The sequence below is a fragment of the Rhizobium sp. BK049 genome, from assembly GCF_014193135.1.
Taxonomy (GTDB): Bacteria; Pseudomonadota; Alphaproteobacteria; order Rhizobiales; family Rhizobiaceae; genus Rhizobium.
The window spans coordinates 170,240-254,792 of the sequence record NZ_JACHYV010000005.1 but is presented as its reverse complement, the minus strand read 5'-3'; the positions used below and the strand labels follow the sequence as shown (position 1 = coordinate 254,792).

Sequence of the window (84,553 nt, the reverse complement as noted above, 5' to 3'; positions counted from 1 at the left end):
GCCGCGTTGACGTTCGAGATCGGCAAAAACGCGGTAGCGGCCCTCGGCATGAAGCCCGTCCAGCTCGTTTTTGAAAAATGCTTCGAAATCCATCAGATGCTCCCTTTTGCGAGGTCAAGCGATACATCGGGGCAGCCGGTCGGTATTTGATCTCCGTCAAGTTCGGCGCAAGTCGCGTGCTTTCGCGGGGGTCGCCGTGATTGCGTTACATCAATGAGGAAGCCTGGGGCTGGTGTAGTGTCACGGGGCGAGTCGGGAGCTCCCGTGTCAACCAGGGAAGTTGACAGATGGCTTGCTCGATTCACAGATCGAGCAAGCCTCCTCGTCACTTCGGCGTGACGGCGCGCCAACGCGACCGAAACTTCAATCCAGGTTGCGAACTGGCGATACGAGCAGGCAATCCTTATAGCCGGCAATGCCGCCAAGGCCCTCGATGAGAACCTTGATCGCCCTGCGCTTGAGCTCGGATTCCACGTGTCCGTCGACCGTCACCTGCCCGTTCCGGACGGAAACCTGGACTTTTTGCGGCGTCAGACCGAGATCCGATCTCAGCCGGGTTCGCACCGCCAGCGTGATGGCCTCGTCTCCCCGCGGCAATACCGTTGTCGGCGCCTCGGCGATGACACGCAGGATATCCCGTCGGCTCACGATCCCGACCAGACGTTCGTCTTCGACGATCGGCAGCCGCTTGATACGGTGCACCTGCAAGCTTTCGGCAATATCGGAGACTTCGCTGTCGGGCCGGGCGACGATGACGTCCTGGGACATGACATCTGCCACACACCATCCGTTGCTGCCAATGTAACGTTCGAGGTCGATCTCGGATATCAGCTCCGGCGCCCGCGCCGGACGGGGAGAAAAGCGGACCTCCCGGCGTAGGAGCAGATCACCCTCCGTCACCATGCCGCAGATGCGGTCGTGGTCGTCGACGACGGGAAGGCCGCTGACATGATTTTGCAGCATCATCGCGACCGCATGGCGCACACTCACCACCGGGCTGATCGAAACCACATTCGTGGTCATTATATCCCTTGCTTGCATGGTCGCTGCCTCACTGATCATAATTGTATTTGAAGATATGCTAGAGACAGGGTGTTCATACCGCTTTGATCTTCATCAATCTGCTCATGACCGCCGTCACATTCGCTCCGGGCGCGCGCCCTCCAGCGCCGGATGAGCCAGCACTTCGTCCGGATTGACGGCGGTGGAGGAGATGGGTCCGACGAGGGCTTTCGCCTCCTGCTCCTGCCCCGGATCTTGGCTCTGCCCCTGCCCCTGGCCTTCCTGCCACAGCCCCTGCTGTTTCAGCTTGTCGGCCACTTCCTTCGGCATATAGGTCTCGTCATGCTTGGCCAGCACGGTGTCGGCGGTAAAGACGTTGCTGCCTGGGGCAAACATGCCCTCGGTGACGACCCCCTGGCCCTCGCGGAACAGATCGGGCAGGATGCCGGTATATCTGACCTTCACCGCATTGGCGCTGCCGTCGGTGACGGAAAACTCCACCGTCGAGCCGGCGCCGCGCACGACGCTGCCCGCCCCGACCAGGCCGCCGAGCCGGATGCGGGTCTCCGGCGCCACCGGCGTCTTGGCAAGATCGGCCGGCATGTAGAAATAGGCCACCGACTGGCTGAAGGCGAACATCACCAACAACACCGCCGCCAGGATGAAACTCATCCCGCCAGCAATCACCGCAAGGCGCTTCTGCTTGCGCGTCATCTCTTATCTCCTGTGGCTCCCGCCACCACATTGAAGCCCGGCCAAATTACGGCGTGTTTTGCCGGCTTGTTCCCGACGTCAGCAGGCCTTCCGCAACAGATCGACACTGTCGACCAGCACGACCTTACCTTTGACTTCGACACCTGCGGGAACGAGCGCCGCGAATGCCCGCGACAGCGCTTCGGGCGCAAGCCCTAGTTTGCCGGCCAGAATCCTCTTCCGGTAAGGCAGGCGAAACGTGGCCTGTGAGGCTGCGGCAGGGCACCGGCTTACGAGGTAGTTCGCGACGCGCTGCGCGGCCGTGTGCAGCCGGTCTCCAGCAATGCAATCCATTGCGCCGAGCAGATGTCGGGTCATGATACGCATGACGTTGCGATGAATGAAGGGGTCGCGGTCGGCGAGAGCCCGCAAGTATGCAAGTTCGAACAAGGCCACCTCCGCCCCGTCGGCGGAACACGCGCTGTAGGCGTAGGCTCCGCCGCCCGACAGAAGATATTCGCCGAAGGTGTCGCCGGGCTCGCAGACGCAGACATCTGCCTGGCGCCCGGTGGATTCGGATTTGGAAAGACGGACGAATCCGCTGATAACGCAATAGACGAACGACGCCGGCTGGCCTTCGGCGATGATCCGCTCGTCAGGAGCGAAGGTTTGCAACTGAGCTGTGGCGGCCAATTCTTGTATCGTGGCGTCGTCGAGGCCGTCGAACAGGTCAGACCGCAAAAGTATGGGATTTTTCGCAAGCATCGATCTTCCTCTCGTTTTGACCCGGATGCGGCATCAAGGTCCTTTGCGCTCGGTTTCGTCTTCGACGAGAATTCGCCAGGCGGCACCTTCAAGGTCGTCGTACTGGCCGCTTTTCAGCGACCAGAGGAATGCGAGCAGGCCCATTCCCCCCATCAGCAGCGCGATCGGGATCAGATAGATCAGCATGTTCATGCGGTCTTCACCTCTCCGCTGGCTTGCGCTTCGCTCCGCATGGGAGAATGTTTGCCAAAGGCATTCAACCGCAGCGCATTGGTTACGACGATGATCGATGATGTCGACATGGCCACGGCTGCGATCAGCGGCGTCGCCAGTCCGGCGATCGCGATCGGAACCGCCAGCACGTTGTAGCCGATGGCCAGAACAAAGTTCTGCCGGATCAGGCTGGCGGATCTTCGCGCAATGGCGACCGCTTGCGGAACGGCATCGAGCCGATCGTTGAAAAAGACCAGATCGGCGGCCTGCCTGCCGATGTCGGATGCGGTGGCGGGCGCCATCGAGACATGCGCTGTGGCAAGCGCCGGGGCGTCGTTGATCCCGTCGCCGACCATAAGCACGCGGCGACCCTCGCCGCTCAGCCTTTGGCATTCCTCGACTTTCTGCTTCGGCGCCAAGGCGCCCAGAGCCCTTTCAATGCCGAGAGCCTGCGCCGTGTTGTCGACGACATTTTGCCTGTCGCCGGATACCATCAGCGTTTCAAGGCCGGTGGCAGCGAGAGCGCAAACAGCTTCGGCAGCACCCGGGCGAAGCGTGTCGTCAAAGAGGAAACGTGCCAGATCGGCGCCGTTCTTCGACAGGATCACTTCCGAAAACGGCCCATCCTCCGTGCCGGGCGTAGGGGCGGTTCCGCAGGCAAAGGCGCGGTTGCCCAGCCGATAGACATCCGTTCCATTGCAGGCCTCCAGCCCCCCGCCCGGGATTTCCGTGACCCTGTCGAAGGAGAATGAAGAAGCCTTCTCAATGTCCCGCAGCAGCGCCTGGGAGAGAGGATGCCGTGAATGCGCGGCTAATGCGGTGGCGATGGCGGCATTGTCCGCGTCGGTGGCTTCGACCGCGACGAGACGCGGCCGCCCCATCGTTAGTGTGCCGGTCTTGTCGAAGGCGATGATATCCGCTTCGGCGAGTCTTTCGAGTGCAGAACCGTCCTTGACCATGATGCCCTTGCGGAAAAGCTCGCCCGCAGCGACCACCTGGACCACAGGAACGGCAAGGCCGAGCGCGCACGGGCAGGTAATGATCAGCACCGCGACCGCGACCAGCATCGCCTGTTTCCAGTCGCCGCAGAAAAATCCCCAGCCCAGTAAGGCCATCAGCGCCAACAGGTGCACGGCCGGGGAATAGAGTGCTGCGGCCCGATCGGCGATCCGGCGATAGCCGGCCCTGCTGCCTTCGGCAGCTTCCATGAGGCTGATGATTTCTGATAGAAGGGAATCTCTCGCCACTTTCGTCGCCCGCAGGATGAGCGAGCCGGTCAGATTCATGGCCCCCGAATTCACCGCGCTGCCTTTGGCGACTGCGACCGGCCTGATTTCACCGGTGACGATGGAGAGGTCCACGTCGCTCTCGCCGCTGACGATCGTGCCGTCGACCGGGATGCGCTCGCCTGCCGCGATCGCGATATCGTCACCCACCGCGATCTCTTCCACCGGAACGTAGCGGCGCGATCCGTCAGTCATCATCAGCAACGCCCCGCGCGGGGCAAGTCTTGCAAGTCCGTTGATCGCGGCGCGGGCCTTTTCCCGCATGACGTGATCGAGCGTTCTGCCGATCAGCAGAAAGAACAGCAGCGAAACCGAGGCGTCGAACCATGCGTGTTCGCCGTGATGCACCGTCTCCCACAGGGAGACGGCATACGACAGCGTCACGGCAAGCGAGATCGGAACGTCCATGTTGGTGCGCCCGCGTTTCAGGGCGTTCCATGCCGATTTGAAGAAGAAGCGCCCCGCATAGACCAGCGCGGGGGCCGCAATCATCGCCGAGATCCAGTGAAACATGTCGCGGGTCGCCGCGTCGGCGCCAGACCAGACCGACACCGAGAGCAGCATGATGTTGGCGGCTGCAAAACCCGAGACTCCGATCGCCAGCAGCAGCTGGTTCCTGATCCTGTCGTTTTCAGGTGCGGCGGGTGTGAAGAGATGCGCGCGGTATCCGGCCGCATTGATCGTTGCCAGGATTTCGGAGGGGTCAGTCGCCCGCTTCTCGATTTCCCCTTGATAAATGCAGCTGACCCGGCGGGCAGTGAGATTGACCCGGGCTTTTTTGACGAAGGGAAGCGCCGAGATCGCCTTTTCGAGGGTGGATATGCAGCCGCCGCAGTGGATGTCGGGTACACTGAGGTCGAGCTGATGCAATCCGGCGCCGAGCGGGTGGCTGGCGAGCCGAATTTCGTCGGCGCTGGCGGATGTCGCGATGAGGGCGAGCACGCTTTCCGTATCCATGGAGCAGCAGGTCATCGGCCAAACTCCGCAGTATCGATGCGCTTGGCCTCATCCATGACGACCAAGCCGTTCTTTCTCGATATGGCTTCGACGATCCAGTCGCCGCCGGCGACCTCGTGGTCGGCTTCGAACCGGCCCTCGCCCGTCTTCCGGAGGGTCAGGTGGAAATCCTCGTGATCACCGACCGGCCTTTTGAAATTCAGCGTGACTTCGTCGATGATCGCAGGCGCGCCCTTGCCGTCACGGATGTCGTAGCGGATCGCGCGGCCGTTGACGGAGAGAGCGCCCTCAACGCCGGAGGCGGCCATCGCCTTCATCGCTGCCGCCTTGCCGTTGAATTCCTGGCTGGCCACATAGGTGTTTTCGACGACCAGGCCGCTCCAGCTGGATGAAGCATACACGGCCATGGTGATATTGACGGCGATCACGACGGCGAAAAATGCCGAGGTGGCAAGAAGCATGTGCAAACCGGTAAAACCTCTAGTGGAAGCCTTCATTTCACCTCTCCCGGTGCGTTGAACGCCGCGCGATAGGTCGCCCGGTCGGAATGGCCCGTATCTTCGATGACGAAGAGGAATTCGTTGATCTCGGCCCCGTCAGGCTTGCGCGTCACGAAGACCTTGATCGTCGTGGCCGCGTCAGGTTCGGCATTGACCGTGAAGCTGCGGCCATCCTGCCTGCCGAACTCGGGAATGCGCATCATGCCGCCTTCGAGCCCGACGAGAGTGATGGTCACATCCCGCGGCGTCGGCACCATGTTGAGGACGCGAAGTGTGTAGCCGTTGCGGATGGAGCCGTCGCTTTCAAGGACATATTGGGGGTTGCGATCATGGACGACGTTGAGTTCGAGTCGTTCGCGGAAGGCAAGATGGATGACCATGGCAATGCCGATCGATGCCCAGACGACGGCGTAGAACACGATTCTCGGACGAAAGATGATCCGCCAGTCGAAATGCCGGACCGCCGAGATGAAGCTTCCATCAGCGTTTCGGACATTCGAGGGCTGGATAGCTGTCCGTCCTCCCTCCGTCGCAAGCGACATGTTGCTCGAATATTCGCTGAGCGTCGCATAGGCGATCAGGCCGCGAGGTTTTCCGAGCTTGTCCATGACGCCGTCACAGGCATCGATACAGAGAGCGCATGTGATGCATTCCATCTGCTGACCATCGCGAATGTCGATTCCCATCGGACAGACCGCAACGCAGGCATTGCAATCCACGCAATCACCGACCGGCAGGCCCTTGGCCTGGGCTTTCTTGGCGTGGCGCGACCTCTGCTCGCCCCGCCAGTCATTGTAGGTGACGGCAAGCGAATTTTCGTCCAGCATCGCGCCCTGAATGCGCGGCCACGGACACATATAGGTGCACACCTGCTCGCGCATGAGCCCGCCAAGCACATAGGTCGTGGCGGTCAGGATGGCGATGGTGGCATAGGCGGCGGCAGGGGCACTGCCGGCAAACAGCGAAGCCGCCAGGCTCGGCGCGTCGGCAAAATAGAAGATCCATGCGCCGCCGGTGGCGGCTCCGATCAGCAGCCAGATCGCATGCTTGATCAGCCGCTTGCTGAGCTTGTCGAAGGTGAAGGGGCCGGCGTCGAGCTTCATTCGCGCATTTCGGTCGCCTTCGATGGCGCGTTCGACGACGAGGAAGAGATCGACCCAGACGGTTTGCGGACAGGCGTAGCCGCACCAGGCGCGGCCGACCGCGGCGGTGACGAGGAAGAGGCCAAACCCCGCCATGACGAGCAGGCCCGCGACATAGTAGAATTCCTGGGGCCAGATTTCGATGAAGAAAAAGAAGAAACGCCGCGAGGAGAGGTCGACGAGAATTGCCTGACCGGTGGCGTAGGGACCGCGATCCCAACGGATCCACGGCGCCAGGTAATAAATGCCGAGCGTGATCAGCATCACCATCCATTTGAACCGGCGGAATCGACCCTCGGCGCGCTTTGGAAAAATCTTCTTGCGCGGCGCATAGAGAGGCTGTTGGTTGCGCCGGGCGTTGACCGGCTCGACACTGACGCGCTCGATGTCATTCGGATCTGGGGCGGTGTAGAGATTCATGGGAACCTGTCCAGTGTATGCCTGCCCTTGTCCCACCCGCGGCGCATCAGTTCCTTGATGCAGATCAAGAAATGACCTTTCGGAATGAAAAGGCCACGCCCTGGGGTAAGGGCGTGGCCGGAGGACAGCGGGGGAGAAACACCGCTGAGATGTCCTCGACAGGAGCTGAAACTATCGGCTCGTCTGCTTGTGATCCTTGAGGCAGATCAAGCTTACGATCGAATTTCCGATCTTTGCCGCATCCTCCTGTTCGGCCGACGGCGGGACCGCCTTGGCGCGTTCCGAAACGCGAGAGCGGATGATGGCGCGCGGGGTGCCGTAGAGACCGAGGATGGGATTGTGATCGTGAACTGTCATCGCTTCTCCTTGGAGCATTTCCGTTTTCTTCGAACCACGGAACTGCCCTGTCTCTCTGTTTTCTCGCCATCGCGGCCCAAAATCGCCGCCCACTTCTGCTGGAATTGCTCTAGGTTCCGCCGCCGAGCGAATGAACGAAAATGGTGAGCTCCTTGACGGTCGTATCCCCGAGGCGCGCAGCCCAGGCAGGCATGACGCCATGTTTGGGAGAGGCGACCTGGCGAACGATGGCGTCTTCGCCGCGCGCCTTCAGCCAGATCGCGTCGGCGAGATCCGGCGCTCCCATTTCCGCCTTTCCTTTGGCATCCTCGCCGTGACACGCGGCGCAGTTGTCGAGAAAGACCTGCCTTCCGGCCTCCGCGAGAGCGGGATCCGAGGGCGTATTGGTCAGGCCCCAGACGTAGGCAGCGACCTGCCGCATCTGGGCAGGCTCGAGCACATCGGTAAAGGCCGGCATCTCGGAAGCGTGGGTTTCGGCATCCGAATCGAACCGGATCCCGTGGGCGATCGTCGCCTGGATGGCGCCCAGGTCGCCGCCCCATAGCCAGTCGTCATCGTTCAGGTTAGGAAAGCCAGGGCCGCCGCTCGCCCCCGAGCCATGACAGGGCACGCAATTGACTTTGAATGAGGACGCACCGCCGGCGATTGCGAATGCACGGAGGGCAGGATCGGCGTCGATCTCCTGGACTGTCTTTGCCGCGATCAGGTCGTGAAACTGCGTCTGGGACGCTTTGGCCTGGTCCAGGTCCTGCTGCAGCTCCGCGCGAGTCGAGTAGCCGAGATAACCTTTCGTGGCGGAAGTGATCATCGGGATCGCGGGATATGCAATCGCATAGCCGACCGCCCAGAGAATGGTGGCGTAGAAGGTCCACACCCACCAGCGGGGCATGGGATTGTTGAGCTCGCGGATGCCGTCCCATTCATGTCCGGTCGTTTCGACGCCGCTCAATTCATCGATATGTTTTTCCGACATCTCAATCGTCCTTCAAGGGAATATCGGCGGCCTCTTTCGCCGTCTGCTTGCTGCCTGGGCGAAGGGTGAACACGACCACCCCGACGAAGAATGCCGCCATTGCCACCAAGCCCCAGCTATCGGCGAAGTGTCTCATTGCGGTGTAGGTTTCCATGGATCACCTCAACGGTAGCCGGTCGCGTCGTCATAGGTCGAGAAATCGACCAGCGTTCCGAGCATCTGCAGGTAGGAGACGAGCGCGTCCATTTCGGTCAGCCTGGCCGGGTCGCCGTCGAAATCGCCGACCTTCGCCTTCGGATAGCGTTCGAGCAGGGCCGTCGTGTCCGCGTTCGGATCGGCCTGAGCCCTCATGTCGGCTTCCGCATTCGCCAGCATGTCGTCGCTGTAGGGCACGCCGACGTCCTCGTTGGCCTTGAGGTCCATTACGACATCCTTGACCGTCACTTCCTGCTCCTTGAGGAAGGCGTAGCTTGGCATGATCGATTCCGGCACGACTGCCCGGGGGTCCGCGAGATGCTGGACATGCCATTCGTTCGAGTAACGTCCGCCGACACGGGCCAAATCCGGCCCCGTACGTTTTGATCCCCACTGGAACGGATGGTCGTACATGGATTCTGCGGCCAGTGAATAATGGCCGTAGCGTTCGACTTCATCACGGAAAGGCCTGATCATCTGGCTATGGCAGAGATAGCAGCCTTCACGGATGTAGACGTTGCGTCCTGCGAGCTCCAGCGGCGTGTAAGGACGCATTCCTTCCACTTTTTCGATCGTGTTCTGCAGGTAGAACAGCGGTGCGATTTCAACGATGCCGCCGATGCTGACGACGAGCAGCGAGCCGACCAGAAGAAGCGTCGCGTTTTTCTCGAGGATCTTATGTTTATCCAATATCGATGCCATGTCTCACCTCATTCGGCAGGCTGTGCCTGGGGTACGAAAGTGGTCGGGATTGCAGCTTCGTCGCGCTGGTGGCCGCGGATCGTCATGAACACGTTACAGGCCATGACGAGGCCGCCCGCCAGGTAAAGCGTTCCGCCGACCGCGCGTAGCACGTAGTAGGGGATCATCGCCGCGACCGTCTCCGCGAAGGAGTAGACGAGGAAGCCCTGGGAATTGTATTCGCGCCACATCAGACCCTGCTGGATGCCGGCTACCCAGAGCACGGCGGCGTAGATCACGATCCCGAGGGTCGCGAGCCAGAAGTGCCAGTTGACCATCCGCAGGCTGTAGAGACGTTCGCGCCCCCACAGTTTCGGTGTCAGGTAATAGATTGCCCCGAAGGTGATCATCCCGACCCAGCCGAGCGCGCCGGAATGCACGTGGCCGATCGTCCATTCGGTATAATGGCTGAGCGAATTGACTGTCTTGACCGACATCATCGGGCCCTCGAAGGTCGACATGCCGTAAAAGGCGATGGCGACGATCATCATCCGGATGACCGGGTCGGTGCGGATCTTGTCCCAGGCGCCCGAAAGCGTCATCAGGCCGTTGATCATGCCGCCCCAGGAGGGCATCCAGAGCATGACCGAGAAAACCATGCCGAGCGTCTGGGCCCAGTCGGGCAGCGCCGTGTAATGCAGATGGTGCGGACCGGCCCAGATATACATGAAAATCAGGGCCCAGAAGTGGATGATCGACAGCCGGTAGGAATAGACTGGCCGGTTGGCCTGCTTCGGCACGAAATAATACATCATGCCGAGGAAGCCGGCGGTGAGGAAAAAGCCGACGGCGTTGTGGCCGTACCACCATTGCGTCAGCGCATCCTGGACGCCCGAGAAGAGAGAATAGCTCTTGGAGCCGAGGAACGAGGCCGGAACGGCAAGGTTGTTGACCACGTGCAGCATCGCGATAGTGACGATGAAGCCGAGATAGAACCAGTTCGCCACGTAGATGTGCGGTTCTCTACGCTTCAGGATCGTTCCGAGATAGACGGCGAGATAGGCGACCCAGACGATCGTCAGCCAGAGGTCGACATACCATTCGGGCTCGGCATATTCACGGGCCTGGGTGATGCCGAGCACGTAGCCTGTCGCCGCCATGACGATGAAGAGTTGGTAGCCCCAGAAGACGAACCAGGCGAGGCTACCGCCGAAGAGCCGCGCGCGGCAGGTCCGCTGCACCACATAAAAGGACGTCATGATCAGCGCGTTGCCGCCGAAAGCAAAGATGACCGCCGATGTGTGAACCGGCCGCAGCCTGCCGAAATTAAGGTAGGGCGCGATATTGAGGTCGGGAAAAGCCAGTTGTAGCGCGATGATAACGCCAACGAGGAAGCCGACCACGCCCCAGAATACGGTGGCGATCAGGCCGTAGCGGACCACTTCGTCGAAATAGCCTGACAGGTCGACTTTCTGCCGCTGGTCCGCCGGTGTGAAGTCGACCTTCCTGACAAGGAGCAGGGTCCCGGCAATCAGGCAGAAGCTGAGTATTCCCATATGCATCGCAAAAAGATGATCGTGCGCGAATGCGGCTCCAAGCAGCGCTAGAAACGCCGCGACCGCGAGCATCATTGTTTCGATCGTGTAATTCATGATGTCGTCCCCAGTGCAAAGACGACCGCCCCGCGGCCGGCTTTCTCGGTAGTTCGGGGCAGGACTGTCACGAAGCTAGCGATGGCTCCTTGATCTACATCAACAAGGGGACCTCACGCCGCGGATGGACCGCCGCTGTTACACACTGTTACTTTCTTTCACCCTTTGGCACCGTCCGCTCATTCCCTTGTGACGCGACAGCTTTCTACTGCACCCACTGCCACGAGGGGACACGACGATGCTGATGCAGAACAACCACGCATTCGAAAATGCCGAGAAAACGGTCGAAGCAATTGCTGCCGGCCAATCGCTTTCGTCGCTTTTTCTGAGCTCGGCGGCGGAGCCTGTCGCAGCCGGCAAGGCGATTTGCTGGGAGGGCGACCAGGCGAAACATCTCTTCCAGGTGGAAGAAGGCGTCGTTCGCCTGCATCGCATCATCGGCGAGGGCCGCCGGGTGATCACAGCCTTTCATTTCGCCGGCGATCTCATCGGCGCCTCGTTGCAAAACGACTTCATTTTCACGGCGGAGGCCGTCACCGAATGCAAGATCCGGCGCATGTCGCGCAAGAGCTTTCACGAAGAAGTCGCCCGCTCCGACGCGCTCGGCCCGGCCTATATCTCCCTGCTTTGCCAGGAGGCGACCGCCGCTCATGAACAGATGGTGCTGTTGTCGAAAAAGAATGCCGAGGAGCGTCTCTGCAGCTTTATCCTCAAGCTTGCGTCCCGCCGCAACCTGCGGCCGCGCCAAGGCCTGGTGCGCGTTCCCATGAACCGCCAGGACATTGCGGATCATCTCGGCCTGACCATCGAGACCGTGTCTCGCACGATCACGAAACTGGCGTCTCGCAACATCGTTATTCCCGAGGGCAGGCACGACCTGAGGATCGTCAATATTGCCCGGTTGAAACAGTTGTCCGGCGACGCTGATGATTTTTCTGACGATTCCTGTCATAGGGTCAACCTGCACTGATGCAACAAGCCGCAGGATTGACATTCATGCCTCACCGCCTCGTGTCACCGAGAACCGCATCGCCGCAGGAGCTGGATGCCATGGTGCACGTACTCGACGGAGCGGATATCGTCGTTCATCGTTTCGACGGAACGATCACACACTGGTCGATCGGCTGCGAGAACATGTATGGCTGGGCACGAGAGGAAGCCGTCGGCGAGAAGGTCCATGAACTTCTGGCGACGAAGTTTCTCGAACCGGCGGAAAACATCCGCGATCAGCTGAAATCGCGCGGTTTCTGGCAGGGCGAAATCATTCATCGCCACAAGAGCGGTCATGACATTCACGTCGCATCGCGCTGCGTGCTGGTCAGCCTGCCGGACGGAGAGCTTACGGTCATCCAGACAAACAGCGATGTCAGCGCACTGAGGCAAGCTCAAGAGGCGGTCAAGTCGCGTGAGGCGCATCTCAGCTCAATCCTCGACACCGTACCCGATGCGATGGTGGTGATCGACCATAAGGGAAAGGTTCTGTCATTCAGCAAAGCTGCTGAAAAGCTGTTCGGAATGCCCGCGGATCAGATTTGCGGCCGTAACGTCAGCAACCTGATGCCCACCCCCTACCGTGAAGCGCATGACGGCTATATCGACCACTATATCGAAACCGGCGAGAAGCGCATTATCGGCTACGGGCGCGTCGTAACCGGACAGCGGGCCGACGGATCACAATTCCCCATGGAACTGCACGTTGGAGAGGCGACGGCCAACGGCGAGCGGATTTTCACCGGTTTTGTCCGCGACTTGACGAGCCGCTTCAGGATCGAGGAGGATCTTCGCCAGGCGCAAAAGATGGAGGCGATCGGACAGCTGACCGGGGGCCTTGCGCATGACTTCAATAATCTCCTGACCGTCATCAGCGGCAACCTCGAAATGATCGAGGACAAGCTGCCGCCCGGCAGTCTTCGCGACATTCTCAAGGAAGCCCAGTCCGCCGCGCAGGACGGAGCGATCCTGACCGGGCAGCTGCTGGCCTTCGGCCGCCGGCAGCCGCTGAACCCCAAGCATGCCGATCTCGGTCAGCTCGTGAGCGGCTTTTCGGATCTGCTACGGCGAACGCTCGGCGAAAATATCAAGCTGTCGACCGTCATTGACGGGTCGGGCCTCGACGTGCTCGTCGACAGCTCACAGCTCCAGAACGCCATTCTGAACATCGCCCTCAACGCAAGGGACGCGATGCCGAGGGGCGGCAGTCTGACGACGACGATCTCGCGCGTCCATCTCGACGCAGATTATGCCAAGATGTTCCCGGAGGTGCGCAGCGGCAACTTCGTCCTCATTGCCATGACGGATACTGGCATCGGTATGACCGAGGAGGTCAGGAAGCGCGCGATAGAACCATTTTTCACAACCAAGGAAGTCGGCTCCGGCACGGGGCTCGGGCTCAGCATGGTCTATGGTTTCGTCAAGCAGTCGGGCGGGCATCTCCAGCTTTACAGCGAGGTGGGGCGCGGCACGACAGTCAGGATATATCTGCCTGCCATCAGTGATGCAAAGCCTCGGGAGCCGGCGTCGGATCTTGACAGCGGCGAGAGCCAGCTGCCGCGCGGCGACGAAACAGTGCTGGTCGTGGAGGATGACGCCCGCGTCCGCCGCGTGGCCGTCGCCAGGCTGGCGTCAATGGGCTACACGGTGCGTGAAGCCGAAAACGGCCACCGCGCACTCGACCTCCTGCGGGAGAACCCCGGCGTCGCGCTCCTGTTCACCGACATCGTCATGCCGGGCGGGATCACCGGTGACGAACTCGCACGGGAAGTGCGGGTTATGCGGCCAGACATCGCGGTTCTGTTCACGTCAGGATATTCCGAGCCGGGTCTTGCGGAAAAAGGCACCGTTCCCGGCGCACAGTGGCTGCGTAAGCCCTATACCGCCAAAGAACTGGCCTTGAAGATCCGCGAGCTTCTCGACGCGAAGTGACTTCGGGCCTGTTGCCATTGTCGGCAGACAGACAAAAACCTGATCCCCAGCTTTTTTCGCGAATTTGACGGGGGTCAAAGAACCGGATTCCGGCATCTCCTAAGACCGGTTCACGCGGCGGATGGAGCCTCGCAGAACAGGAGATTGCACATGCGTTTGAAATTCGGTCTGATCGCTGCAGCGGCAGCCTTGATTGCCTCGGCAGCGCCCTTGATGGCCGCCGACCACCAGGTTCAGATGCTTAACAAGGGCGCGGACGGCGCAATGGTGTTCGAGCCCGGCTTCTTGAAGATCGCCCCCGGCGACACCATCACCTTCATTCCCACCGACAAGAGCCACAACGTCGAGACCTTCAAGGGCCTCATTCCGGATGGCGTCGCCGAATTCAAATCCAAGCCGAACGAACAGTATCAAGCGAAATTCGATGTTCCCGGCGCCTATGTATTGAAATGCACGCCGCACGCCGGCATGGGCATGGTTGCCTTGATCCAGGTCGGCGACAGCCCGGCCAATCTCGAAGCCATCAAAAGGGCAAAGGTGCCGAACATGGTACGCAAGCGGCTCGACGCCGATCTTGCCCATCTCACCCGGTAATCAATGACCGGCGCGGATGGCCGCACTCGCGCGCCATCCTGCACGATGGAGAACCCGCCTTGCCTTCGCCGGTGGCGGCCGTTCAAGACTGCGCTGCGGCTCAGGCTGCCGGCGACCGCCCGGCTCTGATGCAGGTCAGGCGGCCTTGCTGTGCTTGCGTCCGTGCGAGCCAAAATAGGCGTCGAACGCCGCCGCGACTGCACGGACCATGAAGCGTGCGTCTCGGGATACGACGATCCGCTCGCCGCTCATTGTCGCAACGCCGTCCGCCATCAGCTCACCGAGACGGTCGTTGCGCTCAACAAGGAAGCCGGTGTCGAAACCCGTTCCGCTGCTCACACTTCCGAGGTCGACTTCGAAATCGCACATCAGCCGTTCGATGATTCTCGCCCGAAGCTTGTCCTCTTGGCTGAGAAGATAGCCTTTGGCGGTGGGCAGGACGCCAGAGGCAATCCGCTCCGCATAGAGACCCAGAGGCACGTGGTTCTGCATATAGCCACTCGGTAGCCGGCCGATCGCGGAAGCGCCGAGGCCGATGAGATTATCGCAGTCATCCGTGCTGTAGCCCTGGAAGTTTCGTCTCATCGTGCCGTTGCGTGCGGCGAACGCCAGCTGATCCTCCGGCAAGGCAAAGTGGTCAAGCCCGATACGCACATATCCGGCTTGTTGAAGCTCCTGGGCGATGGCTTCCGCCTGCTCGTTGCGCTGTTTTGCGTCTGGCAGCGATGCTTCGTCGATCAGACGTTGATGCTTCTTGAAGGAGGGTATGTGGGCGTAACCGAAAACAGCGAAACGTTCCGGACGCAGCTCCGCGGCAAGGCGGACGGTTTCCACACAGGATCGGACAGTCTGCTTCGGGAGGCCATAGATCAGGTCGAAATTGATGCTTGTCACGCCTGCGGAGCGCAACCCGGTGAGCGCCATCTCCGTCTGCTCGAAGGACTGCAGCCGATTGATTGCCGCCTGCACGACCGGGTCGAAGCTCTGGACCCCGAGGCTCGCGCGATCGACACCGTTTTCGAAGAGCGCATCGATCATGGGGGCGGCCAATGTGCGCGGGTCGATCTCGATTGCCACGCTGGCATCCGCTTCGAAGGCGAAGGCGCTCCGGAGCTTTGCCATCAGAGCGGAGAATTCCTGCGGCTTCATGATCGTCGGCGTGCCGCCGCCCAAGTGCACGTTTCTGACGGGCACGTCGTTGCCGGCGGCAAAGGAAACGAGCTCGATCTCCTGGCTCATCACATCAAGATATTCGACGACCGGAGCATCCTGCCGGGTGATGGTCGTGTGACAGCCGCAGTACCAGCACATCGAACGGCAGTATGGTAGGTGGAGATAGACCGAGACTGGGCCGGCCTCTCCGATTTCGGCAAGGCCGGCGGCATATTCATCCGGTCCGACGGCTGCTGAAAAAGCCGGCGCCGTTGGGTAACTCGTGTAACGCGGAAGCCGTGCATCGCCGTATTTTGCGACAAGATCGTCGGGCATCATCAGATTTCCTTTCAAAAAGCAGGATGCTTTATGCCCAGGGGCCGCACGGTCTTCCTTGTTCCAAATCAATGATGTTGCCGTCGCCGCGAAATCATCCAGATATCTGTACATTGCCTTAAAGCCGTCGCGGGTGGTCCCGGCGCGGATGTTCGGTGCCGTCCCCGCCCTTTCGAATTGATCGAGGTCAAAGCGTCTTTTGACCGGCGTCGTAACCTGGAAAACTGGAATAGGCCGCAGCGACGAACCAATGATCCGGAGCGATGGAATGCCATATGAAATCGTCACAGCAAGTCTCGATGCGAAAGACAAGTCAGGGCATATCGATGTGCGGTTCGGGCCCGACATGAAGACCGTCATCGTGTCCCGGAGGGCATTGCTGTCCGTTGCGTCGCCGCCGCGGGCAACCGAATTCCGCCTTCTTCAATACGTTGACACTTTCTGCCAAATAGCCGCGCGCCGCCTTGCCTTAACGAGCGGCAACACGATTCTGATTACGGCGAACGATGTCCGCGGATGGCTCTGCGCATGGCAGTCCTCGCCGGCCCCCGTCCCGATGCCGGCGAAACGCCATTGGCTGCACGACGCCAGACCTGCAAATCCGACCTGAGTGGATTTGCGGCTTCCGATGAGGACAACGCCGGCCGGCTGGTGACACCAGCTTGAGGGGCATGTTAAAGACGATGCCACTGAATACGATCTGTAACGAGCAAGGCTTGGCGGATGGACGATGGCAGCACTTCAACATGACGCGCATCTTCTCGTCGTCGACGACGATCCGCGCATTCGGCAGATGTTGACGCGCTATTTCGAGGATGAGGGTTACACGGTCTCTTCCGCCGCTGACGGCACCGAGATGCGCGTGCGCCTGCGCCAGCAGAATTTCGACGCCGTGCTGCTCGACCTCGTTCTTCCCGGCGGCGCCGACGGCCTTGATCTTGCCCGTGAAATCCGCGCCCAATCCGACGTGCCGATCATGATGCTGACGGGCCGCGACGACGTCGTCGATCGAATCGTCGGTCTGGAGGTCGGCGCTGACGATTACATCGCCAAGCCCTTCCATCTCCGGGAGGTCCATGCGCGCCTGAAATCGATCCTGCGCCGCCGGCAAGCGCCTGCGCGCAGCGCCGAGCCGGCTGGCGAAGAGATTATCGGCTTCGAAGACTGGAAGCTCAATCTCAGCCGCAGGCAGCTTTTCGATCCGGAAGGCACGGAAATCGAATTGACGACCGGCGAGTTCGATATGCTGACGACCTTCGTCCGCCATGCCGGACGGGTTCTGACCCGCGACGTGCTGATGGACCTGACCCGGGGCCGAAGCCTCGAAGCTTTCGACCGGACGATCGATGCTCAGATCGTCCGGCTGCGGCGCAAGATCGAGACGGACCCGAAGAAGCCGCAATTCATCAAGGCTGTGCGCGGCGTCGGCTACGTCTTTACCGCAAGGTTGGATTGACGGTTGCTGGAGATGGCGAGGCTGACACGCCTCGGCCTCTGCGGTGTCCAATCATCAGGAGCCCAGCAAGGCAGTGATCTCGGCGCGAGAAGGCATGGCGGGGGCCGTGCCCGGCCGTGTTACCGCGATAGCGGCGGTGGCGCAGCCGAAACGGACGGCATGGATTGGCGCTCGGCCCTCGGAGATTGCCGTCGCGAACCCACCGAGAAAGGCGTCGCCGGCTCCGGTCGTGTCAGTGACATTTCCCGCCGAAAATACGGGGACGAATTCGCTGTGCCCGGCGGTGTGATAGAGCGCACCGCGGGCGCCGAGCGTGATGACCGCTGCGCGCGCGCCCCGATCGACCAGAGTGCGCGCGGCTGCACGTGCCTGCTCATCAGTTTCGATCGCATGGCCCACCAATTCCGCTGCTTCGACTTCGTTGGGAACGATGAAATCGCACAAGCCGTAGATGCTGTCCGGAATGGCGCCGGCCGGCGCGGGGTTAAAGATCGTAATGGCCCCTGCCCTCTTGGCGATCGACAAGGCGTGCAAAGCCGCTTCCAGCGGTTGTTCGAGCTGTGTCATGAAGATGGCGGCGCTTTCGATCGCCGCCCGGTTCACTTCGACATCTTCGATGCCGATCAGCCCTGCGGCGCCCGGTACCACGATGATGGCGTTGTCGCCGCTTATCTCGTCGACGAAGATGAAGGCAGCGCCCGTGGAAACCCCTTCCATCTTCATCACATTGGCCGTCACACCCGCTTCGGCATAGGCCGCCAGCGCCATCGCGCCGAACGCATCGTTGCCAACCCGGGAAATGAAGGTCACCTTGCCGCCGGCCTTTGCCGCGGCGATCGCCTGGTTGGAGCCCTTGCCTCCCGGCCCGAGGGTGAAACCAGACCCCATCAGCGTCTCGGCGATATGGGGCAGGCGTTTTGCCTTATAGGCGGTGTCGGCAGCAAAAATTCCCAGGATGACGATCCCGCTTTTCTCGTTCATCGCACCGCCTCTTCCGCTGGAATGACGCCCTTGGTCAAAAGGAAGCATCCATAGAACCGCAATTCCCCGGTTGCGATTACGCAATAGGCCTTTTTGGCGATTTCGTAGAACGCCATGCGTTCGATGGGATACATCGGCGACGGCTTGCCTTCGGCGCGGTCGACGATCGCCTGTACTTCCTGTTGAATCGGCGGAATTTCATCCGGTTTGCCGATCACTTCCATGCGGCCGACCGAAGGCTGGATCGGCGTGTCCAAAGGCAAGACCGAAAGGACCGCGTCAATCGCCTGCGGCGCGGGAATATTTTCCATGGTCAGCAGTCTACCCAGGCGCGTCTGACGGGCGATCGAATCCGATGGAAAATTCATGTCGGAGATGACGAGATAATCGCCATGTCCCATGTTGCAAAGCGCTTGAAGAATGTCGCCGTTGAGTTCGGCCCGAATTCCCTTGAGCATTGATCTTCCATCCTTTCTCTGGCCGGAGCCCCGGCCGTGCTTCAATTTCTGTGTCCGGCGATATCCGCCTTGGAGTGCCCGGCGCGCTGTTTTCGGACGCTTAGGATCTACGCATTGGGCTTTCCGACAACCGATCCCGATTTTCGGGTCGCTGCGCCAGGTTGCGGGCACGGGCCGCTCGAACCGCGCACGATCAGCGATCCGTCCACCATTTCGTCGCCCTTGCCCGGCGGTTCTTCGAGGAGAAGGCTGACCGCGCGCCGCGCCAACATGTCGGCCGGCTGGCGAATGGTTGTCAGCCGCGGCACCACCAGATTGGCAAGCGAGATGTCGTCGAACCCTGTGACGGAAAGTTTTCGCGGCACGTCGATCTTGAGGTCGCGGGCAGCGCGTAAAGCGCCGATCGCCTGCTGGTCGCTGGCGGCCGCAATCGCCGTTGGCCGGTTCTGCGGCGGGCGTGAAAGCAGCTCGCGGGCGATTCTTTCACCGGATTCGTAGTCGAACCTGCCATGGGCAATTTCCAGTTCGGCAGGCTCGCCGGTTTTGCCGAAGCCGTCCATGCGGCTGACAAAGGCCTCTTTGCGCATGCGCCCTGCTTCAGTGTCGGTCGGCCCGGCAATATAGGCGATGCGCCGGTGCCCTAGCCCATAGAGATGATCGGCAATCAGCGTGGCCGCCTGCGCATGGTTGGTCGAAACCAGGGGAAAGGCGCCGAAGCGCCGGTCCAGCGATATGACCGGCACCGAGGCTGGCAGATCGAGACCTGAACCGTCGCTCGAAGCCACCACGATGATGCCGCGCACTGATCGGTCGAGAAAAGCCGAAACATGGCTCTGCTCCGCCTCGCTGTCGTTATGCGAGCTTGCCAGCATCAGGCTGTGACCGCATTCGAGCGCCGCGCGCTCGACGCTTGCCGCAAGCTGCGCAAAAAAAGGGTTGGTGATGTCGGGAACGACGAGGCCGATCACGTCGGTTCTGCTGGTGCGCAAGGCTCGTGCAGTCACGTTCGGTCGGTAACCGAGCGCCGAAATGGCGTCGTTGACCCTTTCACGGAGCATGGGTTTGACCGCGGCTTCGCCCGACAGAACACGCGAAACAGTGCCCACGGAGACGCCCGCATATTCGGCGACATCCTTGACTGTGGGCATCTTCACCATGTTCAAACGTCCCGCGGCTATTTTACCGCTCCTGCGGTCATCCCGGCGATGATGTGTTTTTCCAGCACGACGCCGACGATGACCAGCGGAAGAATACCGGCGGTGGAAAGGGCGGCCATCGACCACCAGTTGATGCCCTGGCTGCCTGTCTGGCTGGCGATCATCACCGGCAGCGTGTTCGTATTGGTGGAAGTCAGCAATGCGGCGAAGAAATATTCATTCCAGCACAGGATCAGCGCCAAAAGGAAGGCGGCAACCATGCCCGGCAGGACGAGCGGCACGATGATGCGGGCAAACGCTCCCCAGATCGACAGGCCGTCGACCAGCGCGGCCTCCTCGAGCTCGACCGGTATGGTGGCGAACTGGTCGCGCATGATCCAGACGACGATCGGCAGGACCATCAGCGTATAGACGGCGATCATGCCGGCATAGGTGTCGAGCAGCGCCAGTTCCTTGTAGAGAACCAGGAATGGCAGGGCCAGGACGACGGGCGGCATAATGAGCTGCGACAGGAAGAAGAAGGAAATGTCGGAATTGCGCATATGGCCGAACTTGTAGGAGAAGCGGCTGAGGCCGTAGGCGGCGAGCGATCCGAGCACAACCGCAAGAGCGGATGCGGTGACGGAGATGATGACGCTGTTCCAAAGCCTGCGCATGAACTCGTCGCGCACGGTCGAGATCTGGGGAATCGTATCGGGAGAGAGGCCGAGCGAGCGCCAGCCGAGCCAGTTGGGCGCGAAATTGAACCACGGGATCAGGTTGCCGCGCATGACGTCTGCGGCTGTCTTGAACGAGGTCGAAACCGTCCAGAACAGCGGGAAGATGCAGACACAAGCCCAGATGACGAGCAGGCCGTAAACGGCCAAACGCATGGCCCACCAGCGAATGCGTTGGCCCCGTCCGTATTTTTCGAAATCGATGCGAACCATCAGAGCCTTCCTGTCATACGCTTGACGATGCGGTCGGAGATCTTCATCAGCCCCGTCATGCCGACGACGATGATCACGAGATAGACGAGCGCGAGCAGGGTCCCATATCCGACATTCGAGCGGTCTCGGTATTCGCGGTAGATAAAACTGGTGACGGAATCGGTCGCCCCGCCAGGCCCCCCCGATGTCACGGTGATGATGATGTCGGCGAGCTTTAGCTTGAAGATGATGCGGATCATCACTGCCGTGACCGACACAGGCAGCATCAGCGGGAAAATCACCTGCCAGAAGCGCTGCCATTTGGTGGCGCCGTCGACTTCGGCCGCCTCCAGCACCTCCCTCGACAAGGCCTGCAATCCGGCGAGCAGCATGATCATCATGAAGGGAATGAAGGTCCAGGCGTCCATGATCATGATCGAGAGGCGCGCCGTCAGCGGATCGCCGAAAAAGGAGGGGTTTTCCCAGCCGAGCCAGCGGGCCATGCGCGCAATCGGGCCGAAACGGGTTTCCAGCATCGATTTTCCCACCATCCAGCTCACCGCGACCGGCGACAACATCAAGGGCACGAGGAAAGTAACCCGCCAGAACTTCCGGGCAATGATTTCCTGGTTAAGGAGCAGCGCCAGGCCGAAGGCGATCGCATATTCCACGGCAATCGCAAGGCAATAAAGGATCATGTTGAGCAAGGCATTGGCATAGAACGGATCGGCGATCATCCGGCGCACATTGTCGAGCCCGTTGAAGCGCCGCCCGGCAGAAGAGGCGAGGTTCCAGTCGGAGAAGCCGATCCAGAGTGCAAAGAGCAGCGGGAAGACCACCATCGATACGACGAAGAGTGCTGCCGGCAGAACAAAGAGCGCCTTCTTGCCGGCCTCGCCGTATATGACGACGCGGGTGACGCAAAGAACCGCGGCCCAGATGAAATAGGCGTAGAGAACCGGCCGCCAGTTGGCAAAGCCCCAATCGGTCCAGCCGAGTTCGTGGACAGCCTGCAACACAAAGGATGCGATGAACCATATGGCGCTCAGCCACAGAGCCGCGCGGCCCCAGAAACGGCGGCTCGCGGAAATGGAGCCGGCTTCGACCGTGTGGAGCAGGTCGCCTTCGACTGTCGACATTGATATTCCTCGCCCGGACAGGATGGGCGCCGGCGGAGCCTTTTCAGTCCGCCAGCGCGTTTATGCCAATCGATCAGAGCCCGAGGCTCGTCCGATAGAGCTTCAGCTGGCTATCACGGCCGATCTGGTCGGTGATCTTTTCCCAGGCGGCTGCAATTGCATCCGCCGTTTCCTGTGCCGACTTGTATTGTCCGGCAAAGCCCTTCGCCAATTCGTCCTCGGCGACTGAGTAGTATTGGAAGATGCCGGGGATGCGCGGTTCGATCGCGGCGTTCGGGTGATTGTAGCTGTCGGCGTTCGAACCCAGATAGTCCTCGATGTAGGCGCGGTCGTAACCGGCCTTTTCCCATTCGTCATAGTTGAAGTGCGACTGACGATAGGGCTGGAAGCCGGACGGATAGGCCGACGTCCAAAGGGACAGATCCTTGCCGCCGAGATGGGCGGCAGCAGACCAGGCCGCCTTGCGCTTCTTTTCGTCGCTGGAGACCCGCTTGGTGACGTAGATGCCCCAGCCGAGGTAGGCCATGTTGGGCGCCTCGTTATACTTGTCTTCCCACTGCCCGGTCTTGCGGTTGTACACGCGGTTGGAGCCGCGGTTGATGCCGAAGCCGACCACGTCGCCGACGACCGAGGTATCGGATGTGCGGGCGCCGGAGCCAACATCGCCCCACCACATCAGCATTGCACCGGTGCCTGCCAGAAACTGCGAGAAGGCCGTGGTGCCGGGGTCCGCATTGATCTGATCGGCCGGATAGGCCTTGGCTGCGATCAAATCCAGCACATCCTGGATTGCCTGGACCCAGGCGGGGTTATTAACCAGCGGCTTCATATTTTCGGGGTCGAACAGCCAGGCCGGATCGCCGGGATATTTGGCATAGGCCGTCGCACGGTTTTCGATGAAATAGAAGCCAAAGCCGCCCCAGCCCTTGAGCGGGTCGAGATAGCCGTAGGCCGGCTGGCTGGTCAAGGGATCGGTCTTGCCGATCAGCGCCTTGGACGCTGCGTTGACCTCCTGCCAGGTCTTCGGCGGCTCGGCCATGCCGCTGATCGAGCCTTCGCCGAAGTAATCCTTGCGATAGGCGAAGGTGTGGCAGTCGCCGTCGATCGTGACACGATAGGTCTTGCCGTCCCAGGTGCCGACCGGTGGCTTCAGGTAGCTCACCAGGTCGTCGGCTTCGACCTGCTTTGCAGCCCAATCAGGCATCTCGTCGAGAAGCCCGCGTCCGGCGGTATCGCCTTCGAAAGGCGCGCCCATTTCAAGGATGTCGAAATCGACCGTGCCGGTTGCGATCGACTGCTGAAGGCGGGCGTTGTAATCGGCCTGAGCAAGGTCGATCCAGTTGATCTTGGCGCCGGTATAGGCTTCCCAAGGCTTCAGGAAGCCGCGGAACAGGAAGTTGTGCAGATTCTGGTTGTTGAGCCCCATGAAGGTCAGCTCGACGCCGGCGAATTCACCCTGCTTGACATTGGCCTTGGTCGGGCCGAGGCAGAGCTCGCCGACCTTCTGCCAGTCCGCGTCCGTCGGCGAACCCTTGCCGACGCCCGGGATCTGCAGGATCTGCGCGCGTAGGTCATCGGCGGCGAATGCGGTGCCGGCAATTCCGCCCATCGCGCCGGACAGGCCGAGCAGAGCCGCCGCACTTGCCGTTCCCCGCAAAACGTCGCGGCGGCTTGCCTGACGGCGCATCAATGCATCGTAAATTTCGACTTTCATGTCTTCCTCCTCCACGTTTGGTGCGCTGCCGCCAGCCAGTGTTCCGGATAGGCTCCGGCCCGAATTTGGGACTGGTCTCGTGCAGAACTATCTGGTAAACAAGAAAATGAAACGTTTCATAATTCTTGTTTGAAACCGCTCCTCTTGGTCTCATCATTGAGCATTAGACGGGAAGCGGAAAAAGTCAATAAAAAATGAAACGTTTCATGGAGGAGGTTTTGAAGGTATTTCGGGTCGTGGCAGAGCGCGTTTTCGCTGTGCCTCATACGCTGAATACTGTCGAGAGATTCATCCCCTGGAATGTGTGCCTGGGGTGACCGGAAAGCGAGTGGGAGGCATATGGCTGAGGTCAATATTTCAGAGGCGCGGAAGGCATACGGCGCCTTAAATATCCTGCATGGGGTCAATATAGACATTCGCGACGGCGAGTTCGTGGTGCTCGTCGGCCCGTCCGGCTGCGGCAAGTCGACCTTGCTGCGCATGGTCGCAGGGCTCGAGAGCATTACCGGCGGCACCATCTCGATCGGCGGAAAGATCGTCAACAATCTGCCGCCGAAGGACCGCGATATTGCGATGGTCTTCCAGAGCTATGCCCTCTATCCGCACAAGACCGTTGCCGAGAACATGGTCTTCGCGCTGCGCCTCCAGAAGCAGCCGGCCGATCTCATCAAGCAGCGCCTGCAGGCGGCGGCCGAAACACTCGACCTCGTGCCCTATCTTGACCGCTATCCGCGCCAGCTTTCGGGCGGCCAGCGGCAGCGCGTGGCGATGGGACGAGCCATTGTCCGATCGCCGCAGGTCTTCCTCTTCGACGAGCCCCTGTCGAATCTCGACGCCAAGCTGCGCGTGCAGATGCGCAAGGAGATCAAGGAACTCCACCAAAGACTGAGAACCACGACGATCTACGTCACCCATGACCAGGTCGAAGCGATGACCATGGCGGACAAGATCGTGGTCATGCAGGGCGGCAAGATCGAACAGACGGGAACGCCGCTGGAACTCTACGACCGTCCGCGCAATACCTTCGTGGCCACCTTCATCGGCTCGCCGTCGATGAACCTGCTGAAAGGTCATTACAAGGCCGATGGAGCCGTCTTCGTCACGGAGACAGGCGATGAGATCGCGCTCGGTTTCACGCCGGAGGCCTCCGATGGCCAGGCTGTGCGTCTGGGCGTGCGGCCCGAACACCTGTTGCTCGCTCCGCGCGGCCTGAAGACGACCGTCAACGTCACCGAGCCCACCGGTCACGAGACGATGGTATTTCTGCGCTACGGATCCGGCGAGCTTGTCGCCGTGCTGTCTGAACGTCACGATTTCGAGCCGGGGCAGGCCGTAACGATCGCTGCCCGGCCGGGCAAGCTTCATCTGTTCGATGCGGAGACCGGTAAGACGCTGCGACGGGATTGACGAGCCACTGTTGCTCGCCAACATGCCGCGGCTGATGAGGCGCGCGGCCTTCGTGGCGTTGACAATGAGTTCGAGAGCCGGTGCTTGATCGCATGCCGTCTCTCAATGCGATAGCAGGACAGGCAGGGTGATGCTGGTCAGCACCGCCTGCGTCGCGCCGCCGAGCACGAATTCCCGCAAACGCGAATGGCCGAACCCGCCCATGACGAGAAGGTCGGCCCGCAATTCGAAGGCCTTGCTCTGCAGTACCTCGCCGACTGGATCGCCGTGCGTGCGCAGGTGCAGCGCCTCCGCCGTCACGCCGCTCTTCAGCAGGTTTTCGATGAGATAATCGCCCGTCTCGTATGTCACCGGCTTCTCGTCGATCACGGAAAGCAGGCAGACCTTGGAGGCCTGCTCCAGGAAGACGGAGGCATCATGTGCCGCCCGCGCAGCCGCGCGGCTGCCATCCCAGGCGATGGCGACACGATCGATCCGGCCGCCGAAAGGCGCCGGCGGATAGAGGATCAGCGGCCGCCCCGACCCGAACAGTACCGCCTCGACGATCGGGCGGGAGAGGCCCGCCAGTTCCAGAAGCACGAGATCGTAGGCGCGCGAGGCTTCCGCCAGGGCGTCCACGACGAATGGCTCCTCGAGCTTGATCTCACGAACGCGTAGATCGACAGATGCCGCGTTTGCCTCATCGACCGCCTTCTGCGTCAACATAGAAGCGCGCCGGCGGCTCAGCGCTCCTGCTTCCCGCGCCATCCGCGCCGCATCGATGATCAGAGAGGACAGCGCATTGGATACGTCGGGAACGGTAATCTCCACCGCATAAACGGTCAGCGTCGCTTGCAAGTGGCGCGCCAGCATGACTGCATTGGCGATCATGATTTCCGAAGTCGCATCGGGATAGGTGAGAAGCGGAAGAAGGATATGCCGTTTCATGGTGTACACCCGAAGAAGAGAATGGCGCCTGTTTTGCCACTCTGGCACTTGACCCGGAAATGCGCATTGACTTGGCTCAAACTGGGGATTTCCCTCCCCTATTGACGCCGATCAATGCAGCCCTCATCGGCGGTCGTACGGTGAGAGCGTTGCGCGATGGACCGCCGCGGGTCGAATGCGCCAACAGAGCGCGGCATGTGCCGCCGTTTCCGTAGCGGGATGGCCTCGATGAAGACCGAAGAGATAGAAAATAAACTGAACACCATGAAAGCGGACCTGCAGCGCCGGCGGTCGGCCATTGATGCCGATCTCAGTGCTGCGCTGGATCCGGATAGCGAAGATCGTGTCACCCAGATCGAGAACGATCAGGTACTGACTGAAATGCGAAGGGAAGCAGGTGAGCAAATCAAATCGATCGAGGCGGCCCTCGAACGCCTCAAGCGCGGAACGTTCGGTCGCTGCGTCAGATGTCTCGCCCCGATCGAACCCAGCCGGCTGGAGGTCATCCCCTACACGCCCTACTGCGTGAGCTGTGCTCGTCTGGCGGACGAGAGGCTTTCCCCCTAACCGAGCTGTGGCGGCAGCAAAGGGAGCGAGTGCCTTCCTTTCTCAGCGTCTGAATTTCACCTGTTGTCATCCGGTATCGACCATGCAGCACTCCTGGCCTTCAGCCAAGCTGACCTCTTCCGTGATTTGTTGCCAGGGCCGTCGGTCGGCCTGCCAATTCGACATTGCTCTCTATCAATGCGCGAAGCCGCGATCGGCCTAGAATGGCTCCTCGATCATCCGAAAGGAGCGTGTCATGTCATTGGGTTTACGGGAATTTACGCTGGCCGAATGCCACGCCGTCCTGCGAGAGACAAGATTTGGGCACCTGGCCTGCTGCAAGGACGGTCAGCCCTATATCGTGCCCATCTATTTCGCCTTTGAAGATGGCGTCGCATACTGCTTTTCGATGCCGGGGCGCAAATTGGAATGGATGCGGGAAAACGACAAGGTGTGCCTACAGGTGGACCGGCGGGTGGGCAAGGGCTGGACGAGCGTTATCGCCGAAGGAAAGTTCGAGGAGTTTCCCGATACTGAACTGCGGCGGAGCGAGCGCCTGCACGCCTGGGAAGTATTGCAGAAGCACCCGGACTGGTGGGAAGTGGGCTCACTCAGCCCGAAGGAGGTTCCGATCCTTGCCGAATCTCCACACATCTTCTTTGGCATCCTTGTCCGGACAATATCCGGCCGCGCGGCTTTCGCCATCGATTAGTGCCTATCGCCCGGATGTGTGCAGCAACCGGGCGAAATGCACAACGAGGTGTGAGACGCCGGACCGGCTGAGCGCCGGCCGGCTCAATGGGCCATGAAGATGGGCATCCGGCTTTCTTCGATCATGCCGCGCGTCACGCCGCCAAAGATCGTCTGCTGCCAGCGGGGATGGTTGTATGCGCCCATGACGATCAGGTCGGCGGAGACGTCGACGGCGTGCTGCCGCAGGACCTCGTCTGCCCGTCGTCCACCGCTGGCAATGCGATCCACCTGCACCTTCACGCCATGACGGGCAAGATAGGCGGCAATGTCGGCGCCCGGTTCTTCGCCGTGCGTGCGCATCCGCGCCACCGGATCCACCATCGTGACGTAAACGATGTCGGCTTGGCGGAGCAGATCAAGCGATTGGCGGGCGGCGCGCGACGCTTCGTCGCTGGAATCCCATGCCAGCAGAACCGACCTCAAGGAGGCATTCATCGCGCCTGCGCCACGGTTGATGACAATCGGCGTCGGCGTCTGGAAGAGTGCCCCATTGATGATCCGTTTGCGGAGATCTTCGTCTTGGGCCGCCTGCCGCCCGATCAGGACGACGTCGGCGTAGAGCGCCCTTTCGGCAATGTCTTCGTCGGCCCAGGCAAATTCCGTGTAGACCTCCTGGACCTCGCAGGAGATCTCGCTTCGGTTGAGAGCGGTCCTGATCTCGTCTGTCTTCTCTGACAAAGCGTCGATTTCGCGCTGGCGTTCGTCAAGCCAGACAGAAGAGATGGTGTTATAATTGCCGATCGTCGGCGCAGTTCCCAAAGAGATCACCAGCGCGTTCAAATGGGCGCCATGGGCGCCGCAGAAGTCGATTGCGGTTTTGAGATCTTCTTCGAACTGATGAACGCTGAGGATGCTTAATGCCGTCCTGATGGCCATGTCGATATACCTCTCTGGTTGGATAGGGAAAGGATAGTCGCGATGGCAAGGGGTTCCTTGACCTTCGTCAAAGCGCTGTCGATTTCTGCCTTGTAGGTTGCTTCTCGATTGGGACCGTGGACGTCCCAATCGCGGAATTCGGTAAGGTGCAGGCCTGTGATCGGTTAAGGAGGCCGCAAATGCTGTCGACGGAGCGAGATTTCAAACGAGGCGGCGAGCGGCTGCCCATTCCTTCGCAAGGCGAAGTCGAAGGCAAGCTTCTCATGTTTGAAGCGGTGGCCGTCACCTGTCTGCAGGAGCTTCTCGCCAAAACGGAATCGCGGCTCGTCCCCAGGCTTCGCCGGAGACTCATCCGTAATCTGAAGGAGAGATGCGCCCCGTTGAAGCTATGCGCGGATGACGAAAAGGCCGCAGAGGAGTTCGCGCTCCAACTGTTGAGCGCAGCTCTGGAAGAGGCAGAAGACAGGGGAGCCGGTTGAGGGCCGGACGCATCGGGCACAGGTTCGAGCGCAAAAGGTCTTCCACCGTCTCATCCGCCAGCCCACCCACCACTTTGCGGAGACCACCGCCATTATCAAGGAGATCCCGGCCAATCGCGCAGTTTCTCGGGGCGCCTCGGTCAAGGCATTCTGCGCAAACTCGGCCACGACCCCGTTCCGCACGGGTGTGGATGGATTCCAGGAACAGAGAGATCGGTATGCGTGCTCACCACGGAAAATGGGACATAATAGCCTCCGTCAGGCGGAGTCGCCGGCAATAACTGGACGTTCCGATGATGACTTCATTGGTGATGACAGATGCATTCCAGCGCCTCAGTCTTGCGCTTGCGATCGGCATACTCGTCGGCATCGAACGTGGATGGCGAGAGCGCGAGGCGGCGCCGGGCAAGAGAGTGGCGGGTATCCGCACCTATGGTCTGTCGAGTTTCCTCGGCGGCTTTTGCGGCTTCCTGCAACCCATCGTGGGGCCCGTCCTGCCGACGGCCATCTTCGTATTCTTTTGCGTCACGATCCTTGTCTTCAGCCGCATGCAGGCGCTGCGGGAGAGTGACTACAGCGCAACCGGCGCCATTGCCGCGATCACGGTGTTTGCGCTCGGTTTCGGAGCCGTGGTTGCAGACATGACGACGACCGCGGCGAGCGCGGTTGCAATGACGGCACTTCTGGCGGCGCGGGAGCCTCTGCACGGGTTTCTGCGGAAACTGACCTGGCTCGAGTTGAGAGCCGCCCTGATCTTGTTGACGATGACGGTCGTCATTCTTCCCATTCTTCCCAATGAGGCGGTCGATCCCTGGCAGATGATCAACCCTTTCGAGCTGTGGATGCTGACCATATTCGTGGGAGCGGTTTCGTTTGCTGGCTATGTCATGATCCGGCTCACCGACGCCAGAGCCGGACTGCTCCTGACGGGCGCCTGTGGGGGTATCGTTTCCTCGACGGCCCTTACTCTTTCCTTTGCCCGACAGTCCAAGCAGATGCCCGCCCTCTCGCCGCTGCTTTCAGCCGGAGCGATGATGGCGGGGGCCGTGTCCCTGAGCCGGGTGCTTCTGATTTGTGGCGTCATCGCACCGGCGGTTCTGGAGAAGCTTGCGGCATTGCTCGGCCCGGGTGCGGCGGTGCTTGCCATCGGCGGTGGCCTCGCCGGCTTGGCACCGCGCTCTGGTGGTGGTCCCGACTTTTCACCGAAAAACCCGCTGGAGGTGATCGTCGTCCTACGCTTTGCTCTTCTTCTTGCCGCTGTCACCATCGTGACGCGGGCGGCTTTGGAGTTCTTCGGAACGCAGTCGCTGGCGGTTGTCGCCTTCATCACAGGGCTCGGCGATCTCGATGCGATAACGCTTTCGATCGCGAAGCTCCCGAACCTGCCGGCGGATGCGGCTGCACACGCCATAGCGGTCGCTGCCTTCGCCAATCTTCTTGCGAAAACAGGGCTTGCAGCAATCGCGGGAAGCCTTGGCTATGCGGTTCGGCTCGCGATCGTGAGCGGCATCGCGGTGCTCGCCGGCCTCGCCGGCTCGTTCATGACGTAAGCGACTGATCTCGTTGTTGGCGCCGGTGCCTGCCGCTCGATCGCGCCGGATCTGACGCGCCACTTCCTATGAGTGCCGAGACTCACCACCGTCGGGGAGGTGAGCGGCACTCAAAGGTCGGCTGCATGAATTCTGATGCGCCCGTCGCGCTCAATATCGCCGCGATTGAATTTCGCGCAGGCAATCCGGCTGAAAAGGCCGATATTTTCCTGCAGCCGGCTTTCGTCGCAACGCGGCGGCTGGGCAACCTCAAGGAGGGCTTCCCTGTCGATAACGACCATCTGGTTCGTGCCGCCGGCATCCATGACCAGCAGGGCTTCCTCGCCGGACGACTTCATCATTCCGCTGATCAGCTTCAAAGACATTGCTTATCTCCGGACCGGTTGATTTCGCTGCCGCAAGATGCGCTGCCGGGCTCCTCTGGCAGGCTGCCCGGAGAGCTTATGCCGGCGCGGGGAGCCCAGCCTTGATACATATCAATGAAAGATCGCCGGAACGGCTTCTCAGCCAAGGCCGCTCAAGAACTCCTCGGTCTCCATGAGTTCGAGCTGCACGGAAAAGCGGTCGTGGAGAAGTTCCAGCGAAGCGTCATAAGTATCGTCGGCGCTGCTGCAGACGGCATCCTTCAGCAGGATGACGCGATAGCCGAGATCGATGGCGCCGAGCGTCGCGGCAAGCACGCAGACGTCCGTTTCCCCACCGGTGATCACAAGGGTGTTGACCCGTTCCGATTGAAGAATCGTGTGGAGGCGACCGTCGATCCAGGGGGAATAGGTGCGTTTGTCGAAACATCTTGCCGGCGGAACATGCGAGGCGAGCGACGAAGTCAGCTCGACGAGGCCATGCGGAAGATGCTCACCTGTCATCATCCACCATTTCCGGTAATAATCGCGCCATTTTCCCGGCATCGCATCCGCATGCTGAGGCGGTATGAAACGGGTGAAGATCGTTCGGGACGGATAGCGGCCGGCGAGTTCCTCGACCTGAGGGGAGATCCGGGCCATCCATGGAACGTGCCAAGGCGTGTCTTCGGCAAACATCCGCTGCATGTCGACGCAAAGGTGCCGCCACTCGCCGATCTCGCCCATCACATCCTCCATTCGTCGTGGGGCGTCAACCGCTGCCCGGGGCGAAAGTTCCTGATGCCGAAAGATCAAAGGGCGCTAGGCAATGGCTCCCGGAGCGATCGTCCGTGATGCGGGGCCGCCTTCGGATTTGCCGAAGCAGTCGAGTTCGCGAAGCGGAACCGGTTTGGAGAAGAAGTAGCCCTGGAGGTCGGTGCAGCCGAGGGCGGCCAGAAAGTCCCTTTGATATTCGGTTTCGACCCCTTCGGCCGTCGTCGAAATGCCGAGGTTGCGGCTGAGGGTAACGATGGCGCCGATGATGGCGGCGCCGTTGGCTTTTGCGCCCAGCTGTGAGACGAAGGAGCGATCGATCTTGATGCGGTCTATGTCGAAGCGGACCAGGTGGCTGAGGCACGAAAAGCCGGTTCCAAAATCATCGAGCGAAATCTGAACTCCACGGCCACGCAGCGATTTCAGTACCGAATAGACATCCGAGCTATCCTCGATTAGCGAGGACTCGGTGAGTTCGAGCTCCAGGCGCGACGGCGGCAAGCCGGTCTCTTCAAGCACGGCGAAGACCTCCTCGGCGAAGTTGGGCCTTCTCAGCTGGGAGGGAGACACATTCACGGCCACAAAGGTGTCTTTCGGCCAGCTGCCGGCAGCCCTGCAGGCTTCGCGCAGCACCCAGAAACCGAGAGCGTCGATGAGGCCGCCTTCCTCGGCCGCCGGGATGAAGCTGGCAGGCGTCAAAAGTCCGCGCTGGCTGTGGCGCCAGCGCACGAGAGCCTCCGCGCCTGACGCCGAGTATCCGCCCTCGGCGCGATGCACTGTCTGGTAGTAGACCTCAAGCGATCCGAAGTCCGGTCTGTTGCCGATCGTACCGGGTTGTGGAGCGCCGGCGGAGAAGGCCGTGCTCTTTGCCAGAACATCCCGCAATTCGTTCTTGAGGACGTCGCGTGCATTCCTGCCACCGTCCATGGACGGCGAATAGACGCGCCACTGGCCTCTTCCGCCCATCTTGGCCTCGTAGAGCGCGACGTCGGCATAACGCATGAGATCGTCGGCATTGCGTCCGGCGTCCGGCACCACGGTCACACCAATCGAGCCGCCGACCCGGGCGATCGCTTCGCCCCTCAAAAGCGGGAAGGGTCTGCCAAGTTCGGCAACGATCGCTTCGCAGATGGAGGGCAAGATTTTTTCATCTCTGATGTTCCGGAGAAGCAGGGCAAACTCGTCCCCGCCGAGGCGGGCAAGCGTGTCCCCCGGACGAAGCAACGCGTGGACCCTCTCCGCAGCCAGCCTGATGAGCTCGTCGCCGGCAGCATGCCCGAACGTGTCGTTCACGGCCTTGAAGCGGTCGAGGTCAAGGAGCGCCACTGCCGACCGCTCGGCGGAATTGCGCGTGTCGGCCAAACACTCCTCCAGGCGCATCGCGAACAGGGCGCGGTTGGGAAGGCCGGTCAGCACGTCATGCAGGGCGAGCTGCCTGGCGTGCAGCTCGCTTTTCTTCAGTTCGCCGAGACTGCTTCGCAGGCGGACCAGCAGAACCGAAAACAGGACCGCGATCACCAGGGCGGCAATCGAAAGCGCCGGCATCAAGCGGCCGATCACCCTCGAACCAGGAAGATCAGGCCGCCATACAATAAAGCCGATCGGTTCGCCGTTTGCCGTTGCGTCGATCTGGAACGCAACCTCATTTTCGTCGGCGTCGGCCGTGCGCGCGAAGCGCGCGCCGTTGAGGCCTTGTTGCCGGCTCAACTCGTCGAGCGCCGCGCCGTCGAGAAACCGCACGACGATCAGGAATTGCCGCATCGGCTGCGGCTGCCGCTCGGCGGCTTCGTTGACGGCAACGACGCCCACGATCGTCGGCCGGCCTTCGAGCCGCATCAGATTGGCCAGTGCATGGTTCGAGCGGGCGGTATTGGCCGCTCGGCTATCCAATGATGATGGGATCGGTTCGCTGGAAGCGGTGCCGTGATGCGCCGTCAGGCGCGCGTCTTTCAGGAGAGGCAGAAAGAGCGGTCTCATCCAGCGATAGCGCTTTTCGGTTTCGGCGTCGGTCAGCATGATCAGCTGCGCCTTGTCATCGACGACGAAGGCCTGGTCATAGCCGAAGGCCGACATCGCAGTGTGGCTGATCGCACTCCCGGCCGCCGCCGTGAGAACAGTATCGAGGCTGGAGGAAACTCCGGCTGCCCGGGAGGCCGGATAGACGCCGGAGAGGTAGCCATTGCCGAATTGACCAATGACATGTGCCACTTGATCGACCTGTTCCCTGAGGCGCGCATTGACAAGCTGACGTTGTCGATCGAGGGCTGCCGCGTCGCTCTCGGTTCCCGCCCAGAGTGCGGAAAGCACGACCAGTCCGATCGCTCCGAGCCCGCTGACAGCGATCAGGAATAGAATTCTCCCCGAAGCGATCCAGGATTGCTGAAACGAATTGGAGCTGGAAGGGACAACGATGTGCAAGCCTAAACCCCTGAACCCACCACGGGCGCATTCGTGGACGTTAACAAAGAAGCGTTCACGTAGAATTAAAGGCTGGGGCGCACTATGGCGGAGACTACGCCACACAAGGAGTTCCGACGATGTTGCGCCTATCCATTCAGACTATACTGCGCGGAGCGCTGATGGCGGGCGGATTGGGCCTCCTTCTCGCCGCCGCCTCGCCGCTGCAGCTGGCTGCGCAAGATCGCACGCCTCTGAGAGTTGCCGTCGAAGGAGCATTTCCGCCCTTCAACTATCTCGATGCAAATAACCAGCTGCAAGGCTTCGACATCGATATCGCCAACGCGCTTTGCGACGTCGGAAAGTTCGAATGTCAGTTCATCATCGAAAAGTGGGACGACATGATCCCCGATCTCGTCGCCGGCAAATACGACGCGATCATCTCGTCCATGTCGATGAGCCTGGAGCGCCGCCAGAAAGTCGCTTTTACCGAGAAATATTACACCAGCCCGTCGGTGTTCATCGCCCGGAAAGATTCGCCGATCAGCGACGTCAGCCCCGCCGCCCTCAGCGGCAAGAAACTCGGAGTGACATCGTCCACAGCGCAGGAATCCTATGCTAACCACCTCTATCCTGACCTGAAGAAGACGGTTTTCCGGTCCTCGCCGGAATTATACAAAGGCCTCTCGGACGGGCGCGTCGACGTTATCCTTGAGGATAAACTCGCCATTTATGACTGGATCGCCAACACGAAGGCGGGAACCTGCTGCGAGTTCAAGGGGCCGGATCTGGTCGACGTCACCTATTTCGGCGAGGGTGCCGGCATCGCGTTGCGCCTGGATGACAAGGAGCGTCTTGCGCGCCTGAACGAAGCCTTGAGGGCCATCAAGGCCGACGGGACCTACGACATGATCAACGCTAAGTATTTCCCGTTCAGCATCCAGTAGTTTTGCCAAGTTGAAACTAAATAGCGCCGCGCTTCGAAAAGAAGCGCGGCGCTGTCGGTTTGGTCTCCGGTCCTTCGCTTTATGCGGCTTTCGCGACGTCTCCATGCGGGTCGAGAACAAACTTCGTCGCCGCCCCATGATCGAAGCTCTCATAACCTTGGACGGCATCTTCGAGCGGGATGACCTTGGCGTTGACGATGTCGGCGATCGGCAGCCGGTCATGGAGGATCGCCTGCATGAGCTGGCGATTATATTTGAGCACCGGAGTCTGGCCGGTGTGGAAGGACTGCGCCTTTGCCCAGCCGAGACCGAAGCGAAGCGAGAGATTGCCGTGCTTGGCGGCATTGTCGACGGCGCCCGGATCCTCGGTCACGTAGAGGCCGGGAATGCCGATCGAGCCGGCGGCGCGGGTGATCTCCATCATCTGGTTCAGCACGATTGCCGGCTGTTCGCCGCCCGAATGGCCGCGTGCCTCGAAGCCGACCGCGTCGATGGCGCTGTCCACTTCGTTGCTGCCGACGACTTCAGCGATCATGTCGCCGAGACGGTCGCTCTTGGAGAGGTCGATGGGCTCAAAACCGACTTTCGCCGCATGTGCGAGGCGGTCCTTGTTGAAATCGCCGATCATGACGACCGCAGCACCGAGGATGCGAGCCGAAGCCGCAGCCGCTAAGCCGACAGGACCGGCACCGGCGACATAGACGGTCGAGCCGACGCCGACGCCTGCGCGCACTGCACCGTGAAAGCCGGTGGGCAGAATGTCCGAAAGCATGGTGAGATCGCGGATCTTCGCCATCGCCTTGTCCCGGTCCGGAATTTTCAGCAGGTTGAAATCGGCATAGGGAATGGTGACGTAGCGTGCCTGTCCGCCGATCCATCCGCCCATGTCGACATAGCCGTAAGCGCCGCCGGCGCGAGCCGGGTTTACGGTCAGGCAGACGCCGGTATCCTGAGATTTGCAGCAACGGCAACGGCCGCAGGCGACATTGAAGGGCACCGAGACGATATCGCCGATCTCGAGCATCTCGACATCGACGCCTTTCTCGATGATTTCGCCGGTGATTTCATGGCCGAGGATCAGGCCTGGCATTGCCGTCGTGCGGCCGCGGACCATGTGCTGGTCGGAGCCGCAGATATTGGTGGAGATCACCTTCAGGATCACGCCGTGTTCGATGCGGCGGCCGTCCGGCGCTTCCAGCTTCGGATCGTCGATATCGCGGACTTCGACCTTTCCCGGCCGGAGATAGACGACGCCTCTGTTCTTGCTCATGGATTCCTCCCATGTGTTGAATGTCTCGAGCTGCAACCGATGCAGTCGACGGCAAGCTTTCCTCCGGCCTGCCTCCTCTGCAGTCCGGTATTCACATCGCCGCATCGGGCGATATTCGAATTTCGCAGCTAGGCGGGGACAGGCTGGATCGAGGAGAGAGTGGCACGATAGGTCTGGCCTGTCGTTCCGCTCGTCATCGCCCGCCGCAATCCGGAGATCTGCTGCGCAAAGAGCTGGTTCGGGCTCCAGAACCTCCTTTCGATCCGTCTCGATCTCTGGATATCAAGCCAGCGACCGCCTTGAGGACTTCAGTTCTACCACCGCCGCGCGGCAGCGCGCCGGCCGCTGGCCAGCCTCGCATGTTCATGTCGCCAGCTTGCAAGGCAGCGCCGTGAACATGACCAGAAAACCATGCCTGGTCGAAAACGGCGCCCGAAAAAGCGACATGGGCGCACCTCCAGGCGACAGGCGGCAAAGCCGCAATCACTTTCCGCGGGGAACGACAGATTGATCTCGCGAATGCGGCAGTTTTCCGGATCGCTCCGGATGATGTGATCGCAACTGTCGGGCTTCGCACCGCTGAACATGTGGCACTTGTAATCACATCTTTCGGCCAGCAGCAGATGTCGTTTTCAATCGTGATTGGACTTCGGCTGTGACCTGAGCGAGGCTGTTTCTGGGAGCGGACCATCTATTTTTCCGGGGATAGGAGGCCGAAATGGAACAGCATGCACTCGAGCAATTGAAAACGATCGCTAAGGTCAGCCCGACCTATGATCGCCTTGAAATGACGAGGCGCGAACGCCTAGAACGGTGGGCGGACATTCTGGAACGCAGCCCTAAGCCGTTTCTCAGAACGCTTCACGAGACAGAGTATCAGCCGATTGCCGATCGGCTCGCCTTGCGTGACGACGACACTCCGATCTCTGTTGCGTTCGCTGATCCCATTCTGCGGGCGGCAGGAATGGAAAACGACAGCTATGGCGAAGCCAGGCGGTTCTTCGAACTCAGTGATGAGCAATTGCATGACCTGGTCTGCTTTTGCCATTTCGGGGAACGCGTCAGCGCTGCGACACTAGCTCGCCGCGTACGAAAGATGGCGGCTCATAAACCAGGCGGGTTTTTCGCTCAGCTTCGTGCGTTCTTTGGCTAGTTGAGGCTGAGGCCGCCACCTGGAACTATCAAAGGGGGTGGCCCCACCGCCGGCTGAAACGGCCGTCACGGCAATCGCATGGTCGCTCATCGGCGCATGAGCGAACACGACAAGATTCGTCAGCGGAGCGGAGGACAGGCGGCAGCCAGCCGCCCTATGGCCGGCGGCCCCGATTGAAATCGACCGCCGTATGCCAGAACACGGCGCCGAGGATGATGGCGCCGCCAAAATAGGTGGCGACGGGCGGCTCTTCGGAAAATAGCAGCCAGACCCAGAAGGGCGTCAGCACGATTTCCATCGTGCCGATCAGCGCGGCTTCGGCCGGCGGCATTCGCTTTGCCCCGGCGAGGAAGAGCACCAGCGCCAGCGAGAAATTCGTCGCCCCGAAGGCGGCTAGCACGATCCAATTGTGCAGATCGAGCGAGCCGGCCGAGCCGAAGGGCGCGAAGATGACAAGCGTCAGGAAAGCGCTGACCACGGTCGGCGGCAGGCTCGGCACGCCGGGATCGATGCGCGGAATAATGATGACGAGCGCGAAGGAGGCGGTCATGCCGAGCGCTAAGAGATCGCCCCAGCCGGTGCCGCCGCCGATCGACGAGGCGACGATGATGCCGACGCCGAAGAGGGAGACGGCGCCGGCAATCATCGTTCGCCTGGCCACTCTCTCCTTGAGGATGAGCCAGCCGAACAGCGCGGCGATGAAGGGGGTCGTCGCGTAGATCATCGTCACATTGGCGACGGTGGTCATATAGAGCGCCCCGATGAAGCATCCCTGACTGAAGGTCTGGCATGCGATCATTGCAAGTCCGGACGGATGGAAAACGGAGTGCCATTGCCGCCGCGAGATGCCCCCTTCGAGGAAAAGGCAGGGGATCAGCAGAAACAGGCCTCCGAACAACGACCGCCAGGCGATCGCCGTCCATACGTCGGTCGTGAGCAGCCGCGAATAGACGCCGCTCGCACTCCAGGCGAGCGTCGCGGCAACAATGAGAAGCACACCCTTCTCGTGCTCGCTGCCTGCGAGGCGCGTGGTCGGATTGTCAATGGTCACCACAGATTCTCAAAGAAGGAAGTCGAACGCCGCCCATTTCTGCGCCAGGATTTGACATTAGACAAACGAATAGTAGAGATGACTATCATCGATTTTATCTATGGCTGACCATGCACGAGCCAATCGAAAGCGACCTGTTGAGAACCTTCCTGGTCGTCGCCGAGACATCGAATTTCTCCGCGGCTGCCCAGCGGATCGGCCGGACGCAGTCCGCCGTCAGCACCCAGATCAAGAGGCTTGAGCAGACGATCGGCGAATGCCTCTTTGAGCGCGGCGCCCGCGGCGTGCTGCTGACGCGCCAGGGCATACAGCTGGTGCCTTACGCCCGCAGGGTCATTGATCTCCTGAACGAGGCCGCCGCCACGATCCGCAGCAAGCCGCTGGACGGGCCGGTGCGCATTGGAATTCCCGAGGAATACAGCCAGACAGTTTTGCCGGCAGCGCTTGCGGCTTTCGCTGTGCGTCACCCGGCTGTCGAGGTCACCGTGTCCTGTGATTATACATCACGCAACCTCGCCGCCCTGGAGCGGGACGAACTCGATCTCGCCGTCGTTTTCGACTGGAGCGACCAGACGAAAGGTGAGGTCATCTGCATTGATCCCACAGTCTGGGTCACCTCGATGGTCCACCGGCTGCACGATCTTGACCCCCTCCCCATTGCGACCTATCGCAACTCCACCTGGTCACGTGATTTTGCGCTCCGGTCGCTGGAGCAGATCGGCCGCAACTATCGCATTGCTTTCATCGCCGATACGGGTTCGGGACTGAAGAATGCACTGACCGCAGGCCTTGCCGTGACAACGCTTTCCCGCAGCAGCATCCCGCCCGGCTGCCGGGAGCTGACCGCCGAAGACGGTTTCCCGCCGGTCGATTCCTCGAAGGTGGTGCTCCGCCGCAGCACCTACCGTTCCACCGAAGCCATCCGCGAGCTTGCCGAGATGATCCGGGACGCGTTCCAGCCTACGTCGCCGCCGCCGATGACGTGATGCGGCGGCGCAAGCGGCGCCTTGTCTCGGACGGGCTTTCGGAAAAATTCGCCCGGTAGCTTCTGGCAAAGGCCGAGGCCGAATTGAAACCGGTTGCCGCCGCGATATCGGCGAAGGAGGCCGTCGTCTCGATCACCTTGCGGCGCGCCGCATTCAGGCGCAGTGCGAGATAATGTACATGCGGCGGTGCGCCGATGCTCTGCTGGAAGAGGTCCTGCAGATGCCTGGCGCTGATGCCGACCCTGCGGGCGATCCGAGCGAGGATCAGGGGCTGCTCGATATGTTCCTCCATCAGCCGCACCGCCTGCGCCACGCGGGGATCGTGCATGCTGAGCCCCGCCGAGGCTGCGGAAAGCGGTTCGTCGCCATGAAAGGAGGGCTGCTCGTAGCGGAACAGCCGGCTGACTTCGAGCGCCAGCGAATAACCTTGTCGCTGCCTGATGATCTCCAGCATCAGGTCGACGGTCGGCAGCGAACCCGATGTCGTCAGTCGCTTGCCGTCGATGACAAAACGATCCTTGACGGCCCGCACTTCAGGATAAGCAAGCGCAAAATCCTCGTAATCTTCCCAGTGAACGGTCGCCGGCTGCCCGTCGAGCAGGCTCGCCTCCGCGAGCAGCCAGGTGCCTGACTCAATGCCGGCGATCACCGTGCGGTGGCGGGCGGCCTGGGATAGCTGCATCTTCAGCGCCGGCGTGGCGCTGCCGCGCCAGTTGTAGCTCGCAAGCACGAAGAGCGGTCTATCCTCGGCCGTCGCCCGGAAGATCCCGTCCGCCGGAATGGCGATGTGGCTGGTGGTCGGAACCGGCGCTCCGTCCGGTGTCAGGAGCCGCCAGCGGTAGAGCTCGCTGCCGGAAATGCGATTGGCGCCGCGCAGCGGCTCGATGACCGACGCGATCAGGATCAGGTTCGTATCCGGAAGGACGAGAAGGTCGATATCGAGCCGCTCCGTCGATCGCTGTAGCAATGTCACCTCCACCGATTCCGATAATGTATCAAGTGCTTCTGAAAGCGTAAAGCATCTCTGTTCATGTTGTCGCGTAATGACCATAAGACGGGAGAACAAAAACATGCCTCTTGCGATGAACCGCGATGTCTTTATCACCTGCGCCGTGACCGGCGCCGGCGATACGGTTTCCAGATCCAGCCACGTTCCCATCACTCCCAAGCAGATCGCGGATTCCGCGATCGACGCCGCCAAGGCTGGGGCGGCCGTTGTTCACTGCCATGTCCGCGATCCGGAAACCGGGGCCGCCAGCCGCCGCAATGATCTCTACAGGGAGGTCACCGACCGCATCCGCTCGGCGGAAATCGACGTCGTTCTCAACCTCACTGCCGGCATGGGCGGGGACCTGATCTTCGGGGATGTCGAAAACCCCCTGCCCCTCAATGCGAAAGGCACCGACATGGCGGGCGCCACCGAGCGCGTCAGCCATGTCGCCGAGTGCCTGCCGGAGATCTGCACGCTCGACTGCGGCACGATGAACTTCAACCTCGGCGACTATGTCATGACCAACACGCCGGCCATGCTGCGGGCGATGGCAAGCAAGATGACGGCTCTCGGGGTGCGGCCCGAAATCGAGGCCTTCGACACCGGCCATCTCTGGTTCGCCAAGCAGCTCGCCGAAGAGGGGCTGATCGAAGACCCCGTGTTGATCCAGCTCTGCATGGGCATTCCGTGGGGTGCTCCTGACGACCTCAACACGTTCATGGCGATGGTCAACAATGTGCCTGCGAGCTGGACCTTTTCGGCCTTCTCGATCGGCCGCAATGCCATGGCCTATCCGGCCGCGGCGGTTCTGGCGGGTGGCAATGTGCGTGTCGGCCTGGAAGACAACCTCTTCGTCGGCAAGGGCCAGCTCGCCACCAATGCGCAGCTCGTCGAAAAGGCCGTGCAGGTGGTGGAAGGCATGGGCGCGCGGATCGTCGGTCCGGAAGACGTCCGCAAGAAACTCAAACTGACGAAGCGCTGAGGGCGGCATGACAGGGATCAGCAAGGCAGCTTGTATCGGCGGCGGCGTCATCGGCGGCGGATGGATCGCTCGTTTTCTGCTCGCCGGCATCGACGTCGATGTCTTCGACCCGCATCCGGAGGCGGAACGCATCGTCGGCGAAGTGATCGCCAATGCCGAAAAGGCCTATGCCATGCTGACCGGCGCACCGTTGCCGCCGCGCGGTCGGCTCACCTTCTGCAAGACATTGGAGGAAGCGGTCGCCGGCGCCGACTGGATTCAGGAAAGCGTGCCGGAACGGCTCGACCTCAAGCGCGGTGTCTTGACGCAGATCGATGCCGCGGCACGGCCGGATGCCCTGATCGGCTCATCCACGTCAGGACTGCTGCCGACCGACCTGCAGCGGGACATGAAACATCCCGAACGGCTGTTTGTCGCCCATCCCTATAATCCGGTCTATCTGCTGCCGCTGGTCGAAATCGTCGGTGGCGAGAAGACATCGGCGGTGACCATCAAGGCGGCGATGGACAAACTGCCGCCGGTCGGCATGAAGGGCGTCCACATCGCCAAGGAGATCGAGGCCTTCGTCGGCGACCGGCTGCTCGAGGCGCTCTGGCGCGAGGCCCTGTGGCTTATCCACGACGACATCTGCACCGTCGAGACGCTCGACGACGTCATCCGTTATTCCTTCGGCCTGCGCTGGGCGCAGATGGGCCTGTTCCAGACCTACCGCATCGCCGGGGGCGAGGCCGGGATGCGCCATTTCCTCGCCCAGTTCGGGCCGTGCCTCGCCTGGCCTTGGACCAAGCTCACCGATGTGGTGGATCTCGACGATGCGCTGATCGAAAAAATCGGCCGACAGTCCGACGAGCAGGCGGCGGGACTTTCGATCCGCGAGCTCGAGCGCATCCGCGACGAAAATCTTGTTGGCATCCTCCAGTCCCTCAAGGGCGGCCACGGCGGTGAAGGCTGGGGTGCCGGCAAGCTGCTTAAGGATTTTGAGCAGTCGCTTTGGGCGAAAGGAGGCGGCGCGGCAGCGCCTTTCGATCCGTCGAAGCCGCTGAGGCTCGTCGAAACCAAGGTGAGCCCCGCCTGGGTCGATTATAACGGCCACATGACCGAACACCGCTACCTGCAGGTTTTCGGTGATACCTCGGATGCGCTGTTGCGTCTTGTCGGTGTCGATCTCGCCTATGTCGAGGCGGGCCATAGCTACTATACGGTCGAAAGCCACATCCGCCATCTCGGCGAGGCAAAGCTCGGGCAGGCGATCCACTCGACCTGTCAGGTGCTCGCCGCCGACGACAAACGGCTGCATGTCTTCCACACGCTGTACGCTACGGCGACGGGCGAGGCTCTCGCAACCGCCGAGCACATGCTGCTGCATGTCGACAGCAAGCTGGGTAAGGCGGCACCGGCGCCGACCGCCGTGCTCGACAAGGTCAGGACGATTGCTGCGGCTCATTCGGAATTGGCGCTGCCTGAAGGCGCCGGCCGTTATGTCGGCCAGAAACGGTAAGAGGATCGGCATGGATTTCGGCCTTAACGAAGAACAGCAAATGATCGTCGACACGGTTCGCGCCTTTGTCGAGACCGAAATCTATCCGCATGAGAGCGAGGTCGAGCGGACCGGCATCGTTCCACCGGAACTGGGGCGCGAGATCCAGCGCAAATGCATCGATCTCGGCTTCTACGCCTGCAACTTTCCGGAGGAGGTCGGCGGTGCGGGCCTCGATCATCTCACCTTCACGCTGGTCGAGCGGGAGCTCGGGCGCGGCTCGCTGGGTCTGACGGTTTTCTTCGGCCGGCCCTCCGGCATTCTGATGGCCTGTGAGGGCGAGCAGCGTGAGCGTTATCTCCTGCCCGCGGTGCGCGGCGAGAAGATCGACGCGCTTGCGATTACCGAGCCGGATGCCGGCTCCGATATGCGCGGCATGAAATGCGCTGCACGCCGCGATGGCGGCGACTTTATCCTGAACGGCACGAAACATTTCATCTCGCATGCCGATGTCGCCGATTTCGTCATCGTCTTCGCCGCGACCGGGGAGGAGGAAACGCCGAAAGGCATCAAGAAGAAGATCACCGCCTTCCTGGTGGATCGCGGCACGCCCGGGTTCGAAATCCTCAAAGGCTACGAGTCCGTTTCGCATCGCGGCTACCATAATTGTACACTCAGCTTTGAAGACTGCCGCATTCCTGAAGCCCAGGTGCTGGGCGAGGTGCATCGCGGCTTCGATATCGCCAACCAATGGCTTTACGGCACGCGGCTGACGGTTGCCGCCACCTGCGTCGGCCGGGCGCGGCGCGTCTTCGACCTGGCGCTCCCCTATGCCGCCGAGCGGAAGCAGTTCGGCAAGCCGATCGGCGCCAATCAGGGTGTGTCGTTCAAGCTTGCCGACATGATCACCGAGATCGATGCGGCCGACTGGCTAACGCTTGCCGCCGCCTGGCAGGTCGACGCCGGTCGTCCCGCCGACCGGCAGATCGCCTCCGCCAAGCTCTACGCCTCCGAGATGCTGGCTCGCGTCACCGACGAGGCGATCCAGATTTTCGGCGGCATGGGCCTGATGGACGACCTGCCGCTCGCCCGTTTCTGGCGCGACGCCCGCGTCGAGCGCATCTGGGACGGCACCTCCGAGATCCAGCGGCACATTATCAGCCGCGATCTGCTCCGGCCGCTGGGAGCATGAGCCGATGACCTCAAGACCGCTCGACCGCCTGCTCAGACCGCAAACGATCGCCGTCTTCGGCGGCCGTGAGGCACGCAGGGTGATCGAGCAGTGCGACCGCATGGGCTTTTCGGGCGAGATCTGGCCGGTTCATCCGAAACTCGACGAGGTGCTTGGGCGGCGCTGCTATCGCTCCCTCTCCGATCTGCCCGCGGCACCGGATGCCGCTTTCATCGGCGTCAACCGAACGCTCACCATCGACATCGTGCGCAGCCTTTCGCTGGCCGGCGCCGGCGGCGCCGTCTGTTATGCATCGGGCTTCAGCGAGGCGACGGCGGAACTTGCCGATGGCGCCGAACTGCAGCAGGCCCTTGTGGAAGCGGCCGGTGGCATGCCGATCCTCGGGCCGAACTGTTACGGGCTGATCAACGGCATCGACGGCGCTTTGTTATGGCCTGATCAGCATGGCATGCAGCGCGTCGAACGCGGTGTCGCGATCCTTACGCAGTCCTCCAATATCGCCCTCAACCTGACCATGCAGACGCGCGGACTGCCGATCGCCTATGTGGTCACATCGGGCAACCAGGCGCAGACATCGCTTGCCGATGTCGCCTGCGCGCTCATTGAGGATCAACGCGTCACGGCGGTTGGCCTTCACGTCGAAGGGTTCGGCGACCTTGCCGGCCTGGAACGCCTTGCCGCTATGGCCCGTCGGTCGAAGAAGCCTGTCGTCGTGTTGAAGGTCGGCAGGTCCCAGCAGGCGAAACACGCGGCCGTGTCGCATACAGCTTCGCTTGCCGGCAGCGATGCGGTGGCCGATGCCGTGCTCGCCCGCCTCGGTCTCGGCCGTGTCCAGAGCCTGCCGGCGCTGCTCGAAACTCTGAAACTGCTGCATCTTGCCGGCCCTCTCCCAAGCTATTCGATTTCGTCCATGAGCTGCTCGGGCGGCGAGGCTTCCCTGATGGCGGATGCCGCCGTCGGCCGGAAAGTGGAGTTCCCCGCCCTGCAGCCGCAGCAATTGCCGCGGCTGCGCGAGGTCCTCGGCGAGATGGTAGCGCTTGCAAACCCGCTCGACTACCACACCTTCGTCTGGGGCGATCTCGCGCGTCAGACGGAGGCATTCAGCGCCATGTTCAAGGGTGGCTGCGCACTCAATCTCGTGGTTCTAGATTTTCCCCGCGACGACCGGTGTGATTCATCCGAGTGGACGACGACGACAGACGCAATCATCGCCGCAGCCTCCGCGACCGGTGCGCTGGCCGGCGTGCTCGCGACCCTTCCCGAGAACATGCCGGAGCCGGTTGCCGCTCGTCTGATGTCAAAGGGCATCGTCCCCTTCTCGGGTATCGACGAAGCCATAACCGCGGCGGAAGTTGCCGCTGGGATCGGCGAGGCCTGGGATCGTCCCCCTCCCCTGCCGCTCCTCAACGTCGTCCCCGTTGATGGCGAGCTCGATACGCTGTCGGAAGCCGATGCGAAGACCGAGCTTGCTGCCTGCGGCCTCCCTGTTCCCCGGGGGCTGCAGGCTTTTTCTCCTCGCGAAGCCGCCGAGCAGGCTGAGCGGCTCGGTTTTCCCGTCGTACTGAAGGGGCTCGGCATTGCGCACAAGACCGAGGCCGGCGCCGTCGTGCTCAACCTCAAAGATCCAGAGGCGGTGTCGAATGCGGCGGCGGCGATGCCGCCGAATGGCGGTTATCTCGTCGAGAAAATGATCGATCCGCCAGTCGCCGAGCTCATTGTCGGCGCCAGCCGGGACCCGGTCTTCGGATTGTCGCTGACATTGGGAGCGGGCGGAATCTTCGTCGAACTGCTCGAAGATGCCGTCGTCCTGCCGCTTCCGGCGACGAAAGCGGATATTGGTGCGGCGATTTCATGGCTTAAAATCGCAAAGTTGATCCATGGCTATCGCGGGCGCCCGCGCGGCGATCTTGAAGCCACTATAGACGCCGTCGCAGCTACGGCAGAATATGTCGTAAAGAATGCGGTGCGCCTTGAGGAACTGGACATTAATCCCTTGATGGTTCTTCCCGAAGGGCGCGGTGTTGTTGCAGTTGATGCTCTCATACGGCGAAGGAGGTAGCGCAGGTTTGAGCGACTACATTCGTACACGACGTGACGGCGGAATATTGGAAGTCGTCATCGACCGGCCGAAGGCGAACGCCATCGACCTCGCGACCAGCCGCGCCATGGGATTGATCTTCCGAGATTTCCGCGACGACCCCGACTTGCGCGTTGCCATCGTCACGGGTGCGAGCGAAAAGTTTTTCTGCGCCGGCTGGGATCTGAAGGCGGCTGCGTCGGGCGATGCAGTCGACGGCGACTATGGCGTGGGTGGCTTTGGCGGGCTGCAGGAATTGCGTGACCTCAACAAGCCCATCATCTCGGCGATCAACGGCATCTGTTGCGGCGGCGGACTGGAGATCGCGCTCTCGACCGACCTCATCATCGCCGCCGAGCATGCGACCTTTGCCCTGCCGGAAATCCGCTCGGGCACGGTCGCCGATGCGGCTTCGATCAAGCTGCCGAAGCGCATCCCCTATCATATCGCGATGGACATGCTTTTGACGGGTCGCTGGCTCGACGTCCACGAAGCGCATCGCTGGGGTTTCGTCAATGAAATCCTGCCCGCCGATCGCTTGATGGCGAGAGCCTGGGAGCTTGCTCGGCTGCTCGAAAGCGGGCCGCCGCTCGTCTATGCTGCAATCAAGGAAATCGTTCGCGAAGCGGAGGGTTCGACATTCCAGACTGCCATGAACAAGATCACCAAGCGGCAGTTTGCGACCGTCGATCGGCTCTATTCGAGCGAAGACCAATTGGAAGGCGCGCGGGCTTTCGCGGAGAAGCGAAGCCCCATTTGGAAAGGACGATAAGGAGGCGGCAGCAACCGCGCATTTTCCCGCATGATGCGGGCACCGGAGGCGGAGAGGAAACCGCCTGCGATTCCGCCCGGAAGTTCTGTCAACGCACCAAAGAAGGAACAGGGGAATGAACGACTACACCAAATACCTCACAAGCCGCGTCACCGCCGGCGGGCTCAGCCGCCGCGAATTCATGGGACGCGCCATGGCGGCCGGCATCACACTTGCCGTTGCCGACAAACTCTTCACCGAAAGCGCAGAAGCCGCCGAACCGAAGCACGGTGGCCACCTGAAGCTCGGGCTCGAAGGCGGTGCCGCCACCGATTCCAAGGATCCGGCGAAATTTCTGTCGCAGTTCATGTTCTGCGTCGGCCGCTGCTGGGGCGATATGCTGGTCGAATCCGATCCGCTGACTGGGGCTGCCGTGCCGGCGCTCGCCGAATCCTGGGAGCCTTCAAAGGATGCGGTCACCTGGACCTTCAAGATCCGCAAGGGCGTCAAGTTCCACAACGGCAAGGAACTGACGATCGACGACGTCGTTGCAACGCTGAAGCGCCACACCGACAAAAGCTCGGAATCAGGCGCGCTGGGCGTTCTCGGCTCGATCAAGGAGATCAAGGCCGATGGCGGCAATCTCGTCCTGACGCTCAGTGAAGGCAATGCCGATATGCCGCTGCTGCTGTCGGATTACCATCTGGTGATCCAGCCGAATGGCGGCGTCGACGATCCCTTGGCCTCGATCGGTACCGGACCTTACAAGCTGACGAGCTTCGAGCCCGGCGTCCGCGCCACCTTCGAGAAGAACAAGGACGACTGGCGCACCGACCGCGGCTACGTCGATTCGATCGAGATCATCGGCATGAACGACGCCACAGCCCGCATCGCGGCCCTGTCGTCGGGCCAGGTGCACTACATCAACCGTGTCGACCCGAAGACGGTCAGCCTGTTGAAGCGCGCACCCAACGTCGAGATTCTCTCGACAGCCGGCCGCGGCCATTATGTCTTCATCATGCATTGCGATAAGGCGCCGTTCGACAATAACGACCTGCGCCTGGCGCTCAAATACGCCATGGACCGCGAAACCATGGTGCAGAAGATCCTCGGCGGTTACGGCAAGGTCGGCAACGATTTCCCGATCAACAGCACCTATGCGCTGTTCCCCGAGGGCATTGAGCAGCGCACCTACGATCCCGACAAGGCTGCCTTCCACTACAAGAAGTCAGGCCATAGCGGTTCGGTTCTCCTGCGCACCTCCGAAGTCGCCTTCCCCGGCGCCGTCGATGCGGCCGTCCTTTACCAGGAAAGCTGCAAGAAGGCGGGCATCGAGATCGAGGTCAAGCGCGAACCGGGTGACGGGTACTGGACCAATGTCTGGAACGTCCAGCCCTTCTCGACCTCCTACTGGGGCGGCCGTCCGACGCAGGACCAGATGTATTCCACCGCCTATCTCTCGACGGCGGACTGGAACGACACCAAGTTCAAGCGCCCTGACTTCGACAAGCTCCTGCTGCAGGCGCGCGCCGAGCTCGATGAAGCCAAACGCAAGGATATGTACCGCACCATGGCGATGATGGTGCGCGACGAGGGCGGCGTGATCCTGCCGATGTTCAACGACTTCGTGAACGCCTCCACCAAGCAGGTGAAGGGTTATGTCCATGACATCGGCAACGATATGTCGAACGGTTACGTCGCAACCCGTGTTTGGCTGGACGCCTAGCGGCGAAGGGCGCGCGCCCTTCCGATCCCCAACGAAGCCGGGACCGTGGGATGAAACCCGCGGTCCTCCCCACGTTTCAGCGCTAGGTCTTCGCCATGACCAATCCTGCCCCAAGCAATGTCCTGCCCGGTCTCCGGTTCCGGCAGCGTTTTCCGCTGTTGGCCCTCATTCTCGAGCGCTTCGTGCTCAGCATTGTCCTGCTCTTTGCGGTATCCATCCTGATCTTCGGCGGGCTGGAAGCCCTCCCCGGCGATTTTGCCACCACCTATCTTGGCCAGTCGGCGACGCCGCAGGCGGTCGCCAATATCCGTCGGGACCTTGGGCTCGATCGCCCGGTGACGACGCGCTATGTCGAATGGCTTGGCAGCGCCGTTCAGGGTGACTTCGGCACCTCCTGGGCCAGCAAGAACTCGGTGAGCGAGCAGATCGGCAAGCGACTCGGCAATTCGCTCTTCCTGGCGGGTTTCGCGGCTGTCATTTCAGTGCCGCTCGCCGTTGGTCTCGGCATGCTGTCGGTGCATTTTCGCAATCGCATGCCCGACAAGATCATCAACGTCATCTCGCTGGCGGCGATCTCGCTGCCGGAATTCTTCATCGGCTACCTGCTGATCCTGTTTTTCGCTGTGAAGTTCGGCATGGCGACCTTCCCGGCGACGGTCTATGACAGCATGGGCTTGGTCGAGCGCTTGAAGGCGATCGCCCTGCCGACGGCGACCCTGGTTCTCGTCGTGCTCGCGCACATGATGCGCATGACGCGGGCAGCGATCCTCTCCGTCATGTCCTCGGCCTATATGGAGACCGCCGAACTGAAGGGTCTGAGCGCCTTCCGCGCCATCGTCAAACACGCCGCCCCGAATGCGCTGGCGCCGATCATCAACGTCGTCGCGTTGAACCTTGCCTATCTCGTGGTCGGCGTTGTCGTCGTCGAGGTGGTCTTCGTCTATCCCGGTATGGGGCAATATATGGTCGATGCGGTCACCGTACGCGACATGCCAGTCGTGCAGGCCTGTGGCCTGATCTTCGCGGCCGTCTACATCTTCCTCAACATGACGGCCGATATTCTGGCGATCGTCGCCAATCCCAGGCTGAGGCATCCGAGATGAGAGCAAGAGACATCCCCATCACCGCCTGGATCGGCATGGCCGGCATCGCCCTCGCCTTCATCTTTGCGCTCTTTGCGCCCTGGATTGCTCCCTATGGCGAAACGCAGGTCGTCGGCGACGTCTGGCAGCTGCCTGACGATAAGTATCTCTTCGGCCTCGACAATCTCGGTCGCGACATCCTCTCGCGGCTGATCTATGGCGCGCGCACGACGCTGCTGGTCGCCTCCGCCGCCACGATCATCTCCTTCTCGCTCGGCGTCATCCTGAGTTTTACGGCAGCGGTGTCGCGCGGGCTGATCGACACGGTCTTTTCGCGCTTCAACGACCTGATGATGTCGATCCCGACACTGATCTTCGCGCTCGTGGTGCTGGCGGTCCTGCCGCAGAACATCGTCGTCCTGATCCTCGTCATGGCCATCCTGGATTCCACCCGCGTCTATCGTCTCGGCCGCGCCGTGGCGCTCGATGTCGCGGTGATGGAATTCGTCGAGGCGGCGAAGCTGCGTGGCGAAGGCAAGCTCTGGATCATCTTCCGCGAGATCCTGCCGAACACGCTGTCGCCGCTTTTGGCCGAGTTCGGGCTGCGCTTCGCCTTCTCGATCCTGTTCCTCTCGACGCTTTCCTTCCTAGGCCTCGGCATTCAGCCGCCCGCCGCCGATTGGGGTGGCATGGTCAAGGACAACAAGGATGGCATCATCTTCGGCATATCGGCCGCCCTCGTACCGGGTACGGCGATCGCCGTGCTCGCCATCTGCGTCAATCTGGTCGTCGACTGGCTCCTGAAACGCACATCCAGCCTCAAGGGAGGGCGCGGCGATGCCTGAGCTTCTTTCCGTCCGCAATCTGAAGATCGAGGCGACCAGTTATCCGCCGGGCGAACCGCCGAAGCGCGTGACGATCGTCGACGGCGTTTCCTTCGATCTTGAGAAGGGCAAGGTTCTCGGCCTGATCGGGGAATCGGGTGCCGGCAAGTCGACAATCGGCCTCTCGGCACTGGCCTATGGCCGCGGCGGCGCCGAAATCACCGGAGGCGAGGTGCGGCTCGGCGGCACCGACATTCTGGCGCTCGGCAAGAACGGCATCCAGAAAATCCGCGGCGCCCGGGTCTGCTACGTCGCCCAATCGGCGGCGGCAGCCTTCAATCCGGCGCACAGGCTCGGCGATCAGGTGATCGAGGCGTCGATCAAGCATGGTCTGATGACGAAAGACGAGGCGCGCAAACGGGCGCTTTATCTGTTCCGTGTTCTCGGATTACCCAACCCCGAAAGCTTCGGTGAGCGCTTTGCCCATCAGGTTTCCGGCGGCCAGCTGCAGCGCGCAATGACGGCGATGGCGCTTTGCTCGAACCCCGAACTCATCGTGTTCGACGAGCCGACGACGGCGCTTGACGTCACCACCCAGATCGACGTGCTGGCGGCGATCAAGCATGCCATCGAGGAAACGCATACGGCCGCGCTCTACATCACCCACGACCTTGCCGTCGTCGCCCAGATCTCCGACGACATCATGGTCCTGCGCCATGGCCGCCAAGTGGAATATGGCAGCGTTCAGCAGATCATCGAGGCGCCGCAACAAGATTATACGCGCGCCCTCGTCAATGTCCGGCAAGCCTATCGCGAGGAAGCTTCAGACCAATCGGCGGCCCTTCTTAAAGTGGAAAATCTCAGCGCCGAATATTCCAACGGCTTCAAGGTGCTGCACGATGTTTCGCTGCATGTGCCGAGGGGGCAGACGCTTGCGGTCGTCGGCGAATCCGGCTCGGGTAAATCGAGCCTGGCGCGCGCCATTACCGGCCTCTTGCCGCCTAGCAGCGGGCGGATTGTCTTTGATGGGAAACCGTTGATGCCTGATCTCAAGAGCCGGCCGAACGATGATCTGAGACGTATTCAATTGATCTACCAGATGGCCGATACGGCGATGAACCCGCGCCAGACGGTGCGTGACATTATCGGCCGTCCGCTGACCTTCTATTATGGCCTGAGAGGTGCGGCGAAGACCGCCCGGGTGAAGGAATTGCTCGATCAGATCGAAATGGGTAATGGCTTCATCGACCGCTATCCGGCTGAACTGTCGGGCGGTCAGAAGCAGCGCGTGGCGATCGCGAGAGCCCTTGCCGCCAAGCCGGAGCTCATCCTCTGCGACGAGCCGACCTCGGCGCTCGATCCGCTGGTGGCCGAGGGTATCCTCAAGCTGCTGCTGCGCCTGCAGGGGGAAGAGCAGCTTTCCTATGTCTTCATCACCCACGACATCGCCATCGTCCGGGCGATCGCGGACAGCGTCGCGGTGATGCATCGCGGCAAGCTGGTGCGGTTCGGCCCGAAGTCGACGGCACTGTCGCCGCCCTTTGACGACTACACTGACCTGCTGTTGAAATCCGTGCCCGAAATGGAAATCGGCTGGCTGGAACGGGTGCTTGCGACACGCCGCATGGAAAGCGCCGGCAATTGAATGTGAATGAAGGAGTGAGCATGACATCCCGCGGCTTCACCACCATCGAGAATGAATGGATTGAGCTCAAGGATGGAACGCGGCTTGCCGCGCGCATCTGGATGCCCGACGGCGCGGAAGAAGATCCGGTTCCCGCCGTTTTCGAATTCCTGCCCTATCGAAAGCGCGACGGAACCAGCCCCCGCGACGAGTCCACCTATCCGGTGTTCGCGGCCGCAGGCATTGCCGGCGTGCGCGTCGATATCCGCGGATCCGGAGAATCCGAAGGCGTCATCGACGGCGAATATACCGAGCGCGAACTTGCCGATGCCTGCGAGCTGATCGCCTGGATTGCCGCGCAGCCATGGTCGAACGGTTCGGTCGGGATGATGGGCATCTCCTGGGGCGGCTTCAACAGCCTGCAGGTCGCAGCGCTACGCCCGCCGGCGCTCAAAGCCGTCATCTCGATCGCCTCGACCGTCGACCGTTACAACGACGACATCCACTATAAGAACGGCTGCCACCTCTCCGCGCAGCTCTCCTGGGCGGCGACCATGCTCGGCTACCAGTCGCGCCCGCCGGATCCTGCCCTGGTCGGCGACCGCTGGAAGGAAATGTGGCTGGAACGCCTCGCCGGCGAACCGTTCTTCATGGAGGAGTGGCTGGCGCACCAGCGGCGCGACCATTTCTGGCGTCACGGTTCGATCTCGGAGGATTTTTCGCAGGTGGATATCCCGGCGCTCGTCATCGCCGGCTGGGCGGACGGCTACCGCAATACGCCTCTGATGGCGGTCGAAGGTCTCGGCGGAAAGGCGAAGGCCCTGATCGGCCCCTGGGTCCACAAATATCCGCACTTCGCCTGGCCGAAGCCGCGCGTCGACTTCCACAGCGAAGCGATCGCCTGGTGGAACAAATGGCTGCGCGGCGACGACAATGGCATCGACCGACTGCCGCAGGCTCGCGCCTATATTCTTGATGCCGTCAGGCCTGCCGCCCGACGCGACAGCGATCCAGGCTTCTGGATCGCCAAGGACATGTGGACGCCGCCGGGGATGCAATGCTTCTATGTCGAGCAATTCGGCCGGTTGACGCAAGGCATGCCGATCCCGCATGCGCCCGAGCATCCCGTCCATCTCCATTCTCCCCTCGACACCGGCACGGCGTCCGGAGAATATTTTACGCTGAAGCCCGACGCCGAAATGGCCATCGACCAACGCTCAGACGATGCCGGCTCGCTGGTCTTCGACACGGTGCCGCTTGCAGAGGATCATGATTATCTCGGCCGGCCCGTCGTAACGCTTGCGTTGCGCCCCCACGCAACAGGCGGCAATCTCTGCGCCCGCCTGGTCGATGTCCATCCGGACGGCACGGCCACCCGTGTCGCCTTCGGCGTCGTCAATCTCACGCACCGCGATGGCAATGCCGATCCCAAGCCTCTCACGCCGGGCGAGAAAGTGGCGATCCGGCTGGTGCTCGATGCATGCGGCTATCGCTTCCGCAAGGGCCATCGAATCCGCCTTTCGCTTTCGACCGCCTATTGGCCGATGATCCTGCCGCCGCCCGATGATCAAGGGGTCGAGATTGATATCGCCTCGCTCGGCCTGGCGCTGCCCTTGCTCGGGGACCACCGGAAGATCGAAATCGATGAACCGGCCAATCCCGATCCTCTGCCCAAATATATCGAGCATGCGGGCGCCGCGACGAAGCGTCAGGTCGTCCGTGACCTCTCGGCCAACCGCACGGATTATCGCATCCACGAGGAGACCGGGCTTTACGAACACCCGGAAACCGGCCTGTCGACGCGGCAATTGCGCGAAGAGGTCTGGTCGATTTCGCCAGATGACCCGCTGTCGATGACCGGCACCTCGACCTGGACTTGCGACATGCACCGGCCCGGCTGGTTCGTGCGCACGGTCGCGACCGCGCGGATTGCCTGCACCGCGAGTGATTGGATCATCAGCGCCGTCGTCACCGCTTTCGAGGACGATGTGCAGATCTTCGAAAAGATCTTTGCCGAAAAGCGGATCGCGCGCGACCTGATGTGATCGTCAGGCTGATGCGAAATGCCGAACCGCCTCGCAGACGGCGTGAAAGCCGTCGCGCGCGCCTTCACTCATGTGACGGGCGCGAAGCCAGGCATGCACCATCTGCGGCTCCTCCCGAAAGGAGACCTCGACACCCTCCGCTGCAAGCCGGGCCGCATACTGGCGGCCGTCGTCTCTCAACGGATCGAAATGCGCGACCGTGATGTAGGTGGGCGGCAGTTCGGCAAGCGAAGACGCATTCAGCGGCTCGGCGATCTCGCTGCCTGCCGGCGCCTGCAGGATCTCGCGATAATAGGCAACATCGGCCGTGGTCAAGCCAGGCGCCGCAGCCATCTCGACATAGGAGCCGGCGGACAGGTCTCCGCCGAGCGCCGGGTAGATCAGGACCTGACCGACGACGCCGGGTAGGCCTTCGTCGCGTGCCCGCAGTGCAAGGCCCGCCGCAAGATTGCCCCCGGCGCTATCGCCGATCAGCACGACCTTGTTGTTGGCCGAAAGCAGATGCTTCAGCACGGCAAAGGCGTCATCCGTCTGTGCCGGCCAGCGATATTCGGGAGCCAGGCGATAATCGACGGAAACGAGTTCTGCACCGGCAAAATCGGCAATCTCCGCGCAGATGGCATGATGGCTCTCCAGCGAACCGACGACGAAACCGCCGCCATGGAGATAGAGAAGTACCGTGCGCGTGCTGATCTTGCGGGGACGGTAGCGCCGTATCGGAATGCGCTGGACCACGCCGTCGGCAAAAATCATTTCAGGCGGCAGCGGGCGGTCGAACCGGGCGCAAAGGGCATCGTACCAGTTTCGCTGCTGCTCGACCGACGCTTCGACTGCGTCGGTGGGATAGAAACTATCGCAAATCTCGAGAAACTGCAGGATGGCTTTTTCGGTAGGGACAGGCGATGGAGCGGACATGAAGAGTCCTTTCGATTTGGAACATGCAGATCTATGCCCTTGGCCGACTCTGCCATCATCATGCGCCTTCAAAACGGAGGCAATCTGTCTGGTCGCGACCCATGGATGTCGCGGCGTCCACTATTTTTGGCCTGCGGGGCGGAGACTTGCCGCCGCTTCAGAAAAAGCCATAATTTTTTTGCCGTCGACCCAAGGAACGCCATCGGAGAAACGTCTCAATCCCGAAATAGCATCTTGCTTGATAGCTTGGGGGTAGGTGCGCATTGGATGCGGAGCTCATAGAACGGGCGCAGCGCGGTGACCGGGAGGCCTTTGGGAAGCTGGTCTCGCGCCATTATGATTTCGTCCATGCGACGGCGTGGCGGTGGTCGGGCAGTTCCACCGATGCGGACGACATCGCCCAGGACGTCTGTGTCAAGCTCGGCGCGGCGATCCGCGGCTTTCGCGGCGCCAGCCGCTTCAGGACATGGCTCTACACCCTGACGCTGAACGCCGCCCGCGACCATAGGCGCAAGCTGGCTCGAGAAGAACAGACGTTCCGTGCTTATGCCGCCGAACCGCTGCCCGATGCGCCCAGTAAGAATGACGATGAGATATCGAGCGAATTGTGGGCGGCCGTGCGCGCTTTGCCGGAAAGGCAATGCGACGCGGTGCTGCTCGTCTATGGCGAAGGCCTCAGCCATTCCGCTGCCGCCGATATTATGGGCTGCTCGGAAACAACCGTCTCCTGGCAGGTGCATGAAGCGCGCAAGAGACTGAAGGCCATGCTCGGCAAGGAAGAGGTATGACCGTGGACAAGGAACTGGAAAAACTCTCCCGCACCGCGCCGCCTGCAGCCGATCCGGAGGCGCGCGCGCGTGCGCTTGCCGCCGCCATGCAGGCCTTCGACGACGCAGGAAATGATACTGCCGCAGCCCAAGGAAATCTGAAGGGCTGGCGTCATAGCTCCATCATCAATCGGATATGGAGCCCTGCCATGAACAAGAAATTCCTTGCCGGTTCAGCCCTTGCGACGCTGCTCGTCATTCCCGCTGCCGGTTATCTCGTGATAGCGCTGAATCACAGCCGGCTCCCGATCGTCGATCAGAAAAAGATCGCGAGTGACGTCTCGCAAAATAATGCGCCAGAGCCGGCCGAACCCGTCGAGGTCGCACCTCAGCTTGCCCAAGCACCGGCGAAAGAGAAGCAGCCGGCAGCTCAATCATCGGAGGCTGATAGCACCCGAGGCTTGCAGAACGAGGAGCAGTCGGCCGCCGCTAAACCCGCTGCGCCTTCCGAATTCGATGCCGGCGAGATCGCCCCGCTGACGAAGTCCGAGGGCTCGGCTGCGGCGCTCGGCGCGGCCAAACGCGTCGCGCCGGCCGCTCCCGGCGCCCCTCAACCGCAATTGGCAGAGTCGATGGCCGTCGCCCCCTCGCCTTTGCCGCCGGCGGAAGGGCGTGTGCAGATCCAGCCCGATGCCAATCGCGAGCGCTTTGCCAAGGCTGCGGCAAATCCGGTCAAGAGCGTTGCAACCGACCCGGTTTCGACCTTCTCCGCCGATGTCGACAGCGCCTCCTATTCCTTTGTCCGCCGATCGTTGACGAGCGGGGCGATGCCCGATCCGCAATCGGTTCGCGTCGAGGAAATGATCAACTATTTCCCCTATGACTGGCCGCGTCCAGACAATGCCGATCAGCCTTTCAAGGCGACCGTAACGGTGATGCCGACACCGTGGAACCACGACACGCAATTGATGCATGTGGCGATCAAGGGCTATGATATCGCGCCGGCGACGACGCCGCGTGCCAATCTGGTTTTCCTGATCGACGTTTCGGGTTCGATGGACGAGCCGGACAAGCTGCCGCTGCTGAAGAGCGCCTTCCGTCTGCTGGTCAACAGGCTGAAGGCCGACGACACCGTCTCGATCGTTACCTATGCCGGCAATGCCGGCACGGTGCTGGAACCGACACGCGTGGCCGAACAATCGAAAATCCTCTCGGCGATCGACAGACTGGAGCCCGGCGGCTCGACCGGCGGCGCCGAGGGCATCGAGGCGGCTTACGATCTTGCCAAACAGGCCCTCGTCAAGGGCGGCGTCAACCGCGTGATGCTGGCAACCGATGGCGACTTCAATGTAGGCCCGTCGAGCGACGAGGACCTGAAGCGCATCATCGAAGAGAAACGCAAGGACGGCATCTTCCTGACCGTTCTCGGCTTCGGACGCGGCAATCTCAACGATTCCCTGATGCAGACGCTGGCGCAGAACGGCAATGGCAGCGCCGCCTATATCGACACCCTGGCGGAAGCGCAGAAGACACTGGTCGAAGAGGCCGGATCGACACTGTTTCCGATTGCCAAGGACGTCAAGTTCCAGGTCGAGTTCAATCCGGAACGGGTCGCCGAATATCGGCTGATCGGCTACGAGACGCGCGCCCTTAACCGCGAGGATTTCAACAATGACCGCGTCGATGCCGGCGATATCGGCTCTGGCCACAGCGTCACGGCGATCTACGAGATTACGCCCAAGGGAAGCCCCGCGGTGATGAACGACGATCTGCGCTACGGCGCGGAAGGGAAGGCGCCGACCATAACGCCGGACAATGCCCACCGGGGCGAGATCGCCTTCGTGAAGATACGCTACAAGCGGCCGGGCGAGGATAAGAGCGCCCTCATCACCACGCCGGTCGGCGACGTCAATTCGGTCGCCAGCGTCGATGCCGCGCCACAGGATGTCCGCTTCTCGGTGGCCGTCGCCGCCTTCGGCCAGAAATTGAGCCGCCTCCCCGCCCTCGACACTTATTCCTATCAGGCGGTTGCCGATCTCGCTGCGGCATCGCGGGGGGCGGATCCCTTCGGCTACAGGTCGGATTTCCTCAATCTCGTCAGGCTGGCCGACGGCCTCAGTCAACGGTGAGCGGCGAAGCACCCAGAAAGCGCGGTCGCCCGGAAGCGCGGCCGCGCCTGCATGAGTTTACCCCGGTCTCGATCCATTGGCCGTGAGATAAACGGCGTAGAGAGACGTAGTCCCGGTGATAAAGAGACGGTTCAATTTCTCTCCCCCGAAAGCCACGTTGGAGACGATCTCGGGAATATGGATCTTGCCGAGCAGCGTGCCATCCGGATCATAGGCGTGCACGCCGTCGGCCGCACTTGTCCAGATCCTGCCCTTCCGGTCCACGCGAAACCCATCGAACATGCCGGCATTACATTCTGCGAACAAGCCGAGGTCGCTCAGCGTCCCGTCGCCTGATACCGCGAGCTTTCGGATATGACGCGGACCATCCGGCAAGTGCGATGCACCGGTGTCGGCGACGTAGAGAACCGACTCGTCGGGCGAGAAAGCCAGACCGTTCGGCTTGATGAAATCCGACGTCATCTGATCGGTCACGCCAGTTTCCGGATCATGTCGGTAGACATGGCATCCGCCGATTTCCTCTTCGCCATAGTCGCCTTCATAGTCGTGAAGTATGCCGTAGCTCGGATCGGTAAACCAGATTGTGCCGTCGGACTTGACGGTCACATCATTTGGAGAATTGAGCCGCCTGCCCGCGATCCGGTCGGCGAGCACGCTGACCTTGCCGTCGAACTCCGTCCGGGTGACCCGGCGTGCCAGATGCTCGCAGGTGATCAGCCGGCCCTGATTGTCGACGGTGTTGCCGTTCGAGTTGTTGCTGGGCGAGCGGAAGACGGAGGTATGTCCGCTGGTATCGTCGTAGCGCATCATGCGGTTGTTCGGGATATCCGAGAAGACCAGATAGCGTCCGGCGGCAAACCAGGCCGGTCCCTCCAGCCAGCGGCCGCCCGTCCAGAGGCGTTCGACGCGAGCATGGCCGACGAAGCAGCTTTCAAAGCGCGGGTCGAGGACCTCGAACCCGGTACCTTCGATTTCACCGAACATAAGTCTTCCTCCTCAAGATTGTTATCGATATCATAATGCTCGGATCTCGGAGATTCGTATAGCCGGCAAGGCGCCGGTAACCTAGCAAATCCGGTGAGAAGCAGGCTTTTCCGGCTGGGGAACCGCATACTTCCTGGATAAAATCGATTGTGCGATGATAGCGATAACTTTATCGTGTGCTGAATTATACAATTCCGGCGTTGTTTGAAAGCGGAGAGCAGTGAAAAACGACGATGAGCCAAAGGTCAAGCGCCTCAAGGCTGGAGACGCTCAAAAGCTGACGATGGCTGAGGTCGCCAAATATGTCGGCGTATCGGCCATGACCGTTTCGCGCGCCTTTCGCCAGGATGCAAGTGTTTCCGAAGAAACGCGAAAGCGCATCATGGAAGCCGTCGACGCGCTCGGCTACGTGCTGGATCTCTCCGCCGGCAGTCTTTCCTCGCGGCGCAGCGGCTTCATCGCGGCGCTGGTGCCCTCGATCAACAATTCGAATTTCTCCGACACCGCCCGTGGCATTACCGATGCACTGGAGAATACCGGCCTTCAGCTTCTTCTCGGCTATACCGACTATTCCGCCGAGAAAGAAGAAAAACTGATCGAGGCGATGCTGCGGCGGCGCCCCGAAGGCATCATCCTGACAGGCGGTTCGCACACCGACCGCGCCCGACGCATGCTTGATAAGGCAGGCATTCCGGTGGTGGAAACCTGGGAGCTTCCGGAGGAGCCGATCAACCATGTCGTCGGCTTTTCCAATAGCGAGGCGATGTCGCTGCTGGTGCGGACGCTGGCCAGCCAGGGCTATCGGAGGTTCGGCTATATCGGCGGGACGACGGCGCGCGATACGCGCGGCAGCCAGCGGCGAAGCGGTTTCCTGAAGACGGTCGAGGAACTGGGCCTCGGGCCGGGCCGGGCGATTTCCTTCGGCGTACCGCCGATCACCATGGAACAGGGCGGTCAGGCGATTATGAGCCTGCTGGAGCGCTGGCCGGACACGGAAGTGGTTCTCTGCGTCTCCGACCTTTCCGCCTTCGGTGCGATCATGGAATGCAAGCGCAGGGGAATGAAGGTGCCGGGAGATATCGCCATTGCCGGCTTCGGCGACTACGAGATCTCGTCAGTCTGTCATCCCAGTATCACCACGATCAATGTCGACTGTTACGGCATCGGCCGGCAGGCCGCCGTCCGCCTGCTCGATGCGCTGCAAGGCAGCGGCGAGGCGACCGGCGACGAGATCACATTGACGAGCTACAGGGTCGTGCTGCGCGAAAGCACAGACCGCGCCCGCGCTGCATAGTCAGAAAGCGATCTGCACCTTCATCGATTTGCTGCGGTCGCTTGCCAGTTCGAAAGCGGCGACGGCCTCGTCGATTGCGAAGACGCCTGTCAGCAGCGGCTTCAGATCGACGCGGCGCGCGTTGATCAGCTCGACGGCGAGCCCGAACTCCTCGTGAAAGCGGAATGTGCCGCGCATCTCGATTTCCTTTGCAACGATCATGTTTTGCGGAATGGAGACATCGCCGCCAAGGCCGAGTTGCACGAGAACGGCACGGGGCTTCAGCACCTCAAGGCCGGCGCGCACGGCCCGTTCATTGCCCGACGCCTCGAACATGACATCGAAATATCCCTTGTCGGCGCCGTAAGCGGCAAGGTCGGAGGCATGCGTGGCAACGTTGATCGTGCGATCGGCGCCGCTGGTGCGGGCGATCGTCAGAACGCTGTCGGTGACGTCGGTCGCGACGATTTCACGGGCGCCGAGAACGCGGGCGGCCACGATCGCCAGCATCCCGATCGGACCGCAGCCGGTGACCAGCACCCGCTTGCCGAGCAGCGATCCGGCGCGGCTTGCCGCATGCAGCGTGACGGCAAAGGGTTCGGCGAAGGCGGCCTCATGAATAGAAATGCCGTCGGCGACCTTGTGGCATTGCCAGTGCTCCGCCACCAGCCGCTGGCGGAAGCCGCCCTGAATGTGAGGCATGGGCATGGCGCTGCCGTAGAATCGCATGTTCAGGCAGTGGTTCTGCTGTCCCTTCAGGCAATATTGGCAATGGCTGCACGGCCGGCTCGGGGAAACCGCGACGCGGTCTCCCATGGCAAGGTCGCTCACGCCGGCACCCAGCGCCATGACTGTGCCGGCGATTTCGTGGCCGAGGATCATCGGTTCGCGCAGCCGAACGGTGCCGAAGCCGCCGTGATTGTAATAATGCAGATCGGAACCGCAGATGCCGCCGGCTTCGATGGCAACCTCCACCTGCCCCGGTCCTGCAATCTCCGCTTCGCGCTCTTCGACCCTGAGGTCCTTTGCAGCGTGAATGACGATGGCTTTCATGTCGAACTCCTCACACGACCGGCGTCGGAAGCGCGCGACCGGCAAAATGCGCGGCGAGATTGTCTCTGACCAGTTTGCCCATGGCCCTGCGGGTCTCGATGGTGCCGGAGCCGTGATGGGGCTGCAGCACGACGTTCGGCAGCGTCAGGAAGCGCGCATCGATTTTCGGCTCGTTGAGGAAAACGTCAAGGCCGGCGGCCTGGATGGTGCGGTTCCGAAGCGCTGCGATCAGCGCTTCCTCGTCGACGGTCGTTCCGCGCGAAACATTGATCAGCATGCCTTCCGGACCGAGCGCTTCCAGCACCTCGGCGTTGATGATCTTCATGGTCGCGGCCCCTCCGGGAACGATGACGATCAGGAAGTCGGCCCAATTGGCAAGCGCGACCAGATTGGCTTCATAGCCATAGGCGACATCCTGGTCCCTATTGCGGGCGAAATAAGAGATGTCGCAGCCGAAAGCGGCAGCCCGCTTGGCGATCGCCTTGCCGATCCGCCCCATGCCGACGATCCCGACCTTCTTGCCGGAAACCCGCGTTACCAGCGGCATGGGAACGTTGCCCCACTGGCCGGTGCGGACGAAAACGTCGGCCTGCGGAATCTGGCGTGCCGTGGAAAGCAGCAGTCCGATCGCGATATCGGCGACGTCTTCGGTCAGCACGTCAGGTGTATTCGTCACGCGAATGCCGTTGGCGCGGGCATAGGAGAGGTCGATCGCGTCGGTGCCGACGCCGTAGCAGGAGACGATCTCCAGCTTCGGCAGTTGCTTCATCAGCTCGGCGGAAGCGCCGAGTTCGCCGCGCGTCGCGATGGCGCGGATATTGCTGCCGACTTTTGAAATCAGTTCCTGCCGATCTGCGGCTTCCCACAAGCGGTGGACGCGGTAGCTCGCCTCCAGATCGACCATGTCCCACTCTGGATAGGCCCCGGCCATCAAGATTTCTACGTCAGGCATTGCGTCTTCGTCTCGCATTTTGGCTGTTGATTATGTTATCGATAACATATAATTCGAGATAGGGATGTCAAGTGAGTTTCACCGCAAGTGGCGGTATAAGCCGTCATTCGCCGCGACACCGGAGGAGTGATTTGCATGAAGAACCTGTTTGATCTGACCGGGCAGCTTGCCCTGATCACCGGCTCAAGCCAAGGGATCGGTTATGCGCTGGCCGAGGGCCTGGCGCAGCATGGCGCCGAGGTCGTCATCAACGGCCGCACGCCCGAAAGCGTCAAACGCGCAGTCGAAAGCCTCAAGGCTCAAGGTCTTTCTGCCCATGCGGCGATCTTCGACGTCACCAGAAAGGACGCTGCTGCGCAGGGTATCGCCGCGATCGAAGCCGATATCGGTCCGCTCGACATCCTGATCAACAATGCCGGCATGCAGTTCCGCACGCCGCTGGAAGATTTCCCGGCGGACAAATGGGAATTGCTGCTGACCACCAATATTTCCAGCGTGTTTTACGTCGGCCAGGCGGCCGCCAAAGCCATGATCGCCCGTGGGCATGGCAAGATCATCAACATCGCCTCGGTTCAGAGCGAGCTCGCCCGTCCGGGCATTGCTCCCTATACGGCGACCAAGGGCGCGGTGCGGAATCTGACCCGCGGTATGTGCGCCGACTGGGCCAAGCACGGCCTGCAGATCAACGCGATTGCGCCGGGCTATTTCAAAACGCCGCTCAACCAGGCGCTCGTCGATAATCCGGAATTCTCGTCCTGGCTCGAAAAGCGGACGCCGGCCGGACGCTGGGGCAATGTCGAGGAACTGGTAGGTGCCGCCGTCTTCCTTTCGGGGCGCGGTTCGTCCTTCATCAACGGCCACACGCTTTATGTCGACGGCGGCATCACGACCTGCCTCTAAGGGAGGCGAGACGATGGACGTTGAGAAAGAGGCACTGCCCTTTGCCGTGGTTATCATGGGCGTCAGCGGTTGCGGCAAATCTTCGGTTGGCGAGCGCCTCGCCGGTCGCAACGGCATGTTGTTTGTGGAAGGTGACCAGCTCCATCCCCCGCGCAATGTCGAGAAAATGGCGAAGGGCATACCGCTCACCGATGAAGATCGCCTGCCGTGGCTCGACCGGATCGGTGAGGAATTAAGGGCGGCGCAAAAGGCGTCGCAGGGATTGGTGATTTCCTGTTCGGCGCTGAAGAGAAGTTATCGGGATAGGCTGCGGCAGGCGGCAGACGGGCGCCTGGCCTTCATTTTCCTGGAGGGGTCGCGTGACCTGCTGTTGTCGCGGATGCAGGCCCGTCAGGACCATTTCATGCCCGCGTCGCTGCTCGACAGCCAGCTGCAGACGCTGGACCCGCCGATCGGGGAGCCCGGTGTCGTGACGGTGGCGATCGATATGGCTTTGGATGATATGGTGGCGCTGGCTTGTGAGGGGCTGCGAGGCGTGGCCGTCAAGGGAGGAGATTATCATGCGGGATGACCACAGAGCAGATGTCGCCGTCATCGGCGCGGGCATCATGGGAGCGGCGATCGCCACGCGATTGATCGAAACCGGCCACAAAGTATCGGTTTTCGATCTCGATACTGAAAAGGTCGCGGCGTTGGCAGCCAAGGGCGCCCACGCGGCCGCTTCGGTGGAGGATGCGGTCTCGCGGTCGGAATTCTGCGTCCTCAGCCTCAATCACGCAAATATCGTCCGCGCCGTCGTCTTCGGCGAGAAGGGGGTTGCGGCGGCGGCAAGCGCCGACAAGCTGCTGATCGATATGTCCTCGATCGACCCGGCCGAGACCGCCGACATGGCGAAGCGGCTGCGGCGGGAAACGGGCATGGCATGGGTGGATTGCCCGCTTTCGGGCGGCGTGCCCGGTGCGCTCGGTGGCAAGCTCACCATCATGGCCGGTGGAAGCCTCGAGGATTTCGAGCGGGCGCGCGTGGTGATGCGGCATCTTGCTGCCAATTATACGCTTATGGGCGCATCCGGCGCCGGCCAGACCACCAAGCTGATCAACCAGCTGTTCTGCGCCGTGCTGTTCCAGTCGGTCGCTGAAGCCGTCAAGCTGGCGGAAGCCGGCGGTGTCGATCCCTCCGCCATTCCGGCCGCCCTTGCCGGCGGCAGGGCGGACAGCCGGATATTGCAGGAATTCATGGCGAAATTCGCCGCCCGGGATTTCTCGCCGACAGGCAGGATCGACAACATGCTGAAGGATTTGGACTCACTTCAGGCCTTTGCACTGAGGACAAAAACGCCGCTGCCGATGACGGGCGCGGTGGTGGAGATTCATCGCCTGCTTTGCGCTGCCGGCCTTGGGCCGAAGGACTCTGCCGAGATGATGCGCCTGCTCGACGGATTTGCCGCCGACTGACCTCATTTCAGGCCGGGGAGATTGTCACTTTCCGCTTGACTAATCGGGCGATGTTATCGATAACATAACGACAGCTGCAGCTTTGGGAGGAGCCACAGTGGAAGCCAAGAGACTGCTGGAGTTCCAATCGATCACCAAAAGCTTCGGCGGCACGCAGGCGCTGCGTGACGTCTCGATCGACCTGCGCAACGGCGAGATCCTGGCGCTGCTCGGCGAAAACGGCGCCGGGAAATCGACGCTGATCAAGACCCTGGCCGGCATCTACAAGCCCGATAACGGCGACATCCTGTTTCGCGGGCAGAGCTACCATCATCGCCCGCCGAAGCCGAACGAGCGGCAGCCGGTGGCTTTTATCCATCAGGATCTCGGCTTGATCGAGTGGATGACGGTCGGCGAGAATATGGGCCTGTCGCAGGGCTTCTCGATGCGCCGGGGTCTGATCGACTGGAACAGGACGCAGGCGCGCGCGAAAGAGGCCTTGAAGTTGGTCGGCTGCGATTTCGATCCGACGACGCGGGTCTCGGCTCTGTCGCGCACCGAAAAATCCCTCGTCGCCATTGCCCGCGCGCTTGCCGTCGAAGCCGACGTTCTGGTGCTTGACGAGCCGACGGCGAGCTTGCCCGCCGACGAAGTCGATCGGCTGTTCAACGCGATCCGTCCCCTGAAGGAGCGCGGCGTCGGCATGATCTATGTCTCCCACAGGCTGGACGAGATTTTCCGCATCGCCGATCGCGTCGCCGTCCTGCGCGACGGATGCATGGTCGGGCAGAAGCCGGTCAGCGAGACCACTCCCGACGAACTGGTGACGATGATCATCGGCCGCAGCGGCGACGGTCTCTTTTCGAAGACCGAGATCAAGCCCGGCAAGGCGATCGTCAAGGTGCGCGATCTCGTCTGCGCCGGCACGAGCCCGATATCGTTCGATATAAGACAGGGCGAACTTCTGGGCCTCGCCGGCCTGCGCGGCGCCGGTCAGGAACGCATCGGCCGGGCGCTGTTCGGCTGCGAGCCTTTCGGCGGCACGATCCTGCTGCATGACCAAACTCCGGACCTTTCGAGCCCGCTGAGCGCAATGGCGTCGGGCATCGGATTGATCGCCCGCGACCGGACGGAGGAATCCGTCGCGCTCTCGCTGTCCATTCGGGAAAATACTTATATCAACCCCGGCGCAGTCGGACGCGGGCTTTTTTCCTTCCTGTCTCCGCGCGGCGAAGCCGACCTTGCCCATGCGATCGGCCAGTCCGTCGGCCTCAGGCCGAACGATCCGGATCTGCCGGTGGAAGCTCTGTCGGGCGGCAACCAGCAGAAGGTCGTCGTCGGCCGCTGGCTGGCGACCGGCCGGAAGCTGCTGATCGCCGAAGATCCGACCGCCGGAGTCGACATCGGCGCGCGTGCGGAAATCTACCGCCTGATCACGCAGGCGCTGGAAGCTGGTCTCGCAGTCGTCGTTGTTTCGACGGATTTCGAGGAAATCGCCCATATCTGCCACCGCGCGCTGGTTTTCTCGCGCGGCAAAATCGTCAGCGAACTGACTGGAAGCGCCCTGACGACGGAGGCGGTCATCACGGCCGCATCCGCATCGGAAGCTGCTTGAGCCATCGGGAGAACAGCCATGCAATCCATTGAATCCACCGCGCTGGAGCCGACCAAGAGCGAAATGGCCGGCTTGTCCGCCGGACAGAAGATTGGGCGCCTGATTCCGGTTTATGGTCTGGTGATCCTGACAGTCGGCCTGATCCTGCTCTTTTCGATCATGCTGCCGGATACGTTTCCGACGGTCCTGAATGTTCGTTCGATCGTCTCCGACAAGGCGATCATTGCGCTCCTGTCGCTCGCCGCGATGATCCCGATGGCGTCGGGCCGCATCGACCTGACGGTCGGCTACGGCATCGTGCTCTGGCATATTCTCGCAATCAGCCTGCAGACGGTCTACGGCCTTCCCTGGCCGGTCGCCGTCCTCATCGTTCTCGCGCTTGGCGTCCTCACCGGCTTCATCAACGGTCTGCTCGTCGAGGTCGCCAAGATCGATAGCTTCATCGCCACCCTCGGCACCGGTACGGTTCTTTATGCGCTTGCCCTTTGGCACACCGGCGGCCGGCAGGTGGTCGGGGTCCTGCCTGAAGGTTTCTACGCGCTGAACGGCACCATGCTGTTCGGCCTGCCAATCACCGGCTTCTACGTGCTGCTGATCGCGATCTGCATGTGGATCGTGCTCGAATACCTGCCGATCGGCCGCTATCTCTATGCCATCGGCGCCAATCCCAAGGCCGCGGCCCTCAACGGCATTCCCGTCCGCAAATTCGTGATGGGCGCATTCGTCACGTCAGGTCTGCTGGCGGCCCTGACCGGGGTCCTGCTGGCCTCGAAGCTGCGCATCGGCCAGGCGAGCGTCGGCCTCGAATACCTGCTGCCGGCCCTTGTCGGCGCTTTCCTTGGATCGACGACGATCAAGCCCGGACGGGTGAACGTCTGGGGCACCTTGATCGGCGTCATCATCCTGGCGGTGGGGATATCTGGAATTCAGCAATTCGGCGGATCGTTCTTCGTCGAACCGCTGTTCAACGGCGTGACCCTGCTGATCGCCATCGGCATCGCAGGCTACGCCCAGCGCAAGCGCGGAGCTGTGAGGAGGATCACACCCGCATCCAAATGAGGATGCCGGCCCGGCCGGCATTTCATAACAAACAAAATGGAGGAGTGAACATGAAGCGCAGGACCTTATTGCAGGCAACGGTCGCAACCGTCACCGTTATGCTGAGCATGCCGGCACTGGCCGATTCCATGGCCGACGCCAAAGCCGTGGTCGAGAAATATGCCTCCAAGGTGAGCGCATGGGATGGCCCGACGAGCGGCCCCAAAGGCGCCACCGGAAAGAACATCGTCATTCTTGCCGCCGATATGAAAAACGGCGGTATCCTCGGCGTCGCCAATGGCGTGCAGGAAGCGGCCAGCGCGCTCGGCTGGACGGTGAAAGTGCTCGACGGCGCCGGCTCGATCGGCGGCCGGACGGCGGCCTTCGGCCAAGCCATGGCGCTGAAGCCCGATGGCATCATCATCAACGGCTTTGACGCCGTCGAGCAGAAGCCGGCAATGGAAGCGGCAAAGGCTGCCGGCATTCCGATGGTCTCCTGGCATGCCGCCTCGGCCGTCGGCCCGGTTCCCGAAGTCGGCGTCTTCGCCAACGTGACCACCGATGCGATGGAAGTATCGAAGTCCGCGGCCGATTGGGCCTTCGCCGATGCCGGCGGCAAGCCGGGTGTCATCATCTTCACCGACTCGACCTATGCGATCGCGATCGCCAAGGCCGACCGCATGAAGAAGGAGATCGAGGATCTCGGCGGCACGGTGCTCGAATATGTCGACACGCCGATCGCCGAAACCTCCCAGCGCATGCCGCAGCTGACCACGTCGCTTCTGCAGAAGTACGGCGCCAAGTGGACGCATTCGCTGGCGATCAACGACCTCTATTACGACTTCATGGGACCGTCGCTCGCCTCGGCCGGCATTGCCGGCGACGGGAAGCCGGTGAATGTCGCAGCCGGTGACGGTTCGGAAAGCGCCTATCAGCGCATCCGCGCCAAACAGTATCAGGCCGTCACAGTTGCCGAGCCGCTCAATCTCCAGGGCTGGCAGCTCGTCGACGAACTGAATCGCGCCTTCGCGGGTGCTCCGTGGTCGGGCTATGTGTCGCCGCTCCACGTGGTGACCAGCGCGAATGTCGAATTCGACGGCGGGCCGAAGAACAGCTTCGATCCCGATAACGGCTATCGCGATCAATACAAGAAAATCTGGGGCAAATAAGTCTTCCCGAGGGCGTATCAACCGATACGCCCGTTTCCCTGTTGACACCACGCCATCAATCCAGCTCCGGCGAGTTTTGGAAAAGAGGACCCATGATCATTCGTTATGCTTTGTTTGAAGGCGAAATCCATCCTGGCAGAGAAGAGGAATTCCGTGCCTTTGTCAGGCAGCGGCTCGTCCCTCTCTGGACGAAATTTCCAGGCGCCGAGGAAGTCCGGGTGCTTGATGGCTTGGAGCGCGACGAAGGCGCTCCGGTCTATACCATGGCTCTCGCCATACGTTATCCCGATATGGATGCGGTGAACGCAGCGCTTCGCTCCGATGTGCGCTTTGAGAGCCGCGAGGTCACCGGCGAACTCCTGCAGCTCTTCACCGGCAAGGTGCATCACCACGTCTTCCAGGCCAACGAATACCCGCCGGCCGTTGCCTGACCGCCGGGCATTTTCCGCCGGCTGGAGCGACGGACGCTGCCCGGCCGTAAGATCGAGAACAGGGATCGAACAATCTTAAAGCGCCTGCGAACAAGGGTTCCAGGCGATTTTCCTATTGGGACGCTGCCAAGCCCGCGGGCACCGACCCTTAGCACAATTTTTCATCAGCGCCGCCATTATTAAATTAAATAGTCTACTGATTTAGTGGGCAATGCTCCATCTTACCCCGCATGGGCGCCCGGCGAGGCAGATAACCGCATGATTCCTCAGGAGGCCTTCTTCTTCCAACCGCGCGGATCCGCAGCATCGCATGAGCAATGATTCCGAATTTCTCTGGTATATTCCAAACGACGTCAGGCCCGGCCATCGCGGCGATTCCGCCGTCGACAATCACAACAGCCTCGATATGCTGACCAGCCATGCGAGGGCGCTGGAGGAGCATGGCTGGAAGGGCGCGCTCATCGGCACCGGCTGGGGCCGCCCCGACACGTTCACCGTCGCCGCCTCGCTCGCCGCGCGCACCACCACCTTCGAGCCGCTGATTGCGATCCGTCCGGGTTATTGGCGGCCGGCGAATTTCGCGTCCGCAGCGGCGACGCTCGACCACCTCACGGGCGGTCGCGTGCGGATCAACATCGTCTCAGGCAAGGATGATCTGGCCGCCTATGGCGACAGCGAAGGCGATCAGGCGCATCGTTATAGCCGGACGAGGGAGTTCATGCGGCTGGTCCGCAGGTTATGGACGGAAGAAAACGTCACCTCGGCAGGCGAGCATTTCCGGGTCACCGAATCCACCGTGGTGCCGCGAAGCGTTGAACAAAACGATCGGCGGTACGGTTCGCAGTTCCGCAAGCGGGTTCAAGCCGATCGTGCTGACGGCGCTGGGGATCGCGGCTCTTCTCTCTATGGTCGCTGCCGTCATCACATCCCGTACGATTATCGATCCGCTGGCAAAACTCCAGCTTTCGCTAAAAGCGATGGCGGAAGGCAATCTCGACGGCGATCGTCGCCTCGAAGCGCGCGGCGACGAGATCGGCAAGCTCGCGCGCGCCGTGGCCGGCTTGCGCGACGCGATTTCGGCGAAGGCGGAACGGCAAGCCGATGAGGAAAGCAAGCGGGCTGTCGCGGAGCGGCAACGCCTCGAGCAGGATGCCGACGAACGCCGCACCCATGCGGAGCAAACGGACCAGGCTGTCGGCCGGCTCGGCGACGCCTTGCAGGCCCTGGCAGACGGCGACCTCACGCAGCAGATCGACACCCCGTTCATTCCGTCCCTGGAAAAGCTCCGCGCCGACTTCAATGCCGCGGTCGAAAAGCTCCGCGCCGCCATGCAGAAGGTCTCTCAGAACGCCAGCGCCATCGCGGCCGGGGCACAGGAGATCCGGTCGGCCTCGGACGATCTCGCCAAGCGGACCGAACAGCAGGCCGCTTCCGTCGAGGAAACCGCCGCTGCTCTGGAAGAAATCACGACCACCGTCGCCGACTCCAGCCACAGGGCTCAGGAAGCCGGGCAGCTCGTCCGCAAGACCAAGGACAATGCGGAACGCTCCGGCAGCGTCGTTCGCGATGCGGTCGACGCCATGGGCAAGATCGAATCCTCCGCCACCGAGATCGGAAGCATCATCGGCGTCATCGACGAGATCGCCTTCCAGACCAACCTGCTGGCGCTGAATGCCGGCGTCGAAGCCGCCCGCGCCGGTGAAGCCGGCAAGGGCTTTGCCGTCGTCGCCCAGGAAGTGCGCGAATTGGCGCAGCGTTCCGCCAAGGCGGCAAAGGAGATCAAGGAACTGATCAACGCTTCGAACGGCCATGTGAAGAGCGGCGTCGCCCTCGTCGGCGAGACCGGAAAGGCTTTGCAGGAGATTGCCGCGCAGGTGCAGCAGGTCGACGGCAATGTCGGCGCGATCGTCGGCGCTTCGCAGGAACAGGCGACGGGGCTGAAAGAGATCAACGCCGCTGTCAACAGGATGGATCAGGGCACGCAGCAGAACGCCGCCATGGTGGAGGAAGCCACAGCTGCCGCCCATAACCTCGCCAAGGAAGCCGATGCGCTGTTCCAGTTGCTCAGCCAGTTCAATATCGGCGCAGCGGTGGCATCAAGGCGCATGACGCCGCCCGCCGCAGCAGCGCAGCACGCTCAACCTGTCGCCTCGCCCGCTCGGCAGATGATCGCGAAGATCGGCAAGTCGTTCCAGGGCGGCACGGCGGTCCAGGGGAACACGGCATTGGCGGGCGATTGGGAAGAATTCTGATCGCGGAAGCGCTCCTGCGCCCCTGCCATAATTTGCAATGAGGAAGGGCAGCGTTTGCTGCCCTTCGCGTTTTCGTGCCTACGCCCGAGCCGGGGCCCTGGCTGGAAGCAGGGCGTTGACCACGACTGCAACCGCGATGTTTGCCGCCAGCGCCAGCAGGCCGGTATAGACGGTGAAGGGTTCGCCGCCGAGGCTGATCAGATGCAGAGGCTTCCAGCCGGCATCCCAGACCAGGAAGGTGCCGCCGCAGAAGCCGACGAACCAGCCGGCAAGCAGGCCGGGTGCACGGAACCAGCCGGTGTAGAGACCGAAGACCAGCGCCGGGAGCGTCTGCAGGATCCAGATGCCGCCGAGCAGTTGCAGGTCGAGGGCGAACTGCGTCGGCAGGAAGAGGATGACAAGCAGCGCGCCGACCTTGACGACGAGCGATGTCACCTTGGCGACCTTGGCCTCGCCCGCATCGCTGACTTTGGGATCGACATAGGCCTTCCAGAAGTTGCGGGTGAAGAGATTGGCCGCGCCAATGCTCATCACCGCCGCCGGCACCAGCGCGCCGATGGCGATCGCGGCAAAGGCGAAGCCGGAGAACCAGCCCGAAAACAGCGTCTTGAACAGCGTGGGAACGACGTCGTTCGCACTGTCAAGCTTCAGGTTGGCGGCATGGCCCATATAGCCGAGCAGCGCCAGAAGGCCGAGCAGCAGCGTATAGGCCGGCAGCATGATCGCATTCTTGCGGATCGTCTTGCCGCTGTTGGAGGCAAAGATGCCTGTCAGCGTATGCGGATACATGAAGGCCGCAAGCGCCGAGCCCAGAGCGAGCGTGGCATAGGCGACGTACTGATCGCCGCCCAGCAGCAGGTTGCCGGAGCCCTTGGCCTCGAAGGCCGCATCGGCCGAGGCGAAGACATTGGCGTAGCCGCCGAGCTTCGACGGGATCAGCGCGACCGCGGCGATCACCACGATATAGATCATGATGTCCTTGACGAAGGCGATCAAGGCGGGCGCGCGCAGGCCCGCCGAATAGGTATAGAGCGCCAGCACGATGAAGGCGATCGCCAGCGGCAATTCGCCATGCAGTCCGAGCGCCTTCAGGACCGCCGTCATGCCGACGAGCTGCAGGGCGATGTAAGGCATGGTGGCGATGACGCCGGTCGCCGCGACGGCAAGCTCGAGACCGCGCGATCCATATTGACCATGGACGACGTCGGCGGCCGTCACATAGCCGAAATCCTTGGCACGTTTCCACAGCACCGGCATGACCATGAAGACGAAGGGGTAGACGACGATCGTATAGGGCAGCGCGAAGAATCCGTAGGCGCCGACGGTGTAGACCAGCGCCGGGACGGCGATCACGGTATAGGCGGTATAGAAATCGCCGCCGACGAGGAACCAGGTAATCCAGGTACCGAAGTTGCGTCCGCCGAGACCCCATTCATCGATATGAGCCAGCGTCTCGGGCTTGCGCCAGCGGCTGGCGACGAAACCCATGACGGTGACGAGGGCGAAAAAGAAGATGAAGACGGCAAGCGCCGTGACGTTGATGTCAGTCGTCATGGCGAACACTCCGATAGGCGATCCAGGTCAGCGTCGCTGTGATCGGTACCCAGAGAAGCTGATACCAGTAGAAGAAGGGAAAGCCGAAAAGCGACGGCTCCCGGAGATTGTAGAACGGCGGCCAGAGCAGCCCTATGTACGGGATGATAAGCAGCCAGAGCGCTGCCTTGCTATGTGGTCTTTCCATGTCGGGTACCTTTCAGGCGCCGCGGGGGGCGGTCGCCATGTTCCAGTTGTCGGCGTGGAAGGCGGGTCTGTCAGCCGCAGGCCGCGGCGAGCCCGGTTCGGATCGCTCGACCTTTCCAGCCGATCGAAAGCTGATGTAACGCATATGAATTCCTCCCAACGACTGACACTTGGCCAGCCGCGGATGGAGTCCTATGGCGTCGGTTTTGTCGTCACAAGATGGGCGCGGGGCGGAAATGCCGGCGTCTACCCAGAAGTGGGTAGGCGAGGATTTCCGCTGATTTTCGAGACGATACCGTGATCGAGCGCGTAACGGATGAGGCCGGCCGTGGTGGCGATGCCGAGCTTCTTCTTGAGGTTCTTGCGGTGCGTTTCCGCCGTGGCGGAGGTAATTCCGAGCGCTTCGGCAATCTCCCTGTTGCTTCTGCCGGCAACGATCAGTCCGAGAATGTCGCGCTCGCGAGGCGTCAGGGGATCGCTGCCCTCGTTTGCGCGTTCGCCCATCAGCGCGTCGAAGACCCCCGAGGAGAAATAGGTGCCCCCATCAGCCACGGTCTCGATGGCCGCAACGATCTCGTCCGTCGAAACATCTTTGAGCACGTAGCCGGCAGCGCCATGCATGACCGAGGAGGAGATGTATTCGCGGCTGTCATGCATGGAGAGCATTACGACCCGGGCTTGGGGAAGCTCGTTCCTGAACAGTTCGATCGCATCGATGCCGCTGAGTTTCGGCATGTTGATATCCATCAACACCACCTGCGGCTGGATCTGCCGGGCGATGTCGAGACCCGTTTGCGCGAGCCCGGCGGTACCGGCGACTTCGATATGGTCGAATGTTTCCAACACCGCTTTCAACCCGTCCAGCACCAGCGGATGGTTGTCGACCAGGAGAACTCTGATTTTCGCGCGTTCATTCATGCGGCTTCCGCCTGCTTGCCGGCGGGCAGATTGGCCGATCTCGGCATCATCGCCGTCAGCATCGTGCCGGACTCGCTGCTGTTGATGAGCAACAGCCCGCGGAAGTGGGCCATGCGCTCCTGCATGTTGCGCAGCCCGAGACCCGATCCGCCGGATCCGCCGTCCTTGCTGCCGTCGAAGCCGGTGCCGTTGTCTGAAATCATCATGCGGGCGCGGCCGCCGTCGCTCCACAGCTTGACCGAAAGCTTCGAGGCGCCCGAGTGCCGCTCGACATTGTTGAAGGCCTCTTGGGCGACGCGGTAGAGGGCGGTGCTGGCTTCCGCCTTCAGCATGCCATTAAAGCCCGAGGCGTCGATATCAGTCTCGATCCCCGTCCGTTCGGCAAAGTGATGACAGAGAGCCTCGAGCGCCGCGGTCAGGCCGAGATCGTCGAGCACGCGGGGGCGCAGATCGTGCGAGAGCAGCCGTATTTCCTTGATGGCGCCGTTCAGCGCCTCGACGCCGCGCTCGATGGTCAGCGCTGCATCATCGACATTGGTCCTGACCTTGCGGCCGGCCAGGTCCATTGCATAGCGCACGCCGAGAAGGGTCTGCGAGATGCCGTCATGCAGCTCGCGCGCCAGCCGCGTGCGCTCCTCTTCCTGGGTGTCGATGACCCGCTGCGTCAGTTCCTTGAGGCGGCTGTCGGCCATGCGGCGCTCGTGGAAGGTCAGGAGCATGCAGGTCGTGAAGACGACGAGCACCGAGGGCACGGCAATCAGCGCGACGATGACGAAGGTTCGCCTGATGTTGGCGCGCATCACGGCATTGGCGGCCGCGCTCTGGGCAAAGACGTCGTCGAGATAGACGCCGGTGCCCACCACCCAGCGCCATTTGTCGAGGCTGACGACGAAGGAGAGCTTGTCGGCAATCTGTCCCGTGGAAGGTTTCTGCCATTTATATTGATGCAGGCCGCCGCCCGCCTTTGCCGTGGCGATCAGCTCGGCAATCACCTTGTCGCCGTCAGGATCGGTCAGGTCCAGCCAATTCTGGCCATGCCGGAAACTCTGGCGCGGATGGACGATATTGTTGCCGTCATGGTCGTAGACGAAGAAATAGCCATCCCTGCCATAGTCGAGAGAGGTCAGAATCCCAGCCACCTGCTGCTTGGCGGCTTCGTCGTCGGGGCCGGCCTTGTTGTAGATCGTCTGGATGGCGGACAGGGCAAGATTGGTCAGATTGAGGATTTCCCCTTCCTTGGTCTTCAGCATGTTCTGCTCAAACGTGTCGATGCTGTTCTTGGCGAGATTTGCCGACTGCCAGGTGATGAAGGTGGTGATTGCAAGGATCGAAATGACGAGCGGAACGATCGCCAATGCGATGATCTGGTGTCGTAAAGTCAAGGCTCGTTCCTCCCGAAATTGCGTCCGGAATTATGCCCTTTGTCCGACATGAGTCCAGCAGCTTGCCGGCGGTATGAGGTGATGGCTATTCCAGGGGCACGAACAGGCCGAGCTTGACGTCCCGCAGCACCACATTCGTATGCATGCGGCGGATCTGCGGATTCTCAGCCATGATCAGGGCGGCGATGTCGTCATAATGCTCGACGTCGCGGGCGGTCACGATCGCGATCAGATCGACCGCGCCCGTGACGTAATAGACCTGCTGGATATGATCCTGTTTTTCCGCCCAGACGCGGAACTTCGCCAAGGCGTCGTAATTGTCCCGCTCGATCTCCATCCCGACGATGAACACCATCGATGTACCCGTCGCCTTCCGGTCGAGGACGGCGACCTCCGCCTTGATGATGCCCTCCTCGCGCAGCCGCTTCAGCCGCCGCTGCACGGCCGAGACCGACAAACCTACCCGCTCGGCGATCGTTTCGGCCTTCAGCTGGCAGTCGCGCTGAACGATATCGAGGATGTCACGGTCAAAACGATCCAGTTGTTCCATTATCCAGTCCATTTCGGCGTTTCGCGGCTCATGCGTTCTGCCTGATTTGCCGCATGAGAAAGATTATTTTGCACATTAAATGCAGAAGAGGCAGAAATTGCGCGAAAAAACCGCGCAACTTTATCATTATCCTTCGCAAACTCAGTTCAGCCGGACCCATGCATGTCGGATCAGCCCATTTCTGCTCTTCGCGTCGAAGATCTTCATAAAAGCTTCGGCTCGCAACAGGTTCTCAAGGGTATTTGGGCTGAGGCCCATAAGTCTGACGTCATCTCCATTATCGGCTCGTCCGGTTCTGGCAAGAGCACCTTCCTCAGATGCATCAATTTTCTGGAAACGCCGGATCGTGGCCGCATCGCCGTGAACGGCGAGGAAGTCGCTCTGAAGAGCGGCCGCGGCGGACTGCTGCAGCCGCAGAGCTGGAGGCAGATCGAGCGGCTGCGAACCGGGCTCGGCATGGTCTTTCAGAGCTTCAATCTCTGGGCTCATCGGACCGTGCTGGAAAACGTCATCGAGGCGCCGGTGCATGTCCTGGGCGTTTCCAGGCGCGAAGCGATCCAAAAGGCGGAAGCCCTGCTGCACAAGGTCGGGCTCTTCGACAAGCGCGACGCCTATCCCGCCTTTCTCTCCGGCGGTCAGCAGCAGCGCGCGGCGATCGCAAGGGCGCTCTGCGTCGATCCCGCCGTCATGCTGTTCGATGAGCCGACATCGGCGCTCGATCCGGAGCTGGTCGGCGAGGTGCTGAAAGTCATTCGCGATCTGGCGGAAGAAGGCCGGACCATGCTGATCGTCACGCATGAAATGCGCTTCGCTCGCGACGTCTCGAGCCGCGTCCTCTTCCTGCACCAAGGGCGGATCGAGGAAGAAGGCCCGCCGGAGCAGGTCTTCGGGGCCCCCGTCAGCGCCCGCTGCCGGGAGTTCACCCGCCTTAGCGCCCACTGATCACTGCATCGAGCCATCACCGACAACACGAACCAGGAGAATCCTGCGAATGAAACTGCTCCCCACGCTTTTCGCCGGCGTCGCAATTGCGCTTTCCGCAGTCGCGGCACAGGCCGAAGTCCGCTTTGGCGTCATGAACGAATCCTACCCGCCCTTCTTTGCCAAGGATGCCTCGGGCCAGTGGCAGGGATGGGAAATCGACCTGATGAATGCCGTCTGCGAAGAGATGAAGGAGAAGTGCTCGATCGTCGAGATCTCCTGGGACGGCCTCATTCCGGCTCTTGAGAGCAAGAAGTTCGACGTGATCTGGTCGTCGATGTCGAACACCGCGGAACGTTCGAAGGTGATCGACTTCACCGACAAATATTACAACACCCCGAGCACGCTGATCGGCCCCAAGGACCAGAAGCCGGGTGCCACGGCAGAGGATGTGAAGGGCAAGACCATCGGTATTCAAGTGTCGACGATCCAGTCGGAATATTACAAGAAGTATTTTGCTGCCGCTGCCGAGGAAAAGACCTACCAGACGCTCGACGAAGCTTTCCAGGATCTCGCTTCCGGCCGCATCGACTATGTCTTCGGTGATTCCCTCGCGCTCGACGCTTTCCTGAAAAGCGATGCGGGCAAGGATTGCTGCGCCAATATGGGCGATGTCGCCGACGACAAGGAGATCCTGGGCGCTGGTGTTTCAGGCGGCCTGCGCAAGGAAGATACAGAGCTGAAAGCCAAGTTGAACAAGGCGATCGCTGCTGTTCGCGCCAACGGCCAATACGACGCAATCACCAAGAAATACTTCGATTTCGATATCTACGGCGCGAAGTAAGCTCTCCTAGAAATGGCGACCGGGCAACAAGGCATTCTGGACCTGCTCTCCCCCTGTCCTCCGGGATGGGGCGGCGTTCTTCTGGCAGGTGCGGTCTCTACGGTCGCCATCTCCGCCTGCGCCTTCGCTGTCGGCCTGCTGCTTGGCACGGGCGGTGCGCTTGGAAAGCTTTCAGGCAATCCTGTGCTCCGCCTCGTGCTCGATCTCTATACGACGGTCATTCGCGCCGTTCCCGAGCTGATCCTGATCGTCGGACTTTATTATGCCGGCACCGATGGCCTCAACCGGCTGCTGGCGGCATTCAATCTGCCGCCGGTCGAGGTGAACGGTTTCGTCGCCGCCGTCGCAGTTCTCGGCTTCGTGCAGGGCGCCTATATGACCGAGGTGCTGCGTGGCGCGATCCTTGCCATTCCCGTCGGCCAAATCGAGGCCGCCAAGGCTTTCGGCATGGGGCCGGTGCTGCGCTTCCGTCGCGTCCTCTTGCCGGCGCTGTTGCCGAATGCGCTGCCCGGCCTTGCCAATCTGTGGATGTCGGTCACCAAGGACAGCGCGCTGGTCGCGGTCGTCGGCTATCAGGAACTGGCGCTCGCCACCCGCCTCGCCGGGGCGAGCACCAAACACTATTTCGTCTTTTTTCTTGCCTCGGCTCTTCTCTATCTCGCCATCACACTCGCTTCCAACGCCGTCTTCAAACTGATCGAAGGGCGGGTGCGGCGGGGACAGCCGCGTCTGGCCTGAAGAAAGCGCGCCATGAGTTTCACCTGGATCTCCTCCTATTGGCCGCTTCTTCTGACCGGCGCCTGGCAGACGGTAGCTCTGCTGGTCATTTCCGTGGTCTTCGGCTTCGTCATCGCCATCGGTCTCGCTTTCGCGCAGGTCAGCGGCGGCAGGCTGACGCGACTCGCCGCCCGCGGCTACTGCACCTTCTTCCGCGGTACGCCGCTGCTGATACAGCTTTGGCTTCTCTATTACGGGGTCGGCTCGCTGCTGCCCATGATCCCCGGCATCCGCCAGAGCCTGTTCTGGCCGATCCTGCGCGAGGGGTTTTTCTTCGCTTCCGTCAGCTTCACGCTGAATTATGCGGCCTATGAGGCTGAAGTGCTGCGCGGCGCGCTGCTTGCCGTTCCCAAGGGCGAGCTCGAGGCCGGCCGCGCCTTTGGCCTGTCGCCCTGGAAGCTCACCCGCCGCATCTGGCTGCCGCGCGCCATTCGCATTGCCCTCCCGACCATTGCCGGAGAGATTGTCATGCAGTTGAAGGCGACGCCGCTCGCTTTTACGGTGACGGTGATGGACCTCTATGCCGTCGCCAACAAGGTTCGTCAGGACACGCTGCTCGTCTACGAACCGCTCATCGTCGTCACTCTCTTCTATCTCGCCCTGACTGCCGTGATCGCCCGCGTCTTTCGAAGTCTCGAAGCGCAGGTGCCGGTTCGCCGCTAGGCGGAAGCTCGCCCTATGTTTTGAAAAGCCCGGCGCCGGTAATGGCGCGACAGCCTGAATGGAGACTACCTCATGAGCACAACGCGAATTCTCGACGGCGGCATGAGCCGCGAGCTTCTGCGGCTGGGCGCCGAACTGAAGCAGCCGGAATGGTCGGCGCTGGCGCTGATGAATTCGCCTGAGGTCGTGCGGAAGGTGCACCAGGAATTCATCGCCGCCGGCTCTGAAATCATCACGACGAACAGCTATGCGCTCGTGCCCTTCCATATCGGCGAAAACCGCTTCCAAGAGGAGGGGCCGGCGCTGATGCGACTTGCAGGTCGTCTGGCGCGCGAGGCTGCCGATGCCGTGACCGGCCGGAAGGTGCTCGTCGCCGGATCGCTGCCGCCGATCTTCGGCTCCTACGAGCCTGAGAATTTTGAGCCTTCCCGGGTGCAGGACTATCTCGAGGTGCTGGTCGAAAACCTCGCTCCCTTCGTCGACCTATGGCTCGGTGAGACTTTAAGCCTGATTGCCGAGGGCGAGGCCGTTCGCAAAGCGGTGGCGGCATCGGGCAAGCCGTTCTGGATTTCCTTCACGTTGGCGGATGACGAGGCGGCGATCAGGGGCGGCGCCCCGAAACTCCGTTCCGGCGAAAGCGTCGAGGATGCCGCGTCCTGGGCGGTGTCATCGGGTGCGGCGGCTTTCCTGTTCAATTGCAGCAAGCCTGAGGTCATGCAGGGCGCGGTCGAGACGACGGCACGGGTGTTCCGGGAGAGGAATGCTCAGATCGAAATCGGGGTCTATGCCAATGCCTTCGAAGGAGAAACCGGCGAAGCAGCCGCCAACGAGGGCCTGCACGATACACGTGACGACCTGAATGACGACGCCTATTCGCGCTTTGCCTGCTCCTGGGCCGAAGCGGGTGCCACGATCATCGGCGGCTGCTGCGGCATCGGCGCTGCTCATATTCATCGCCTCAACGGGATGCTTTCGCGCTGAGGTGATATCTTGGCCGCGAGTAACCGTCGCCGTGCCGCTGCTCAAACCTTCATCGTTTGGAGATATGTGACCATGGCGCAAGTCGCTCATTCCGCCTTCGGCGACGGGCGTCTGTCATTTCTTTTGCGAAGCTTGCCGTTCTCCTATTCACTGCTTATATAGTCATAATAGTCATTCTGGTCAGGAGGTGGGCCATGCAGTCATCACGGCAAGGCGACGAAAGCTGGACCGTGGCCAGCGCGAAAGCGAAGCTTTCTGAGGTGATCGAACGCGCGCAAGCCGCGCCGCAGACAATTACACGCAACGGCAAGCCGAGCGTCGTCGTTGTCTCTGCGGAGGAATGGCAACGCAAGACCGCCCGCAAGGGGACGCTGGCCGAATTTCTGATGGAGTCACCGCTGCGTGGCGCCGATCTGGATCTCGAGCGTGAACGCGACGAACCACGCGATAGCGAACTGTGAGACTTCTGCTGGACACCAATGTCCTGTCCGAGGTCACGAAACCGAACCCAGATGCGGGTGTTCTGGGGTGGCTGGATGGGCTTGACGAGGATCGCTCCTTCATCAGCGTCGTGTCGGTCGCAGAAATCCGCCGCGGTGTCGCCCTCATGGGCAAGGGACGAAAACGTGACGTGCTGGCCGATTGGCTTGCTCGCGATCTGCCGCAGCGTTTCGAGCGGCGCATCATCCCGGTGGACGAAGCGGTGGCCCTGGCTTGGGGAGATCTGATGGGCCACGCAAAGCGGAGCGGCCGTGGCTTGTCATCGATGGATGGGCTGATCGCTGCGACCGCGGTTGCTCACGATCTTACCCTTGCGACGCGCAACACCAGGGATTTCCAAGGTTTGGGAATCGAGCTCGTTGATCCATGGGTCGGGTGAAATGCTGCTGATCCGTGGGCTGATGCAAAGGTTGCGATAGAGCCGGCGGCACGGGCCGCCCGCAAAGCATCCGTCAATGCAATCCAAACAGGTTCAGCAGCTCTTCACGATGACGCACGAATTCCGGCGCGCTGCGGTCGCGCGGACGCGGCAGATCGATGTCGATCAGACGTGGCTCGCCTCCCCTTTCCCGCGGCAGGATCAGGATTCGATCGGCGAGATAGATCGCCTCCTCGAGATCATGTGTGACAAGAATGGTGGTCACGTCCTCGTCACGCCAGATGCGTGCGAGCTCCTGCTGCATGCCGATCTTTGTCATCGCATCGAGCGCGCCGAGCGGTTCATCGAGCAGCAATATCTCCGGCTGGACGGCAAGTGCCCGGGCGATGCCGACGCGCTGCGCCATGCCTCCCGACAGTTGCCGGGGATAGGCGGTCTCGAACTGCTGCAGGCCGACGAGCTTGACATAGCGGCGCGCCCGCTCCCTCGCCTTTTCACGCGTCAGACCTCTCGTTTCCAGGCCGAAAGCCACGTTATCAAGTACGGTGAGCCAGGGAAGAAGGCGCGGCTCTTGGAAGATGACGGCGCGCTCGGCGCCGACGCCTCGTATCGCCTTGCCGTCCACCAGCACCTCTCCGCCGTCGGATTCCTCCAGACCTGCCAGAACCCTGAGCAGCGTTGTCTTGCCCGATCCGCTGGCGCCGACGATGGCGAGGCTTTCGCCGGAGCGGATATGGAGATTGATATCCTTCAGAACCTGCAGCGGTTTGCCGTTCAGCTTGTAGGATTTGGAGAGGCGACGGATCGTCACCTCCCCGCGGCGAATGTCCTCAGCGACGCTCATCACGCATCCTCAATTGCTCGCCGGTTTTGCATCGGCCGTATACAGGATGTCCTTGGCCGCCAGTTGGCCCTGCTTCAGCTTGCCTTCGCGAACCAGCACGTCGATCCAGAACTGGATGTCGCGCTCGACCGGGAGACCGCCGGCGCGCACGCCGTAGCCGCGGAAATACTGCGCAATATCAGGATTCTCGCCGCGTTCGGCCAGCGCCTTGGCCAGGATCTTCTTGGTTTCCTCGGGATGCTCGCGGGCATAGTCGAGGGCGCGGGCCGACTGTTCGACGAAGATTTTCGAGGCTTCCGGATGTTGCTTGATGAAATCGCGGCGCAGGACGACGAAGCCGCCGGCAATGTCTCCCAGCACGTCGGTATCATCGAAAACCGGGCGCAGGCCGCCGTTCTTCAGCGCTGCACCCTCGAAGGTTGTTTGCCAATAACCGAAGGCGGCGATATCGACCTGCTTGGAGCGCAGTACCTGCTCGAGCTGCGGCCCGGGAACGACGACCTGGTTGGCGGAGTCGCTCGGCAGACCGACCGAATGCAATGCCTCGCGGATCGTGTAGTCGAGATGCGCGCCGAGCGTGTTGACCGCGATGCTCTTGCCGACGATGTCCTTGATCGTTTTGATCGGGCTGTCTTCCAGCACGTAGAAGGTCGACTGCACCTCGTCATTGATGCCGTTCGACGGATAGGCGGCGACGAAATCATTGCCGCCGATGATCGAATTGAGGACGGCGGAGGTGGCGGCGCTGCCGATCTCGACGTCGCCGGATGCGAGAGCGATGAGAGACGCAGGGCCGCCCTGGGCATAGCCGACATTCTCAAACGTGATGCCGGTGTCTTTGAAATAGCCGAGCGCTTCGGCAAGTTCATGGGCGGCAAGACCGCCCTGGCTGGCGAGGTAGCGCAGCTTCACCGTGTCGGCGGCTGCGGCCGGCGTGGCAAGACCGAGAGCGATCACAGCCGGCAGGAGAAGATTGCGGGGATGGAATGTCATGGAATGTCCTTTCGGAAGAGGAAAATCGGGGGGAAGCGGGTTACGTGCTCGGCTGAGACCAGCGGCAGAGACGGCGCTGCAGGAGAACGAGCAGGGCATTCGCGGCAAGCCCCAGAAAGGCGAGCAGCAGGATCGCCGCAAACATCAGCGGGATCTGGAAATTGTACTGGGCGTTCATCACCTGAAAGCCGATGCCCTTATTGGCGCCGATCATCTCGGCAGCGATCAGCAGCAGAAGCGCCGTCGTCGCCGAAAGTCGCAAGCCGACGAAAATCGCCGGGACGGAGGCTGGCAGAATGACGCGGCGAAAGACGGTCAGCGGTCCGGCGCCATAGGTGCGAGCCATTTCTATGAGCTTCTTGTCCACTTCCTTGACGCCGCCGATCGTGGAGAGCAGCACCGGAAACAGTGTCGCCCAGAAGATCACGAATATCTTGGAGGTTTCACCGAGCCCGAGCAGCAGGATGAAAACCGGATAGAGCGCCAGCGCCGAGGTCTGCCGGAAGAGCTGCAGGATTGGGTCAAGCGCCTGTTCGACCAAGCGAAACTGGCCCATGAACAGACCGAGCGGAATACCGACAAGTACGGCGAAGGCGAAGGCGGTTCCGGATCGCTGCAGGCTGATGGCGATATCATCGAGCAAGGCGCCATTGGCAAGATTGGTCCACAGCGCCGACAGGATTACGTTCAAGGGCGGGAAGACAGCGGGATTGATCCAGCCCCTGGTGCTCGACACCTGCCAGAGCACGAGGAAGCTGATGAGCAGACCGTAGCGCGGCAGAAATGCCGCGAGCACTCCGCGTATATGGGAGGCCAGAGCGGAACTATTGCTTTTGCTGCTTTTCAGGCGGCCGAAGCTTCTCGGAAGAGCCTGGTTGATTTCGTAGGCCATGGGTTTCTCCTCACTCCGCTGCCTCAAGGACGGTGCGTCCGGCAGCCCAGCGGTTTGTCGGGAAAGGTAAGCCGAGATTTTCCCGGAGCGTCTTGCCTTCATAGGCAGTGCGGAACAGGCCGCGGCGCTGGAGTTCCGGGATGACGAGATCGACAAAGTCGTCGAGCGCCGTCGGCAGCCAGGGCGGCAAAATGTTGAAGCCGTCGGCCGCTTCGTTCTCGAACCATGTCTGCAGCGTATCGGCGATCTGCTCTGCCGTGCCGACGATGGTGTAGTGGCCGCGGGCCGATGCGATCCACTGATAGAGCTGGCGGATGGTGAAGTTGTTTTCGTCTGCGATCTGGCGGATGAGGGCCTGGCGGCTCTTCATGCCTTCCGTCGGCGGTGCAGGCGGCAGCGGCCCGTCGAGATCATAGCCATGCAGGTCGAGCGTACCGCCGGTCAGGCCGTTGAGGAGGCCGATTCCATCTTCTTCGAGGATGAGCGAGGTCAGGCGATCATACTTCTCGCGTGCCTCCGCCTCGGTCCTGCCGACGAAGGCGGATACGCCGGGCATGACCAGGATATGATCGGGATTGCGGCCGAGTCCGCGGGCGCGCGCCTTGATATCCCGATAGAACTCCTGGGCGGTTTCGATATGCTGATGGGCGGTGAAGATGACTTCAGCCGTCGCGGCGGCGAGTCCCCGGCCGTCTTCCGATTGGCCGGCCTGCACGATAACGGGATGCCCCTGCGGCGAGCGCGAAACGTTGAGCGGGCCGCGTACGCTGAAATGCTCGCCACGGTGGTCGGTGTCGTGCAGTTTCGCCGGATCGAAGAAGACGCCGGTCTCCTTGTCGCGGATGAACGCGTCATCCTCGAAGCTCTCCCAAAGTTTGCGGACGACGTCGACGTGCTCGGCGGCGCGGCGATATCGTTCGGCATGCGGAAGCTGGGTTTCGCGGTTGAAATTTTGCGCCGTCAGGTCGCCTGTCGTGGTGACGACATTCCAACCGGCGCGCCCGTTCGAGATCAGATCGAGCGAAGCGAACTTGCGGGCTGTCGTATAAGGTTCCTCATAGGTGGTCGAGGACGTCGCGATGAAGCCGAGATGGGTGGTGAGAGGCGCAAGGGCGGAGAACAAGGTGACGGGCTCGAAGCCGGCCACGCGGGCGTTGCCGCCTTCACGCGCTCCACCGAAGCCAACGGCCAATCCATCGGCCAGGAAGTAGGCATCGAAGAGGCCGCGTTCCGCCGTGAGCGCCAGCTGCTTGTGAAACTCGAAACTGGTCGCGCCGTCGACCGGCTGGTCGGGATGCCGCCACGATGCAACATGCTGTCCACCGCCGGGAAGAAATGCCCCAAGCCTGATTTTCCGCGTCATTTGCGTCCTCTCC

The 84,553-nt window shown here is 61.6% G+C and carries 81 protein-coding genes and 2 pseudogenes; 42 read left to right on the top strand and 41 right to left on the bottom strand.

Annotated elements, in window-relative coordinates; all coding sequences use genetic code 11:
- Positions 1 to 363: 363 nt before the first annotated feature.
- The 12 genes from FHT70_RS07930 to ccoN all read right to left on the bottom strand — a co-directional run bounded on the left by FHT70_RS07930 (position 364) and on the right by ccoN (position 10,836).
- Positions 364 to 1,041 carry a CBS domain-containing protein gene (locus FHT70_RS07930; RefSeq protein ID WP_085781248.1) on the bottom strand — a complete coding sequence of 226 codons (678 nt, stop codon included), beginning with the start codon at positions 1,039 to 1,041 and terminating at the stop codon, positions 364 to 366.
- Positions 1,042 to 1,137: 96 nt separating this feature from the next.
- Entirely contained in the window at positions 1,138 to 1,716 is a 579-nt protein-coding gene (ccmE, locus tag FHT70_RS07925) for a cytochrome c maturation protein CcmE (RefSeq protein WP_246721777.1), read from the bottom strand.
- Between the two features lie 78 nt (positions 1,717 to 1,794).
- Positions 1,795 to 2,460, bottom strand: a complete 666-nt coding sequence (locus FHT70_RS07920) for a cyclic nucleotide-binding domain-containing protein (protein WP_183700086.1) — start codon at positions 2,458 to 2,460, stop codon at positions 1,795 to 1,797.
- 33 nt (positions 2,461 to 2,493) lie between these two features.
- Positions 2,494 to 2,652 (bottom strand): cbb3-type cytochrome oxidase assembly protein CcoS, encoded by a 159-nt coding sequence (ccoS, locus tag FHT70_RS07915; protein WP_085780663.1) that lies wholly within the window; start codon positions 2,650 to 2,652, stop codon positions 2,494 to 2,496.
- A complete protein-coding gene (locus tag FHT70_RS07910) occupies positions 2,649 to 4,931 on the bottom strand; it encodes a cation-translocating P-type ATPase (protein ID WP_183700084.1) in 2,283 nt (760 codons plus the stop codon). Before FHT70_RS07910 ends, ccoS begins: the two co-directional genes overlap by 4 nt.
- Entirely contained in the window at positions 4,928 to 5,413 is a 486-nt protein-coding gene (locus FHT70_RS07905; RefSeq protein ID WP_183700082.1) for a FixH family protein, read from the bottom strand. Before FHT70_RS07905 ends, FHT70_RS07910 begins: the two co-directional genes overlap by 4 nt.
- Entirely contained in the window at positions 5,410 to 6,978 is a 1,569-nt protein-coding gene (ccoG, locus tag FHT70_RS07900; RefSeq protein ID WP_183700080.1) for a cytochrome c oxidase accessory protein CcoG, read from the bottom strand. Before ccoG ends, FHT70_RS07905 begins: the two co-directional genes overlap by 4 nt.
- Before the next feature lie 171 nt (positions 6,979 to 7,149).
- Complete coding sequence (locus tag FHT70_RS07895) at positions 7,150 to 7,335, bottom strand: hypothetical protein (RefSeq protein ID WP_183700078.1); 186 nt, start codon at positions 7,333 to 7,335, stop codon at positions 7,150 to 7,152.
- Between the two features lie 109 nt (positions 7,336 to 7,444).
- A complete protein-coding gene (gene ccoP, locus FHT70_RS07890) occupies positions 7,445 to 8,308 on the bottom strand; it encodes a cytochrome-c oxidase, cbb3-type subunit III (protein WP_183700076.1) in 864 nt (287 codons plus the stop codon).
- 1 nt (position 8,309) lies between these two features.
- A complete protein-coding gene (locus tag FHT70_RS07885) occupies positions 8,310 to 8,462 on the bottom strand; it encodes a cbb3-type cytochrome c oxidase subunit 3 (protein ID WP_085780668.1) in 153 nt (50 codons plus the stop codon).
- Positions 8,463 to 8,470: 8 nt separating this feature from the next.
- Positions 8,471 to 9,205, bottom strand: a complete 735-nt coding sequence (gene ccoO, locus FHT70_RS07880; protein ID WP_138396856.1) for a cytochrome-c oxidase, cbb3-type subunit II — start codon at positions 9,203 to 9,205, stop codon at positions 8,471 to 8,473.
- Positions 9,206 to 9,213: 8 nt separating this feature from the next.
- Complete coding sequence (gene ccoN, locus FHT70_RS07875) at positions 9,214 to 10,836, bottom strand: cytochrome-c oxidase, cbb3-type subunit I (RefSeq protein ID WP_183700074.1); 1,623 nt, start codon at positions 10,834 to 10,836, stop codon at positions 9,214 to 9,216.
- Positions 10,837 to 11,074: 238 nt separating this feature from the next.
- Here ccoN and FHT70_RS07870 point away from each other — a divergent pair, with 238 nt between their 5' ends.
- From FHT70_RS07870 to FHT70_RS07860, 3 genes are all read left to right on the top strand, one after another.
- Positions 11,075 to 11,806 (top strand): helix-turn-helix domain-containing protein, encoded by a 732-nt coding sequence (locus tag FHT70_RS07870; protein ID WP_085780671.1) that lies wholly within the window; start codon positions 11,075 to 11,077, stop codon positions 11,804 to 11,806.
- Between the two features lie 26 nt (positions 11,807 to 11,832).
- On the top strand, positions 11,833 to 13,758 hold the full coding sequence (locus FHT70_RS07865) for a PAS domain S-box protein (protein ID WP_183700072.1): 1,926 nt from the start codon (positions 11,833 to 11,835) through the stop codon (positions 13,756 to 13,758).
- A 150-nt stretch (positions 13,759 to 13,908) separates the two neighbouring features.
- On the top strand, positions 13,909 to 14,352 hold the full coding sequence (locus FHT70_RS07860) for a pseudoazurin (protein ID WP_183700070.1): 444 nt from the start codon (positions 13,909 to 13,911) through the stop codon (positions 14,350 to 14,352).
- Positions 14,353 to 14,487: 135 nt separating this feature from the next.
- On the opposite strand, the gene hemN is transcribed toward FHT70_RS07860, so the two are convergent.
- Positions 14,488 to 15,840: an oxygen-independent coproporphyrinogen III oxidase gene (hemN, locus tag FHT70_RS07855; protein ID WP_183700069.1), complete on the bottom strand. Its 1,353-nt coding sequence runs from the start codon at positions 15,838 to 15,840 to the stop codon at positions 14,488 to 14,490.
- A gap of 268 nt (positions 15,841 to 16,108) precedes the next feature.
- Here hemN and FHT70_RS07850 point away from each other — a divergent pair, with 268 nt between their 5' ends.
- Together FHT70_RS07850 and FHT70_RS07845 are read left to right on the top strand one after the other, a co-directional pair.
- Positions 16,109 to 16,450: a hypothetical protein gene (locus FHT70_RS07850; protein ID WP_085781250.1), complete on the top strand. Its 342-nt coding sequence runs from the start codon at positions 16,109 to 16,111 to the stop codon at positions 16,448 to 16,450.
- Positions 16,451 to 16,570: 120 nt separating this feature from the next.
- On the top strand, positions 16,571 to 17,296 hold the full coding sequence (locus FHT70_RS07845; RefSeq protein WP_183700067.1) for a response regulator: 726 nt from the start codon (positions 16,571 to 16,573) through the stop codon (positions 17,294 to 17,296).
- 54 nt (positions 17,297 to 17,350) lie between these two features.
- Here FHT70_RS07845 and FHT70_RS07840 read toward each other — a convergent pair whose 3' ends face one another.
- The 6 genes from FHT70_RS07840 to FHT70_RS07815 all read right to left on the bottom strand — a co-directional run bounded on the left by FHT70_RS07840 (position 17,351) and on the right by FHT70_RS07815 (position 23,653).
- Entirely contained in the window at positions 17,351 to 18,277 is a 927-nt protein-coding gene (locus FHT70_RS07840; RefSeq protein ID WP_183700065.1) for a ribokinase, read from the bottom strand.
- Positions 18,274 to 18,735 (bottom strand): RbsD/FucU domain-containing protein, encoded by a 462-nt coding sequence (locus tag FHT70_RS07835; protein WP_085780676.1) that lies wholly within the window; start codon positions 18,733 to 18,735, stop codon positions 18,274 to 18,276. The genes FHT70_RS07840 and FHT70_RS07835 overlap by 4 nt, the downstream gene beginning before the upstream one ends.
- A gap of 107 nt (positions 18,736 to 18,842) precedes the next feature.
- Positions 18,843 to 19,892 (bottom strand): LacI family DNA-binding transcriptional regulator, encoded by a 1,050-nt coding sequence (locus FHT70_RS07830; RefSeq protein WP_183700063.1) that lies wholly within the window; start codon positions 19,890 to 19,892, stop codon positions 18,843 to 18,845.
- A gap of 17 nt (positions 19,893 to 19,909) precedes the next feature.
- Positions 19,910 to 20,821 carry a carbohydrate ABC transporter permease gene (locus FHT70_RS07825; protein WP_183700060.1) on the bottom strand — a complete coding sequence of 304 codons (912 nt, stop codon included), beginning with the start codon at positions 20,819 to 20,821 and terminating at the stop codon, positions 19,910 to 19,912.
- Positions 20,821 to 21,939 carry a sugar ABC transporter permease gene (locus FHT70_RS07820; protein ID WP_183700058.1) on the bottom strand — a complete coding sequence of 373 codons (1,119 nt, stop codon included), beginning with the start codon at positions 21,937 to 21,939 and terminating at the stop codon, positions 20,821 to 20,823. Before FHT70_RS07820 ends, FHT70_RS07825 begins: the two co-directional genes overlap by 1 nt.
- A 73-nt stretch (positions 21,940 to 22,012) precedes the next feature.
- Positions 22,013 to 23,653, bottom strand: a complete 1,641-nt coding sequence (locus FHT70_RS07815; RefSeq protein ID WP_183700056.1) for an extracellular solute-binding protein — start codon at positions 23,651 to 23,653, stop codon at positions 22,013 to 22,015.
- 339 nt (positions 23,654 to 23,992) lie between these two features.
- On the opposite strand from FHT70_RS07815, the gene ugpC reads away from it, so the two are divergent.
- Positions 23,993 to 25,060 carry a sn-glycerol-3-phosphate ABC transporter ATP-binding protein UgpC gene (gene ugpC, locus FHT70_RS07810; protein ID WP_183700054.1) on the top strand — a complete coding sequence of 356 codons (1,068 nt, stop codon included), beginning with the start codon at positions 23,993 to 23,995 and terminating at the stop codon, positions 25,058 to 25,060.
- A gap of 102 nt (positions 25,061 to 25,162) precedes the next feature.
- Here ugpC and FHT70_RS07805 read toward each other — a convergent pair whose 3' ends face one another.
- Positions 25,163 to 25,987 (bottom strand): universal stress protein, encoded by an 825-nt coding sequence (locus FHT70_RS07805; RefSeq protein ID WP_183700052.1) that lies wholly within the window; start codon positions 25,985 to 25,987, stop codon positions 25,163 to 25,165.
- A gap of 228 nt (positions 25,988 to 26,215) precedes the next feature.
- Here FHT70_RS07805 and FHT70_RS07800 point away from each other — a divergent pair, with 228 nt between their 5' ends.
- Both FHT70_RS07800 and FHT70_RS07795 read left to right on the top strand, forming a co-directional pair.
- The gene (locus FHT70_RS07800; protein WP_085781251.1) at positions 26,216 to 26,554 is read left to right on the top strand and encodes a TraR/DksA C4-type zinc finger protein; all 339 of its coding nucleotides are present in this window, start codon (positions 26,216 to 26,218) and stop codon (positions 26,552 to 26,554) included.
- 235 nt (positions 26,555 to 26,789) lie between these two features.
- The gene (locus FHT70_RS07795) at positions 26,790 to 27,245 is read left to right on the top strand and encodes a pyridoxamine 5'-phosphate oxidase family protein (protein ID WP_183700050.1); all 456 of its coding nucleotides are present in this window, start codon (positions 26,790 to 26,792) and stop codon (positions 27,243 to 27,245) included.
- An 83-nt stretch (positions 27,246 to 27,328) separates the two neighbouring features.
- On the opposite strand, the gene FHT70_RS07790 is transcribed toward FHT70_RS07795, so the two are convergent.
- A complete protein-coding gene (locus FHT70_RS07790) occupies positions 27,329 to 28,162 on the bottom strand; it encodes a universal stress protein (protein ID WP_183700048.1) in 834 nt (277 codons plus the stop codon).
- A gap of 179 nt (positions 28,163 to 28,341) precedes the next feature.
- On the opposite strand from FHT70_RS07790, the gene FHT70_RS07785 reads away from it, so the two are divergent.
- Positions 28,342 to 28,641 carry a hypothetical protein gene (locus FHT70_RS07785; protein WP_183700046.1) on the top strand — a complete coding sequence of 100 codons (300 nt, stop codon included), beginning with the start codon at positions 28,342 to 28,344 and terminating at the stop codon, positions 28,639 to 28,641.
- 293 nt (positions 28,642 to 28,934) lie between these two features.
- Complete coding sequence (locus tag FHT70_RS07780) at positions 28,935 to 30,191, top strand: DUF4010 domain-containing protein (protein ID WP_183700044.1); 1,257 nt, start codon at positions 28,935 to 28,937, stop codon at positions 30,189 to 30,191.
- A gap of 110 nt (positions 30,192 to 30,301) precedes the next feature.
- Here the strand turns inward: FHT70_RS07780 and FHT70_RS07775 are convergent, their stop codons facing one another.
- The 3 genes from FHT70_RS07775 to FHT70_RS07765 form a co-directional block, all read right to left on the bottom strand.
- Positions 30,302 to 30,556: a hypothetical protein gene (locus tag FHT70_RS07775; protein ID WP_097599143.1), complete on the bottom strand. Its 255-nt coding sequence runs from the start codon at positions 30,554 to 30,556 to the stop codon at positions 30,302 to 30,304.
- Between the two features lie 138 nt (positions 30,557 to 30,694).
- Positions 30,695 to 31,279: a cysteine hydrolase gene (locus FHT70_RS07770; RefSeq protein ID WP_183700042.1), complete on the bottom strand. Its 585-nt coding sequence runs from the start codon at positions 31,277 to 31,279 to the stop codon at positions 30,695 to 30,697.
- A 75-nt stretch (positions 31,280 to 31,354) separates the two neighbouring features.
- Entirely contained in the window at positions 31,355 to 33,724 is a 2,370-nt protein-coding gene (locus FHT70_RS07765) for an EAL domain-containing protein (protein ID WP_183700040.1), read from the bottom strand.
- A gap of 119 nt (positions 33,725 to 33,843) precedes the next feature.
- On the opposite strand from FHT70_RS07765, the gene FHT70_RS07760 reads away from it, so the two are divergent.
- Positions 33,844 to 34,650 (top strand): transporter substrate-binding domain-containing protein, encoded by an 807-nt coding sequence (locus tag FHT70_RS07760; protein ID WP_183700038.1) that lies wholly within the window; start codon positions 33,844 to 33,846, stop codon positions 34,648 to 34,650.
- Positions 34,651 to 34,729: 79 nt separating this feature from the next.
- On the opposite strand, the gene fdhA is transcribed toward FHT70_RS07760, so the two are convergent.
- Positions 34,730 to 35,920: a formaldehyde dehydrogenase, glutathione-independent gene (gene fdhA, locus FHT70_RS07755; RefSeq protein ID WP_097599176.1), complete on the bottom strand. Its 1,191-nt coding sequence runs from the start codon at positions 35,918 to 35,920 to the stop codon at positions 34,730 to 34,732.
- Positions 35,921 to 36,638: 718 nt separating this feature from the next.
- Here fdhA and FHT70_RS07750 point away from each other — a divergent pair.
- Positions 36,639 to 37,073, top strand: coding sequence for a hypothetical protein (locus tag FHT70_RS07750; protein ID WP_085780690.1), 435 nt, complete (start codon positions 36,639 to 36,641; stop codon positions 37,071 to 37,073).
- A gap of 154 nt (positions 37,074 to 37,227) precedes the next feature.
- Here FHT70_RS07750 and FHT70_RS07745 read toward each other — a convergent pair whose 3' ends face one another.
- Positions 37,228 to 38,124, bottom strand: coding sequence for an EamA family transporter (locus tag FHT70_RS07745; RefSeq protein WP_183700036.1), 897 nt, complete (start codon positions 38,122 to 38,124; stop codon positions 37,228 to 37,230).
- 110 nt (positions 38,125 to 38,234) lie between these two features.
- Here FHT70_RS07745 and FHT70_RS07740 point away from each other — a divergent pair, with 110 nt between their 5' ends.
- The gene (locus FHT70_RS07740) at positions 38,235 to 39,110 is read left to right on the top strand and encodes a LysR substrate-binding domain-containing protein (protein ID WP_085780691.1); all 876 of its coding nucleotides are present in this window, start codon (positions 38,235 to 38,237) and stop codon (positions 39,108 to 39,110) included.
- Here the strand turns inward: FHT70_RS07740 and FHT70_RS07735 are convergent.
- Positions 39,085 to 40,083, bottom strand: coding sequence for a GlxA family transcriptional regulator (locus tag FHT70_RS07735; RefSeq protein ID WP_085781254.1), 999 nt, complete (start codon positions 40,081 to 40,083; stop codon positions 39,085 to 39,087). The genes FHT70_RS07740 and FHT70_RS07735 overlap by 26 nt on opposite strands.
- Positions 40,084 to 40,180: 97 nt before the next feature.
- Between FHT70_RS07735 and FHT70_RS07730 the strand changes: the two genes are divergently transcribed.
- The 10 genes from FHT70_RS07730 to FHT70_RS07685 all read left to right on the top strand — a co-directional run bounded on the left by FHT70_RS07730 (position 40,181) and on the right by FHT70_RS07685 (position 53,881).
- Entirely contained in the window at positions 40,181 to 41,083 is a 903-nt protein-coding gene (locus tag FHT70_RS07730; RefSeq protein ID WP_183700034.1) for a 3-keto-5-aminohexanoate cleavage protein, read from the top strand.
- Positions 41,084 to 41,090: 7 nt separating this feature from the next.
- Positions 41,091 to 42,581 carry a carnitine 3-dehydrogenase gene (locus FHT70_RS07725; protein ID WP_183700032.1) on the top strand — a complete coding sequence of 497 codons (1,491 nt, stop codon included), beginning with the start codon at positions 41,091 to 41,093 and terminating at the stop codon, positions 42,579 to 42,581.
- Positions 42,582 to 42,591: 10 nt separating this feature from the next.
- Complete coding sequence (locus FHT70_RS07720) at positions 42,592 to 43,752, top strand: acyl-CoA dehydrogenase family protein (RefSeq protein ID WP_097599136.1); 1,161 nt, start codon at positions 42,592 to 42,594, stop codon at positions 43,750 to 43,752.
- Positions 43,753 to 43,756: 4 nt separating this feature from the next.
- Positions 43,757 to 45,811, top strand: a complete 2,055-nt coding sequence (locus FHT70_RS07715; RefSeq protein WP_183700030.1) for an acetate--CoA ligase family protein — start codon at positions 43,757 to 43,759, stop codon at positions 45,809 to 45,811.
- A 7-nt stretch (positions 45,812 to 45,818) separates the two neighbouring features.
- Positions 45,819 to 46,601, top strand: a complete 783-nt coding sequence (locus FHT70_RS07710) for a carnitinyl-CoA dehydratase (RefSeq protein WP_097599134.1) — start codon at positions 45,819 to 45,821, stop codon at positions 46,599 to 46,601.
- Positions 46,602 to 46,716: 115 nt separating this feature from the next.
- Positions 46,717 to 48,306 (top strand): ABC transporter substrate-binding protein, encoded by a 1,590-nt coding sequence (locus tag FHT70_RS07705; RefSeq protein WP_085780697.1) that lies wholly within the window; start codon positions 46,717 to 46,719, stop codon positions 48,304 to 48,306.
- A gap of 95 nt (positions 48,307 to 48,401) precedes the next feature.
- Positions 48,402 to 49,409, top strand: a complete 1,008-nt coding sequence (locus FHT70_RS07700) for an ABC transporter permease (RefSeq protein WP_183700028.1) — start codon at positions 48,402 to 48,404, stop codon at positions 49,407 to 49,409.
- Complete coding sequence (locus tag FHT70_RS07695; protein WP_183700026.1) at positions 49,406 to 50,233, top strand: ABC transporter permease; 828 nt, start codon at positions 49,406 to 49,408, stop codon at positions 50,231 to 50,233. The genes FHT70_RS07700 and FHT70_RS07695 overlap by 4 nt, the downstream gene beginning before the upstream one ends.
- Positions 50,226 to 51,857: an ABC transporter ATP-binding protein gene (locus tag FHT70_RS07690; protein WP_183700024.1), complete on the top strand. Its 1,632-nt coding sequence runs from the start codon at positions 50,226 to 50,228 to the stop codon at positions 51,855 to 51,857. Before FHT70_RS07695 ends, FHT70_RS07690 begins: the two co-directional genes overlap by 8 nt.
- A 20-nt stretch (positions 51,858 to 51,877) precedes the next feature.
- Positions 51,878 to 53,881, top strand: a complete 2,004-nt coding sequence (locus tag FHT70_RS07685; RefSeq protein WP_183700022.1) for a CocE/NonD family hydrolase — start codon at positions 51,878 to 51,880, stop codon at positions 53,879 to 53,881.
- Between the two features lie 3 nt (positions 53,882 to 53,884).
- On the opposite strand, the gene FHT70_RS07680 is transcribed toward FHT70_RS07685, so the two are convergent.
- Positions 53,885 to 54,796: an alpha/beta hydrolase gene (locus FHT70_RS07680; RefSeq protein ID WP_183700020.1), complete on the bottom strand. Its 912-nt coding sequence runs from the start codon at positions 54,794 to 54,796 to the stop codon at positions 53,885 to 53,887.
- A 263-nt stretch (positions 54,797 to 55,059) separates the two neighbouring features.
- Here FHT70_RS07680 and FHT70_RS07675 point away from each other — a divergent pair, with 263 nt between their 5' ends.
- Complete coding sequence (locus FHT70_RS07675; protein ID WP_183700018.1) at positions 55,060 to 55,584, top strand: RNA polymerase sigma factor; 525 nt, start codon at positions 55,060 to 55,062, stop codon at positions 55,582 to 55,584.
- Positions 55,581 to 57,692: a VWA domain-containing protein gene (locus FHT70_RS07670; RefSeq protein WP_183700016.1), complete on the top strand. Its 2,112-nt coding sequence runs from the start codon at positions 55,581 to 55,583 to the stop codon at positions 57,690 to 57,692. Before FHT70_RS07675 ends, FHT70_RS07670 begins: the two co-directional genes overlap by 4 nt.
- Before the next feature lie 57 nt (positions 57,693 to 57,749).
- On the opposite strand, the gene FHT70_RS07665 is transcribed toward FHT70_RS07670, so the two are convergent.
- Positions 57,750 to 58,676: an SMP-30/gluconolactonase/LRE family protein gene (locus FHT70_RS07665; RefSeq protein WP_183700014.1), complete on the bottom strand. Its 927-nt coding sequence runs from the start codon at positions 58,674 to 58,676 to the stop codon at positions 57,750 to 57,752.
- Between the two features lie 220 nt (positions 58,677 to 58,896).
- Between FHT70_RS07665 and FHT70_RS07660 the strand changes: the two genes are divergently transcribed.
- Positions 58,897 to 59,970: a LacI family DNA-binding transcriptional regulator gene (locus FHT70_RS07660; protein WP_183700012.1), complete on the top strand. Its 1,074-nt coding sequence runs from the start codon at positions 58,897 to 58,899 to the stop codon at positions 59,968 to 59,970.
- Here the strand turns inward: FHT70_RS07660 and FHT70_RS07655 are convergent, their stop codons facing one another.
- Positions 59,971 to 61,002, bottom strand: a complete 1,032-nt coding sequence (locus FHT70_RS07655; protein ID WP_183700010.1) for an L-idonate 5-dehydrogenase — start codon at positions 61,000 to 61,002, stop codon at positions 59,971 to 59,973.
- A gap of 10 nt (positions 61,003 to 61,012) precedes the next feature.
- Positions 61,013 to 61,954 (bottom strand): 2-hydroxyacid dehydrogenase, encoded by a 942-nt coding sequence (locus FHT70_RS07650; protein ID WP_183700008.1) that lies wholly within the window; start codon positions 61,952 to 61,954, stop codon positions 61,013 to 61,015.
- Between the two features lie 135 nt (positions 61,955 to 62,089).
- Between FHT70_RS07650 and FHT70_RS07645 the strand changes: the two genes are divergently transcribed.
- The 9 genes and pseudogenes from FHT70_RS07645 to FHT70_RS07605 form a co-directional block, all read left to right on the top strand.
- Positions 62,090 to 62,854 (top strand): SDR family oxidoreductase, encoded by a 765-nt coding sequence (locus FHT70_RS07645; protein ID WP_183700006.1) that lies wholly within the window; start codon positions 62,090 to 62,092, stop codon positions 62,852 to 62,854.
- Positions 62,855 to 62,867: 13 nt separating this feature from the next.
- Complete coding sequence (locus FHT70_RS07640; RefSeq protein WP_183700004.1) at positions 62,868 to 63,425, top strand: gluconokinase; 558 nt, start codon at positions 62,868 to 62,870, stop codon at positions 63,423 to 63,425.
- The gene (locus FHT70_RS07635) at positions 63,415 to 64,308 is read left to right on the top strand and encodes an NAD(P)-dependent oxidoreductase (protein WP_183700002.1); all 894 of its coding nucleotides are present in this window, start codon (positions 63,415 to 63,417) and stop codon (positions 64,306 to 64,308) included. The genes FHT70_RS07640 and FHT70_RS07635 overlap by 11 nt, the downstream gene beginning before the upstream one ends.
- A gap of 97 nt (positions 64,309 to 64,405) precedes the next feature.
- Positions 64,406 to 65,902, top strand: a complete 1,497-nt coding sequence (locus tag FHT70_RS07630; RefSeq protein WP_183700000.1) for a sugar ABC transporter ATP-binding protein — start codon at positions 64,406 to 64,408, stop codon at positions 65,900 to 65,902.
- 18 nt (positions 65,903 to 65,920) lie between these two features.
- Positions 65,921 to 66,961, top strand: a complete 1,041-nt coding sequence (locus FHT70_RS07625) for an ABC transporter permease (RefSeq protein ID WP_183699998.1) — start codon at positions 65,921 to 65,923, stop codon at positions 66,959 to 66,961.
- A 50-nt stretch (positions 66,962 to 67,011) separates the two neighbouring features.
- Positions 67,012 to 68,109 (top strand): substrate-binding domain-containing protein, encoded by a 1,098-nt coding sequence (locus tag FHT70_RS07620; RefSeq protein WP_183699996.1) that lies wholly within the window; start codon positions 67,012 to 67,014, stop codon positions 68,107 to 68,109.
- A gap of 92 nt (positions 68,110 to 68,201) precedes the next feature.
- Positions 68,202 to 68,540 carry a hypothetical protein gene (locus FHT70_RS07615; protein ID WP_183699994.1) on the top strand — a complete coding sequence of 113 codons (339 nt, stop codon included), beginning with the start codon at positions 68,202 to 68,204 and terminating at the stop codon, positions 68,538 to 68,540.
- 310 nt (positions 68,541 to 68,850) lie between these two features.
- Positions 68,851 to 69,348, top strand: a pseudogene (locus FHT70_RS07610) (LLM class flavin-dependent oxidoreductase); the annotation flags it as partial.
- Positions 69,344 to 70,792: pseudogene (locus FHT70_RS07605) on the top strand (HAMP domain-containing methyl-accepting chemotaxis protein); the annotation flags it as partial. The pseudogenes FHT70_RS07610 and FHT70_RS07605, both read left to right, overlap by 5 nt.
- Before the next feature lie 78 nt (positions 70,793 to 70,870).
- On the opposite strand, the gene mctP reads toward FHT70_RS07605, so the two are convergent.
- The 6 genes from mctP to FHT70_RS07580 form a co-directional block, all read right to left on the bottom strand.
- Complete coding sequence (gene mctP / locus FHT70_RS07600; protein ID WP_183699992.1) at positions 70,871 to 72,346, bottom strand: sodium:solute symporter family monocarboxylate transporter; 1,476 nt, start codon at positions 72,344 to 72,346, stop codon at positions 70,871 to 70,873.
- Positions 72,336 to 72,533 carry a DUF3311 domain-containing protein gene (locus FHT70_RS07595; protein ID WP_085780717.1) on the bottom strand — a complete coding sequence of 66 codons (198 nt, stop codon included), beginning with the start codon at positions 72,531 to 72,533 and terminating at the stop codon, positions 72,336 to 72,338. Before FHT70_RS07595 ends, mctP begins: the two co-directional genes overlap by 11 nt.
- Before the next feature lie 12 nt (positions 72,534 to 72,545).
- Entirely contained in the window at positions 72,546 to 72,677 is a 132-nt protein-coding gene (locus tag FHT70_RS30570; RefSeq protein ID WP_259668235.1) for a hypothetical protein, read from the bottom strand.
- 101 nt (positions 72,678 to 72,778) lie between these two features.
- Positions 72,779 to 73,450, bottom strand: a complete 672-nt coding sequence (locus FHT70_RS07590) for a response regulator transcription factor (protein WP_097599114.1) — start codon at positions 73,448 to 73,450, stop codon at positions 72,779 to 72,781.
- Positions 73,447 to 74,832, bottom strand: coding sequence for a cache domain-containing protein (locus tag FHT70_RS07585; protein WP_183699990.1), 1,386 nt, complete (start codon positions 74,830 to 74,832; stop codon positions 73,447 to 73,449). Before FHT70_RS07585 ends, FHT70_RS07590 begins: the two co-directional genes overlap by 4 nt.
- A gap of 85 nt (positions 74,833 to 74,917) precedes the next feature.
- Entirely contained in the window at positions 74,918 to 75,382 is a 465-nt protein-coding gene (locus FHT70_RS07580) for an Lrp/AsnC family transcriptional regulator (protein ID WP_088681802.1), read from the bottom strand.
- Positions 75,383 to 75,544: 162 nt separating this feature from the next.
- Here FHT70_RS07580 and FHT70_RS07575 point away from each other — a divergent pair, with 162 nt between their 5' ends.
- From FHT70_RS07575 to FHT70_RS07545, 7 genes are all read left to right on the top strand, one after another.
- Positions 75,545 to 76,324, top strand: a complete 780-nt coding sequence (locus FHT70_RS07575) for an ATP-binding cassette domain-containing protein (RefSeq protein ID WP_183699988.1) — start codon at positions 75,545 to 75,547, stop codon at positions 76,322 to 76,324.
- A 49-nt stretch (positions 76,325 to 76,373) separates the two neighbouring features.
- Complete coding sequence (locus FHT70_RS07570) at positions 76,374 to 77,147, top strand: transporter substrate-binding domain-containing protein (RefSeq protein ID WP_183699986.1); 774 nt, start codon at positions 76,374 to 76,376, stop codon at positions 77,145 to 77,147.
- A 12-nt stretch (positions 77,148 to 77,159) separates the two neighbouring features.
- Positions 77,160 to 77,885 (top strand): ABC transporter permease subunit, encoded by a 726-nt coding sequence (locus FHT70_RS07565; protein WP_183699984.1) that lies wholly within the window; start codon positions 77,160 to 77,162, stop codon positions 77,883 to 77,885.
- A gap of 12 nt (positions 77,886 to 77,897) precedes the next feature.
- Positions 77,898 to 78,587 carry an ABC transporter permease gene (locus FHT70_RS07560; RefSeq protein ID WP_183699982.1) on the top strand — a complete coding sequence of 230 codons (690 nt, stop codon included), beginning with the start codon at positions 77,898 to 77,900 and terminating at the stop codon, positions 78,585 to 78,587.
- 72 nt (positions 78,588 to 78,659) lie between these two features.
- The gene (locus FHT70_RS07555) at positions 78,660 to 79,568 is read left to right on the top strand and encodes a homocysteine S-methyltransferase family protein (protein ID WP_183699980.1); all 909 of its coding nucleotides are present in this window, start codon (positions 78,660 to 78,662) and stop codon (positions 79,566 to 79,568) included.
- 194 nt (positions 79,569 to 79,762) lie between these two features.
- Positions 79,763 to 80,029: a type II toxin-antitoxin system Phd/YefM family antitoxin gene (locus FHT70_RS07550; RefSeq protein ID WP_085780725.1), complete on the top strand. Its 267-nt coding sequence runs from the start codon at positions 79,763 to 79,765 to the stop codon at positions 80,027 to 80,029.
- The gene (locus FHT70_RS07545; protein ID WP_183699978.1) at positions 80,026 to 80,448 is read left to right on the top strand and encodes a type II toxin-antitoxin system VapC family toxin; all 423 of its coding nucleotides are present in this window, start codon (positions 80,026 to 80,028) and stop codon (positions 80,446 to 80,448) included. The genes FHT70_RS07550 and FHT70_RS07545 overlap by 4 nt, the downstream gene beginning before the upstream one ends.
- Positions 80,449 to 80,521: 73 nt before the next feature.
- Here the strand turns inward: FHT70_RS07545 and FHT70_RS07540 are convergent, their stop codons facing one another.
- Genes FHT70_RS07540 through FHT70_RS07525 form a run of 4 tightly spaced genes read right to left on the bottom strand, consistent with a single transcriptional unit; the run spans position 80,522 to position 84,540 of the window.
- Positions 80,522 to 81,292: an ABC transporter ATP-binding protein gene (locus FHT70_RS07540; RefSeq protein WP_183699976.1), complete on the bottom strand. Its 771-nt coding sequence runs from the start codon at positions 81,290 to 81,292 to the stop codon at positions 80,522 to 80,524.
- Positions 81,293 to 81,301: 9 nt separating this feature from the next.
- Complete coding sequence (locus tag FHT70_RS07535) at positions 81,302 to 82,285, bottom strand: ABC transporter substrate-binding protein (RefSeq protein WP_085780728.1); 984 nt, start codon at positions 82,283 to 82,285, stop codon at positions 81,302 to 81,304.
- 40 nt (positions 82,286 to 82,325) lie between these two features.
- Complete coding sequence (locus FHT70_RS07530; RefSeq protein WP_097599104.1) at positions 82,326 to 83,177, bottom strand: ABC transporter permease; 852 nt, start codon at positions 83,175 to 83,177, stop codon at positions 82,326 to 82,328.
- Between the two features lie 10 nt (positions 83,178 to 83,187).
- On the bottom strand, positions 83,188 to 84,540 hold the full coding sequence (locus FHT70_RS07525) for an LLM class flavin-dependent oxidoreductase (protein ID WP_085780730.1): 1,353 nt from the start codon (positions 84,538 to 84,540) through the stop codon (positions 83,188 to 83,190).
- Positions 84,541 to 84,553 lie beyond the last annotated feature (13 nt).

Bases quoted from the DNA above. Each gene is read 5' to 3' on its own strand.
- FHT70_RS07930 (WP_085781248.1), bottom strand. From the start codon at position 1,041: ATGCAAGCAAGGGATATAATGACCACGAATGTGGTTTCGATCAGCCCG.
- ccmE (WP_246721777.1), bottom strand. From the start codon at position 1,716: ATGACGCGCAAGCAGAAGCGCCTTGCGGTGATTGCTGGCGGGATGAGT.
- FHT70_RS07920 (WP_183700086.1), bottom strand. From the start codon at position 2,460: ATGCTTGCGAAAAATCCCATACTTTTGCGGTCTGACCTGTTCGACGGC.
- ccoS (WP_085780663.1), bottom strand. From the start codon at position 2,652: ATGAACATGCTGATCTATCTGATCCCGATCGCGCTGCTGATGGGGGGA.
- FHT70_RS07910 (WP_183700084.1), bottom strand. From the start codon at position 4,931: ATGACCTGCTGCTCCATGGATACGGAAAGCGTGCTCGCCCTCATCGCG.
- FHT70_RS07905 (WP_183700082.1), bottom strand. From the start codon at position 5,413: ATGAAGGCTTCCACTAGAGGTTTTACCGGTTTGCACATGCTTCTTGCC.
- ccoG (WP_183700080.1), bottom strand. From the start codon at position 6,978: ATGAATCTCTACACCGCCCCAGATCCGAATGACATCGAGCGCGTCAGT.
- FHT70_RS07895 (WP_183700078.1), bottom strand. From the start codon at position 7,335: ATGACAGTTCACGATCACAATCCCATCCTCGGTCTCTACGGCACCCCG.
- ccoP (WP_183700076.1), bottom strand. From the start codon at position 8,308: ATGTCGGAAAAACATATCGATGAATTGAGCGGCGTCGAAACGACCGGA.
- FHT70_RS07885 (WP_085780668.1), bottom strand. From the start codon at position 8,462: ATGGAAACCTACACCGCAATGAGACACTTCGCCGATAGCTGGGGCTTG.
- ccoO (WP_138396856.1), bottom strand. From the start codon at position 9,205: ATGGCATCGATATTGGATAAACATAAGATCCTCGAGAAAAACGCGACG.
- ccoN (WP_183700074.1), bottom strand. From the start codon at position 10,836: ATGAATTACACGATCGAAACAATGATGCTCGCGGTCGCGGCGTTTCTA.
- FHT70_RS07870 (WP_085780671.1), top strand. From the start codon at position 11,075: ATGCTGATGCAGAACAACCACGCATTCGAAAATGCCGAGAAAACGGTC.
- FHT70_RS07865 (WP_183700072.1), top strand. From the start codon at position 11,833: ATGCCTCACCGCCTCGTGTCACCGAGAACCGCATCGCCGCAGGAGCTG.
- FHT70_RS07860 (WP_183700070.1), top strand. From the start codon at position 13,909: ATGCGTTTGAAATTCGGTCTGATCGCTGCAGCGGCAGCCTTGATTGCC.
- hemN (WP_183700069.1), bottom strand. From the start codon at position 15,840: ATGCCCGACGATCTTGTCGCAAAATACGGCGATGCACGGCTTCCGCGT.
- FHT70_RS07850 (WP_085781250.1), top strand. From the start codon at position 16,109: ATGCCATATGAAATCGTCACAGCAAGTCTCGATGCGAAAGACAAGTCA.
- FHT70_RS07845 (WP_183700067.1), top strand. From the start codon at position 16,571: ATGGCAGCACTTCAACATGACGCGCATCTTCTCGTCGTCGACGACGAT.
- FHT70_RS07840 (WP_183700065.1), bottom strand. From the start codon at position 18,277: ATGAACGAGAAAAGCGGGATCGTCATCCTGGGAATTTTTGCTGCCGAC.
- FHT70_RS07835 (WP_085780676.1), bottom strand. From the start codon at position 18,735: ATGCTCAAGGGAATTCGGGCCGAACTCAACGGCGACATTCTTCAAGCG.
- FHT70_RS07830 (WP_183700063.1), bottom strand. From the start codon at position 19,892: ATGGTGAAGATGCCCACAGTCAAGGATGTCGCCGAATATGCGGGCGTC.
- FHT70_RS07825 (WP_183700060.1), bottom strand. From the start codon at position 20,821: ATGGTTCGCATCGATTTCGAAAAATACGGACGGGGCCAACGCATTCGC.
- FHT70_RS07820 (WP_183700058.1), bottom strand. From the start codon at position 21,939: ATGTCGACAGTCGAAGGCGACCTGCTCCACACGGTCGAAGCCGGCTCC.
- FHT70_RS07815 (WP_183700056.1), bottom strand. From the start codon at position 23,653: ATGAAAGTCGAAATTTACGATGCATTGATGCGCCGTCAGGCAAGCCGC.
- ugpC (WP_183700054.1), top strand. From the start codon at position 23,993: ATGGCTGAGGTCAATATTTCAGAGGCGCGGAAGGCATACGGCGCCTTA.
- FHT70_RS07805 (WP_183700052.1), bottom strand. From the start codon at position 25,987: ATGAAACGGCATATCCTTCTTCCGCTTCTCACCTATCCCGATGCGACT.
- FHT70_RS07800 (WP_085781251.1), top strand. From the start codon at position 26,216: ATGAAGACCGAAGAGATAGAAAATAAACTGAACACCATGAAAGCGGAC.
- FHT70_RS07795 (WP_183700050.1), top strand. From the start codon at position 26,790: ATGTCATTGGGTTTACGGGAATTTACGCTGGCCGAATGCCACGCCGTC.
- FHT70_RS07790 (WP_183700048.1), bottom strand. From the start codon at position 28,162: ATGGCCATCAGGACGGCATTAAGCATCCTCAGCGTTCATCAGTTCGAA.
- FHT70_RS07785 (WP_183700046.1), top strand. From the start codon at position 28,342: ATGCTGTCGACGGAGCGAGATTTCAAACGAGGCGGCGAGCGGCTGCCC.
- FHT70_RS07780 (WP_183700044.1), top strand. From the start codon at position 28,935: ATGATGACTTCATTGGTGATGACAGATGCATTCCAGCGCCTCAGTCTT.
- FHT70_RS07775 (WP_097599143.1), bottom strand. From the start codon at position 30,556: ATGTCTTTGAAGCTGATCAGCGGAATGATGAAGTCGTCCGGCGAGGAA.
- FHT70_RS07770 (WP_183700042.1), bottom strand. From the start codon at position 31,279: ATGGGCGAGATCGGCGAGTGGCGGCACCTTTGCGTCGACATGCAGCGG.
- FHT70_RS07760 (WP_183700038.1), top strand. From the start codon at position 33,844: ATGTTGCGCCTATCCATTCAGACTATACTGCGCGGAGCGCTGATGGCG.
- fdhA (WP_097599176.1), bottom strand. From the start codon at position 35,920: ATGAGCAAGAACAGAGGCGTCGTCTATCTCCGGCCGGGAAAGGTCGAA.
- FHT70_RS07750 (WP_085780690.1), top strand. From the start codon at position 36,639: ATGGAACAGCATGCACTCGAGCAATTGAAAACGATCGCTAAGGTCAGC.
- FHT70_RS07740 (WP_085780691.1), top strand. From the start codon at position 38,235: ATGCACGAGCCAATCGAAAGCGACCTGTTGAGAACCTTCCTGGTCGTC.
- FHT70_RS07730 (WP_183700034.1), top strand. From the start codon at position 40,181: ATGCCTCTTGCGATGAACCGCGATGTCTTTATCACCTGCGCCGTGACC.
- FHT70_RS07725 (WP_183700032.1), top strand. From the start codon at position 41,091: ATGACAGGGATCAGCAAGGCAGCTTGTATCGGCGGCGGCGTCATCGGC.
- FHT70_RS07720 (WP_097599136.1), top strand. From the start codon at position 42,592: ATGGATTTCGGCCTTAACGAAGAACAGCAAATGATCGTCGACACGGTT.
- FHT70_RS07715 (WP_183700030.1), top strand. From the start codon at position 43,757: ATGACCTCAAGACCGCTCGACCGCCTGCTCAGACCGCAAACGATCGCC.
- FHT70_RS07705 (WP_085780697.1), top strand. From the start codon at position 46,717: ATGAACGACTACACCAAATACCTCACAAGCCGCGTCACCGCCGGCGGG.
- FHT70_RS07700 (WP_183700028.1), top strand. From the start codon at position 48,402: ATGACCAATCCTGCCCCAAGCAATGTCCTGCCCGGTCTCCGGTTCCGG.
- FHT70_RS07695 (WP_183700026.1), top strand. From the start codon at position 49,406: ATGAGAGCAAGAGACATCCCCATCACCGCCTGGATCGGCATGGCCGGC.
- FHT70_RS07690 (WP_183700024.1), top strand. From the start codon at position 50,226: ATGCCTGAGCTTCTTTCCGTCCGCAATCTGAAGATCGAGGCGACCAGT.
- FHT70_RS07685 (WP_183700022.1), top strand. From the start codon at position 51,878: ATGACATCCCGCGGCTTCACCACCATCGAGAATGAATGGATTGAGCTC.
- FHT70_RS07680 (WP_183700020.1), bottom strand. From the start codon at position 54,796: ATGTCCGCTCCATCGCCTGTCCCTACCGAAAAAGCCATCCTGCAGTTT.
- FHT70_RS07670 (WP_183700016.1), top strand. From the start codon at position 55,581: ATGACCGTGGACAAGGAACTGGAAAAACTCTCCCGCACCGCGCCGCCT.
- FHT70_RS07665 (WP_183700014.1), bottom strand. From the start codon at position 58,676: ATGTTCGGTGAAATCGAAGGTACCGGGTTCGAGGTCCTCGACCCGCGC.
- FHT70_RS07655 (WP_183700010.1), bottom strand. From the start codon at position 61,002: ATGAAAGCCATCGTCATTCACGCTGCAAAGGACCTCAGGGTCGAAGAG.
- FHT70_RS07650 (WP_183700008.1), bottom strand. From the start codon at position 61,954: ATGCCTGACGTAGAAATCTTGATGGCCGGGGCCTATCCAGAGTGGGAC.
- FHT70_RS07645 (WP_183700006.1), top strand. From the start codon at position 62,090: ATGAAGAACCTGTTTGATCTGACCGGGCAGCTTGCCCTGATCACCGGC.
- FHT70_RS07640 (WP_183700004.1), top strand. From the start codon at position 62,868: ATGGACGTTGAGAAAGAGGCACTGCCCTTTGCCGTGGTTATCATGGGC.
- FHT70_RS07635 (WP_183700002.1), top strand. From the start codon at position 63,415: ATGCGGGATGACCACAGAGCAGATGTCGCCGTCATCGGCGCGGGCATC.
- FHT70_RS07625 (WP_183699998.1), top strand. From the start codon at position 65,921: ATGCAATCCATTGAATCCACCGCGCTGGAGCCGACCAAGAGCGAAATG.
- FHT70_RS07620 (WP_183699996.1), top strand. From the start codon at position 67,012: ATGAAGCGCAGGACCTTATTGCAGGCAACGGTCGCAACCGTCACCGTT.
- FHT70_RS07615 (WP_183699994.1), top strand. From the start codon at position 68,202: ATGATCATTCGTTATGCTTTGTTTGAAGGCGAAATCCATCCTGGCAGA.
- mctP (WP_183699992.1), bottom strand. From the start codon at position 72,346: ATGACGACTGACATCAACGTCACGGCGCTTGCCGTCTTCATCTTCTTT.
- FHT70_RS07595 (WP_085780717.1), bottom strand. From the start codon at position 72,533: ATGGAAAGACCACATAGCAAGGCAGCGCTCTGGCTGCTTATCATCCCG.
- FHT70_RS30570 (WP_259668235.1), bottom strand. From the start codon at position 72,677: ATGCGTTACATCAGCTTTCGATCGGCTGGAAAGGTCGAGCGATCCGAA.
- FHT70_RS07590 (WP_097599114.1), bottom strand. From the start codon at position 73,450: ATGAATGAACGCGCGAAAATCAGAGTTCTCCTGGTCGACAACCATCCG.
- FHT70_RS07580 (WP_088681802.1), bottom strand. From the start codon at position 75,382: ATGGAACAACTGGATCGTTTTGACCGTGACATCCTCGATATCGTTCAG.
- FHT70_RS07575 (WP_183699988.1), top strand. From the start codon at position 75,545: ATGTCGGATCAGCCCATTTCTGCTCTTCGCGTCGAAGATCTTCATAAA.
- FHT70_RS07570 (WP_183699986.1), top strand. From the start codon at position 76,374: ATGAAACTGCTCCCCACGCTTTTCGCCGGCGTCGCAATTGCGCTTTCC.
- FHT70_RS07565 (WP_183699984.1), top strand. From the start codon at position 77,160: ATGGCGACCGGGCAACAAGGCATTCTGGACCTGCTCTCCCCCTGTCCT.
- FHT70_RS07560 (WP_183699982.1), top strand. From the start codon at position 77,898: ATGAGTTTCACCTGGATCTCCTCCTATTGGCCGCTTCTTCTGACCGGC.
- FHT70_RS07555 (WP_183699980.1), top strand. From the start codon at position 78,660: ATGAGCACAACGCGAATTCTCGACGGCGGCATGAGCCGCGAGCTTCTG.
- FHT70_RS07550 (WP_085780725.1), top strand. From the start codon at position 79,763: ATGCAGTCATCACGGCAAGGCGACGAAAGCTGGACCGTGGCCAGCGCG.
- FHT70_RS07540 (WP_183699976.1), bottom strand. From the start codon at position 81,292: ATGAGCGTCGCTGAGGACATTCGCCGCGGGGAGGTGACGATCCGTCGC.
- FHT70_RS07535 (WP_085780728.1), bottom strand. From the start codon at position 82,285: ATGACATTCCATCCCCGCAATCTTCTCCTGCCGGCTGTGATCGCTCTC.
- FHT70_RS07530 (WP_097599104.1), bottom strand. From the start codon at position 83,177: ATGGCCTACGAAATCAACCAGGCTCTTCCGAGAAGCTTCGGCCGCCTG.
- FHT70_RS07525 (WP_085780730.1), bottom strand. From the start codon at position 84,540: ATGACGCGGAAAATCAGGCTTGGGGCATTTCTTCCCGGCGGTGGACAG.